Annotated in this window: 88 protein-coding genes and 4 pseudogenes (2 of these 92 cut by a window edge); 27 read left to right on the top strand and 65 right to left on the bottom strand. The window is 73.4% G+C overall.

Annotation, left to right across the window (positions count from 1 at the left end):
- Both OG764_RS06630 and OG764_RS06625 read right to left on the bottom strand, forming a co-directional pair.
- On the bottom strand, positions 1 to 745 hold the 5' portion of the coding sequence (locus OG764_RS06630; RefSeq protein WP_328967454.1) for a CbtA family protein. 68 nt of this gene lie to the left of the window's left edge; the window shows 745 of its 813 coding nt (coding positions 1-745); its start codon is at positions 743 to 745; its stop codon lies off the left edge, out of view.
- Positions 746 to 765: 20 nt separating this feature from the next.
- On the bottom strand, positions 766 to 990 hold the full coding sequence (locus OG764_RS06625) for a CbtB domain-containing protein (RefSeq protein WP_328967453.1): 225 nt from the start codon (positions 988 to 990) through the stop codon (positions 766 to 768).
- Between the two features lie 833 nt (positions 991 to 1,823).
- Between OG764_RS06625 and OG764_RS06620 the strand changes: the two genes are divergently transcribed.
- The gene (locus OG764_RS06620) at positions 1,824 to 2,447 is read left to right on the top strand and encodes a DUF1326 domain-containing protein (protein ID WP_328967452.1); all 624 of its coding nucleotides are present in this window, start codon (positions 1,824 to 1,826) and stop codon (positions 2,445 to 2,447) included.
- A gap of 305 nt (positions 2,448 to 2,752) precedes the next feature.
- Here OG764_RS06620 and OG764_RS06615 read toward each other — a convergent pair whose 3' ends face one another.
- From OG764_RS06615 to OG764_RS06605, 3 genes are all read right to left on the bottom strand, one after another.
- On the bottom strand, positions 2,753 to 3,586 hold the full coding sequence (locus tag OG764_RS06615; protein ID WP_328967451.1) for a DUF2182 domain-containing protein: 834 nt from the start codon (positions 3,584 to 3,586) through the stop codon (positions 2,753 to 2,755).
- 66 nt (positions 3,587 to 3,652) lie between these two features.
- On the bottom strand, positions 3,653 to 5,854 hold the full coding sequence (locus tag OG764_RS06610; protein ID WP_328967450.1) for a heavy metal translocating P-type ATPase: 2,202 nt from the start codon (positions 5,852 to 5,854) through the stop codon (positions 3,653 to 3,655).
- A 23-nt stretch (positions 5,855 to 5,877) separates the two neighbouring features.
- Positions 5,878 to 6,621 carry a tRNA-dependent cyclodipeptide synthase gene (locus tag OG764_RS06605; protein WP_328967449.1) on the bottom strand — a complete coding sequence of 248 codons (744 nt, stop codon included), beginning with the start codon at positions 6,619 to 6,621 and terminating at the stop codon, positions 5,878 to 5,880.
- A 77-nt stretch (positions 6,622 to 6,698) separates the two neighbouring features.
- Here OG764_RS06605 and OG764_RS06600 point away from each other — a divergent pair, with 77 nt between their 5' ends.
- The 4 genes from OG764_RS06600 to OG764_RS06585 all read left to right on the top strand — a co-directional run bounded on the left by OG764_RS06600 (position 6,699) and on the right by OG764_RS06585 (position 9,116).
- Positions 6,699 to 7,106 carry a heavy metal-responsive transcriptional regulator gene (locus OG764_RS06600; protein ID WP_328967448.1) on the top strand — a complete coding sequence of 136 codons (408 nt, stop codon included), beginning with the start codon at positions 6,699 to 6,701 and terminating at the stop codon, positions 7,104 to 7,106.
- Positions 7,107 to 7,178: 72 nt separating this feature from the next.
- A complete protein-coding gene (locus OG764_RS06595) occupies positions 7,179 to 7,568 on the top strand; it encodes a hypothetical protein (protein WP_328967447.1) in 390 nt (129 codons plus the stop codon).
- Positions 7,569 to 7,701: 133 nt separating this feature from the next.
- On the top strand, positions 7,702 to 8,829 hold the full coding sequence (locus tag OG764_RS06590; RefSeq protein ID WP_328967446.1) for an urease accessory protein UreH domain-containing protein: 1,128 nt from the start codon (positions 7,702 to 7,704) through the stop codon (positions 8,827 to 8,829).
- Positions 8,829 to 9,116, top strand: coding sequence for a cation transporter (locus tag OG764_RS06585; protein WP_328967445.1), 288 nt, complete (start codon positions 8,829 to 8,831; stop codon positions 9,114 to 9,116). Before OG764_RS06590 ends, OG764_RS06585 begins: the two co-directional genes overlap by 1 nt.
- A 110-nt stretch (positions 9,117 to 9,226) precedes the next feature.
- On the opposite strand, the gene OG764_RS06580 is transcribed toward OG764_RS06585, so the two are convergent.
- Together OG764_RS06580 and OG764_RS06575 are read right to left on the bottom strand one after the other, a co-directional pair.
- The gene (locus OG764_RS06580; protein WP_328967444.1) at positions 9,227 to 9,826 is read right to left on the bottom strand and encodes a cadmium resistance transporter; all 600 of its coding nucleotides are present in this window, start codon (positions 9,824 to 9,826) and stop codon (positions 9,227 to 9,229) included.
- Positions 9,827 to 9,890: 64 nt separating this feature from the next.
- Positions 9,891 to 10,152 (bottom strand): annotated as a pseudogene (locus OG764_RS06575) (hypothetical protein).
- A 199-nt stretch (positions 10,153 to 10,351) separates the two neighbouring features.
- On the opposite strand from OG764_RS06575, the pseudogene arsM reads away from it, so the two are divergent.
- Positions 10,352 to 11,169, top strand: a pseudogene (gene arsM, locus OG764_RS06570) (arsenite methyltransferase).
- A 28-nt stretch (positions 11,170 to 11,197) separates the two neighbouring features.
- Here arsM and OG764_RS06565 read toward each other — a convergent pair.
- From OG764_RS06565 to OG764_RS06550, 4 genes are all read right to left on the bottom strand, one after another.
- Entirely contained in the window at positions 11,198 to 11,356 is a 159-nt protein-coding gene (locus OG764_RS06565; RefSeq protein WP_328967443.1) for a hypothetical protein, read from the bottom strand.
- Positions 11,357 to 11,407: 51 nt separating this feature from the next.
- Positions 11,408 to 11,734, bottom strand: a complete 327-nt coding sequence (trxA, locus tag OG764_RS06560) for a thioredoxin (RefSeq protein WP_443055860.1) — start codon at positions 11,732 to 11,734, stop codon at positions 11,408 to 11,410.
- A 104-nt stretch (positions 11,735 to 11,838) separates the two neighbouring features.
- On the bottom strand, positions 11,839 to 12,258 hold the full coding sequence (locus tag OG764_RS06555) for an arsenate reductase ArsC (RefSeq protein WP_046776622.1): 420 nt from the start codon (positions 12,256 to 12,258) through the stop codon (positions 11,839 to 11,841).
- A gap of 47 nt (positions 12,259 to 12,305) precedes the next feature.
- Entirely contained in the window at positions 12,306 to 12,935 is a 630-nt protein-coding gene (locus OG764_RS06550) for an arsenate-mycothiol transferase ArsC (protein ID WP_328967442.1), read from the bottom strand.
- 76 nt (positions 12,936 to 13,011) lie between these two features.
- Between OG764_RS06550 and OG764_RS06545 the strand changes: the two genes are divergently transcribed.
- The 6 genes and pseudogenes from OG764_RS06545 (at position 13,012) to OG764_RS06520 (ending at position 17,363) form a co-directional block, all read left to right on the top strand.
- The gene (locus tag OG764_RS06545) at positions 13,012 to 13,326 is read left to right on the top strand and encodes an ArsR/SmtB family transcription factor (RefSeq protein ID WP_328967441.1); all 315 of its coding nucleotides are present in this window, start codon (positions 13,012 to 13,014) and stop codon (positions 13,324 to 13,326) included.
- Between the two features lie 35 nt (positions 13,327 to 13,361).
- Positions 13,362 to 14,153 carry an MIP/aquaporin family protein gene (locus OG764_RS06540; protein WP_328967440.1) on the top strand — a complete coding sequence of 264 codons (792 nt, stop codon included), beginning with the start codon at positions 13,362 to 13,364 and terminating at the stop codon, positions 14,151 to 14,153.
- A pseudogene (locus OG764_RS06535) lies at positions 14,150 to 15,208 on the top strand (ArsO family NAD(P)H-dependent flavin-containing monooxygenase). Before OG764_RS06540 ends, OG764_RS06535 begins: the two are co-directional and overlap by 4 nt.
- A gap of 34 nt (positions 15,209 to 15,242) precedes the next feature.
- Positions 15,243 to 16,019, top strand: coding sequence for a MerR family transcriptional regulator (locus OG764_RS06530; RefSeq protein WP_328967439.1), 777 nt, complete (start codon positions 15,243 to 15,245; stop codon positions 16,017 to 16,019).
- On the top strand, positions 16,016 to 16,324 hold the full coding sequence (locus OG764_RS06525; RefSeq protein WP_328967438.1) for a hypothetical protein: 309 nt from the start codon (positions 16,016 to 16,018) through the stop codon (positions 16,322 to 16,324). The genes OG764_RS06530 and OG764_RS06525 overlap by 4 nt, the downstream gene beginning before the upstream one ends.
- 52 nt (positions 16,325 to 16,376) lie before the next feature.
- Positions 16,377 to 17,363: an arsenic resistance protein gene (locus tag OG764_RS06520; protein WP_328967437.1), complete on the top strand. Its 987-nt coding sequence runs from the start codon at positions 16,377 to 16,379 to the stop codon at positions 17,361 to 17,363.
- Here OG764_RS06520 and OG764_RS06515 read toward each other — a convergent pair.
- Positions 17,350 to 17,748: a heavy metal-responsive transcriptional regulator gene (locus OG764_RS06515; RefSeq protein WP_328967436.1), complete on the bottom strand. Its 399-nt coding sequence runs from the start codon at positions 17,746 to 17,748 to the stop codon at positions 17,350 to 17,352. The genes OG764_RS06520 and OG764_RS06515 overlap by 14 nt on opposite strands.
- A gap of 84 nt (positions 17,749 to 17,832) precedes the next feature.
- Here OG764_RS06515 and OG764_RS06510 point away from each other — a divergent pair, with 84 nt between their 5' ends.
- Together OG764_RS06510 and OG764_RS06505 are read left to right on the top strand one after the other, a co-directional pair.
- On the top strand, positions 17,833 to 18,837 hold the full coding sequence (locus tag OG764_RS06510) for an alkylmercury lyase family protein (RefSeq protein WP_328967435.1): 1,005 nt from the start codon (positions 17,833 to 17,835) through the stop codon (positions 18,835 to 18,837).
- A gap of 73 nt (positions 18,838 to 18,910) precedes the next feature.
- Positions 18,911 to 19,480, top strand: coding sequence for a DinB family protein (locus OG764_RS06505; RefSeq protein WP_328967434.1), 570 nt, complete (start codon positions 18,911 to 18,913; stop codon positions 19,478 to 19,480).
- A 15-nt stretch (positions 19,481 to 19,495) separates the two neighbouring features.
- On the opposite strand, the gene OG764_RS06500 is transcribed toward OG764_RS06505, so the two are convergent.
- Both OG764_RS06500 and OG764_RS06495 read right to left on the bottom strand, forming a co-directional pair.
- Positions 19,496 to 19,990: a GNAT family N-acetyltransferase gene (locus OG764_RS06500; RefSeq protein WP_328967433.1), complete on the bottom strand. Its 495-nt coding sequence runs from the start codon at positions 19,988 to 19,990 to the stop codon at positions 19,496 to 19,498.
- Positions 19,987 to 20,349 (bottom strand): ArsR/SmtB family transcription factor, encoded by a 363-nt coding sequence (locus tag OG764_RS06495; RefSeq protein WP_328967432.1) that lies wholly within the window; start codon positions 20,347 to 20,349, stop codon positions 19,987 to 19,989. Before OG764_RS06495 ends, OG764_RS06500 begins: the two co-directional genes overlap by 4 nt.
- 114 nt (positions 20,350 to 20,463) lie before the next feature.
- Between OG764_RS06495 and OG764_RS06490 the strand changes: the two genes are divergently transcribed.
- The 3 genes from OG764_RS06490 to OG764_RS06480 all read left to right on the top strand — a co-directional run bounded on the left by OG764_RS06490 (position 20,464) and on the right by OG764_RS06480 (position 30,813).
- Positions 20,464 to 21,828, top strand: a complete 1,365-nt coding sequence (locus tag OG764_RS06490) for an NAD(P)-binding domain-containing protein (protein WP_328967431.1) — start codon at positions 20,464 to 20,466, stop codon at positions 21,826 to 21,828.
- Entirely contained in the window at positions 21,825 to 23,051 is a 1,227-nt protein-coding gene (locus tag OG764_RS06485) for an MFS transporter (RefSeq protein WP_443056187.1), read from the top strand. Before OG764_RS06490 ends, OG764_RS06485 begins: the two co-directional genes overlap by 4 nt.
- Positions 23,052 to 23,874: 823 nt before the next feature.
- Positions 23,875 to 30,813, top strand: a complete 6,939-nt coding sequence (locus OG764_RS06480; RefSeq protein WP_328967429.1) for a ricin-type beta-trefoil lectin domain protein — start codon at positions 23,875 to 23,877, stop codon at positions 30,811 to 30,813.
- A 295-nt stretch (positions 30,814 to 31,108) separates the two neighbouring features.
- Here the strand turns inward: OG764_RS06480 and OG764_RS06475 are convergent, their stop codons facing one another.
- The 14 genes from OG764_RS06475 to OG764_RS06410 all read right to left on the bottom strand — a co-directional run bounded on the left by OG764_RS06475 (position 31,109) and on the right by OG764_RS06410 (position 52,245).
- Positions 31,109 to 33,232: a DUF11 domain-containing protein gene (locus OG764_RS06475; protein WP_328967428.1), complete on the bottom strand. Its 2,124-nt coding sequence runs from the start codon at positions 33,230 to 33,232 to the stop codon at positions 31,109 to 31,111.
- A gap of 84 nt (positions 33,233 to 33,316) precedes the next feature.
- Positions 33,317 to 35,581, bottom strand: a complete 2,265-nt coding sequence (locus OG764_RS06470; protein WP_328967427.1) for a DUF7507 domain-containing protein — start codon at positions 35,579 to 35,581, stop codon at positions 33,317 to 33,319.
- Complete coding sequence (locus OG764_RS06465; RefSeq protein ID WP_328967426.1) at positions 35,578 to 37,128, bottom strand: DUF11 domain-containing protein; 1,551 nt, start codon at positions 37,126 to 37,128, stop codon at positions 35,578 to 35,580. The genes OG764_RS06470 and OG764_RS06465 overlap by 4 nt, the downstream gene beginning before the upstream one ends.
- 516 nt (positions 37,129 to 37,644) lie before the next feature.
- The gene (locus tag OG764_RS06460) at positions 37,645 to 38,571 is read right to left on the bottom strand and encodes a serine hydrolase domain-containing protein (protein WP_328967425.1); all 927 of its coding nucleotides are present in this window, start codon (positions 38,569 to 38,571) and stop codon (positions 37,645 to 37,647) included.
- A gap of 136 nt (positions 38,572 to 38,707) precedes the next feature.
- Complete coding sequence (locus tag OG764_RS06455; RefSeq protein WP_328967424.1) at positions 38,708 to 39,244, bottom strand: hypothetical protein; 537 nt, start codon at positions 39,242 to 39,244, stop codon at positions 38,708 to 38,710.
- Positions 39,245 to 39,269: 25 nt separating this feature from the next.
- Positions 39,270 to 40,514 (bottom strand): hypothetical protein, encoded by a 1,245-nt coding sequence (locus OG764_RS06450; RefSeq protein ID WP_328967423.1) that lies wholly within the window; start codon positions 40,512 to 40,514, stop codon positions 39,270 to 39,272.
- A 14-nt stretch (positions 40,515 to 40,528) separates the two neighbouring features.
- Complete coding sequence (locus tag OG764_RS06445; protein ID WP_328967422.1) at positions 40,529 to 40,927, bottom strand: SH3 domain-containing protein; 399 nt, start codon at positions 40,925 to 40,927, stop codon at positions 40,529 to 40,531.
- Positions 40,928 to 41,019: 92 nt separating this feature from the next.
- Positions 41,020 to 42,588 carry a serine/threonine-protein kinase gene (locus tag OG764_RS06440; protein ID WP_328967421.1) on the bottom strand — a complete coding sequence of 523 codons (1,569 nt, stop codon included), beginning with the start codon at positions 42,586 to 42,588 and terminating at the stop codon, positions 41,020 to 41,022.
- Positions 42,585 to 43,367 (bottom strand): serine/threonine protein kinase, encoded by a 783-nt coding sequence (locus tag OG764_RS06435; RefSeq protein ID WP_328967420.1) that lies wholly within the window; start codon positions 43,365 to 43,367, stop codon positions 42,585 to 42,587. The genes OG764_RS06440 and OG764_RS06435 overlap by 4 nt, the downstream gene beginning before the upstream one ends.
- 217 nt (positions 43,368 to 43,584) lie before the next feature.
- Positions 43,585 to 44,655, bottom strand: coding sequence for a trypsin-like serine peptidase (locus tag OG764_RS06430; RefSeq protein WP_328967419.1), 1,071 nt, complete (start codon positions 44,653 to 44,655; stop codon positions 43,585 to 43,587).
- Between the two features lies 1 nt (position 44,656).
- Entirely contained in the window at positions 44,657 to 45,817 is a 1,161-nt protein-coding gene (locus OG764_RS06425; protein ID WP_328967418.1) for a trypsin-like peptidase domain-containing protein, read from the bottom strand.
- Positions 45,818 to 45,823: 6 nt separating this feature from the next.
- Positions 45,824 to 50,305 carry a hypothetical protein gene (locus OG764_RS06420; RefSeq protein ID WP_328967417.1) on the bottom strand — a complete coding sequence of 1,494 codons (4,482 nt, stop codon included), beginning with the start codon at positions 50,303 to 50,305 and terminating at the stop codon, positions 45,824 to 45,826.
- Between the two features lie 78 nt (positions 50,306 to 50,383).
- Positions 50,384 to 51,343, bottom strand: coding sequence for a hypothetical protein (locus OG764_RS06415; RefSeq protein WP_328967416.1), 960 nt, complete (start codon positions 51,341 to 51,343; stop codon positions 50,384 to 50,386).
- Complete coding sequence (locus tag OG764_RS06410) at positions 51,340 to 52,245, bottom strand: DNA/RNA non-specific endonuclease (RefSeq protein WP_328967415.1); 906 nt, start codon at positions 52,243 to 52,245, stop codon at positions 51,340 to 51,342. Before OG764_RS06410 ends, OG764_RS06415 begins: the two co-directional genes overlap by 4 nt.
- A gap of 191 nt (positions 52,246 to 52,436) precedes the next feature.
- On the opposite strand from OG764_RS06410, the gene OG764_RS06405 reads away from it, so the two are divergent.
- Positions 52,437 to 53,291, top strand: a complete 855-nt coding sequence (locus tag OG764_RS06405; protein WP_328967414.1) for a caspase family protein — start codon at positions 52,437 to 52,439, stop codon at positions 53,289 to 53,291.
- Here OG764_RS06405 and OG764_RS06400 read toward each other — a convergent pair.
- The 15 genes from OG764_RS06400 to OG764_RS06330 all read right to left on the bottom strand — a co-directional run bounded on the left by OG764_RS06400 (position 53,281) and on the right by OG764_RS06330 (position 75,336).
- Positions 53,281 to 54,987: a TRAFAC clade GTPase domain-containing protein gene (locus OG764_RS06400; RefSeq protein ID WP_328967413.1), complete on the bottom strand. Its 1,707-nt coding sequence runs from the start codon at positions 54,985 to 54,987 to the stop codon at positions 53,281 to 53,283. The genes OG764_RS06405 and OG764_RS06400 overlap by 11 nt on opposite strands.
- A 4-nt stretch (positions 54,988 to 54,991) precedes the next feature.
- Complete coding sequence (locus tag OG764_RS06395; protein ID WP_328967412.1) at positions 54,992 to 57,784, bottom strand: GTPase-associated protein 1-related protein; 2,793 nt, start codon at positions 57,782 to 57,784, stop codon at positions 54,992 to 54,994.
- On the bottom strand, positions 57,781 to 58,968 hold the full coding sequence (locus OG764_RS06390) for a TRAFAC clade GTPase domain-containing protein (RefSeq protein ID WP_328967411.1): 1,188 nt from the start codon (positions 58,966 to 58,968) through the stop codon (positions 57,781 to 57,783). The genes OG764_RS06395 and OG764_RS06390 overlap by 4 nt, the downstream gene beginning before the upstream one ends.
- A 1-nt stretch (position 58,969) precedes the next feature.
- Positions 58,970 to 61,090, bottom strand: coding sequence for an Hsp70 family protein (locus tag OG764_RS06385; protein ID WP_328967410.1), 2,121 nt, complete (start codon positions 61,088 to 61,090; stop codon positions 58,970 to 58,972).
- A complete protein-coding gene (locus OG764_RS06380) occupies positions 61,087 to 63,303 on the bottom strand; it encodes an AAA family ATPase (RefSeq protein ID WP_443055859.1) in 2,217 nt (738 codons plus the stop codon). Before OG764_RS06380 ends, OG764_RS06385 begins: the two co-directional genes overlap by 4 nt.
- Entirely contained in the window at positions 63,300 to 64,712 is a 1,413-nt protein-coding gene (locus OG764_RS06375) for a hypothetical protein (protein WP_328967409.1), read from the bottom strand. Before OG764_RS06375 ends, OG764_RS06380 begins: the two co-directional genes overlap by 4 nt.
- On the bottom strand, positions 64,709 to 65,545 hold the full coding sequence (locus tag OG764_RS06370; protein WP_328967408.1) for a 4Fe-4S single cluster domain-containing protein: 837 nt from the start codon (positions 65,543 to 65,545) through the stop codon (positions 64,709 to 64,711). Before OG764_RS06370 ends, OG764_RS06375 begins: the two co-directional genes overlap by 4 nt.
- A complete protein-coding gene (locus OG764_RS06365; protein WP_328967407.1) occupies positions 65,533 to 66,882 on the bottom strand; it encodes a protein kinase domain-containing protein in 1,350 nt (449 codons plus the stop codon). The genes OG764_RS06370 and OG764_RS06365 overlap by 13 nt, the downstream gene beginning before the upstream one ends.
- Complete coding sequence (locus OG764_RS06360; protein WP_328967406.1) at positions 66,867 to 67,853, bottom strand: protein phosphatase 2C domain-containing protein; 987 nt, start codon at positions 67,851 to 67,853, stop codon at positions 66,867 to 66,869. The genes OG764_RS06365 and OG764_RS06360 overlap by 16 nt, the downstream gene beginning before the upstream one ends.
- Positions 67,850 to 68,650 carry a vWA domain-containing protein gene (locus tag OG764_RS06355; protein ID WP_328967405.1) on the bottom strand — a complete coding sequence of 267 codons (801 nt, stop codon included), beginning with the start codon at positions 68,648 to 68,650 and terminating at the stop codon, positions 67,850 to 67,852. The genes OG764_RS06360 and OG764_RS06355 overlap by 4 nt, the downstream gene beginning before the upstream one ends.
- Entirely contained in the window at positions 68,647 to 68,811 is a 165-nt protein-coding gene (locus OG764_RS06350) for a hypothetical protein (protein WP_328967404.1), read from the bottom strand. The genes OG764_RS06355 and OG764_RS06350 overlap by 4 nt, the downstream gene beginning before the upstream one ends.
- A 237-nt stretch (positions 68,812 to 69,048) precedes the next feature.
- Positions 69,049 to 70,368: a macro domain-containing protein gene (locus OG764_RS06345; protein WP_328967403.1), complete on the bottom strand. Its 1,320-nt coding sequence runs from the start codon at positions 70,366 to 70,368 to the stop codon at positions 69,049 to 69,051.
- A gap of 129 nt (positions 70,369 to 70,497) precedes the next feature.
- Positions 70,498 to 71,319 (bottom strand): RES family NAD+ phosphorylase, encoded by an 822-nt coding sequence (locus tag OG764_RS06340; RefSeq protein ID WP_328967402.1) that lies wholly within the window; start codon positions 71,317 to 71,319, stop codon positions 70,498 to 70,500.
- Positions 71,316 to 71,993: a hypothetical protein gene (locus OG764_RS06335; protein ID WP_328967401.1), complete on the bottom strand. Its 678-nt coding sequence runs from the start codon at positions 71,991 to 71,993 to the stop codon at positions 71,316 to 71,318. Before OG764_RS06335 ends, OG764_RS06340 begins: the two co-directional genes overlap by 4 nt.
- A 10-nt stretch (positions 71,994 to 72,003) precedes the next feature.
- The gene (locus tag OG764_RS06330; RefSeq protein ID WP_328967400.1) at positions 72,004 to 75,336 is read right to left on the bottom strand and encodes a CHAT domain-containing protein; all 3,333 of its coding nucleotides are present in this window, start codon (positions 75,334 to 75,336) and stop codon (positions 72,004 to 72,006) included.
- 284 nt (positions 75,337 to 75,620) lie between these two features.
- On the opposite strand from OG764_RS06330, the gene OG764_RS06325 reads away from it, so the two are divergent.
- Positions 75,621 to 76,874, top strand: a complete 1,254-nt coding sequence (locus OG764_RS06325) for a cytochrome P450 family protein (protein ID WP_328967399.1) — start codon at positions 75,621 to 75,623, stop codon at positions 76,872 to 76,874.
- 101 nt (positions 76,875 to 76,975) lie between these two features.
- On the opposite strand, the gene OG764_RS06320 is transcribed toward OG764_RS06325, so the two are convergent.
- From OG764_RS06320 to OG764_RS06310, 3 genes are all read right to left on the bottom strand, one after another.
- A complete protein-coding gene (locus tag OG764_RS06320) occupies positions 76,976 to 79,303 on the bottom strand; it encodes an immune inhibitor A domain-containing protein (protein ID WP_328967398.1) in 2,328 nt (775 codons plus the stop codon).
- Between the two features lie 84 nt (positions 79,304 to 79,387).
- Positions 79,388 to 80,950: a molybdopterin-dependent oxidoreductase gene (locus OG764_RS06315; RefSeq protein WP_328972898.1), complete on the bottom strand. Its 1,563-nt coding sequence runs from the start codon at positions 80,948 to 80,950 to the stop codon at positions 79,388 to 79,390.
- 149 nt (positions 80,951 to 81,099) lie between these two features.
- A complete protein-coding gene (locus tag OG764_RS06310; RefSeq protein ID WP_328967397.1) occupies positions 81,100 to 82,854 on the bottom strand; it encodes a ricin-type beta-trefoil lectin domain protein in 1,755 nt (584 codons plus the stop codon).
- 446 nt (positions 82,855 to 83,300) lie between these two features.
- On the opposite strand from OG764_RS06310, the gene OG764_RS06305 reads away from it, so the two are divergent.
- From OG764_RS06305 to OG764_RS06280, 6 genes are all read left to right on the top strand, one after another.
- The gene (locus OG764_RS06305; RefSeq protein ID WP_328967396.1) at positions 83,301 to 83,966 is read left to right on the top strand and encodes a TetR family transcriptional regulator; all 666 of its coding nucleotides are present in this window, start codon (positions 83,301 to 83,303) and stop codon (positions 83,964 to 83,966) included.
- A gap of 133 nt (positions 83,967 to 84,099) precedes the next feature.
- Complete coding sequence (locus tag OG764_RS06300; RefSeq protein WP_328972897.1) at positions 84,100 to 85,032, top strand: serine/threonine dehydratase; 933 nt, start codon at positions 84,100 to 84,102, stop codon at positions 85,030 to 85,032.
- A 102-nt stretch (positions 85,033 to 85,134) separates the two neighbouring features.
- The gene (locus tag OG764_RS06295) at positions 85,135 to 86,094 is read left to right on the top strand and encodes an aminoglycoside phosphotransferase family protein (protein ID WP_328967395.1); all 960 of its coding nucleotides are present in this window, start codon (positions 85,135 to 85,137) and stop codon (positions 86,092 to 86,094) included.
- Between the two features lie 135 nt (positions 86,095 to 86,229).
- Positions 86,230 to 86,601 carry a hypothetical protein gene (locus OG764_RS06290; RefSeq protein WP_328967394.1) on the top strand — a complete coding sequence of 124 codons (372 nt, stop codon included), beginning with the start codon at positions 86,230 to 86,232 and terminating at the stop codon, positions 86,599 to 86,601.
- A gap of 474 nt (positions 86,602 to 87,075) precedes the next feature.
- Positions 87,076 to 89,091 carry an NADPH-dependent 2,4-dienoyl-CoA reductase gene (locus tag OG764_RS06285; protein ID WP_328967393.1) on the top strand — a complete coding sequence of 672 codons (2,016 nt, stop codon included), beginning with the start codon at positions 87,076 to 87,078 and terminating at the stop codon, positions 89,089 to 89,091.
- Between the two features lie 47 nt (positions 89,092 to 89,138).
- On the top strand, positions 89,139 to 89,573 hold the full coding sequence (locus tag OG764_RS06280; protein ID WP_328967392.1) for a PaaI family thioesterase: 435 nt from the start codon (positions 89,139 to 89,141) through the stop codon (positions 89,571 to 89,573).
- Positions 89,574 to 89,617: 44 nt separating this feature from the next.
- Here OG764_RS06280 and OG764_RS06275 read toward each other — a convergent pair whose 3' ends face one another.
- The 4 genes from OG764_RS06275 to OG764_RS06260 form a co-directional block, all read right to left on the bottom strand.
- On the bottom strand, positions 89,618 to 90,847 hold the full coding sequence (locus OG764_RS06275; RefSeq protein WP_328967391.1) for a cytochrome P450 family protein: 1,230 nt from the start codon (positions 90,845 to 90,847) through the stop codon (positions 89,618 to 89,620).
- Positions 90,844 to 92,046 (bottom strand): MAB_1171c family putative transporter, encoded by a 1,203-nt coding sequence (locus OG764_RS06270; protein WP_328967390.1) that lies wholly within the window; start codon positions 92,044 to 92,046, stop codon positions 90,844 to 90,846. Before OG764_RS06270 ends, OG764_RS06275 begins: the two co-directional genes overlap by 4 nt.
- Positions 92,043 to 92,549: an ImmA/IrrE family metallo-endopeptidase gene (locus OG764_RS06265; protein ID WP_328967389.1), complete on the bottom strand. Its 507-nt coding sequence runs from the start codon at positions 92,547 to 92,549 to the stop codon at positions 92,043 to 92,045. The genes OG764_RS06270 and OG764_RS06265 overlap by 4 nt, the downstream gene beginning before the upstream one ends.
- Positions 92,550 to 92,776: 227 nt before the next feature.
- Positions 92,777 to 93,223, bottom strand: coding sequence for a helix-turn-helix domain-containing protein (locus OG764_RS06260; protein WP_328967388.1), 447 nt, complete (start codon positions 93,221 to 93,223; stop codon positions 92,777 to 92,779).
- A 387-nt stretch (positions 93,224 to 93,610) separates the two neighbouring features.
- On the opposite strand from OG764_RS06260, the gene OG764_RS06255 reads away from it, so the two are divergent.
- A complete protein-coding gene (locus OG764_RS06255) occupies positions 93,611 to 96,535 on the top strand; it encodes a helix-turn-helix transcriptional regulator (protein ID WP_328967387.1) in 2,925 nt (974 codons plus the stop codon).
- An 18-nt stretch (positions 96,536 to 96,553) separates the two neighbouring features.
- Here OG764_RS06255 and OG764_RS06250 read toward each other — a convergent pair whose 3' ends face one another.
- The 4 genes from OG764_RS06250 to OG764_RS06235 form a co-directional block, all read right to left on the bottom strand.
- The gene (locus OG764_RS06250; RefSeq protein WP_328972896.1) at positions 96,554 to 97,237 is read right to left on the bottom strand and encodes a 4'-phosphopantetheinyl transferase family protein; all 684 of its coding nucleotides are present in this window, start codon (positions 97,235 to 97,237) and stop codon (positions 96,554 to 96,556) included.
- 5 nt (positions 97,238 to 97,242) lie between these two features.
- On the bottom strand, positions 97,243 to 98,133 hold the full coding sequence (locus OG764_RS06245; protein ID WP_328967386.1) for a metallophosphoesterase family protein: 891 nt from the start codon (positions 98,131 to 98,133) through the stop codon (positions 97,243 to 97,245).
- A complete protein-coding gene (locus tag OG764_RS06240) occupies positions 98,130 to 98,939 on the bottom strand; it encodes a thioesterase II family protein (RefSeq protein ID WP_328967385.1) in 810 nt (269 codons plus the stop codon). The genes OG764_RS06245 and OG764_RS06240 overlap by 4 nt, the downstream gene beginning before the upstream one ends.
- A 224-nt stretch (positions 98,940 to 99,163) precedes the next feature.
- On the bottom strand, positions 99,164 to 100,630 hold the full coding sequence (locus OG764_RS06235) for an MFS transporter (RefSeq protein ID WP_328967384.1): 1,467 nt from the start codon (positions 100,628 to 100,630) through the stop codon (positions 99,164 to 99,166).
- Positions 100,631 to 100,780: 150 nt separating this feature from the next.
- Here OG764_RS06235 and OG764_RS06230 point away from each other — a divergent pair, with 150 nt between their 5' ends.
- Complete coding sequence (locus OG764_RS06230) at positions 100,781 to 101,506, top strand: TetR/AcrR family transcriptional regulator (RefSeq protein WP_328967383.1); 726 nt, start codon at positions 100,781 to 100,783, stop codon at positions 101,504 to 101,506.
- Positions 101,507 to 101,592: 86 nt separating this feature from the next.
- On the opposite strand, the gene OG764_RS06225 is transcribed toward OG764_RS06230, so the two are convergent.
- From OG764_RS06225 to OG764_RS06175, 11 genes and pseudogenes are all read right to left on the bottom strand, one after another.
- Positions 101,593 to 101,952, bottom strand: coding sequence for a nuclear transport factor 2 family protein (locus OG764_RS06225; RefSeq protein WP_328967382.1), 360 nt, complete (start codon positions 101,950 to 101,952; stop codon positions 101,593 to 101,595).
- Complete coding sequence (locus tag OG764_RS06220; protein ID WP_328967381.1) at positions 101,949 to 103,184, bottom strand: cytochrome P450; 1,236 nt, start codon at positions 103,182 to 103,184, stop codon at positions 101,949 to 101,951. The genes OG764_RS06225 and OG764_RS06220 overlap by 4 nt, the downstream gene beginning before the upstream one ends.
- Positions 103,185 to 103,211: 27 nt before the next feature.
- Positions 103,212 to 104,471 (bottom strand): cytochrome P450, encoded by a 1,260-nt coding sequence (locus OG764_RS06215; protein ID WP_328967380.1) that lies wholly within the window; start codon positions 104,469 to 104,471, stop codon positions 103,212 to 103,214.
- 52 nt (positions 104,472 to 104,523) lie between these two features.
- Complete coding sequence (locus OG764_RS06210) at positions 104,524 to 106,230, bottom strand: acyl-CoA dehydrogenase family protein (RefSeq protein ID WP_328967379.1); 1,707 nt, start codon at positions 106,228 to 106,230, stop codon at positions 104,524 to 104,526.
- A 117-nt stretch (positions 106,231 to 106,347) separates the two neighbouring features.
- A complete protein-coding gene (locus tag OG764_RS06205) occupies positions 106,348 to 107,607 on the bottom strand; it encodes an NAD(P)/FAD-dependent oxidoreductase (RefSeq protein ID WP_328967378.1) in 1,260 nt (419 codons plus the stop codon).
- Entirely contained in the window at positions 107,604 to 107,795 is a 192-nt protein-coding gene (locus tag OG764_RS06200) for a ferredoxin (protein ID WP_328967377.1), read from the bottom strand. Before OG764_RS06200 ends, OG764_RS06205 begins: the two co-directional genes overlap by 4 nt.
- Before the next feature lie 81 nt (positions 107,796 to 107,876).
- Positions 107,877 to 109,640: an acetyl/propionyl/methylcrotonyl-CoA carboxylase subunit alpha gene (locus OG764_RS06195; protein WP_328972895.1), complete on the bottom strand. Its 1,764-nt coding sequence runs from the start codon at positions 109,638 to 109,640 to the stop codon at positions 107,877 to 107,879.
- Between the two features lie 26 nt (positions 109,641 to 109,666).
- Positions 109,667 to 109,930 carry an acyl-CoA carboxylase subunit epsilon gene (locus tag OG764_RS06190; protein ID WP_328967376.1) on the bottom strand — a complete coding sequence of 88 codons (264 nt, stop codon included), beginning with the start codon at positions 109,928 to 109,930 and terminating at the stop codon, positions 109,667 to 109,669.
- 9 nt (positions 109,931 to 109,939) lie between these two features.
- Positions 109,940 to 111,598 (bottom strand): acyl-CoA carboxylase subunit beta, encoded by a 1,659-nt coding sequence (locus OG764_RS06185; RefSeq protein ID WP_328967375.1) that lies wholly within the window; start codon positions 111,596 to 111,598, stop codon positions 109,940 to 109,942.
- On the bottom strand, positions 111,556 to 113,181 hold the full coding sequence (locus OG764_RS06180; protein WP_328967374.1) for an FAD-dependent monooxygenase: 1,626 nt from the start codon (positions 113,179 to 113,181) through the stop codon (positions 111,556 to 111,558). The genes OG764_RS06185 and OG764_RS06180 overlap by 43 nt, the downstream gene beginning before the upstream one ends.
- A 77-nt stretch (positions 113,182 to 113,258) precedes the next feature.
- Positions 113,259 to 115,343, bottom strand: a pseudogene (locus tag OG764_RS06175) (type I polyketide synthase) (its annotated part continues 3,735 nt past the right edge of the window); the annotation flags it as partial.

Here is a 115,343-nt window from a genome sequence, read left to right as displayed (position 1 = left end):
CGAGGACACGCGTCGCCAGTGCGCCGAAGACCAAGCCGAAGCTCGCCCATAGCGCCGCCTGGATGGCGAGGGAGGCCATCCGGAACTCCCACAGCAGCGCGGCGGGGAAGGTCTCCTTCACCGCGTCACCGTTGTCCGGCAGGAACACGAACGCCAACGTGACAGCCACGGCGAAGCCCGCCCCGGCCACGACCGTGGCGTTCCAGTTGCCCAGGCGGGGCGCCAGTCGCCTACCGATGATCACGGCACCCAGACCCAGCAGGACGCTGAGGAGGATCATCAGGAAGAACAGGGTGGTGCGCTTGCCGATGGTGTCGGGATTGCCGACTGCGGGCGGAGTAGCCGGATACTTCAGGAACGGCACCAGGTACACGGTGGTGAACACGCCCGCGGCGGTGAGCGCGGCAGTGGCCTGAGGGCTGAACCTGCCGATCCGGCCGAAGGCGAAGCTGAACACCAGCGAGGCGATGCCACCCAGCGCCACGCCGTAGACAAGGGTTCCCGTCGCCAGGCCGAAGGTGGACTGCACCGGTCGGCTGACCAACTCCTCCTCTTCCTCGGCCGGGGCAGCGGCGGCGCCGTGCTCCCCGTGGCCGGCGGGTGCGGATTGTGTCTGCTCCAGCGCGATCGAGTCCTCGACCGCCGGTTCCCCGATCACGTAGGCGAGCGCGAACGCGATCAGCCCGGCCAGCAGGCCCGCGATCATGCCGCGGACCAGAAGGTTTCTGACAGTTGCAGTGTGCATGAGGGCGTTCCCCTACGAGGTCAGTGGCAGGGGAAACCGAGCAGGTGGCGGCCGTCGTGCACCCACTCGTGCACACCCTCGCCGGCGAACACGGCCGTCGCGCCCTGTTCGGCACCGACGAAGTACAGGGCCACGATCATGAGAAGGCCGACGAAGACGGCCCAGGGCAGGACCGCGCGCACCGGCAGCGGCGTGTCGGAACCTATGGCGGGGGAAACAGCGGGGGCAGCGGTGGACTGAGCCATTGCGGCAGGACCTCCTTGGGAACAACGCGTCCCGTACGTTGGAGCTCGGACGACGACCATCGGGTCTGACTGACTGGGCGTGTCCCGCTGTTCAAGCGGTAGTGCCCGGCTACACAGTGGCGCGACCGTGCCGGAGTCTCACCGGGCTTCCGTCCTGCCGTCGTTGATATCGCAGAGAACGTACCGCTAACCGGCCACCCGGCCAAGAAGGTCCCCTATCGGGTGCATTTTGTCCGAATGTCGGCCTACCCGCGTGCTGGCCGAGGGGGCGTCAGACTCCAAACGCAACTGCTCAGGCCGTACCTGAAGAGTTGGCTGGAGACCGGGCGGCCCGTCGGGGCGCGACTGCTCCTGGCGCAGGCGATCAAGAGGCATCGTGCCCCTGAAGGCGTGCCAGCTCTTCGCGTGGAGGCCGGGGTGTCCCTCCGCACCTGACCCGCTTGTGGGTGGCGGCTGAGCCGGGCGTAGGCGTACAGCTGGCGCGGCCTCTTCTTTCCCCCTGCTGACGCGATGGGCAAAGCAGAGGCGTGCCGGGGTGGATGGCGATCTGTACACGCCTCGTAGGTACGCCTAGCCTTGAAGGGAAGGGCTGGCTCCGCAGGCCGCCACAGCGCCTGCCGGGGCGAGTCGAAGATGATTGCTGCCATCGCGCTGGACAGAGTCCCCGTTATGGGCAGTGGGGTGACATGCGACGCCGCTGCCAGGGGCCGATCCGGCTCCACGGCCTGCAGCAAGGCCGCCGTGCGGTCCGCGCGCTCCCCACCCGTCACTCTCGATGCCGGCGCCGTCCGTCCCGTCGGACGGCGGAACCTATCCAGCGATCGGGAGCAGTCATGACGTGGAGTATCTCGGGCAACTATCTGGCTGGTTGCTCATGCGCGATGGTCTGCGGGTGCGCCGTCGACGCGAAGCCGCACGACCCGCAAGGGCGCGAGGAATGCCTCGGGTGCGCCGCCTTCCATGTGGCGGACGGGCGCCTGGACGACGTTGACTTGTCCGGGGTGACCTTCGCCTTCTACAACCACTTCCCCTCCAACCTGACGGCCGGGAACTGGAAGGTCGGCATCGTCGTCGACGAGGGCGCCAGCGACGAGCAAGTCGACGCGCTCGAGCGCGTTCTGTCCGGGCGCGAAGGCGGTGCGTTCGGTGAACTGTCGCAGTTCTACGGCGAGTACCTGGGCGTGGAGCGGGCGAGTGTCTCCCTGACGGACGGGGAGAAGCCCCGGCTCAGCGTGGGCGGGAAGACCGAGCTCGCGTTCGAGCCTCTTCGCGGTGCCGATGGCGGGCCTACGACGGTGAAGAACGCGATGTTCGGATTCTCCCCGGAGTTCACCCTGGGTCGTACGACCGGCACGTCGAGTGCCTTCGGCCTGTCCTTCGAGCCGGAGTACGGAGAGAAGTCCGACTACACCTTCTCCAGCGAGCAGCCCGAGGGCGCGCCCATGGGGCGGGGGTAGCGCGCAGTCGGCCAGTCCGTCGCACACGGGAGGAGGGTGGTGGATGTCTCCTCCCGCACACGTGGAGCCGCGCCTGTGGTCCACCGTGTTCTCGCGGACGTCGCTGTCCCGGTGTGTACCGATCGCGATCCTCGTCGGCATGGTGCTGTCCCTGGTCAACCAGGGCTCCCTCATCGCGTCGGGCGAGGCAGGCGCGGCCACTGCCGTACGCGTGGCGGTCAATTTCGTGGTGCCGTTCTGTGTCTCCAGCGCCGGATTCCTCAGCTGTCGTCGTGCCGCATGGCGGGCGGCTTCGGGGCCCCGGCTCAGAGCAGGCCCGTCCTCCGGGCCATCTCCTCCATTTCCGGAGCGTTCTCCAGGCCCGGCAGCAGCCAGTCCTGGAACGGAGCCAGAGCCGCCAGGACGAGAAAGGCGATCCCTACGGCCCAGGTGAGCCAGGGGCCCCGCCGCCACAGCTTCTCCAGGAAGATCACCACGGCCACGCCCGCCATGGCCGCGACGTTCATGACACCGAGCGGGATCAAGACCAGCATCAGACCCCAGCAGCAGCCCAGGCAGTACAGGCCATGGTGCGCCCCGACCCGCAGGTCCTTCACCCAGGGGCGGAAGCGCGCGTACCGCATCAGCTGGAACATCGGGTTGCGGCAGTGCCGCAGGCAGACCCGCTTTAGCGGCCCGAACTGGTGCAGCCCCGCGAGAAGGAACGCGCTCGCGCCGATCCAACGGCCCGCCTGCGGATTGCTGTCCACGACCGGCCCGATCAGGGCCAGCACGCCGTACGCGAGCAGCCCGAACCCGGTCCAGGCGAGCAGGTAGCCGCCCACGAATTCGGTGATGTGCAGTGCGCGGGCCGGGCCGGAGGAGCGGCGGCTGATGCCCTGCACCCAGGTGATGGCGACGGGTGCCACCGACGGCAGCATCATCGCCGCCATCATGACCACCCACAGCAGCAGGAACAGCGGCAGGGCCAGGCCCATGGTGCCGGGCTCCATCTCCGTGTGCCGGGACTGGCCGACTGTGAGCACCCAGGCGAGCGCGGCGATCAGCACCATCAGCGTCCATGCGACCGCCATGTCGCGCCGGGGCAGGAGGACTCCCGGCGCGGTCGGCGCGGGCGGGGCCAGGCGGACGCGAGGCATGGCGTAGGTACCTCCGGGGATGGCCGGGGCCAGAGGACATCTCCAGCTCAGCACAGAACCCGCGGGTCAGCGATGCAGGGGCTGGAAGCTGCGCAGCCGGAGGCTGTTGGTGACGACGAAGACGGACGAGGAGGCCATCGCGGCGCCGGCGATCATCGGGTTGAGCAGGCCGAGGGCGGCCAGCGGGAGGGCAGCGACGTTGTAGGCGAAGGCCCAGAACAGGTTGGCCTTGATCGTACGGAGGGTGCGGCGGGCGAGGCGGATGGCGTCGCCGGAGGCCCGCAGGTCGCCCCGTACGAGCGTCAGGTCGGAGGCGGCGATCGCGGCGTCGGTGCCGGTGCCCATGGCCAGTCCCAGGTCGGCCTGGGCCAGGGCGGCGGCGTCATTGACGCCGTCGCCGACCATCGCCACCACGCGGCCCTGCTCCTGCAGCCGCCGGACCTCGGCGACCTTGTCCTCGGGGTGGACCTCGGCGATGACGCGCTCGATGCCGACCTCGGCTGCTACCGCGCGGGCCGCGGCGGTGTTGTCGCCGGTCAGCAGGATCGGCGTGAGGCCGAGCCTCTTGAGGTCAGCGACGGCCTCGGCGCTCGTTGCCTTGACGGTGTCGGCGACGACCAGAGCGGCCCGTACGCGGTCGTCCCAGGCGGCGAAAACCACCGTGCGGCCCTCGGCCTCCGCGGCGTCTCTGGCCCGGGCCAGTTCGCCGGGCAGGGCCGTCGACTGCTGCTCGTCCAGCCACGACGCGCGTCCCGCGTGGATGGTCCGGCCCTCGACGGTGCCGCTGACGCCCCGGCCCTGCGTGTTGGCGAAGCCGGTGACCGGGGGCAGGGTGCCGAGCAGCTCGCGTGCGGTCTGGGCGATCGCGGCGGCGATCGGGTGCTCGCTCGCGTCCTCCAGGGCGCCGGCCAGACGCAGGACCTCGTCCTTGTCCTCCCCGTCGGCGGGGACCACCCCCACCAGGCGCATCCGGCCCTCGGTGACGGTGCCGGTCTTGTCCAGGACGACCGTGTCGATCCGGCGGGTGGACTCCAGCACCTCCGGCCCGCTGATGAGCAGACCGAGCTGGGCTCCACGCCCCGTACCGACCATCAGGGCGGTGGGAGTGGCCAGCCCCAGCGCGCAGGGGCACGCGATGATGACCACGGCGATGGCCGCCGTCAGCGCGGTCGCGGCGGAGGCGCCGGTAAGCATCCACACGCCGAACGTGCCCGCGGCGAGCGCGATGACCACAGGCACGAACACGGCGGAGATCCGGTCGGCCAGCCGCTGCACCGCCGCCTTGCCCGTCTGCGCACGCTCCACCAGCGCCGCGATCTGCGCCAGTTTGGTGTCCGCGCCGATCCGGGTGGCTCGTACGGTCAGTCGGCCGTGGGTGTTGACGGTGGCGCCGGTGACCGCCGAGCCCGGCTGGACCTCGACCGGCATGCTCTCCCCGGTCAGCAGGGATTCGTCGACCGCCGAGGCACCGTCGATGACCTCGCCGTCCGTGGCGATCTTCTCTCCCGGCCGCACGAGGAACAGGTCGCCGACGACCAGGTCCTCGACCGCTATGCGCACTTCAGTACCGTCGCGGAGCACGGCCACGTCCTTGGCCCCGAGGTCCATCAGGGCGCGGATCGCGTCCCCGGCCCGCCGCTTGGCGCGGGCCTCGAAGAAGCGCCCGGCCAGCAGGAAGACGGTCAGGACGACCGCGACCTCCAGGTACAGGTGCTCGCCGCCGGCCAGGATGACGCCGACGCTCCACAGGTAGGCGGCCAGCACGCCGAGCGAAACCAGGGTGTCCATGGTCGCCGACCCGTGCCTCAGATTGACGGCGGCCGCCCGGTGGAAGGGCCAGGCACCCCAGGCGACCACCGGCGTGGCCAGCAGCAACGCGAACCATTCCCAGCCGCCGAACCGGAGAGCCGGAATCATCGACACCAGGACGACCGGCAGGCCCAGCAGCGCCGAGCCGGCCAGCCGCCGCCGCAGGCCGCTGACCTGCCCACCTTCGGCGTCCGTCTGGGCCTCCCCCTGCGCCTGCTCGCTGCGGATGGTCGAGGCCCCGTAACCGATGGCCTCGACGGCGGCGATCAGCTGCTCCTGTGAGACGTCGGGATCCTCGCGCGTGACGTGCGCCGTCGCGGTCGCCAGGTTGACCGTCGCACTGACGCCGGGCAGCTTGGCCAGCTTCTTCTCGACCCGCGCCACGCAGGAGGCGCAGGTCATGCCGGAGATGGCCAGCTCCACGGGGTGCTGGGCATCGGGCTGGGTGGTGGTAGCCATGGCAGAACTCTTCTCGGTTGCTTTCAGTCTTGTACGGAAGCGGGTGCGGGGGAGACCGGTGGGGGAGCGGCGGGCGTGACGACCGCGAATCCCTGTCCGGCGGCCGGCCGCAAGGACAGCCCGCCCCCGTACAGCCGCCGCAGCACATCGGGCGGCTGGTGGTAGCAGAAGACCGATCCCGTGGCGCCGACGATGGACGGGGTGTCCATGAAAAGCGGCAGCTCGGCCAGGAAGTAGCGGACCGCACGCTCCACCTGCTCCTCGGCCGGTACCTGACCGGAGGGGAGCTTGCCGGCCAGCACCCAACCCGTAGCCTCCTGGCATGCGGCACGGAAGGGGCCGTCCTCGCTGTAACGCTGCAGCCCGCTCGTGTGCAGCCTGGCGAAGGCCGGATTGTGCTCCAGCTCGGCCCAGCCCAGAACGTGCCGCTCGGCGTCGGCGACGCCCAGCGACTCCAACGCCGAGACGACCTTGTTGCGGGTGTACTGACCTTGCCGGCGAGCCTTCCACACGGCCTTTTCCGGCGCGTGGCCCAGGGCCTCCAGGGTGTGGGCACTGGGCGCGTCCGGCACGAAGAAGTCCACCCGCCCGAAGTTCCGCCGTCCCCACGCCGCCAGTTCCCGGATCCTGGTGGTGGAGAAGTAGCTGTTGAACGGGCTGATCCCGAAGCAGGCGTGCTCGGCCTGCTCGACGAGTTCGGCGCAGCGGGCGCTCAGCGGGCGCACGTCCATCGCGACCGGACAGTCACCGGCTTGATCTGTGGTCATGATCGGACGCTAAAACCTTGCCCCAAGGGCAAGGTCAAGTGCAGACTGGCGTCACCCCCACGAACGGAGCCGCTCGCATGCTCACTGTCGGCCGTATCGCCACGCAGACGGGGATGAGCCCCAAGGCCGTACGACTCTACGAGGCCAACGGCCTCATCGACCCGCCCGAGCGGACCCCGGCCGGCTACCGCGTCTACACCGACGCGGCAATTCCCGTACTCGGCTTCATCCGGCAGGCTCAGGCCCTGGGCCTCAGCCTCAAGGAGATCAAGGAGATCCTCGACCTCCAACGCAGCGGCGAACAGCCATGCGCCCTGGTCACAGACCTCCTCGACCAGCACCTGGCCGACATCGACCGCCGCATCGCCGACCTCCAGGCCCTGCGCACGACGCTCCTCGCCGCCCGGGCCCAGGCCGACCAAGCGGCGGGCCGGGGAGAGGATGCGGTGGTCTGCCGGATCATCGAGGGCGCTCCCGGCCGGTAGGACGTGCGGTGCCGCACCCGGCGGCGCCTCCCCACGCGGGGAGGCCGCCGGAGATGGCCTAGCATGGCGCGCATGCCGCGACACCTGCCCGCCTCGCTCCGGACCTGGTCCGGAGTGCTGCTGGTGTGCGCGCTCTTCGCCTGCCTGACAGGACTTGCCCGGCCCGCCATGGCGATGACCGGCCCGATGCCGATGGCCCCGCCTTCCGTGGCTATGGCACAGAGCGGCACGTCGGCGGTGTCGGCGACCTCGCCGGCCAACGGCCCCCACTGCCCAGCGGCCGAGGAACAGTGCGTGGCGCCCAAGGGTGTCCTGGTCCAGGACGGCCCCGCCACCCAGGTGGCCGCGGCGCCTGCGCATGACGCCGTCTGCGCGGGTACGCCATCGCCGCTGTGGCCCCACGCTCCGCCGCCGACGGCGGCCCCTCCCGATCTGCACCGGTTGTGCGTGTCACGGACGTGATGTCCGGCCGCCCGTGAGGCTTACCGCCTCGTGGGACGCCGCTCACCTCACGTCAGCTTCGGCACGCCCGGATGTTCCGTACGCCGGTCATCCGTGTGCGCGTGCCGTCGTCGCAGAACAGGAGTAACGACGCATGCCGTCGTCCATCGCTTTGCTGATCACCGGTGCCGGCACCGGGCTGCTCGCCGGAGGCGCCTCGTGCGCCGCCGTCCAGGGTGGCCTGCTCGCGGGCGCCGTCACTCGCCGCCGCACCCCGGAGACCCCCACGAAGTCGGCCGCCAAGCCGGCTGCCAAGGCTGGCGGTTCGGCTCCGCGGGCCGACACGCCGCTGGCACCCGTCGGGGCCTTCCTCGTCGGAAAACTCCTTTCCCACACCGTTTTCGGCGCCCTGCTCGGCGTCTTCGGGAAGGCCCTCCAGCCCAGCCCGCGCACCCAGGCCGTATTGATGCTCGTCGCGGCCGCGTTCATGGTGCTGTTCGCTCTGGACCTGATCGGAGTCAAGGCCGCCGGACGGCTGGTGCCCCGGCCGCCCGCGTCATTCGGCCGCCTCATGCGGCGCAGCGCCAGGACCGACACCGTCGCCACCCCGGCCCTCGTCGGCTTCGCCACCGTCCTGGTGCCGTGCGGCGTGACCCTGTCCATGGAGCTCCTGGCCATCACCTCGGGATCCGCCGTGGCCGGCGCGGCGGTGATGGCGGGCTTCGTGCTCGGCACCGCGCCGCTGTTCGCCGTACTCGGCTACCTCTTCCGCCGCAGCAGCCGGGCGCTGTCGGGCAAGCTCGCCGGACTCACCGGCGTGGTGGTCCTCGCCGTCGCCGGCTGGACCATGATGTCCGCGCTGCAGGCGGGCGGCTGGGTGACCTTCGACGCCCCGCAGCGGCAGGCCGCGGCCACCGGCCCGTTCATCGTGGAAGGCGGCGACGGCAGCGGCTCCGGAGGTGGTGGCGCCGAGCCGGGGAGCGTGACGCCCGTCCGCACCGACGTGTCGGGGCGGCAGATCGTCACCCTCACCGTGACGGACTTCTACACCCCCACCCAGTTCACGGCGAAGGCCGGCGTGCCGACCACGCTGGTGCTGCACGGCAAGGACTCCGGCGGCTGCGCGCGGGCGTTCACCATCCCCGAGCTCGATGTGCAGGAGATCGTCAAGCGCGACGGTGACACCGAGATCGACCTGGGCACCCGCAAGCCCGGCACCCTGCGGTTCTCCTGCGCCATGGGCATGCAGACCGGCGCCATCGAATTCAAGAAGGATCTGTGATGAAGCTGTTCGGTCGGAAGAAGGCTGTCTCGGCCGTGGCGGAAGTCGACACCGGGAGCGACGTGTGCCGACAGGTGGTGCTGCTGATTGAGGGGATGCACTGCACCAGCTGCGGCCTCCTCATCGACGACGAGTTGGAGGACGTCGCCGGCGTCCGGTCGGCCACCACCGACGTGCGCACCGGGCGCTGTGTCATCCTGCTGGACAAGGACGCCGACACTCGAACCGAAGCGCTCGTTGCAGCAGTGGAGGCGGCGGGGGACTACACCGCGCGGCTCGTCGCTTGACGGCTGTGCCCTGAAGTTCTGGAGCTCTGCGCGCAGCAGTGGGTCCGGGCGCCTTGGCGCCTGGACCCACTGCTCGTCGCGTCATTGCGCGCACATCAACGCCGTCGCTCCTACAGGCCGAAGGCTCCGCCCTCGATGAGGATGAGCAGGCCGATGCTGATCAGAACCAGCGGGAGGAGGATGTGGCCCCAGCGGCCGAGAGCCTTGGCGATGACCGGGCGGGTGGCGAAGAACCTGCCCGCGAAGCACCAAAGGGCGACCAGGGCGAGGAAGACGGCTGCGTAGACCGCCATCCCGCGGGTGCCGGCCGTGGCGAACACGGGGACGTAGACGCCGATGTTGTCGCCGCCGTTGGCGAAGGTGACCGCAGCGACCTCCATTGCCCCCGGTCCGCCCGGCTTCGTCGCGGTTTCCTCGCCCCCTTGTTCGTCCTGGTGCCTCCATGCCTGCCAGGCGGCCTTGAGGCCGAGCGCGAGCGGCAGGAGGCCGAGGTACGGGACGGCGGATGCCGGGAGGAACGTCGCGCCGAATGCGGCGGCCACGGCGACGGCGAGGATGGCGGTGAAGCCAAGGTACTGGCCGAGCACGATGCGGCGAGTCGACCCCGGGTGGCCGGAGCCCTGGGCGAAGAACAACGCCAGGATCAGGATGTCGTCGATGTTGGTGACGGCAAACAGCCCGGCGGCCTGTCCGATGATGCCCAGGGTCATGCGTAGGGGCTCCTCTGCGAAGTCATGTGATCACGAGGGGGCCTCACCCTATAGGCCTATGTTTCTAGTCGACGAGCGGGCTTCGGCGTTCGAAGAGGACGACGTCGCGCCAGCGGCCGTGGTGGCGGCCGATGCGTTCTCGGGTGCCGATGACGCGGAAGCCTGCGCGCGGTGGCGACGTAGCGGTGCGAGGGGAGTTTGGCCGCGTCGAAGGTCCGCCAGTCCGGTGCCTCGGTTTCGAGGGTGGCGTTCCCTTCGTCGATGCCCGATTGGTAGATGGCCAGGACCTGTTCGCCGTGGTCGGCGGTCATCGGGATGATCCTCATGGCTGCCCCGTGATCGCGCGTACGGCGGCGGGGAAGCAGTCCAGGCAGGCCGAGTTGACCTCGTAGCGGGTGCTGGAGCCGTGCCGTTCGGCGATGACGAAGCGGACCGTTGCTTCGACGGATCTCTATGTTGACGTTTATCGATGCGAGGTCCATGGTTGATGGCATAAGCCTTGGAGCAGCAGAAAAGGGGCAAGCCGTGAGTGAACAGTCAGATATCCGCGAAGCGGTCCGCGTCGTCTATGCGGCTGCGGCCCTTCAAGTCGCTGCGGGCGGTACCGCTTGTTGTGGGTCCGGAAGCGTCGAGATCGACGAGAACTTCGGATCCGGGCTGTCGCGGAGGCGGAGCGCGAGGCCCTGCCGGCCGAGGCGGTGGCCGCGTCGCTCGGCTGCGGGAACCCCCTCGCCGTCGCCGAGCTGCGGGAGGGCGAGCGGGTGCTGGACCTCGGGTCAGGCGGGGGCATCGACGTACTGCTGTCGGCTCGGCGGGTCGGGGTGAGCGGCAAGGTGTACGGGCTGGACATGACCGAGGAGATGCTGGCCCTGGCCCTGGCGAACCAGAAGAAGGCGGGCGCGACCAATGTGGAGTTCCTGAAGGGCACCATCGAGGCGATCCCCTTGCCCGCGCAGACGATCGACGTGGTCATCTCCAACTGCGTGATCAACTTGTCCGTGGACAAGGCGGCCGTCTTCGCGGAGATGTACCGGGTTCTTGCGCCCGGCGGCCGTATCGGCATCTCGGACGTGGTTGCCGAGGACCGGCTCACGCCCGCCGAGCGGGCGGTGCGCGGCGACTACGTCGGATGCATCGCCGGAGCGCTGTCCTTCGCCGAGTACCGAGCAGTGCTGGAGGCTGCCGGCTTCACCGAGGTCGAGCTCACTCCGGCTCACGCGGTTGCCGACGGCATGCACTCCGCGATCGTCCGCGCGGCCAAGCCGATGGGAGCGGGAGCCGAACTGCCGGTGGTCACACGTGAGGAGGCGGTGTCGCCGGGCGGGATGCCCTGCTGCCGCTGACACCCCTGGGGTGTCACGGGTCTCTGCGCTAGAGGCAGGCGCCGATGTCGGCCGCGGAGCCTGTGCCCCAGGGGCGGATGGACGTCGCGGTCGTCGAATCGCCGTTTACGGCGAGCTCCCACCGTTCGACGCGGCCGGAGGTGGGGTCGTCGACGGAAGGCGAGTTGAGCCCCTGGCGCTGCTGCATGGCGATGCCCCCTGCGGTCGGTGCCGGCGCAGGGGCATCGAGGGAGTTGCGTCAGCCTGCGAGGAAGGCGCCGAGCTCACGCTGGAGGGCGGCCTTGGGCTTGGCGCCCACGATGGTCTTGGCGACCCTGCCGCCGACGAACACGTTCATCGTCGGGATGGACATGACGCCGTATGCGGCGGCCGTCTCCGGGTTCTCGTCGATGTTCAGCTTGACGATTTTGATCTTCTTGCCGTGCTCGGCGGCGATGGCCTCCAGTGACGGGGTCAGCTGGCGGCAGGGGCCACACCATGCCGCCCAGAAGTCGACGAGTACCGGTTTGTCGCTCTGGAGGACGTCCTCGATGAAGGATGCGTCGGTCACGCTCTTGAGGGCCACGATGCGGCCTCCTCTCCTGTGGGCGGTGGTGTATCCGGCGGGGCCGGAGCCGATGATGATGACGTTGCGTATGCCGTCGATCGTGGTCGCTTCAGTCGCGGCCGTCAGGCCTTCGGCTTGGCGTCGATCTCGGCGATCAGGCCCTCGATGAGGCCCTTGATCTCGTCACGGATGGGACGGACGGCCTCGACACCCTGACCGGCCGGGTCCTCGAGCTGCCAGTCGAGGTAGGTCTTGCCGGGGAAGTACGGGCAGGCGTCGCCGCAGCCCATCGTGATGATGTAGTCGGACGCCTGGGCGGCCTCGGGGGTGAGGACCTTCGGCTTCTGGTCGGAGATGTCGATGCCCAGCTCGGCCATGGCGGCGACGGCGGAGGGGTTGATCTGCTCGCCGGGCATGGAACCGGCGGAGCGGACCTCGACGCGGTCGCCGGCGAGGTGGCGCAGGAACCCGGCCGCCATCTGGGAGCGGCCCGCGTTGTGGATGCAGACGAACAGGACGGAGGCGGCAGGAGCGGAGGACATCTGTTCTTCCTTGGGGTGAGGCGACTGCGGTGGGGATCGATGGGGCTTCAGGGGGCGAGCTGGGTGAGCAGCTCGGTGATGTGGGCGTCGATGGCGTCGCGGACATCGCGGACGACGGCGATCGGCGCCCCATCGGGGTCAGCCACGGGCCAGTCGAGGTAGCGGCGACCGGGCATGACGGGGCAGGCATCGCCGCAACCCATCGTGATCACGATGTCGGCGGCCTGGACGACCTCTTGGGTCAGCGGCTTGGGGTAGGCGTCGGCCAGGTCCACGCCGGCCTCGGTGAGTGCCTGAGCGATGTGCGGCTCCACTGCGTCGGCGGGGTGGGTGCCCGCGGAGGAGACCGTTACCCGCTCGCCTGCCCGGTGCGCCAGGAGAGCCGCGGCCATCTGGGAGCGGCCGGCGTTCTGGCTGCACACGAACAGCACTCGGGTCGGCCCGCTCGTCAGCCCTTGGGTGTGGGCGAGCGCGTCCAGGCGTTCGGCGGTCAGCCGCTCCGCCAGCACGACTAGGTGCGTATGGACCCCTGCCTGTTCGGCAAGACGTGCGTAGGAGTCGGCGAGCAGGCTCAGCACGGTTTCCGGCGCGAAGTGGCCGGCGTACCGGGAGGCGAGACGGGCGGCCCCGGCGGCCAGGCGTTCGTCCGGCAGAAGGGGCGATGAGGACGTGGACATGGCGTTCCCGTTCAAAGGAGCCAATAAGGTCAGCTCGGACTGGTGTCAGCCCCAGATGATGTGACAGTATCAGCACATGATGACGTCAGTCGACACTGATCTGATCCGGGTTCTGGCCGACCCGCTCAGGCTCCAGATCGTGACCCTCCTCGCCCGCGAGACGCTCTGCACCACCCACCTCGTGGAAGAGACGGGCGCCAAGCAGACGAACCTCTCGAACCACCTGAAGGTGCTGCGCGAGGCCGGGGTCGTGGAGACGGAGCCATGCGGAAGGTACATCTACTACCGCCTGCGCCCGGAAGTCATCGAAGCCCTCGCCGGTCAGTTCGCCGACCTTGCCCAGGCCGCGCGAGCCACCGCCGAAGCGAACCTCAAGCGGTCCTGCCCATAGCCCGCTCTGCCTCACCTGCCCGAGGAGAACCCGTCTTGACCGCCACCGAGCCCGTCGCCGCCCCCGCAGCGGAGAGCGACATAGCCGCCGACGAGCCCCAGCCCGCACCCGGCGAGACCCCGCCCCGCACCCCGCTGATCGCCCGCGCCGCCGCCGAGCTCGTCGGCACCGCGGCCCTGGTCGCGATCGTCGTCGGCTCCGGCATCCAGGCCACCGACCTCACCCAGGACGTGGCCCTGCAGCTGCTGGCCAACTCCACCGCCACCGTCTTCGGCCTCGGTGTCCTGATTGCCTTGCTCGGGCCGGTCTCCGGTGCGCACTTCAACCCGGCCGTCACCCTGGCCGAGTGGTGGACCGCCCGCCGCGGCGGCGCCGGAGTCACCGCCCGCGAGCTCGCCGTGTACGTGCCTTCGCAGATCGTCGGTGCGATCGCGGGCGCGATCCTGGCGGACGCGATGTTCGGCGAGCCGCTGGTGAAGTGGTCCACCCACGACCGCTCCGCCGGGAACCTGCTGCTGGGGGAGGTCGTCGCGACCGCCGGCCTGATCCTGCTGATCTTCGGCCTGGCCAAGACCGACCGGCTCCGTTTCGCGCCCGTCGCGGTCGCCTCGTACATCGGCGCGGCGTACTGGTTCACCTCTTCCACGTCCTTCGCCAACCCGGCCGTCACCATCGGCCGCGCCTTCACCGACACCTTCGCGGGCATCGCCCCCGCCTCGGTCCCGGCGTTCATCGGCGTGCAGCTCGTGGGCGCGGTGGTGGGCCTCGCTCTGGTGGCGGTCATCTTCATGCGCGGCAAGAGCGACACGGAGCAGCCCGCGGCATGACACGACGCACGGAGGTGGTGGTGATTGGCGGCGGCCAGTCCGGGCTCGCCGCCGGTTACCACCTGCGCCGCCTGGGCATCGAGTTCGTCATCCTCGACGCCCAGGAGGCGCCCGGCGGAGCCTGGCAGCACACGTGGAACTCCCTCCGCCTGTTCTCCCCGGCCGCCTACTCCTCCCTGCCCGGCCGCCTCATGCCGCTCCAGCCCGGCGAGATCTACCCCGACGCGCAACACGTCGTGTCGTACCTCGCCGACTACGAGAAGCGGTACGAGCTGCCGGTCGAACGCGGCGTGTGGGTGGAGGCGGTCCACCGCGACGGCGCGTTCCTCCAGGTCGAGACCGACTGCGGAGCCTGGTAGGCCCGCACTGTCGTCAGCGCGACCGGCACGTGGACCCGCCCGTTCCTGCCCGCTGTTCCCGGACGGCGCGATTTCCAGGGGCGTCAGCTCCACACCGTCCAGTACCGCAGCCCGGCCGAGTTCGCCGGACAGCGCGTGATCGTGGTCGGCGGAGGCAATTCCGGCGCCCAGATCGCCGCCGACCTCGCCGGCACGACAGAGCTGACATGGGTGACGCAGCGCCCGCCGCGCTACCTCGCCGACGACATCGACGGCCGCGCCCTCTTCGACCACGCCACCGCCCGGCGCCGCGCCCTCGATGAAGGCCGCACCGACAACGGTGGCGTGGCCTCGCTCGGCGACATCGTCGCCGTCCCGCCCGTACGAGCCGCCCGCGACGCCGGACTCCTGACTGCCACCCCCATGTTCAGTCGCCTCACCGAGGGCGGCGTGGCTTGGGCCGACGGTACGACCGCCCAGGCCGACGCGATCATCTGGTGCACCGGCTTCCGCCCGGCCCTGGCCCACTTCGCCTCGCTCAAGCTGCGCGGTACCCGCGGGCACATCGCAACCGTGGGCACTCGCGCCGCCGACGAGCCGCGCCTGCACCTGCTCGGCTACGGCGACTGGGCCGGCCCGGCCTCCGCAACCCTCATCGGCGTCGGCCGCCCCGCCAGGGACGCCGCCCGTGAGATCGCGGGACTGCTGCGGGCTTGACCTTCGAGTCGGGTTGAAGGTTTACGTTCGAGACATGAGCACACTGCGTATCTCGCAGCTGGCCGGCCTTTCGGGCGTTCCGGCCTCCACGCTGCGGTTCTACGAGATGGCTGGGCTGCTGCCGGCCGAGCGCACAGCGTCGGGCTATCGCCAGTACGGTCAGGACGCGGTCGAGCGCCTGGCGTTCATCTCCTCGGCGAAGCTGCTGGGACTGGCGCTGGAGGACATCCGCGATCTGCTGGACGTGCGGGACGCGGGGGCGTGTGCAGCGGTGCGTGAGCGGATGCTGCCGCTGATCGCGGACCGGATCACGGACGCCGACCGCCGCGCGGCGGAGCTGGCGGCCTTCTCCGCCCGCCTCGCCGAGGTCCACCGTGAGCTGGCCGGGCCTGCCCCTGCGGGCGGCTGCGGCCCGGACTGCGGCTGTACCTCCACCCCGGACCAAGCGCCGGGCCCGGTGCTCGTGGAACTCTCGCCCACCCGTCCGCCGGATGTGGCCGACGAGCCGTGGCGTGAGGCGCCCGTGGCCTGCACCCTCGACGGGGCCGAGCTGGGGGAGCGCACAGAGCAGTGGCGGGCCCTCGTCGCCCGGGCCAGCAGCCGCGAGGAGACCGGCGACGGGCTGCGCCTGATCTTTCCCGGCACGCCGGAACTGGCCGGCGAGCTCGCGTCGCTTGCGGCGGCCGAGCAGGGATGCTGCGCCTTCTTCGACTTCACCCTGGACCTGGCACCGGATCGGCTGACGCTGACCGTGAGGGCGCCCGAAGCCGCCGGCACACTGCTGGCCGACCTGTTCGGAGCTGCCGCATGAACCCTCAAACGAAGTCCTCCGGCAAGACGATGCTCGGCGCCGGAGCTCTGGCAGCTCTCGCCTGCGCGGCCTGCTGCATCGGCCCGATCCTGGGACTCCTCGGCGCTGTGGGAACGGCTTCCGCGATCGGGGCCTTCTGGATTCCGGCTCTGGCCGTCTTCACCGTCCTCGCCCTGGCCGGCACGCTCTGGGTGCTGCGCCGCCGGCGTCGGTCCGCCTGCCGAACCGAGCAGTCGACGCTGGTGGACCTGGGCTTCCCCGCTCAAGCGCCCCGTAAGCAGACCCAGGGCCGCTTGCCACAATGACCAGGTCCTCCAACAGCAGGACGGCAGGCCGGCAGAACGGGAAAACAAAGGAATGCCGCAGGAATCGCCAGGTCTGGTCGAGCGGATGGAACACCACCAGATCGCGATCTACATCGCCGCCATGGCTCTCGGAGGGCTGCTGGGCTGGGCGGCACCGGCGGCCGGTTCGGGCCTCGAGTACGCCATCAACCCGGTCCTCGGGGCACTGCTGTTCGTGACTTTCCTCCAGGTGCCCGCCGCCGACCTGCTCCGCTCTCTGCGCGACGCCCGGTTCCTCGGCGCGGCCCTGGTGGTCAACTTCGTAGTCGTCCCGCTGGTCGTGGCCGCCATGTTCACCTTTCTCCCGGCCGACCAGGCGGTCCGCGTGGGGGTGCTGCTGGTCCTGCTGTGCCCGTGTGTGGACTACGTGATTGTCTTCAGCGGCTTGGCCCATGGCTCCAGCAGGCGCCTGCTGGCCGCCACACCACTCCTGCTCATCGTGCAGATGCTGCTGTTGCCGGGCTTCCTCTACCTGTTCATGGGGGCGGACCTGGCCGACATCGTCGCGGTCGGCCCGTTCGTCGAGGCCTTCCTGGTACTCATCGTGATTCCGCTCGCGCTGGCCTGGGCGTTTCAGGCGTGGGCGGCGCGTAAGCAGTCGGGGCAGAGGATCTCGGATGCGGCCACCGCGACGATGGTGCCGTTGATGGCCGCGACGCTCATCACCGTGGTCGCCTCCCAGGTCCCCAAGCTCGGCGGCAGTCTCGCGGACGCAGCCGCGGTCATCCCCTTCTACGTGGCTTTCCTCGTCGTCATGGCCTTTGCCGGACGGATGATCGCGCGCCTCTTCCGGCTGGATGCCCCCGCTTCCCGGGCGGTGGTCTTCACCGGTGCGACACGCAACTCCCTGGTCGTGCTGCCGCTGGCTCTGGCCCTGCCCGACGACCTGGCGCTCGCCCCGGTCGTGGTGGTTACGCAGACCCTCGTCGAGGTCATCGGCATGGTCGTGTACGTACGCCTGATCCCGCGCCTGGTACCTGAGCCCGTCACGGTCGCGTGAGGATGGTGCAGATCTCGCCCCCGGAGCAGGTGTCGGGATCGGTGGCGGCGGCCCGCCGGGCGAGCTCGCGCAGCGCGGTGCGGGTCTGGCGGAGCTCGGCCATGCGCTGCTCGATCTCCGCCAGCCGCTGATCGATAAGGCTCGTGACGTGTCCGCACGGGGCATGCCCACTGTCGCGAATCTCCAGGACCGAGCGGATCTCGGCGAGCGTCAGGCCCGCGCTCTGGGCGTCGCGGATGAACGCCAGCCGCCTCACCGCCTCCGGCGTGTAGTCGCGGTACCCGCCGGTCGTACGGGGCGGGGCGGGCAGCAGCCCTGCCTGCTCGTAGAAGCGGATGGTCTTGGCCGTCACCTGGCCGGCCGCCGCGAGGTCACCGATGCGCATGGCTCCACGCTACGCCTTGACCTTCCAGTGTGCTGGAAGGTCTACGTTCGGTTCACAAGGCCACCGACCTGGAAGGACAGCGGGATGCGGATCACGATCCTCACGGTGCCGGAGTGCCCGAATGTGCCGGTCTTGCGGGAGCGGATCGCGGAGGCACTCGACGGCCGCGCTGCCGTGATCGAGCTGATCGAGCTGATCGAGCTGATCGAGGTGTCCGCGGAGAGCGACGCAGCCCGGTGGGGCATGACCGGTTCGCCGACCGTGCTCCTCGACGGCATTGACCCGTTCCCCATCCCTGGTGCTCCGCCGTCGGTGTCGTGCCGCCTCTACCGTGACGCCGAGGGCCGCACTGACGGTGCACCGAGCGTCCAGGCTCTCCGGGAGGCGTTCTCGGGAGCACGCAGGCCCCAGGCGGCCGACGAGCAGGACTGCTGCGAGACGGACCCTCTGGACCCTCTGGATCCGATCGGTCGGTCAGGGCGGGGCAGGCGTGCGCCGGCGGAGCGCGGCCTGCGGATGGTCCAGCAGGCGATCCTGCGGCACTTCGCCGCCACGGGGCGCGCACCGGATGCCGCCCTGCTCGAACCCGTGGCGGCGGAAGCCGGGCGGACAGCCGGCGAGGTCCTGGCGGAGCTGGACCACGAGGACTTCCTGACCCTCGACGCATCGGGCCGGATCGAGGCCGCATACCCGTTCTCGGCAGGAGAGACACGGCACCAGGTGCAGCTGGCCAACGGGGTGAGCGTGTGGTCGATGTGTGCGATCGACGCCCTCGGTATCTCCGCGATGCTCGGCCAGGACGTGACCGTCTCCTCCACCGACCCCGTCGACGCACAGCCGGTGACGGTCTCCTTCGCCAACGGCTCGGCGACATGGGAGCCCGCCGAGGCGGTCGTATTCGTCGGGCGCCGCGAGGGCGAAGGCCCAGCCGCCGCAGTGTGCTGCGACGCCCTCAACTTCTTCACCGGCCAGGCCTCAGCCGAGCAATGGCAGTTGGCCCACCCCGAGGTGCGCGGTGAGATTGTCAGCCAGGCCTGCGCCACCCGCATCGGGCAGCAGACGTTCGGCCCGCTCCTCCAGGACGGCTGACCGTACAGCCGCGGCCACCTCCGTTACGCCTGGCCCGGAGCGGGAATCATTGCCACCCCGGCCGACTCGTCGAGTGCGGGCCCAGAGCTGGCAGGCCATGATGAACGCGATCGCGATGGACCGGCAGGCCGTGTACGAGGACTACGAGCGAGCCCGCCAGACCTTCCACCGCCTGCTCGACAGCGCCTCCGATGAGGATCTCGCCAGGCCCACCCGCGGCACCAAGTGGACCAATGAGCAGCTGCTGTGGCACATGCTGTTCGGCTACGTGATCGTCCTGCGGCTGCTGGTCCTGGTCCGCGTCTTCGGCCGGCTCCCCCGGAGCGCGAGCAAAGTGTTCGCCCGGGTGCTGGACGCGGCCACCGTACCGTTCGACTGGGTCAACTACGCCGGCCCGCGTGGGGCGGTGAAGTTCTACGGACCTCGCCGGATGGGCGCCGCGTTCGACCGTGTCATCGATTCCCTGCACCGCCACCTGGCCTCGGAGCCCGAGGCCAGGCTCGCCCGCGGTATGCACTACCCCGTCCGCTGGGACCCGTTCTTCAAGGACTTCATGACGCTCGCGGACATCTACCGCTACCCCACCCAGCACTTCGACTTCCACCACCGCCAGCTCACCCTGAGCAGCGGCGACGGGCTCTAACGGGAAGGCCTAAGGTCAGCCGATCAGTGGGCTGCGGCGCTCCAGCAGCACCACGTCGCGCCACACGCCGTGGTGGCGGCCGATGCGCTCGCGGGTGCCGATGACCCGGAAGCCGGCCCGCTGGTGGAGGGCGAGGCTGGCGCGGTTCTCGGGAAAGATGCCGGACTGGATCGTCCAGATCCCCGCGGCCTCCGTCGAGCCGATGAAGGCCGTCAACAGGGCGGAGGCGACACCCTGGCCACGGGCGGCAGGGTGGACGTAGACGGAGTGTTCGACCACGCCCGCGTACGCGCACCGGTCCGATACCCTGCTCGCCGCGACCCAGCCCAGGACCTTGCCGTCGTCGCCGACGGCGGCGAAGCGGTGCTCCGGCAGCCTGCCCGCCTCGAACGCCTCCCAGGTGGGGGCGGTGGTCTCGAAGGTGGCGTTGCCCTCGTCGATCCCCGCCTGGTAGATCGCCAGGACCTCGTCCGCGTGCGCTTCGGCCAGCGGCGCGATGGTGATGCTCATGCGGAGGCCGCGCGGGTCAGGAGCTGGCCCATGGCGGCGAGCACCGCGGGCTCGACCCGGTAGTACACCCAGGTGCCGCGCCGTTCGGAGGACAGCAGCCCGGCCTCGCGCAGCTTCTTCAGGTGATGGGAGACCGTCGGCTGGGAGACACCCACATCCGAGATGTCGCACACGCACGCCTCGCCACCCTCGTGGGAGGCGACGGCGGAGAACAGCCTCAGGCGGACCGGGTCGCCCAGGGCCTTGAACATGACGGCGGTCCGCTCGGCCTCCTCGGCCGTCAGCGGGCGCTCCGTCAGGGGCGGGCAGCATGCCGCCACGGCCTCCGGCTCCAGCAGCGGCAACACCTTCGTAGTCATGCCCCCATCATCCGACGAACTTCGACAGATGTCTATGTTGACGAACGTCGATCCAGGGCCCATTCTAGAGGCGTCAGGACATCGACACACGTCGAATCAACTGGGGAGCCCGCCGTGAACGCATCCACCGAAGCCCTGCCCGTCGTCGTGATCGGCGCCGGCCCGATTGGACTCGCCGCGGCTGCCCGGCTCATCGAGCGGGACATCGAGCCCCTGGTCCTGGAGGCCGGACCGGTCGCCGCGTCCGCGGTGCGCGACTGGTCGCACGTACGCCTGTTCTCCACCTGGTCCGAGGTCGTCGACCCCGAGGCGGAGAAGCTCCTCGCCCCCACCGGCTGGGTGAAGCCGGACGGTGCCACGTACCCGTCCGGTGGCGACTGGGCCGAGCTCTACCTCCAGCCCCTGGCCGACGTCCTCGGTGACCGTGTCCGCTACAACGCGACGGTCACCGGTGTCTCGCGCACCGGCCGGGACCGCATCGTCGACGCCGACCGTGAGACCCAGCCCTTCGTCGTGCACCTCAGCAGCCCCGAGGGCCGCGAGGAGAGGATCTTCGCCCGTGCCGTCATCGATGCCTCCGGAACCTGGTCCACCCCCAGCCCGGCCGGCGGCAGCGGCCTGCACGCACTCGGCGAGAAGAGCGCGGCCGACCACATCACGTACCGCGTCCCCGACCTCAAGGACCCCGCCGTCCGCACCCGCTACGCCGGCAAGCGCACTGCCGTCATCGGCTCGGGCGCCTCCGCCTTCACCGCTCTGGCCTACCTCGCCGATCTCGCCAAGGCGGAGGGCGGCACCGGGACGCACGCGACCTGGATCCTCCGTCGCGGGATCAGCGGCTCCACCTTCGGCGGCGGCACCGCGGACCAGCTGCCCGCCCGTGGCGCCCTCGGCCTCGCGGCCAAGGCCGCGGTAGACGGCGGCTATGCCGACGCGGTGACGGGGTTCCGCACCGACGCCATCGAGAAGACCGGGGACGGCCGCCTGGTCCTCGTCGGTGAGGATGGCCGCCGCCTGGAGCCGGTCGACGAGGTCATCGTCCTGACCGGCTTCCGCCCCGACCTCACCTTTCTCGACGAGCTGCGCCTCGGCCTGGATGAGCGCCTCCAGGCCCCGGTCGAGCTCGCTCCGCTGATCGACCCGAACCAGCACTCCTGCGGCACCGTCTACCCCCACGGAGCCACCGAGCTCTCCCACCCGGAGAAGGACGTCTACCTCGCCGGCATGAAGTCCTACGGCCGCGCCCCGACCTTCCTGGCCATGACCGGATACGAGCAGGTCCGCTCCATCGCCGCGGCCCTCGCCGGTGACCGGGAGGCCGCCGAGCGCGTCGAACTCACCCTCCCGGAGACCGGCGTGTGCGGCGGCGCGGGCCTCTTCGACCAGCCCGAGGCCGCCGAAGAGTCCGGCGGAGGCTGCTGCGCCGCCCCGGCCACCCTCACCATCGGCGCCCCTGCCACCGTCTCCGGTGGCTGCTGACGGAGGTGACCAACACCCAGGCCGGCGTGGCCGCGACCGGGACGGGGGTCCGGTCGCGGCCACGCGCCGCGCTGCCCGCCCTGTGCGCCACACAGATGACGAGCTGGGGGATCGTCTACTACGCCTTCCCCGTACTCCTCCCGCGCCTCACGGCCGACACCGGCTGGTCCGCCAACGCGACCACCGGCGCATTCTCCCTGGCCCTGCTCGTCTCCGCTCTGGTCGGAATCCCTGTCGGCCGGATCCTCGACCGCCGGGGTCCCCGAGCGGTGATGACAGCCGGATCCGGCATCGGCGTCCTCGCCGTCCTGACCATCGCCGCCGCTCCCCACCTGCCCGTCTTCTTCCTCGGCTGGATCCTGGCCGGAATCGCCATGGCGGCCACCTTCTACCCGCCCGCCTTCGCTGCTGTCACCCGCTGGTGGGGGCCGGACCGGGTCCGGGCGCTGACCATCATCACCCTGGCCGGCGGCCTGGCCTCCACGGTCTTCGCACCGCTCACCGCCACCCTCGCGGACCACCTCAGCTGGCGGCAGACCTATGCCGTCCTCGCCCTCATCCTGGCCGCGATCACCATCCCGGCCCACGCCTTGGCCCTGCGAGCCCCCTGGCCCCCGGCGCCTGCGGCCCCGCCCACCACCGACCGCACCCCGGTAGCCAAGAGCCGCCCCTTCGTGGTCCTGGCGGCGGCCTTCACCCTCTCCAGCTTCGCCATGTACGCCGTCGTCATCGGGCTGATCCCGCTCCTCACCGAACGCGGTGTCGACGCCACGACAGCCGCCTGGGCTCTGGGACTCGGCGGCGCGGGCCAGACCCTCGGTCGCACCCTCTACGCGAGCCTGGCCGGCCGTACCTCGGTCACCGGCCGCACGGTCACCCTCATCGCCCTCGGCGGCGCGACCACGGGAGCGCTCGCTCTCATCCCAGGTCCGCTGCCCATGCTGGTTGTCCTCGCAGTCTTGGCAGGAGTCGTCCGCGGCAACCTCACCCTCCTGCAGGCCACCGCCGTCACCGACCGGTGGGGCACCACCCACTACGGCCGCCTCTCCGGACTCCTCGGCGCCCCGGCCCACATCGCCGCCGCTCTCGCCCCCTGGGCCGGCGCCGCCCTGGCCGGCCCTCTCGGCGGCTACCCCCAGCTCTTCGGGATGCTCGCGGTGCTCTCCGGTGTGGCCGCGTGCCTCGCAGCGTGGGGACGGAGTGACGCGACATCAGCTCCGTAAGTCAAGAGGGCATGGCGGGCCCGAGGGGGGGGCATGTGGTGCCCCTTGGGGACCAGTTGGGGACCAGCGCCCACGTCGATGGGCGCACAGCATGTACGTATGTGCACGCTGTGCGCCCTGAGATTGTGCTGTATGTCAGGATTTTTCCTCCGACCCATCGATCTGGGGGTCAAGGGGTCGCAGGTTCAAATCCTGTCGTCCCGACTCGAAAGAGTCGCAGATCAGGGGCCGTATCGGAGAAATCCGGTACGGCCCCTGACTCGTTTCCACTGCCCCTTACTCGTTTCCGGGGCCTGCGGGGGATCGTTCATCGTCCCCGGGGGTCGGTCGGGTGACGGGTGCTCCGCGGGGGCCGGCTCGGCATCGCCGTCGGGCCTCGCCGGTGCCGATGGGGATGCTCCGCGGTGCCGATGGGGTGCTCCGCCGGGGTGCCGGACGAGGCGTGCCCGCCGTGCGGGGTGACCACCTCCGGGTGGGGTGTCCCGGCGTGCCGAGGGCAGAGTTCCCGGACACTCTGACAGGGGCATGCCGGACGATCAAAATCCGCCAACTGCGATGTGTCGGCCTTGTGGCCAGACTTCACCAATTGCCCCCGGCGGTGATGTAAGACACAGTCCGGTTTCAACTACCCCCGCGGTGTGAGTGGTTCGGTCGACTGTTACGTTCCGCTGCAATTGCGCCGTCGATCAGCCGGATCGGCGGCCGTCACTTTTTCATCGGGGGATGCGTGATGCCTCGCTTTGGCATGCGTCGTTCCGGGAGAAATACGCGGATACGGGTAACCGGTCCGCTAATTCTGGCCCTGACGACGTCCCTTCTGGCAGTGCCGGCGGCCCAAGCCGTTTCGGCCAAGCCGGACTTCGACAGAATCTGGCAGCCGCCGAAGACGCCGCTGCCCAAGACTGTCTCGATATCGCCCCTCAAGCCGAAGAAGCGCGGGCCGGTTGCGCCGCCGTACGCGGTCCCGCCCCGGTCCCGGGCGGCAGTTGAGCTGCCGGCCGTCTCGCGGCTGGCGGGCACCGCCAAGCCCGCGGCGGCTCCCGCGCGGGCCGGGAAGCTCCCCGTGTGGCTGGCCTCCGCCACGAAGGGCCGCAAGACCCCGCTGCCCGCGGTGACCGTCGTGCGCAACGACACGAAGACCGCCCGGGCGGCGGGCGTGCACGGCCTGCTGTTCTCCGTCGCCGCGCTCGGGCAGGACGCGCGCGGCACGGTGCCGGTGCGGCTCGGCATCGACGCGGCGGCCCTGGAGCGGGCCACCGGCGGGCAGTTCGCCTCCCGCGGCCGCCTGGTGGCACTGCCCGCCTGCGCCGCGACCCGGCCGAACGTGCCGTCGTGCACGGTCCGCACCCCGCTCGTCACGCGCTACGACAAGGCCACCGGGCAGGTGACGGCCGAGGTCTCCGTACCGGCCGTGACCCCGGCTCCCGCCAGGACCGCCAAGAGCGCGCTCCAGTCGCCGCTCGTCCGGTCCGCCGCCGGCCCCTCCGCGGCACCGATGCTCCTGGCGGCCGAGACCGCCGAGGAAGGTGGCGGCGGAGACTACAAGGCGTCCGCCCTGAACCCGTCTTCGGCCTGGGGATCGGGCGGCTCCTCCGGCGCCCTCACCTACAGCTACCCGTTCCTGGCGCCCTCGTCGCTCGGCGGCGCGGCACCCGCGCTGGCCCTTTCCTACGACTCGTCGTCGGTGGACGGCCGTACCTCCGCCACGAACGCGCAGGCGTCCTGGATCGGCGACGGCTGGGACCTGAACCCCGGCTTCATCGAGCGCACCTACAAGCCGTGCGACAAGGCGGGCATCACCCACTCCGGTGACCACTGCTGGGCCGGCTTCAACGCGACCCTGTCGCTGGGCGGCCACTCCGGCCAGCTCGTCCGGGTCGCCACCGGGGCTGCCTCGACCGACGCGGCCACCGGCGTGTGGCGGCTGAAGAACGACGACGGCACGAAGATCGAGTTCGGCTCCGGCGCCGGCAACGGCGTCAAGGACGGCGCCTACGCCAAGGTCACCGACAGCAGCGGCACGGTCTTCTACTTCGGCCTCAACCACCTCCCCGGGGGTGACAAGACCGACCCGGCGACGAACTCCGTCTCCAGCGCTCCGGTGTACTCGCCCAAGGCGGGCGACCCGTGCTACGACTCCGCCAAGGGCAACGCCTCCTGGTGCACGATGTGGCAGCGCCTCCAGCTCGACTACTCCGTCGACGCGCACGGCAACCTGACCACGTACACCTGGGCGCCCGAGACGAACCACTACTCGCGCGGCGGCGGCCAGAACATCGGCAACGGCGTGCTCACCGCGTACACCCGCGCCAACACCCTGGCGTCGGTGGCGTACGGCCAGCGGCTGTCCGAGCAGGTCGCGGCCAAGGGCGCCCTGCAGCCCGCCGCACGCATCACCCTCACCACCGCGGAGCGCTGTGAGAACACGGCGACCTGCGACCCGTCGCAGCGCACCGTGGCCAACAAGAACAACTGGCCCGACGTGCCGGTCGACCAGGAGTGCAAGAGCACCGGCACCTGCACCGGCCTGTCGCCGACGTACTTCACCACGCGCCGGCTGGCGTCCGTCCTGACCCAGGTGCGCGTCAACAACGCCTGGCAGGACGTCGACTCCTACACGCTGAAGCACTCCTTCCCGGACCCGAAGGACCTCAACAACCCCAACGAGCCCATCAGCCAGAAGGCCCTGTGGCTGGACTCCGTCCAGCGCACCGGCAAGACGGCCAGCCCCGAGCTCACGCTGCCCGCCGTGACCTTCGTGCCCGTCATGCTCCCCAACCGGGTCGACGGCACCGACCTCGTCCCGGCGCCGCCGCGGATCAACCGGGCGCGGATCCAGCAGATCAAGAACGAGACCGGCGGCGTCCTCAACGTCGACTACAACCTGCCGGCCTGTTCCCGCATCAACCGGGTGATGCCGACCGCCGAGGACGACAACACCAAGGCCTGCTACCCGGTCCGCTGGACCCCGCCGGGCTCGGTCCTCGACGCGGACCCGGTCCTCGACTGGTTCAACCGCTACACCGTCGCCTCGCTCACCGAGAACGACACCACGACCGACGCCCCGCAGAAGGTCACCGCCTACACGTACGGCCCGGCCGGCTGGCACCGCGACGACAGCCAGTACACCGAGGCCAAGGCCCGCACCTGGGGCGAGTTCCGCGGCTTCGCCACCGTGACGGCCACCACCGGCAACGGCAACGACGGCCCCAAGTCCCAGACGCGCACCACCTACCGGCAGGGCATGCACGGTGACGCCCGCAAGGCCGGCGGCACCCGCACCGTCCAGCTCACCGACGCCCTCGGCCGGACCGTCCCGGACCACGACTGGCTCAGCGGCCAGATGCTCCAGTCCGAGACCTTCGACCAGGCCGGCGGCAGCGTCGTCAGCCGCAGCGTGAACAGCGCCTCGGGCGAGGTGGCGACCGCCACGCAGTCCCGCGGTTCGGGCCTGCCCGACCTCGTCGCCCGCTACTCCGCCACGACGACCGCCGTCACCACGGAGGGCAAGAAGGCCGACGGCAGCTGGCTGTCGACCGTCAGCACCACGACGACCGACTCCACGCGCAACAACCGTGCGCGCACCACCCTGGAGCAGACCGCGGGCCTTCCCGACCTTTGCTCCCGGCTCACTTACGCCACCGGCCCCGACCCGCAGGTCAGCGGCCTGGTCAGCGAGAAGACCGTGGTCTCCGGGACGGACGCCTGCACCGTCGACCCGACGGCGGCCAACACCGTCGCCCGTACCCGCACCCTCTACGACAACCTGCCCGCCGGGCAGGCCGCGGCCACGGCCGACGCGACCTCGCAGGAGGTCCTCGACCGCTACGAGACGGACGGCACGGCGACCTTCCTGCCGACGGCCGTCACCTCCTACGACGCCTACGGCCGGACCGTCTCCGCCAAGGACCCCAACAGCAAGGACGCCGAGCACCCGGGCGGCGCGGTCACGACGACCACGTACACCCCGGCCGCGGCCGGCGAGCTGCCGTCCACGCTCACCGCCTCCAAGCCCGTTCCCGGACAGGCGACGGGCAGCTGGGACTCCGTCACCACCCTGGACGTCCGGCGCAACCTGCCGCTGACCGTCACGGACCAGAACCTCAAGACGACCACGCAGACCTACGACGCGCTCGGACGGTCCACCGGCGTGTGGCTGCCGGGCCGCACCCCGGCCTCCCACCCGAACGCCAACAACGCGTTCTCGTACACGGTGTCCGACAAGGCCGGCATTCCGTCGACCACCACCACCAAGAAGCTGTCGAAGGACGGCGACACGCCGGTCTACGTCACGAGCATCGACATCCTGGACGGCTTCGCCCGGACCCGGCAGAACCAGACGACGCCGGCCAACCCGGCGTACACCGGCAGGCTCGTCTCGGACACCCTGACCGACTCGCAGGGCCGCACCCGGGCCGTCAACGCGCCCTGGTACAACAACGCGTCGGGCCCCACCGGAAGCCTCCTGGCCGTGGCGGACAGCACCGTCCCGTCGCAGACCCGCACCACCTATGACGGCCTGGGCCGGGCCGTGGTCAGCGCCGTCTGGTCGCTGGGCGTGGAGCAGTCCCGGACCACGACCGACTACAAGGGCGTCGACCGGACCGACGTGGTGCCCCCGCAGGGCTCCGCGACGACCACCTCGCTCACCGACGGCCGCGGCCGTCAGACGGAGCTGTGGCAGTACAACGGCCGCACGGCGACGGGCAACGCCGCCGACGCCACCGTCACCCGCTTCACGTACACGGTGGACGGCAACCCGCTGACCCGCAAGGACGCGGCCGGCAACACCTGGTCGTACGGCTATGACCAGCGCGGGCGCCAGATCACCGCGACCGACCCGGACACCGGCACGTCCACCCAGACCTGGGACGCCGCCGGACGGCTCAGCAGCACCACCAACGCGAAGAACCAGACACTGACCTACGTCTACGACCTGCTCGGCCGGCGCAGCGCCATGTACGACGGCGCCACCACCGCGGCGGCCAAGCAGCTCGCGGCCTGGAAGTTCGACACCGCGCCGGGCGGCAAGGGCAAGGCCGCCTCCTCGACGCGCTACGTCGGAGGCACGAGCGGGCAGGCCTACACCACCGCGATCAAGGGCTACGACGACGCCGGCCACGCCACGGGTTCGACGGTCACCATCCCCGGCACGGACGCCGGGCTGGCCTCCGGCACCTTCTCGTACACGACCAGCTCGGTCTACGACAAGATCACCGGCCACCCCAAGCAGACGCTCCTGCCGGCGCTCGGCGGCCTGCCCGTCGACGACATCGCGTACACGTACAACGACTACGGTCTGATGTACAAGTACGCCGGCGCCACCACCTACGACACCCAGACGGAGTACGACGCCTTCGGGCGCCCGATCCGCTCGACCGTCAACCCGTGGGCCACGCAGGTCGTCACCACCACCGACTACGACCAGGCCACCGGCCGGGCCCGGCAGCAGTTCGTCGACAAGCAGACGTCCACCACGGGCGCCGTGCAGCAGACGGGCTACACCTACAACGACGCCGGACAGGTCACCTCGATCACCGGCATCGCCGACAACCTCCCCGCCCAGACCGACCGCCAGTGCTTCACCTACGACGCACTCGGCCGGCTCACGACGGCGTGGACCGACACCCGCGGCCTGGCCGCACCGGTGCCGGGACAGACCCAGGACCAGGGCAGCTGCGCCGGCGCCACGCCGACCGTCGCCACCCTCGGCACCGGGGCACCGTACTGGCAGGACTACAGCTACGACCTGACGGGCAACCGCACCAAGCAGGTCAGCCACGACCCGGCCGGCGACACCACCAAGGACGTCACCACCACCCAGGCGTTCAACGCCCCGGGCACGGTCAACGCCCCGACCGGCGCGCCCACCGCGGGCGGCGGCACGGGTGGTCCGCACGCGCTGCTCACCACCACCGCCACGACGTCGACCAGCACCAACAACGACGTCTACCAGTACGACGCGGCCGGCAACACCACGTCCTTCCGGGCCGGAAAGGCCGGCACCAGCACGCTGACCTGGAACGCCGAGGGCAGGGTCGCCTCGCTCACCACCGCCGCCCAGATCAAGGGCATCGGCGGCAAGTGCATGGACATGGAGGGCGGCAGCTCCGCCGTCGGAACGCCGGTGCAGATCTACACCTGCAACACCGGAGCCGGCCAGCGGTTCTCCACCGCCGGCGACCGGCTCTCCACCGGCAACAAGTGCCTGCAGGCCATGGGCACCGCGGCCGGCTCGGCGGTCCACCTCCGCGTCTGTGACGGCACCGCCGCCCAGACCTGGACGGCGCGCGCCGACAGCACCTTCCACAACCCCGCTTCCGGCCGCTGCCTCGCCGTCCCCGGCGACGTCGCGACCGACAGCCTCAACCTCGTCCTCGGCGACTGCGCCACCACGGTGCCCGCCGGACAGAAGTGGACCGTCCCCAACACCACCACCACCTACGTGTACGACGCGGACGGCAACCAGATCGTCCGCCGCAACCCCGGCAAGACCACGATCACCCTCGGCACCGACGAGCTGGCCGTGGACACCGCCACCAAGGCGCAGACCGGCACCCGCTACTACCCCATCCCCGGCGGCATGACCATCGTCCGCACGGGCGCGGGCACGGCCGCCGGAGCGTTCGTCGCCCAGGTCTCCGACCACCAGGGCACCAGCGCCCTCACCGTCGACCTGTCGACGCTGGCCGTCACCCGACGCACCAGCGACCCCTTCGGCAACCCGCGCGGCGCACAGCCCGCGGCCTGGGCCGGCACCAAGGGCTTCGTGGGCGGTACCAAGGACACCGCGACGAACCTGACCAACCTCGGCGTCCGCCAGTACCAGCCGTCGACCGGCCGCTTCATCAGCACCGACCCGCTGCTGGACGGCGCCGACCCGCAGAGCTGGAACGGCTACGCCTACGCCGACAACAACCCGGTCACCAACTCCGACCCGGACGGCAAGATGTGCCTCCACGGCTCGCCCGGCGGCGGCCGTGACGGAATCTGCGCGGGCGTGCCCGGCGACAGCGACGGTGTCATCGGCGACTACTCCGACAACTGCGGGCAGCGCTCCTGCGAGGCGGCGTCCCAGCGGATGGAAGAGGCCGCCGACCGCGCCGGACGCTGGAACTGCACCACCCGTGGCAGGTGCAGCGGCTCCAACCACATGTCGGACCGGCACCGGGCCTACAACGCGGAGCGCAAGGCGCTGCGCGTGGCGGCGGAGCGGCGCGCCGCACGCCTGCTGGGCGCGGCGCGCTGGCAGGCCGCCGAGGACTACATGTACGCCGAGATCATGCGGAACATGAAGTCCTCCACGTTGCGGCACATCAACGCCGCCAACAACAGCTGGGGCGTGCTCGACGCCCAGTTCTGGTGGATCGTCCAGGTCCGTGCCGATGGGCCATGGGACCACAAGCCGAAGCTCAAGAAGATGTTCGACCTGCGCACCGAGCCCGACTACTTCTTCAAGGTGCCCGGCACCGATGACGAGGCGTTCTACGACATCTGGTCGAACGTGCACTACGGCTTCGTGGGCAAGGAAGGCGGGTTCAGCGACAAGGAGTTGGAGGACGGCGCCACCGCGGCGTTCCCCGGCGCCAGCATCTTCAACGGCGGTACCGATGCGGGTGACGTGATCAGCGTCCGCCAGGGCATCGAGATGTACAACAAATACGGAAACGGCATGACCAAGGAACAGTTCCACCAGGGAATGCTGGACACTGTCGCCGCCATGAAGAACAAGACCACCCAGATCCGCCCCTCGACGGGCTGATCCTGACCAGTAGGTGAGCGGGGGCCGTTCCGGAGACATCCGGAGCGGCCCCCGACTCGTTGCCCGGCGGCGGGAGGGCGGGCCATCGCGGTGATCCCCGGGGGCCCGGTGCGGTGCGGTGGACGCTCGTGAATCCGAGCCGTGCTCGGCGAGGCGGCGGCGCGCCGTGCCGAGGATGAGCTCCCGGCGCTCGGGGGGCAGGCGGTCGAAGCGGGCAGAGACAGGGGACCGCTAGTCCGTACCAGTGGGGTGTACTGCTGGTACACCCCACTGGTTCATGCGTGCTCGGGGCCGGTCAGGGGGTCGTCTTGCCCACCTCCAGGTCGGCAGTCGGGTCCTTGACCGTGCCGCCGGGCGGGCCCGCGGCGTTGCTGGTGTTGTTCTCCGGCTTCGGGTCGCGGGTGAGGGCGGAGACGGTGGCGGTGTTGCGGATGTCCGAGCCGTCACCGGAGTAGTCCGCGTCCAGCTTCACCTTGATCACCCAGGTGATCGAGGCGCCCGGGGCGAGGCGGGCGAGCGGGCCGCAGCTCACGGTCCGCCCGGCGGTGCACGCGGCGTCGCCGGAGACGAAGCTCAGCGCGGTCGGCAGGGTGTCGGTGACGGTGATCTGCTCGGCCTGCGAGGGGCCGTTGTTGGTGACCGTCAGGGCGTAGTCGAAGGTCTCGCCCGGGGCCACCGGGGTGCTCTGCACGGGCCGCTTGGAGAGCACGAGGTCCGCGGCGGGCGCGGCGACGTCGCCGCCGGGCACGGACGCGGTGTCGCTGTCGTTCGCACTGGCGGGGTCGATGTTGTCCGCCGTGACGTGCGCGGTGTTGCGCAGGTCGCTGCCGTCGCCGCTGTACGCGGGATCGACCTTGACCGTCAGGAGGTACTCGACGCTCTCGCCGACCTTGAGGGGGGCGGTGCGCTTGCACGAGACCAGGTGGCCCGCGACGGTGCAGCCGGCCGGGGAGGAGGCCACGTACGACAGGCCCTCGGGGAGGTTGTCGGTGAGCTTGACGTTGAAGGCGTCGGCGGACGGGCCGTTGTTGGTGACCCGGATCCGGTAGTCGAAGGTCTCGCCCGGCACCGGCGGCGTGCTGCCCACCGCCTGCTTGGTGAGGGCCAGGTCGGCGGTCGGCTTGTTCACCCTGCTGCCGGGCAGGCCGGCGGGGCTGCTCGTGTTGTTCTCCGGCTTGGGGTCCTTGGTCCGGGCGGCCGCCGTCACCGTGTTGCGGATGTCGGAGCCGTCACCGGTGTACGTGCTGTCCAGCCGGACCGTGAACCGCCAGCGCTTCGACGCGCCGGGCTCCAGTACGGCCGCCGGGCCGCAGGTGACGGTGGCGTCGGTGGCGGTGCAGCCGTCGGCGGAGCCGACGAAGGCGAGCCGGGCCGGCAGCCTGTCGGTCATCGTGGTGCCGAGCGCGCGGGACGGGCCGTCGTTGGTCGCGGTGACGACGTACTCGAAGGTCTGCCCGGGAGCGATGGGCGTGTCGGTGACCGGCTGCTTGGCCGCCCACACGTCGGCCTGCGGCTCGGTGACGCCGCCGGGCGGCAGCACCGGCCGCGAGGTGTTGTCGGCCGGTTCGGGGTCCTTGGAGGCGGACGCCGAGGTGGCGGTGTTGCGCAGGTCGCCGCCGTCACCCGCGTAGGCGGGGTCCAGCCTCACCTTGAACGTCCACACCACCTCGGCGCCGGGGACCAGTCGGGCCCGGGGGCCGCAGGTGACGGTCCGTCCGGACACGCTGCACGGGTCGGCCGAGGACACGAAGGTCAGGCCGTCGGGCAGGGTGTCGGTCACCGTGACGTTGCGAGCGTCCGAGGGACCCTTGTTGGAGGTGCGGATCTCGTACTCGTACTCCTGGCCGGGGACGGTCGGCCCGGCGCCCAGCGGGGTCTTGACGGTGGCCAGGTCGGACACCGGGTCGAACGGGCCCGGCGGCAGCACCGGGGGAGCCGTGTTGTTGCCCGGGACCGGGTCGGAGGCGTCCGACTTCCCGCTGGCGCTGTTGCCGAGGTCCGAGCCGTCACCCTGGTACGACGCGCTGAGCCGGGCCTGGAACGTCCAGCTCTTGCTCTGGCCGACGCCCAGCTGGGGCTCCGGGCCGCAGGTGACGATCTGCGCGGTTTCGGTGCAGCCGTCCGAGGAGCCCACGTAGGTGATCCCCTCGGGCAGCCGGTCCTTGGCCGTCACGTTGCGGGCCACGGACGGGCCGTTGTTCTTCGCCGTGAGGGTGTAGGTGACCAGGTCACCGGGTGCCCGTACGGTGCTCGCCGTCACCGACAGGGTGTGGCCGGCGCTCGCCGTCGCCTGGAGGGCGTGGCCGGTACGGGCCGCGGCGGCCGCGGGCGGCGGGCCCGCCCACAGCGGCGCCGCGCAGATCAGCGAGGCGGCCAGGGCCCACGCTGCCGGCCGCCGTCGGCCTGGTGTCGTCGTCATCGCGCATCTTTCCGTTCGGTTCGTGCGGGGGTACGGAGGGGAACGCGGCGGGCTCGGGGGCCGGCCGGGGCGGCGGCCCGGCGGTCAGCCCGCGGCGGCCTGCTTGGCGAGTTCGACGTCGGCGACGGCCGGGCGGACCGTGCCGCCGGGCGGACCGGCCGTGCCGCTGTTGTCGGCCGGCCGCGGGTCCGCCGTACGGGCCTCGGCGGTCGCCGTGTTCCGCAGGGCCGAGCCGTCCCCGGTGAAGCCGGGGTCCAGTCGGACGGTGAAGGTCCACGAGCGGCTCTGGCCGGGGGCCAGTTCGGCCACCGGACCGCAGCCGACCGTCCGGCCCGCGGCGGTGCAGCCGTCGGCCGCGGAGACGAACGCGAGCGCCGCCGGGAGCGGGTCGGTGACCTGTACCTGCCGGGCCGTGGACGGGCCCGCGTTGGTGACCGTCACCGTGTACGCGAACGTCTCGCCGGGGGCCACCGAGGCCTGCGCGCCGGTGCTCTTGACCGTGCCGAGATCGGCTTGCGGGGCCGTCACCCCGCCGGGCGGCGGGGCGGCGGCGCTGGTGTTGTTGGCGGGCAGCGGGTCGGGGACGGCGTGCCGGACGGTGGCCGTGTTGCCGAGGTCCGCGCCGTCACCCGGGTACGCGGGATCCAGCCGGACCCTGATCGTCCACGCGGTGTCCGTGCCCGCGGACAGCGTGCCGCGCACCGGGCAGGAGACCACCCGGCCGGCGGCCGTGCAGCCGTCGGGGGAGGACACGAACGCGAGCGGCGCGGGCAGGGTGTCCGCGACCTCGACGGCCGAGGTGTGCGACGGGCCGTTGTTGCGGGCCGTGATCCGGTAGTCGAACTGCTGTCCCGGCGCCACGGGCCCGGCCCCGACACCCTCCTTGGCGGCCGACACGTCGGCGCTCGCCGTCACCGTCGTGGCCTCGGACGTCGCCGTGTTGTCGGCGGAGTCGGTGTCGAAGCGGTCGGCCGGCGCCGTCACGGTGGCCGTGTTGCGCAGCGTCGTGGGCTGCGCGGGGGCGGTACCGGTGACGGTGTAGGTGACGGAACCGCTCCGCTTGAGGTCCGCCGTGGTGTGCAGGGTGCTGCCGCTGCCGGAGGCCTGACCGCAGGTGCCGCCGGTGCCGGCCCGGCAGGTCCACGTGACGCCCGTCAGGCCGGGGACGGTGTCGCGGACGACGGCGCCGGTGACGTCGTTGGCCCCGCTGTTGGAGACCGTGACCGTGTACGTGACCGGGCCGCCGCCGGCCGGGACGCTCCTGGTGTTCACCGACTTGGCGACGGAGAGGTCGACGGGCACGTTGATCCTCAGATCGCTGAGCTCGTGGATGTTCGTGGCGCCACCGGTGGCGGCGGAGAACCCCACCTTGAGGGTGGCGGGCAGGGCCGGCTGGTCCGTGATGGTGGTGACGTCGAAATCGGTGATCAGCTGGGTCATGGCCGTGCCGGGCCCGCTGTCGGACCACACCGAGACGAGCATCTTGGAGCCGCTGGGCAGCAGGGTGACGCGCACCGTGCGCAGCTTGGCGCGGCTGCCGGTCTCCACGGTCGATTCCGGGCCCGCGGCGGACGTGCCGAAGCGGTACCCCTTGGAGCCGTCGCCGCCGCCGCGGAGCACGATCCGGTTCGACTGCGCCCCGGGCCCGCCGTTGCCGACGCCGCTGGAGGAGAAGTTGCCGAACTCGTCGATGCCGATGCCGAGGTAGGCACCCGGCACGCCGGGGCGTGCGAGGCACAGGCCGCCGGTCATCGAGCAGGCGTAGCCCAGGGCGCCGCCGGTGCCGCCGACCCCGTCCTTCGCCGAGCCGTCGGTCAGGTAGAACGACAGGCCGTCGCCCCGCTTGCCCTCGAAGGCGGTGCCGCCGTAGGTGGCGTAGGTGAACTCGGCCACGATCCCGAGGCCGGAGGAGAAGGAGTCCTTCATCTTCCAGGTGCCGGCCTGGTTGTTGCTCGCCGAGGTCAGCCGCATCCATCCGGCGTCGGGGTAGGTCGCGTTGCCGCTGGTGGTGCCGAGGTTGGTGGAGGACTCGAACGTCTCGTTGACCGGGAAGGCGACCGCGCGGGGGGCGGCGGCGGCCGCGGCGGCGGTACGGGCGGGGGTGGTGCGGGTGTTGCTGGGGCGGGCCGGGGTGGGGGTCTTCGCGGAGCTGGCGGCGCGTGCGGCGGTCGGGGCGGGCCGGGGCGCGGCCGGTGCGGATGCCGGTGCCGGTGCCGGTGCGGGTGGGGATGCGGATGCCGTCGCGGGGAGGGCCGCGAGGGTCAGGCCCGCCGCACAGAGCAGGGCGAGGGCCGCGCGCCGGCGCCGGGTGCCGCGCCGGGCCGGGCGGCAGGGGGGCGAGGCGCTCATTCCTTCACGCCCGTCCGACGCGCCGTGCCGGACACCGTACGCAGGGCCGCGCCGGCCGTGACGAGGCCGCCGGCGGTCCACAGGAGCCAGCCCGGCAGTGCGGAACCGGAGTCGGCCAGATCGCCGCGCCCGTGGTGGCCGTCGTCGCCGCGGCCCTCGTCGTGACCGTTGTCGTCGTGGCCGCCGTTGTCATGGCCGCCGTCGTGGCCGTGGTGGCCGTCCTCGCCCCCGCCGTCCCTGCCGGACGCCAGACACAGCGGCTTTCCGCCGGGCGCCGTCGTACCGGGCCGGTTGGCGTTGTCGGACGGGTCGGGGTCCGGACTCGACGAGGTGACACGGGCGATGTTGTCGATGCGGGTGCAGCGCTTCGGCGTACCGGTCCGCTCGCGCGCGGTCACCCGTACCGTGATCCGGTACTCCGCCCTCTCCCCGGCGGCGAGCCGGTCCCGAGCCGGGCAGCGGACCGTCCGCGCCCCGTCCGGCCGCGCCCCGTCCGTGCTCCCGTTGCCCGCCTTCGCCGGTGCGCAGCCGTCCGGGGAGGAGACGAAGGCCAGGGCGGACGGCAGCGGGTCGGTGACCCGTACGTCCCGGGCCGCGGCCGGGCCGTGGTTGTGCACGGTGATCCGGTACGTGAACCTCTCGCCCGGTGCGACCGTGGTGCGGCCGTGCGCCAGCAGGGCGGTCTTCGCCAGCGACAGGTCCGCCTCGCGCGCGTCCGGGGGGATCTCCAGCCCGGTCACCGAGGCCTTGTTGTTCTCCGGGTCCGGGTCGGAGGTCTCCGCGCCGACGACGGCCTCGTTGACGATGTCCGATCCGTCGCCGCCGTAGCCGGAGGCGAGCCGCACGGTGATCACCCAGGTGTGTGAACGGCCGACCGGCAGTGCGGCCAGCGGCCCGCAGGTCACCGTACGGCCGGCGGCGGTGCAGCCGTCGCGGGAGGAGGCGAACTCCAGGGCTGCCGGCAGCAGGTCGGTGACGACGACGCGGCGGGCGTCGGACGGGCCGTGGTTGGTCACGGTCACGGCGTAGTCGAAGGTGCCGGTGGCGGTGGCGGTGGCGGTGGCGGTGGCGGCCGCGTGCAGCCGGCCGTCTTCGTCGCCCCTTTGCCTGCCCCCGTCCTCGGCCGCGTCCTCGGCCCTTTCCTCGTCTTCCTTCCGGGGCTGAGGTGGGGTCTGCCGGAGCGCTGCCGAGACGGTGAGGTCGGCGTGCGGTGCCGCCGGTGCCGACGGGGCCGACGGGGCGGCCGGGGTCGGAGGGTGTGCGCGCGAGGGGGTGTGTGTCGCGCGCGGGGAGCCTTCGGCGGGTGTGGCCGTCGTGTCTGTTGGGCCCGTGCTCTCGGTCGTGTCGCCCGTGTTGCTCGTGTTGCTCGCGTGCGCGGTGGTGGCGTGCGTCGCGCTGGTCGTGGCCTCGGCCGTCGGGGTGGCCGGGGCGGGTGGCTGCGCGGTGGCCGATGGTGCCAGGGGGAGCAGCAGGCAGGCCGTGCCGGCGCAGGAGGCCAGTGCGCGGCGCAGCGCGGGGGTGGCGCTGCCCTTGAAGACGCTTCGCATTGGTCACCCTTCACACGGAGCGCTCACTGAGCCTCACCGGTCAAACAGGTTCAATGCGGCCAGTTATTCACACTTATGTGGGCCGAATGTCCCCTTTCTTGATCTTATGGGGCCGGCGGGTGATCGAATTCAGCCCATCGGCCCTGCCGCCACGGCCCCGCCGTCTTGCCGGTGCCGTGGGGTGCAACCCCCTGCCTTGCCCGTGCCCAGGCGGGCAACTTCCAGCCTCGCCGGCGTTTGAGGCGCGGGGTTTGGGGCGGAGCCCCAACGAACAACCCGGCTGACGCCGGGCACCGGGCTCCGCCCGGACCCGCGCCTCAAACGCCGGCGAGGCTGGAGGTTGCCGCCGAGGCAGGGCGTCGCCCCGAGGGCGCCGGCGAGGCTGGAAGTCGCCGCCGAGGCAGGGCGTTGCCCCTCGGGCGCCGGCGAGGCTGGAGGTGCGCCTCGGTCAGCCGGCGAGGCTGGGGGTGCGCCACAGCCGGCCGGCAGGGCCGGGGGTTGCCCGGAGGGAGCGGCTCAGTGGAACGCGGCCGTGCGGAAATCCTCGCGGACGCGGTCGGACGCCTCCCGGCCCCCGGGCCCCTCGCTCCGCCCGGTGAGGAGCACCGCCCAGCGCGCCTGGGTGGGGGAGATCCACACGCCGGAGCCGGCGGGGCCGTGGTGGACCCAGAGGTCCTGCCGGCGGTGGGTGCCCGCCGCGGGATGCCAGAACAGGCCGCGCGGCGGCGCGAGTTCACCCGTACGGATCCGCAGCGAGTCGCGTACCCACGCGGCGCCGAACGGCTCGGGGTCGGGTCCGAGCAGATGGCGCAGGAACCGCGCGAGATCGTTGATCACGGAGCAGACCCCGGGATCCGCTGCGCCCGCAGACGGCCGCCGCACGCGGGTGCGGGTCATGCCCAGTGGCTGCCAGATCCGCTCGGCCGCCAGCCGGGCCGGGGGTCGGCCGGACAGGTGCTCCACGAGATGGCCGAGGACGGCGGCGGCCCGGTCGCTGTACTCGACCGCCTCGCTCGGCGGCCGGTGCGGGACCGTACGCAGCAGCAGCGCCCGGCCCCCGGCATGCCCGCCGTCGGTGTCCCCGGCGCCTCCGCGGTCAAGGCCGTCGTGGGCCGGTCCGCGCAGGCCCGCCGTGTGGGTGAGCAGGTGGTGGGCCGTCACTCCGGCCAGCGGGTGCCCCGCCAGCTCCGTCAGGTAGCCGCCGAGGGGCGTGTGCAGCTGGAGCGCGCCTTCCCCGACGAGCGCGCCGACGGCCGGCCAGACGTCGAGGATCCGGCCGAGTCCGGCCAGTTCGAACTCGGTGTCCGGTCCGGTCCGCGGGCCCGCCGCGCCTTCGGCCAGGATGCCCGAGGCGTCACCGATGGCCCATACGGCCCCCGAATGGACCCGGTCGCGGACCGCGGCCCGCAGCAGGGTGTCGAGGGGGTCGGCGGTGAGCGTCATGGTCTCCCGATCGTGGTCCGTGCGCCTGCACCTGCGACCTGCGCCCGACGGTCCGCCCCTGCCGCCACGGTAGCCCGCCCGCCCCCGCGCGCCCGGCACCGCCACGGCCGCGCGGGGGCCGGGAAGAGAGGCGGCCTCAGGCGTTGCAGATGGGTACGCCCGGGATCGGCTCGTAGTCCCCGCCGTAGCTGAAGGCGGTGGCCGGCAGCCAGCCCCAGCCGCGGTCGCGGTAGGCCACATCGCCCTGGGTGTAGATCCAGTACCGGTTGTGCCCGCCGCCCAGCGCGGGATTCTCCCGGCCCACGCTCTGGCAGACCACCCAGTTGGTACCCGCGTACATCCGCCCGGTGACCACCAGGTGGGCGGGGGAGGTGTACGGGCCGTAGGTCATGTCGGCGGCCGTCCAGGTGGGGCAGTAGACGGTCGCGTAGGTCTGGGCCCAGGGATCGGTCACGGTCGGTCCGCCGCCGCTGCACGAGGACCGGACGGGGGCCGCGTACGAGGACGGCGCGGCGAGCGCGAGGGTGACGGTGGCCAGGGCCGCCGCCGCCAGGGCGCGGAGGGCGGGGCGCATCCGCGGGGCGGCCGCCACCACGGCCCGCAGTGGCCCGCCGGTGGCGGCGTGCCGGCCGGGACTGCGGCGGGAGCCCGATGCCTGCGGTGGAGGTTTCATGCGGTGATGTTCCTTTCGGCGCCGGTCAGGCGCAGGTGGGGACGCCCGGCATCCAGGCGGGTCCTTGGAGGTAGATGTTGGTGATCCAGCCGCCGTGGTCGGGGAGGTAGGACCATGCGTCGTTGGTGATGCCGTCCGCGGTGATGTTCTGGCCGTGCGCCTGGCATGCGACGCGCACCTGGGTCCCGCCCGCGATCGTGTTGACCACGCTGCTGGACGTGGTCGTGCCCTGGCGGACGTTGAGGGTGTCGCCCCAGGTGGTGAAGGTCGGCCAGCTGCCCGGCCGGGTGCCCGAACAGGTGGGGACGCCCGGCATCCAGGCGGGTCCTTGGAGGTAGATGTTGGTGATCCAGCCGCCGTGGTCGGGGAGGTAGGACCATGCGTCGTTGGTGATGCCGTCCGCGGTGATGTTCTGGCCGTGCGCCTGGCATGCGACGCGCACCCGGGTCCCGCCCGCGATCGTATTGACCACGGCGCTCGAAGTGGTCGCGTCTCGACGGACGTTGAGCGTGTCGCCCCAGGTCGTGAAGTACCCGTCACCGTCCTCGCCGCCTTCGGAACGCGTCACGGGGATGCGGAAGTCCGTGTCGCGGACCATTGACGCATGGACACCCGGCGGCAGTTGGGTGCCGGGCTCCTGGTAGTAGACGGTCGCGTCCCCGGGATCGTCCACGATCTTCCGGTAGCGGTAGGGCTCGAACCAGGACGGGTTCACCGACGCCTGGACGTGCTGGACGGGATGGGAGCCGAAGTCGTACGTCCAGTAGCGGGTGTGCTCCGCGTTGGCCCAGCGGTCGAACAGTCGGGTGTGCCGCTCGTCCGCGTTGCCGGAGAAGTGCAGGAGGTAGTCGCCCGGCTTCAGGTCCTGCCAGCCGATGGGCTGGGCCACGTCGGTGCGCGCCAACTCCTTCCCGCGCTCCCCGGCCAGCAGGCTCTGCGGCAGGTTGAGGGCCATCGACACGAAACCGGAGCAGTCCTGCCGGTAATAGGACGGGAAGCAACCCCCGCCGATCCTCGACCAGTTGGTACCGGTGCTGCCCACCCCCGTGAGGTAGCAGCGACTCTGGTCGTACGTGATGGAATTCCTCAGCTGGTACCAGGCGTGCGCCCGGGTGATCACCTCGCTGCGCGAAATCGCCCCGCCGACGACCGGCCCGGGCTCCGGTGCCGGGACCGCCGCCGCGGGCCGCGCCCCGGCGAGCAGCGTGGCGCAGCAGATCAGGACGAGCGCCGCCACGAGCCCGAAGGCCCGTGGCAGTCGCCCTGCCACGTGACCGGCCACGGCTACGGAAGGCCGTTCAGGAACTGCGTGGACACATAGGCCAGCCGGCCCTTGAAGCTGATCTGCACCCACCAGCCGTTGCCGCCCGGCCCCGCCACCCAGTCGGAGCAGTAGGGCGAGGATACGTACGAGCCGGGTGCCAGCGTGCCGATGACGCTGTGGTTGGTACCCGGTCCGCTGCGCACGTTCAGCGCGTCGATGTTCCAGGACACCTGGTAGGCGCAGTTGCCGGTCACGCCGGTCACGACGGCCGGAGCCGCCGCGACCGTGGCGGGGATGGCCGCCGGGGCGGCCGACGCGAGCGGGGCGGAGAGCAGGACGGCGGTCACGGCCGCCACCGCGGCCGCGATCAGCGGCAGACGTGGAGCGGAAGACCTGCGCACGTGCTGGGCGAGAGACATGGCACCTCGGTCGGGGCGAGTCGGTGTCCGGGCCGGCCGGTCCGGACACCGACATGTCTACCGACGCCGACAGGGCGCGCCCACCTATCAGTTCACAGGTACGCGGGGTCGTTCCGCCGCTCTAGCCTGGACCACGGGGTGGCCCGCTCGCACTCCCGCACACCGGGCGGGCCCACCACGTACAGCTCCGAGATGTACGCGTGTCCGCCGGGCGCGTTGCCCAACTCGACCTGGTACCACGAGCGGGAGGCCCCGCCGGCCCCGTCCTCGATCCGGGTGCCGTCGCGGACCGCACACACGCAGGTGAACTGCTGACCCGGATACGCCGCGAGGTTCAGGGAGTTGGCGGGGTCCTGCTCCTCGTGCGGATCGATGACGAAGTACACCGGGCAGTCGGACGGCTGCATGCTCCCGTCCTCGCAGCGCCGCGGCCCCACGTACACCAGCGAGGTGGGCGGCTCGGGGCCGACGGGTTGTGGTGCCGGGCCGGGAGCGACGCTGGCCGTGCAGGCCAGCAGCGAGGCCGTCGCGGTCACCACCGCCGCGATCCGGCCGGCACGCCGCCGGCGGCCGCGCGCCCTTGCCTTGGCCCCGGCCCTTGCCCCGGCCCTTGTGCCGCCCCCGTCCCCCGCTCCGGCCGCGGCGCCGGGGCCGATGGCCGCGGCGGCCGCCATGCGCGGCAGCAGGCTCCGGGCGGTGTGCGCGCGGCGGGCCACGGGATCGGCCGCCAGGCAGTCGGCGATCAGCTCCCGCCACGCCACGGGCAGCCCGGGCGCCAGCCGCAGCGGAGACCGCCCGGCCGCGTACTCGGCCACGGCCGCGGCCCGCGCCCCCGGGCTGCCGCCGGGGAACGGCAGCTCGCCGCCCGTCAGCAGCTGGTGAGCCGTGACCCCCAGGGCCCACACGTCGGCGCTGGGCCGGGTCAGCACGCCGCGCTCGCTCAGCTCCGCCGAACGCCGCTCCGGCGGCACGTAGTCCGGCGACCCCCAGGGCGGCGCGTAGCCGTGGGTGCCCTCCACCCGCGTGACCAGGCCGAAGTCCGCGAGGCGAGCCGAACCGTCCCGGTCCAGCAGGATGTTGGCCGGCTTCAGGTCACCGTGCACCCAACCCGCTTCGTGCAGGTGGGCCAGCGCGGCACACACCTCGGCCAGGACAGCGCCCAGGTCACGGTGCGGTGCCGGGGCCCGCCCGGCGAGCACGTCCTGGAGGCTGTGGCTCGCCCGCTCCATCACCAGCACGACGGAGCCGTCGGCGGCCGGGGTGGCGGGATCGTCCACGAGGAGCACGTCCAGCACCCGCACCAGGTGCGGATGGTCCGTCTGCCGGCTGAACTCCGCCTCGCGCCGGGCGGTTTCGGCCAGCTCCCGGGCCTGGCGCGGGGCGAGACCGGCCATGGACAGGAACTTCAGGGCCGCCTCCGCCGGCCCGCCCGCCCCGTCCGACCGGCACGCCGCGTGGACGGTCCCCCAACTCCCCTCGCCGATGCACCCGATGACCTCCCACCCGGCCACGCGATAGCCGACCGGGATACCGCCCCCGCCCGCGACCACCCTCGCCGCGGCCCGCGTACCGGCCGGCTCGGCCCGAGGGCGGCCCACTGCCGCGGCCCGCGTACCGGCCGGCTCGGTCCGCAGGCCCGGTGCCACCTCGCGCGGGCTCACCGCGCACCCGCCTCGTGGGCGCGCCGCTCGTACGTCCCGAGCGCGGGCAGCAGCGCCAGGTGGCCCTCGTGGACCAGACCGAACCGCAGGGCCAGTCCCACCAGCAGCTCGCGCCGCCATTCCAGCCGCCGGCCGGCCGCGTCCTCCGCCCGCTTGACCCGCAGCTTGTTGCGGGCCAGGTAGTCCAGGTGGAAGCCCACGGCCTGCTCGGTGAGCCGGGTGTGTGCCGGATGCCGCCGCAGCCGCTCCGCGACCTGCCGCGTGGTCGGGATCGAGGCGGTGGACTGGTCCCGCAGCCGCGGCTCGCACAGCGCGGTCAGCACCAGGAAGTACGTGGCGCTCTCGTCCAGGGAGAACGCCGCCACGGTGCCCGCCCCGGCCGGCGCCCCGCCCACGGCCGGCTCGGCGTACTGGTGACCGGGGGCGTACACCTGGAAGGAGACGGCCGTCGGTCCCCGGGCCGGCAGCACCACCCGCGCGAACTCGAACGGCACGGGCGCGCCGACGCGCCGCGGTGCCACCCGGAAGTACTCCCCGGCCCCCTCCGGGTTCTCGACCAGCAGGCTCTGGGCGCCGCTGAAGTTGCTCAGCCGCCAGAAGTCCTCGGTGGCCTCCACCTCCCCGGCCAGCCGGGGCACCGCCGGATTGTCCAGCCGCACGTCCACCGGCACCCCCGGCGCGCCCCGGCCGAAGCGGACCCGGTCGCCCGGCGCGAGTTCCACACTGAACGGGGGCGAGTCGCCCCCGCCGGCCACGTGCACGAGTAAGCCTGATGGCACAGCCGTCCTCCCCCTTCACCCTTCACGACGGGTGTGCGCGGCGCCGCCGGCCACACCCGCTCAACCGCCGCGCGGTGCCCGGCGGTTCCCGCACGATGCAAGGATGCGCCGGTCGGCGCCCGGCGCAACCGCCTTTAAGGCCTGCCTAAACCGTCGCGGCTTCCGTTCGGACGGGGACGGTACCGGCGGTACCGTACGGGCGCTGTCAGAGCGGGCCTCATTCGAAGTTGATGCCGGCGCGGCGGATCAGCGCGTCGTCCTGGAGCTGCCACAGCGGTACCGCGAAGTTCGCGGACCGGAAGCGGCCGCCGAAGTGCAGTCCGAGCACGCGGTGGTCGTCCAGGTCGAAGACGGGGGAGCCGCTGTTCCCGCCGAGGGTGGAGCAGTCGTGCTTGAGCGTGGTCTGGTCGGCGACGAAGTCGGTCGCCGTGCCCGGCTGCAGCCGCTTCACGTTGAAGACGTCCATGAAGATCCGGCGCATCGCCTCGGGCTCGTTGCGGCGGCCGTCGGCGGCCGGGTAGCCGATCACGTAGACGGGCCGGCCGATCAGGTCGTGCGGCGGTTCCGCGGCGACGGTGAGCGGCGTGGGCAGCGGTTCCCCGTTGGCGGCGGCCGGGGCGACCCGCAGCAGGGCCATGTCCACTTCGGAGTGGATGCCGAGCACCTCGGTGACCTCGTACTCCGGTGAACCGTCGACCGAGGTGATGCCGAACTCCTCGCCGGTGTCCACGCGAGCCGACATGCCCTGGCGGAAGGTCGCGCCGGCGCTGTCGCCCCGCGCGAACTCGGCCGCGACGTGCCGGTTGGTCATCACCACGTCCGTTCCGACGAGGAACGCCGTGCCCAGCCAGTCGAGTCGGGGATGCCCGGCGACCTCCACCCGGCCGACCCGGGCGAGCGAGTCCTTGATGCGGGGCCGGTGCGCGTCGAGGACCGCCCAGTCGCCCTGCTGCGAGACGAAGTCGCGGCCCTGGACCAGGATCGCGGGCCGGCCTTCGAGCAGCACGATCGCCTCGATCCCGAAGTACTCGTCCTCGTCGATCTCGTCGCCCTGCCCGGCGGCCAGCTTCTCCAGGCCGCTGGCCCCGGCCTCCAGCACCCGGGCCCGCTCCTCGCGGGCGAACCGGCCGATCTGGTCGGCGGCGGCCTCGTCCGGAGGCAGGTCCTCGACCCCCTCGACGATCTCCGCGTTCAGGTTCTCACGCACCCGCCCGGCGACCTCCAGCAGGTCCTTGAAGACGTCCTTGGGGTTGGTCGCCACGGGTGATCCGGTCCATCCGTTCGACATGTCACTTCACCTCCGGTTGATGCCCGTTGCCGAGTGCCGCCTGCGCCGCCGTGATCTCCGCGTACAGCTCGGGGCTGTGCTCGGCGAGGTGGCGCAGGATGCTGCTGATCTGGGTGCCGACATTGACGAAGGCGGTGCTCTTGCCCTGGAAACTGACGTCGGTGACGCGCTGGGCGGCGCGGTGCAGGGCGACCACCGTCCAGTCGTCGGTGAGCACGGGCGAGCCGGACGACCCGCCCTGCGTGTCGGTGAAGTAGCGCACGTCCCGCTCGTCGGCCTCGTACGCCAGGTTGTTGCGCAGCGCGACCCGCTTGGGCTGCCCCAGCGGGTGCTGGATGATGTTGACGGCCGTCGGGGTCTCCTTGGGCACGGTCAACGGCTCGGTCGACACCCGCAGTACGGGCCGTTCGCCGGGCGCGGTCAGCCGTACGATCGCGTAGTCGAGGTCCTTGTCCCACGCGGCGAGGGCCTTCGCGGTGGCCTCCTCGGTCACGGCGTCCTCGCCGGTGTAGTCGAACCGGCACAGGGAGTTGACCGCCTGGAGGGCCAGGTCCTCGGGGGTCGCCTGGGGGATCGCGTTCCCGGTGCGGCTCCTGGCGTTGATCACGTGGTGGTTGGTGACGAGCAGGTCCGGGGCGATCAGCCAGCCCGTGCCCGCGTGCGCGGGGCTGGGCGGCCGCACGGGCGCGCCGGCCTCGTACGGGGGGACCTTGATCCGGGCGACCGCCCTGCCCGCGGTCTCGCCGCCGGCCAGGAACCCGAAGGGCACCGTGTCGTCCAGGTGGACGATCTCCTCCTTGGTCTCACCCGAGGAGGCGGCGGGCGGCGGCACGTCCGGCTCACCGGACGCGGCCCGCCGGACCTTGTCCAAGGATTTCTCGAACACGTCGTGCGGACCCGGGAGTTGTGACATACCCAGGGCGTTGCCCAGCCAGATCGCCAGCGGCACGGTGCCGTCGATCAACCGCTCGACGCGGTTCATCTCGTTGAGGTCCGACTGAAGTTGCAGAAGGGGGCTGGGCAACAGGGCCAGAGTGGCCTGGTACTTGCGGTTGACGCTGTTGAAGAGCAGCTTGCGGGTGCCCGAGTCCGTGAAGCCCTCCTCCAGGGCGGCCTCCTGTACGGCTGCGAGCTCCTCGTTGGTCAGATAGGGGTCGCTCATGGCTGGTCAGGCCGCTCGTGGGCCGTTCCCTTCGACGGGGGCCGCCACCGGTGTCTCCGGAGCGGCGAGGACGGCTGTCGGGTGCAGGGCGCCCGTGCCCGCGGTCATGGCCGCCGCCACACCGGAGACGAGGGCGCCGCTGCGGTCGTTCACGTCGAGCAGTCGGCAGGCGAGCGAGTCGAGGGTGCCCAGCCGCCGGGCCTCGCGCAGGATTCCCGACATCCCGCCGGAGGTTCCGGCACGGGTCCGGGTGGTGCCCGTGCCGCCGGCCGGCTCAGGCTCAGGCTCCGGTCCGGATTCCGGTATCGGTTCCGGTTCAGCGGCCCGTGGCGGCACAGGCGTGCGTGCCGGCATCGGCGGGCGGGGCGGTGGCGGCGGGAGCGGCGACGGAGTCGCGGGCGCCGACCCGGGCGCCGACCCGGGCACCGACCCGGGCACCGACCCGGACGGTGGTCCGGTCGGCCGGCCGGCCGGGGGCCCGTACGGGGCCTCGGCCGACGGCGGGGAGGGGGTCTCGGCCGACGGCCGGGGCGCGCGCCCGTCCGGCGGCCCGCCGGAAGCCGGCGCGGCCGGCGCCTGCGGGGGCCGCACCGAACTCTCCACGATGTCCAGCAGCGCCTTCGCCAGTTGCGGCTGCTCGCGCACGGCCTTGCCGATCGCCGCCGCCAGGGCATCGAGCACCTGGTCGTCACCGCTCGGCAGCCCCACCACCTGGATGGTGTGCTCAAGGGCGTGCGGGTCCTGCCGGGAGACTTCGGCGGCGACCGCGCGGGCCAGCGCCGGCCGGCTGCTCAGGGCGTCGTCGGAAGTGTTCTCCAGCCGTTCCGCGAGCCTGGCCTCCACCGCCGGATCCCCGGCCGGTGAGGCTGCCGCCAGCCGGGAGCGGGCCAGCAGGGCCCCCATCGCCTCGAAGCCGCGTCCGAGGTGGGTCGCGATGTCCTCCGCCTCCGCCAGGCTGCGGTCCGCGGCCACGAGGTCGCCGTCCTCCTCCGCCAGCCGTCCCGCGAGCAGCAGCAGCTCCAGCTGGATGTCCGGGAAGCCCTCGCGCTCGGCCCGGTCGATGGCGGCCTCCGCCTCGGCCCTGGCCTGCGCGCGGAGCCCCTGCCGGGCCAGGGTCTCGACCAGCAGCGGGTGCAGCTCGCTGCCCGCGGTCCAGGGCCTGCGCTCCGACAGCCTGGACGCGGCCGCGTCCACGAACCCCTGCGCGAGCAGGTCCGTGACCTCGCGGGCCGCGATCTGCTCCCAGTCCTCCAGCCGGGCCTCGGCCATCACCTGGTCGGGGGTGTGCCCGCCCAGGCGGGCGGTGAGGAAGGCCGCGGCCCTGGCGTCCATGTCCGCGTCCGCGCCCGAGAGGTAGCGCTCCACGCCGGGTATCCACCGGTCTTCCACGGTCCGCGGGTTCTGGTTGAGGCGGAGCCGGTGGTAGATCTCCTCGGCGCGGGCCTCCGGCCCCTCGCGGGCCGCGTAGTACGCCACCGCGTTCTCCCCGACCGCCCGCATCACGTCGATGCGGTCCTTGTCGGCGAGCCCGAGGGTGACGGGCCGCAGGTCGGGCCGGTGCCGCAGGGCGCCCTGGCCGGCCGGCTCCACCATGTCGAGCCGGGCCAGCAGCCCGAACAGGCGGCGCGCCTCCGCGTCCGATTCCACCGTCAGCCCGGCCGGCCCCGCCAGCACCTCCTTGACGAGGTCCGGGGTGATGGTGCGCAGGCCCAGGCCCGCTCTGGCCAGCTCGCGGACCTGCGGGTCGGAGATGTGGTGGAGGATGCGGCCGTAGAGCACGCCCTGGATGCGCAGCCTGTCGACCGCCCGGTTCAGGCTCCGGACCTGTCCGGGCAGGATCGAGAGCAGCTCGCTCGGCGAGGTGCCGGTGCCGGCGCCCTCGGCGACGGCCGCCAGCGCGGCCAGCTTGAGGCTGAGCGGGTGCCCGCCGACCCGGGCGGCCAGCTGCCGGGCGGTCTCGGGGTCCTTGACGCCGTCGGCGATGAGGATCTCGACGGAGGCCTGGAGGTCGAGTTCGCCGAGTTCGATGGTGCGCAGCTCCGCCGCCCGGGCGGGGTGCGAGACCGGGGCGCGTCCCGAGACGATGAAGCGCAGCCGCGGGTACACCTCTTGCAGGGCGGACCAGATGGCCCACATCCGGCCGAGCATCAGCGAGCCCCGGTACTGGGCCTCCTCGAAGGAGTCGAGGGCGATCACCAGCGGCGGGCCGGGCAGTTCGGGCGACACCCCGACGGCCTCGGCCACGAGCGCCCCGATCCTCCGTACCAGGCCCTGGTCCCGTTCGATGGCCGCGGCGTGCAGGCCCGCGGAGGACTGGCGGCCGAGTGTGGCGCGGGTGGTGGAGAGCCGGTTCAGGTCGTCGACCTGGCTCTCGCCGGCCCGGTGGGCGGCGGCGGTCTCCTCGCACTCCTTCGCGAGGGCGTCGAAGGCCTGGCGGTGCGCCGGATACTGCATGCCGAACTGGCGGGCGATCTCGGCGATCATCGTCGACGGCTCGTGGACGGAGAGCGTGGGCCGTTCGAAGTCGATGTAGGCGAAGGGGAATCCGGGCCGGAAGTCGCGCAGGCTGTTCACGAGGAACTTGGCGAGCAGCGTGCTCTTGCCGATGCCGCCCATGCCGTGGATCAGCAGTGGCGGCGCCGGGCCGCTGGTGGCGGCCCGTACGAAGTCCTGCCGGGTGTGGAGGGCTCCGTCCGGCCCGGACTCCGCGGGCAGCCCGACGTACAGCCGGAGTTGGTCGAGTTCCGCGGTCCGGCCGCGGAACGCGCCCTGGACCAGGCGCTCCAGGGGCTCCAGCAGCCTCGCCCGCTCGCGCAGCTGCTGGATGCGCTCGACGTCGGGCAGCCCGGTGACGCCGGGGATCAGGGAGAGCCAGAGCACGGCCTGCATGGCGGTGGCGAGCTCCTCCCGGTTCCGGCCCTCCAGGACGAGCGGCCGGCCGGACAGGAGGTCCAGTGCGGTGCGTTCGACGCCGGCCCCCTCGGGCAGCCAGGGTTCCTGGAACTCCAGGATGCGGCGGGCGGCGTCCGGGCCGGCCAGGCCGCGCAGGGTCTGCTCGCGGATCTGCGGTTTGAGCGCCCACAGGGTGGCGGACTGGCCGGAGCCCAGGGTCATGCAGTCGTCGACGAGTGCGCTCGTCGCCAGGCCGTGGGAGCGCTCCTCGCCGGTCCGGCGCAGGTAGGTGGGGTCGAACCGGGTCAGCAGGCAGGCGGCTTCCCGGTAGGCGAGGCGCAGTTCCGACACCGATTCCCGTTCGGCCTCCGACGCCGCGGCGGGCAGCTCGGCGGCCAGCAGCGCGGCGAAGTCCTGGCCGTGGCCGAGCGCGTGGTAGATCCGCAGGGCGGCCTCGGTCGCGGCGCAGACCCGGAGCATGTACGTGTCGGGGGCGCCGCTGCCGGCGGCGGTGAGGACCGCCGAGGCGGCCTGCTCCACCAACGCGGCGATGCGGTCCGATGCGGGCGGGCCGGTGACGGCGTCGGGCCCGGGGTCGGGGGCGAGGGGGTCGGGTGTCTGTGCGAAGAACTGGCCGAAGAACGTGCGCAGATCATCGGGACCGGCGGGCCGCGCCACGTCACGGCACTCGTTCTTCCGTATCTCGTAGGGGAGTTGGCGCATGGTGGCCGAGTAGCCGAGGAGGACCAGCCGGGGGGCCACGTGGCCGGGGCCGCTGCTGTGCTCGAAGATCGCCAGGGCGAGTTTGCCGATGCAGTCCCAGACGTCCGAGGTGGCGTCGAGCTTGTCGCATTCGTCGAGGATGAACCAGTACGTGTCGCTCGCGTCGGTGGCCCGGCCGACGAGGTCGTGCACGTCCTCGTTGAGCGAGGGCAGTGCATCATTCAACCGTGCTGGATTCAACGACGCGTTGTCCGGATCCGGGGACGCGGGGCGCCGGTTCTGGTGCGGGTACGGCACGAAACTGTTGAGCACGCGCATCACCGAGGCGGCGGTCATCGTGTTGTCCAGCTTCACCCGGGCCGGGGTGAAGCGGGAATGCTGCGCGATGTGCCGTATCAGGTGAAAGGTGTACGAACGTCCGGTGCCCGGGTCGCCGTCGACCACGAACACCGTCTTCTCCGGGTCCTCGGTGAACTCCTTGAGCCGCCGCCGCAGGTCCGCGCGGTCGATGAACACGTCGGAACCGCTGCGCAGGACCGTGGTCAGGAACGGGTCCCCGCCGGCCAGGTGCAGGTGCTCGTTCTGGGCCAGGTCGGCGAGGAAGGCCTGGAGCTGGCCGCCCTCCGGCTGCCGTACGGTCAGCCGGTCCTGCCGGCTCAGGACTTCCAGCAGGAGCCGCTCGCCCGCGAAGCTCGCGCGCGAGCGGTACACCAGCTCCTTCGCGTTCTCCGCGGGCGTGTTCCGGTACGGGAAGTTCGCCGCGAACTCTTCACCGAAGTACTGCTTGATCGGCTCCCGGGGGAACTGGTTGTCGAGGAGGTAGTCCTGTGCCCACGTGGTGACCAGGTCCCATTGGGTCTCGGCGAGCGCCATGCCCCACCTGCCTGGGCGCCCCTGCGGGCGCCTAGAAGGTACTGAGTGACATCTGTCATGGTTTCACCCGGTCTGCCCCTATGCAAGATGGCCGAAGAGGGCGCGGACCGGGGTGCGGACGGGTTCGGTGGAGAGGTACTCCCGGATGCCGTGGTGGTTGCCGCTGCTGTTCGTGACCAGGTGGTCGGTGACCAGCTCGACCGGGGCGTAGTCCGGCCGCATGGTGTGGTCGAGCGCCACCAGGTCGCGCAGGTCGGAGGCGTTGTGCCAGGCCGACACCCCGGCCGGGACCGCGGGCGGCTCGCGCAGCTGGTCCCGGATCTCGGTGATCGCGAGCGGGCACCCCACGGTGACCAGCAGGTCGGTCGGCCGGCCCAGCTCGCGGAGCACCTCGTACGCGATGATCGACCCGAGGCTGTGGGCGACGACGGCCACCGGACCGCCGTCCAGGTCCGCCAGCTCCGCGCGCACCACCTGCCGCATCGCGTCGCCCGCCCCGCCGAAGAAGTACGCGTGGACGTCCTTGAACGTGTGCTTCACCAGCAGCCGGAACACCTCGCGGCGGGCGAAGGCTGGCAGCGGCAGCGCCTCGGGCAGGGGATCGGCCGCCCCGCCGGGCATCCCCCCGCCCGGGCCCGGGCCGGCGCCCTGGCCCTCGCCGCCGGCCATGGTGTCCGCCAGGTACGTCATGTCGCGCAGCCACTCGGTGAGCCGCTCCTCCGCGGCCGCGTCCGCCCCCGGCACGCCTTCCTCGGCGCTCGCCGCCCGGGCCTCGGCCACCGTGGCGGCCACGAACGCCTCGGCCGGCCCGGCCACCGTGCGCGCCGGCAGCTCCTCCTCGGAGGGCGGGCCGCCGTCCAGCGGGTCGGGAGCGGGGTCGGGCAGGGGCACGTCGTAGCGCAGCGGCGCCCAGTAGGCCATCCGCGAGGCAGGGCCCATGTCCGTGCCGAACAGGGCCCGGTCCCAGTGCGACTTCAGCAGCTCCTTGCGGTGCTTGTTGCCGTTGCCGTGGACGTAGACGACGCGCGCCTCGCTCATGCCCCGTTGCCCATCGCGATGTCGTCGAACGACTCCAGGCGCCGCCAGCGCTGCTCCGGCGCGCGGACGGCCGGCATCAGGTCGGCCGCCGGCAGCGGGCCGAATTCCAGGCCGGTGAGCTGGACGATGTCCGAGACCGGCACCTGGTACGTACGGTATTCCCCGAGCGGCGGCGGGCCGCCCGGCTTCGCGCCGGCCATCGCGCGGTCGAAGTCGCGGGTCAGGTCCGGGCTCTGGTCCAGGAGGTAGCCGGTCGAGGCCAGCGCACCGTTCTGCACGAAGGCGGCCACCTTCCAGAACCGCAGTGGCACCTGGATCCCGCGGTACGGCGGGTCGGAGTCGTGCAGCACCGGCCCGGTGACCACCGTCAGCTTCCGGTCGAACTGCGCCGCGTGGTCGAGCAGGTAGTTCTCCAGGCCCTGCCACAGCTCCTTGCCCTGGTTGAACTTGTCCTGCTGGGGGGCCGCGTTCGTGAAGTGGAAGCTGTCGGAGTTCGCCTGGTGCGCCACGGCGGGCGCGCCCCAGACCGGGTCCAGCCGCCGGACCAGGTGGCCGCGGTCCAGCGGGTTGTCGCGGTAGATGTCGTTGCCGCACTGGTGCGACTCGGGCAGCCGCGGGTCGAACCGCCAGTCGTCGTCGCGGGGCACGTCCTCGAGGATCTCCTGGCCGTCGATGCAGACGGCGGTCGAGGCGGCCAGCCGCCGGTCGGGCCGCATCACGACCGTGAAGTGCGTGTACGGGAGGACCACGGTGGTGACCGAGGGGTCGGTGGGCACCGGCAGCGGCACGGTGTGCCCGAGGAAACCTTCGTCGTAGCCGGTCCGGTCGTCCAGCTGGTTCGGGCGGCTCTCGGCGAGGGAACCCGTCGCGGCGGCCGGACTCCCGGCATCTGAAGTGTTCATATGATTGCAGTACCGCGTATGTCTGATCACTTACAGCGCCGGTCCGCAAGCCACTCGATCGGCCGCCGACCACGTGCGCACCGGCCCCGGAGCCGATCGGGCGTCGCTGCCGGGAGCCGGATTCAAGGCCGCGCGACCACGGAACACCTTCCCGTGCCCGCCTGACACGCCAGCCGCACGAGGAGGACCCCTTGCCCACCGGACGCTCCCTTCACATCGGCCTGAACAAGGTCGACCCGCGCAAGTACGACGGCTGGGACGGCCGTCTCGTCGCCTGCGAGAACGACGCGCGCGACATGGCCGCACTGGCCCGCGCCGCGGGCTTCGCCGACACCACGCTGATGACCGCCGACGGCACCGTGGAGAACGTCACCGCGGAGCTGCGCAAGGCGGCCGCGCAGCTCAAGAGCGGGGACATCCTGCTCTTCACCTACTCGGGGCACGGCGGCCAGGTCCCCGACGCGCCCGGACCCGACGTCGAGTCCGACGACTTCGACGAGACGCTCGTCCTCTACGACCGCCAGTTCCTCGACGACGAGCTGTACCGCGAGTTCCAGCGCTTCGAGGAGGGCGTGCGGATCTTCGCGCTCCTCGACTGCTGCCACAGCGGTACCGGCATCGAGTCGGTGCGCGAGATCCTCAACCCGGTCGCGATGGAAGCCCAGTTCCAGACCAGCGACCCGGACCAGGTCGAGGCCGCCGCCCGGGTCATGCCCCTGCTGCGCCAGGTGCAGATCTACGAGCGCGACCGCGCCTTCTACGAGGGCCTCCAGCGCGAGCTGAAGAGCGAGAACGGCGCCGGCCACGCCCCCACCGCCGTACTGATCTCCGGCTGCCAGGACAACCAGGTCGCCTCCGACGGCGCGGTCAACGGCGCCTTCACCGAGGCCCTCCTCGACGTGTGGAGCGGCGGCTCCTTCACCGGCGACTACCACCGCTTCCACCGGGGGATCCAGCGGAAGCTGCCCGCCAACCAGAGCCCGAACCTCTACATGACGGGCGAGCCCTCCACCGCCTTCCTTGAGCAGAAGCCCTTCACGATCTGACCCGCTCCCGGCCCGCCGCCCCGGGTCCCGTCCCGAGGCCCGCCCGGAAGCCCGCCCGGCCGTCCCCCCGGGTGGCCCGGGCGGGCCGGCGGCCCAGACACCAGTCGGCGAGCGGCCCGATGCTCGGGTCCACCCGGGGCGGCCCCGCGTCCCCGGCGTCGCCGTCTTCCTCTCCCGGCCCCGCGGCTCCCGGCCCCGCGGCTCCCGACTCCGCGGCTCCCGGCCCGCCGCCTCCCGCACCGCTGTCGCCCGCCCCTTCCAGCACGGCCGCCGTGAAGAAGAAGCGGACCTCCCGGAAGTGGTGCTCCATCGCGTGGACCAGATTCGTCAGCCCCAGCTCGGCGCACAGCCACTCCCGGGCCGCCGCGCTGCCCTCCCGTCGCTCCGGCAGCAGTCCGTACGCCTCCAGCAGGTCCGCCTTGCTGATCGCCACCGCCAGCCGGCGCCGCGCGCGCGGCGTCCCCATGGCCCGTACCGCCTGCACCGCCGGGCCGAACACGTGCTCGGGATGGACGGGTGAGGCCAGGGCGCGGTCGACGCCCGGCCACCGGTCGTCCACCGCCAGCGGATCCAGTACGAAGACGAAGGTGCGGGCCGCCGACGCGTACCGCAGGGGGTCGGTGCCCTCCCGGCTCGTGAACCGCTCGCCCGCCGTGTCGAAGACGTGGATCAGCCGCCGCGACAGCCGCCCGCCCCGCACGAAGGAGTGCGCGCGGGACCGCTCGGGCCGGGTGCTGCGCGGATGCCCGCCGATCGTGAGGACCTCGCGGGCCACCTCGTACCGCTCCCGCGACTCCTCGTCGGCCGGCCGGAACGCCGGGCCGCCGTGCGCCGCCGCGTACTCCAGCGCCGTCGTCATCGCCGCCATCAGCTGGGTCTTCCCGGCGGCCCGGCCGCCGATGAGAGGCAGCGCGAGCTCGCGCATGTGACCGGCGTCCTTGTTCATCGGCTCCCCGCAGCCCGCGTGCGGGCAGTACGGCTGGAGCCGCCCGGCGGGGCGCATCAGCCACCGCAGCGTGGGCAGCACCTGCCCGCACTGGCAGCGGTGCCGCAGCACGCCGTACCGGCCCGGCCCGATGTCGGGGTGCCGCCGCAGGCAGTCCGCGCGGGGGCACGCGTAGGCCGGCCGGCGGACCCGCTCGAAGCAGGACGGGCACAGCATCCCCCGGCCCAGCCCGCGCAGCCGCAGCGCCACCAGGTCGAGGCCCCGGAGCAGCCCGGCGGCCGCCAGCGCCGCCCCGGCCGGCAGCAGCACCAGCACGGCGTGCAGCAGCAGGACGGCCGCGAGGAGCGGCGCCGCGAGCACCCCGCCCACCAGGTGCCCCAGGGCGATCGACAGGCCGCGCACCAGGTCGAGCACGCCGCCGGCCGAGTCGGTGACGTTCTCCCGGTACGCGGTGCGCGCGTGCTCCGCCACCGTGCCGCGCACCATGCGCGGCCCCAGCACCGTCAGCTGCCGGACATCGCGCAGGGCCTGCCCGAGGAAGTAGTTCCGGTACGCCGGCACCGGCTCGTCCTGCGGCCGGTACGGCGCGATGACCTCGTACTCGGGGGTCCGCAGGTGCAGCACCCGGACCGTCAGCACGGCGTACCGGCCGACCAGCCCGCACGCTTCGCCGATCGCGGTCACGGTGGCGATCAGCAGGCCGATGCCCGCGATGACCCCGGCGACGACGAGGAACAGTCCCTCCAGCATCCGGCTACCCCCTGTCCTTCCGGGACCGCCCCGGCCCGTCGCCGGGCGGCCGTCGCCGCAGCGCCTGCCGCAGCAGCCGCACCGGCGCGGCGGTCCGGCGCTCGGCGCGCCCGTCCAGCTCCCGCGCCAGCTCCGGGTCGTACGGCCGGATCCGCTCCGCCAGCCGCCGCGTGTCCTCGACCCGCCACCGGTCCGCGGCGTGCACGAGCAGGTCCTCCACGAGCTGCGCGTGGGCCTGCGGCAGCGGGTCCGTCACCAGCGCGGTCCCCGCCAGGTGGCTCAGCAGCACGGGGCCCGCCTGTCCGCGCTGCCGGGCCGCGGTGAGCAGCGCGCGCAGGTACCCGTCCCGGGTCCGCTCGTCGAGTCCGCGCAGCATGCGCGGTACGGCACGCACCTCGGCGGGCTGCCGCAGCAGCGCCGGTACCAGCCGGAACCGCTTCAGCGCCCGGGGCGCGGCCCACCGGGTCAGCGAGGGGGCCGCGAACTCCGCCGCCAGCGCGGTGGCCTCGGCGGCCTCCCGCAGCCGCCGGGCCAGGTGCAGCGTGGTGGCGGCGTAGTCGAGACTGCGGGCCGCCACCCAGTCCGGCGGGTCCCCCGCGGACAGTTTCCGGCACAGTCGCAGGCAGTCCGCGAGGGCCTCCTCACCGGGGATGTCCTGGTGCAGGGCCCGGTCGAACCAGGAGGCGGCCGTGACGGGCGCGCCGGCCGGGCCGGGCGGGGCGGGCACGCCGGCCGGGCCGGGCGGGGCGGGCACGCCGGCCGGGCCGGGCGCGCCGGCGGGTCCGGCCGGGGTGGCCCCATCCGCCGTGGCGGCCGCGCCATCCGGGCCCGGCACGCCGGCCGGGGCCCGCGCGCCTTCCGTATCGAACGCGTCCGGCGGGCCGTCCGCACGACCCGGACGTCCCGCGGGCAGCAGTCGGAGCACCTCGCCGGCCTCGTCGTACGTCCAGGAGCGCCGTCCCGGCCACAGTGCGTGCAGCAGCTCCGCGTCGGGGAACTCCTGCCCGCGCTGCTCCAGGATCCGGACCAGGGACCGCACCGCCCGGCCGGGATCCCGCAGGGCCGCGGCCGTCCAGTACGGCTCCAGGAGTTCCGGCCGCCCGGCGAGGTCCGCCTCCGTCAGGAGGGAGGCCGGGAAACGGGAGAACACCTGGTGCAGCGGCCGGTCCCGGCCGGCCGGCGACTGCGCGAGCTCCGCGAGCAGGCTGCGCCGGAACCAGGGCCAGCCGTCCAGGAGTTCGGCCGTGTCCGCCTCGAACTCGGGCGACCGGGACTGGAAGGAGTGCGCGGCCAGCAACTGGGCCGCCAGCGCCCGGCACGCGCCCTCCGTGACCTCCGGCGCCGGCTCCAGCCCGGCGCCGCGCGCCCACAGCAGCAGCCGCAGCCGCGGCCGCGCGTCCTCGGCCCCGTCGAGCATCCGCTGCCACAGGACGGTGGCCCGCTCCCGCTGGACGGGGTCGGTGACCGGGACGGGACCGACGGCGCCGGGCACGCCCGCCACGTACGCCCGCAGCCGCGACGCGTGCAGCTTCCCCTCCAGCTCCCGGTGCAGGTCGAGGTCGCCGCCGGCGCCTGCGGCGGCGCTGAGCACGGCGAGCTGCTCCTCGTCCAGGGTCCGGTGCCGCAGGTACAGGTCGCGGGCGAGCGCGGCGCCGCGGGCGGCCGACGGGCCGGTGGACCCGCCGGTGCCGGTGCCGGTGCCGGCGTCGGGGGCCGGAGTGGGGCCGGAGCCGGGGGCGGGGCCGGGCCCGGCGGATGCCGCGGCCGCGGTCGCGCCGCCGGGGACGGCCGCGGTGGTCGCGGCCAGCCGGTCGATCACCGCGGCGACGTCCTCGGTCGTCAGCGCGATGCCGCCGGCCGCGGCGGCCGCCGCCACCGGCGCGTGCCAGTCGCCGAGTTCGCGCTCGGTCCCGTCCGCGTACTCCCGGGTCCACGACCACACGGCGGCGGCCGACCCGACCCCGATCCGGTCCAGCAGCCGCAGCAGGCTGTGCACCGGCAGGTCGGCCGGGAACCGGCCGGTGGTGAAGTCGAAGACGTGCCAGGCGTCCCGGTCGTCGGGACCGAACGAGGGCGGTGCCTGCGGCACCGAGCCGATCAGGTGCAGGCGGCTGCGTTCGGGCCGGAAGAGGTACGTGGCGAACGACAGCCGGCGGGCGAGCGGCGGCGGCAGGAGCCGGCCGACGGCCGCGAACCAGTGGGCGATCCGGTCGGTCGTGGCGTCCACGACCACCACCGGACGCCCGTCCGCGAGCGCCGCGCACACCGCCGCCAGCAGCACGGGCAGCTGCCCGGCGTACGGGTGGCCGCGGAGGAACCCGGCCACCGCGGCGGCGCTCAGCGGCCCGGCCGGGGGCGGGCCGGGCAGCGGCGGCAGTTCCGTGCCGGCCGCGATCGTGGAGGTCCACACCGGGGAGTCCCACAGATCGATGCCGAGCAGCCCGCCGGCCGCCGCCGCGAAGTCGTCGGTGTGCAGGGCGTGCGCGAAGTAGTTGCCGAACCGGCGCGCCGAGTCCCGGCCCACGTACCGGACACAGACCACGGTGGCGCCCCGGCCGTCCGGACCGCCGGGCAGGAAGCAGAGGTTGACGGGACAGCGGGCCAGCAGCTCAGGGGTGTCGGACTCGACGAACGGGCGCGGCGGGTCGTAGCCGGCGAGCGCCTCCACGGCGTGCAGGGTCTCGGTCGAGACGCCGGGGGTGACCGCGTTGAACTGGAACCCCGAGAAGCCGCTCAGCCCGCGCTCGCACGAGGTGTAGTAGAGCTGCCGCAGCGGCGGCGGGCCGGCGGCGGTCACCGCTCCCGCCCGGTCCGGGGCACCGCGCCGGTCTCGGAGAGCAGCCACAGCAGCGGGTCGGCGACCCGGTACGGCTGGATGCCGGTCGGGGCCACCCGGGCTTCGGGGGTGGGGCCGCGGCCCAGCGCGGACACCCCGAAGTACCGGTGGCGGGCGAAGTTGTTCTCCAGGATCCGGTCGATGGCCATCCCGTCCCAGTCCTTGAGGAGGTGCCGGACCTCGTCGTGCACGTCCAGGCTGTCCGGCACGTCGAACCGGCCGCCGAGCGGCGGGTGGTCGCGCAGCGGGCTGCCCTTGTCGAGCAGGTGCCAGAAGGCGTCCATCTTGGAGAACACCACGGCAAGCGGGGTGCGGACCTTGCCGGACCGGCGGCCCCGGTGCTGGGCGTGCAGCATGTTGGTGACCCGGCCCAGCACGTTCAGCGGGCTGTCGACGCCCTCGGTGCCGGGCAGGGCGGTGCCGGGGGCGGCCCACTGGCGGGCGCCGGGCATCTGGAGCGGGTCCAGCAGCAGGATGATGCCGTCGGCGTGGGCCAGGTAGCGGGTGTTGACCTCCATGTTGTCGCGGGAGTTGAAGTCCTCGCCCGCGGTGTCGAAGAAGGACAGCACGATGTGCTGCGGCCGGTCGCCGAGCAGCCCGCGCCGGCGCACCCCGAAGCGGAACACGAGCGGGTCGATGCGGTTGTCGTTGGCGACCGCGGTCCGGGTGCCGGCGAACATCCGCCCGTCCCGGTACAGGTGGTCCTGGTACTCGGAGACGAAGCGCATCATGGTGAGGTCGTCAGCGGCGAGCATCGAGGCGTTGAACGAGGCCCCCACCCGGTTCATCATCTCGTGCAGCAGCACGGTCATGTAGACGGTCTTGCCGGTGGCCTTGGCTCCGACCATCGCGATCAGCCGGCTGTCCACCATGCCGAACTCCACCGGCAGGGTCATGTGGCACACCGGGCAGATGCGGAAGGTGGTCTCGCCGTCGCAGTCGGGGCACACCGCACTCCGCTTGCGACCGTCCGCCGCGAACTCCGGTCCCACCTCCGCCCGTTGGCCCATCCGGTCGGCGAGCACCGGGTCGCGTCGGCGCTCGCACCGCTTCTGGGTGCGGCTGGTCCGGCTGCTGCACCGGAACCGGATCCCGCGGGCGGTCATGCTCTCGTAGCAGTACGGGCAGGTCAGTGGTCTGGCCATGTCAGCTCACCCGCAGACGGTGGAGGGCGACGGGGCGGAGCTCCACCTCGCCGAGGGAATCGGGGTCGGCCGGGAAGCACACCAGCCAGGAGGTCTCCCGGGACGGCGGCAGCGGGAACCGGACGGACAGCGGCACCCCCGCGGCGAGCGGCTGCGCGGGCACCTCGTGCAGGACCGTTCCCTCGGCGGGACTCGCCGGCCGGAAGCTGCCGGTACCGTGCACGATCCGCAGCGCGGGCAGTGTGCATCCGGACGCGCAGCGGAAGGTGACCGTGGCGGTCCGGCCCCCGCCGAGGCGGCGCCGCACGCGGGGCTCGTACAGCACGAGCGGCGGCTCGGCCGGTACGGGCAGCGCAGTGGCCTCCTCGATGTCCACGCCGGGGTCGCTGACCAGGGCCTCGACGGTGAGCGTGACGGCGCCGCGCCCCACGTGCAGGTCGAGCCCGCCGTCGTGCTCGTAGACCCGGCGGCGGACGAGGATGTCGCCGGTGGTGGGGGCGGCGGAGGCGGGGTCGGTGGCGCGGCCGGTGCCGGTGGCAGGCCCGGTGATCGTTTCGGTGATCGCTTCGGTGGGGGAGTCGGGTGCGGGGACCGGTGTACCGCCGGGGTGCTCCGCGCGCCAGCGGACCCGGGCGGTCCGGGAGGACGGCGGCCACGCCCACAGCACGAGCAGGTGGTCACCCCGCCTGATCGCGCTCAGCTCCGACACCGCCACGGCGGCCGTCGGCCCCTGATCGGGCACGGTGCCACCCGCGGCCCACCCCGACGACCCGGGCGGTACGGGGGGCGCCTGCGGCGGGTGGGGCGGCCGCGGCGGAACGGGCTCTGGGGGAGGCGCCGTCGGAGGGATCCGCGGGCCGGGCTCCGCTGCCGGCACCTGCTCCTCTTCGGTTCGCCCCGCCTCGGGACCGGCCGCCGGCACGTCCCCGCCGGCCGCGTAGGGGGAGCGGGGGGAGGGGGCCGGTCCGGGGGCGTGCGTCGGTTCGGGGTCGGAGAAGGGCTCGGAGCCGGAAAGGGGCTCGGGGTCGGACGCCGGATCGGGGCCGGGCGCCCGGCGCGGGCCGGGCACCGCGCCGGGCACCGCCCCGGGGGTCGGCGCCGCATCCGGGCCGGGGGTGCGGTCGGTGTCGGGCAGGCGACCCGGGGCGGGGCGGGGCCAGGGCGTGGGAGGTTCGGGGTCGGTCGGGCCGTACGGGGGCAGGGTGGTGCTCGGGGCGGGTGCGGGGCCCCGCAGGATCCGCAGCGGGCCGAAGCCGGCCAGTGCGATCAGGCCTTCCACCACGGCGAGTTCGGGCCGGTTCCGGCAGCGTACGGGCAGCCCGAGCAGCTCCTCCAGGCGTTCCGCCGTGCCCGGAGCGGCCGACAGGCCGCCGGCCAGCAGGATGCCGTCGGGGTCGTGGCCGGCCGCCGCCAGCGCGGCGGTGACGGCCGCCTCGGCCCGCTCGCGCAGCGGCGCCGTCAGCAGGCCGAGCGTCGCCCGGTCGAGGGCCAGCCCGTGCTCCCGCCCCTCGATGGTGACGGTCGCGGTGGCGGTCTCCCGCTCCGAGAGCTGCCGCCGCAGATCCTCCGCGACGGCCGTGAGCACGGACTCCTGCGGTGCGGCGGAGCCGGGCAGTCCGCGGCGCAGCCCGGCGGCCACGGCCCGGTCCCAGTCCGCGCCGCCCAGCAGGTGGGTGCGGGTGTCGAGGATCCGTACCGTACGGTCCGGGGTGACCGCGAGCAGCGTGAGGTCGAGGGTGGTCGCCCCCTGGTCGAGGACCAGGACGGTGTGGTCGGCGCCCGCGGTGACCGCACCGTAGGCGAGGGCCGCGGCCACCGGCTCGGGCGCCTGGTGGGCCACGAGGAGGCCCGCCTCCGTCGCGGCGCCCCGGCGGGCCAGGTCCTGCGCGCCGGAGGGCGGCAGGCCGAGCGCCACGGCGGCGGCGCCGGGTCCGCTGCCGCCCGGGTCCCGGTCGTTGCCGTCGGAGGCCTCGGCGTGGGCGAGGGCGAGGAGTTGGGCGAGCGCTCCCGCGAGGTCGTCCGGGGTGTCGAGCCGGACGGTGACCGTCGTCGGCGCACCGCCCGGGACCGGCCGGGCGATCCGCCCGAAGCGGTGCCCTATGTCGACGGCGAGGACGCTCACGACGCCGCGCCCCCTTCGGTGGAGACCCGCGGGACGCCCTCCGCGTCCACGCCGATCGCGAGCACGCTGCCCGGCGGCGGCCGGTGGGCGAGGAAGTGCCGGACCACCGCGGCGCGCAGCACCTCCAGTTCGTTGCGGATCTGGCGGCCGCCGTACGCCAGGCGCCCGGGGTCGGCCATCCGGTCGGCGAGCCACGGGTGCAGGCCGGACGGGTCGCAGCGCAGTTCCACCTGGTGGCGTTCGCGCACCGAGTCGGCGAGCTGCGCGATCAGCCGGTCGGCGATCCGGACGATGTGCTCGCTGCGGAGCATGTCGAAGACGACCACGCCGGGCCGCAGCCGTCCGTAGATCTCCGGACGCCCGATCTCCCGGAACTTCTCCTCCACCGCATGCCGGAAGTGCGCCTCCAGGTCGGAGTAGGGGAGTTCGCCGCCGCGCTCGGCCAGCAGGTCCTGGACGGCGTCGGCGCCGGTGTTGGAGGTGAAGATGATCAGGCACTGGGAGAAGTGCGCGGTCTGGCCGCGGCCGTCGGTCAGCCGGCCGTCCTCCAGGATCTGGAGGAACTTGTCCAGCACCTTCGGGTGGGCCTTCTCGATCTCGTCGAACAGCAGGACGCTGAAAGGGCGTTCCTGGACCCGCCGGGTCAGCTCGCCGCCCTGCTCGTACCCCACGTATCCGGGCGGGGCGCCCGCGAGGCGCTCGGCGGCGTGCTCCTGCTGGTATTCGCTCATGTCGAAGCGGGCGTAGGCGCTCTGGTCGCCGAACATCAACTCGGCCACCGCCTTGGCGAGTTCCGTCTTCCCCACGCCGGTGGGGCCGACGAAGAAGAACGCGCCGCGCGGCCGGGCCGTGCCGGAGCCGCCGAAGTCCACCCCCACGAAGGCCGCCTGGAGGGCCGCGGTCACCGCCTCCACGGCGGTGTTCTGTCCGATCACCCGGTTGCCGAGCACCTGCGCGGCCCGCCCCACGGTCTCCTGGTCGAGCTGGGTCCACGGATCCACGCTCACGTTGAGGCGGTGCTGTTCCAGCAGCTTGTCCGGCTTGTGCAGGGATGCGCCGCGCAGCCGGGACGTCCGGGCGAGCGCGTCGATCTCCCAGCCGGGCATCCCGTCGGTGGCGCCCACCAGCGCCTCCATGTCGGCCCGGGTGGCGTGCTCCTGCCCGGTGAACTCCCGGCGCAGCCAGGACAGCCACAGCCGGCGTTCGCTCGGGCCGGGCGGGCCGATGTGCAGGGCGGCGATCCGCGGGTCCTCCAGGTGGAACCAGCCGGGCAGCCGTCCCACGTCCCCGACCACGCAGAGCACGGCGTTGCGTGCGCGCGGATCGTCGTCGGCGTACGGTCCCGGGCGCGGCACGACGGCGTCGGTCATCGCGGCCCGCAGCCGCAGGTAGCCCAGCTGTGAGTCCGGTCGGCCCGGTGGCAGTACGTGGTCCACGTCCTGGAACACGAACGCGGTCGCGGCGTCGGGGCTGGCCGCGAGGCGCCGCACGGTGGCCACCACGTCCTCGAAGGACGTCGGCCGCCGGACCGGCAGGGGCTCGAACAGCCGGTCCTGGGCCTGGCGCCGCTCCGCACCGCGCCGGGTCGTCGTACCGGCGGCGGGGCCGGAGCCGGGATGCGGTGCGGAGCCGGGATGCGGGCCGGCCGGGGACCCCGCCCCGCCGACCGGTGCCGTCGGGGGCGCCGTCGGGGGTGCCGTCGTCGTCGTGGGCCGGGCGGGCAGCCGGGCCACCAGCTCGTCGAAGCGCTTGGCGTGACCCGGCAACGGGAACGTCAGCCCGTCGACGGGATCCCACCAGCCCACCACCTCCGCGCCACCGAGTTCTTCCAGCACCCCCGTGACCAGGGTCCGGAACGAGGCCGGGCGGCCGTCCAGCCACCAGCGGTCGCGCACCTGGCCGTCCAGGACCACCTGGCGGCCCCGGCGCAGCTCCCACCCCAGCGACACCGCCCACCGGGGCATCGCGGGATGTGCCGCGGGCGGCATCGCCCCACCGGGGCCGGCGGGCCCCGCGGGTCCGGGTCCGGGACCGGCGCCGACAGGTCCGGTCGGCCCGCTCGCCCCGGCGGAGGCGGTGGCGGCGGCTCCTGTGGCGGCGGCCTGGGCGGACTCCGGCGGAGCGGGTTCCGCCGGCGCGGCCGGCCGCGGGGTGCCCCCGTACCCGGCCGGACCGCCGGGCCCGTCGTGCTTCTCCCAGCGCACGCCGCTCACAGGTGCCGCCCCTTCGACTGGTGCGGCGGGACGGCCGCGGCGCCGCGCGGCGGCCGGCCGTCCCAGGTCAGCTCACCCGGGAGGAACCCGTCCTCGTTGAGGGCCGCGTGCACCCGGTCGAGCAGCTCCTCGGGGGTGCAGACCGCGCCCTGCCCGCCCTCCCGCACGGACATGTCGGCCTCCCCGGCCACCCGGTACGTCAGCAGCGGCAGGCCGTCGGCGCCCGGCCCGACCGAGGCCTCGTACACGGCCCCGCTCGGCCGCTCGAACGACAGCACCAGCCGGCCCTCCTGCTCGGCACCGCCCGTGAACGACAGTCCGGCGCCCGTCATCGCCTCCTTGAGGGCCTGGGCCAGCTCCCCTCGGCGGCTGTACGCCAACTGCAGCTCGTCCAGCCGCTCTTCGGCCTCCGGCAGCAACACCTCCAATGCGGCCACCGCGGTCAGCGCGTGGTCGGCCAGGCGCAGCGCGAGTGCGTCCGTGACCGCGCCGAGTGCGGCCTCCAGGCGCCCCGCCAGCTCCGGGTCGCCCAGTTCGGCGGCGTCCTGGGCGGCGTCCGCCGCTCCCTGCGACACCACGGCGAACCGGTCCCCGGCCTCGGCGAGGGCTGCCCACAGGGCCTCCGACCGCTCGCGCTCGGCCGCCTCGTGGGCCAGCCGCTCGGCATCGCGCCGCTCGCGGGCGTCGACGGCGCCGGCGACCGCCGTCTCGTGCCGGGCGAGCGCGTGCTCGACGGTGCCGAGCAGCGCCTCGAACCGGACCTCCCGCCCGGCAGTCGCCGCCGCCCGCAGCCGGTCCAGCAGCGCGCCCACCTCCGTACGGCCCGCCTCGTCGGCCGGAGGATCGGGCAACCCGGCGGTCATGAACCGGAGTTCGAGGTCGCGCAGCAGACGCGACCGCTCGGCGGACCCGGGCCGCCCCGAACCCGCCGGACGCAGCACGACGATGCGGCCGCGCAGCTCCTCGATCGCCGGCCCGAGCGGCTCCGGCCCGCCGGTCCGGTCACGCAGATCCGCCAACGAGCTGCCGATGGCCAGGAGTTCGGCCACCGGATCCGCCCCGGGCGGCCCGGCTCCGGCGGTCCGCGCGTCCCGCACCTCGGCCAGCACCTCGGCGAGCAGCGCGTCGGCCTCGTCGAGCCGGCGCAGCTCGGCCCGGCCGTGCTCGGCCCGGGTACGGGCGGCCCGCGCCGCCAGTTCGGCCCGGCGCCGCTCCTCCAGTTCGGCCCGCAGCTGCTGCCGGCGCAGCTCGGCCTGCCGGGACCGTTCGGCAGCCAGTGCGGCCCGCTGGTCGCACCGCCCCTGCTCCCGGTTGCGGCGTGCCAGGGCCAGACCGCCGATGACGGCCGCCCCCAGCAGGATCAGCGTCGGATCGAAGGCGACGGCGCTGAACATGACCGATCCGCTCATGGTTCCCCCCGAACTTCATCCTTGTCGTCGTGCGTGCTGTCGTGCCGTGCTTCGCGCGGCCGGCCGGCAGGGTCGCCGGGGGCGCCGGGATCGCCGGCGCCGGTGCCGGCGGGGTCCGCGTAGCCGGGACGGGCGGGGCCGTCCGGGTCGCCGGGCCCGGGCGGACTGCCGGGGGCCTCCGGGTGCGCCGGGTCGGCGCGGCGCAGGGCGAAGCCGCGGGCCGCGAGCTGTGCGTCCAGGCGGTCCCGGAAGTCCGGCACCGGCGGCACCCCCGCCCAGGACAGGGTGCCGTCGGCCGCCAGCGAGACCTCCAGGCCCGCGCTGGTGTCGGGCCCGGCGAGCAGGTCCTCGTACCGGCCGGTGAGGGCGATCACCCGCTGGTTGGCGGAGCCCCGCCAGCGCAGCGGGGCGTGCCGGGAGGCCACGTACGGGCCGTCCACCAGCAGGTCGAGCCGGTCCAGGAGGGCCCGCTGGCCGGCGGTGCCGCGCCGCAGCGCCTCGTGGCGGAAGCCGGAGTACGCCATGGCCGTGAACTCCGGGCGGCGTTCCCGGACGGCGTCCAGCAGCGCGGCGAGCGCCTCGGGCTGGCTGAACGGTTCCCCGCCGGACAGGGTCACCCCCTCCACCGGTCCGAGTCCGGCCAGCCAGTCGGCGAGTTCCGCGACCGGCCGGGCCGTCCCGCCCTCGAAGGGCAGGGTCTCCGCGGCCACGCAGCCGTGGCAGCGCAACGGGCAGCCCTGCACCCAGACCACGGCCCGGACACCTGGGCCCAGCACCGTGCACCGGTCCAGGGTGCGCGCCACGGACACCACCCCGGACGTCAACGCGACCATGTGTCCTCCTCCGGCCCGCGGGCCCGAACCGGAGCCGGGCCGGAGGCCTCGGTGGCAGCGGGAACGGGAACGGGAGCGGGAGCGGGGGCGGGGGCGGGGGCGGGGGCGGGAGCCGGGGCCGGATCGGCCGCGCAGGAGGGTGCGAGGGCGGGGTCCGGGCCCGATCCGCCTGCCGGGCTGGAGTCGACGGCCGGGCTGGAGTCGACCGCCGGACCGGACTCGACTGCCGGACCGGACCCGACTGCCGGACCGGATTCGACGGCCGGACCGGAGCCGGCCGTACCCCCGTCGGCCCCCGCGCCGTCGGGGGCGCACGGGTAGCTGTCCGCGCCGCGTTCGGCCTGGTCGCACCACGGGCACCAGGGCCGCTCCACGGTGTGGACGTGCCGGGCCCGCGCCGCGCACGTCGCGAGCCGCCCGGGCGCGCCGGCGGCCGCGAGTTCCGCGGCCCACACGGCGGCGGTCGGCCGCTCCCCGCCGAACGCGTCCCGCAGCAGTACGGCCAGCCGCCGCGGCAGCAGGTCGAGGGGCGGCACGGACCGCGGCAGCACCACCGAGCGCCGGTCGGTGAGCCGGCAGCGGCCGCGCAGCACGTTGTCGTCGAGGGAGCGGAAGTCGCCGCCGTCGGCGGGATGTCCGGCGAACGGGTGCAGCCCCGCCATCAGCAACTGGTGCACGAGGACGGCGAGTACGAACGCGTCCGAGGCCGGGTCGGGCGGCGCGGCCCGCTCCCCGAGCCGTTCGGGCGCCGTGTAGCCGGGCGTGCGCATCCGGCCCGGGAAGAGCTCCGGCCCGTCCGTGAACTGCCACGAGTCCACGTCCGCCATGCCGACCCGGCCTGTCCCGTCCACCCACAGGTTGTCCGGCTTCAGATCGCCCACCACGTACCCCTCGGCGTGCAGTTCGGCCAGCAGCCCGGCCAGGGACCGCGCCGCGGCCAGGCCGGTCGCCCAGGTCGCGGCGGGCATCCGCAGCCGGCGCCCGGCCGGCGAGAGCAGGTCGGTGAACGGCCCGTAGCCGCGCCGCATGTCGGGCATCAGGTACCCGTCGACCGGAGCGTGCGCGGGCCGCGCCGTACGGACCGCCACCAGCGGCCACGCCAGCCGCGGCGGGCCGCCACCGAGCAGCCGTACGGTACGGGGCTCCCGGCGCTGGCGCACCAGTCGGGCCAGCCGGCGCCGGTACGCGGCCGGATCGGCCGGATCGGGAACCAGCTTGGCGACCAGCGCCCGCGCGTCGTCGACCGCGTACACCAGGCCCTCCGCGCCGCTGCCGATCCGCTCGGTCAGCCGGAACTCGTGCCCGCTGCCGGACACCACGGTCAGACCCCGCCCCATCCCCGCGCCCCCCTTCCCGTCTCCAGCAGTGCGCACACCACGGTCAGGTCGTCGCCGGTACGGGCCGCCGCGGGTCCGGCGAGCAGGTCCCGCAGGGGTGTGGCGTCGCCGTCGTTGCCGCGCAGGGCGTCGGCCAGGCCGCGGAAGAACCGGCCGGAGGGCAACGGGCCCGCGGCGGCGGGCAGTCCACGCGCCCGCGGGTGGTCGAGCGCCACGGCGGCGCACCCGTCGGTGGCGAGGACCACCCCGCTCAGCTCGGCGTCCCACAGCGTGAACGTGCGCAGACGCAGCGGCGCGGTCGGGGAGTTGAGGTACGCGGGCGCCGGGTCTCCCGGCATCGAGGGCGGCAGCACCAAGTGGCAGCGCTCGGGTGGCGCGGCCGCTCCGGGCGCGCGGGTCAGCGCGACGCCGAAGCAGTCCCCGATGGACAGGAAGGCCGCCCACGGCGGCCGGACCACGGCAGCGGCTACCCCAGCCGCCAACTCCCCGTGGTCCAAGTCGTTTTCATCCGGGCCGGCGCCTTCGTGCCCACCAACGCCACGGCCCCGCCCACCACTTCCCCCGGCACCGCCGGAGGTGCGCTCCCCGGACCAGCCGGACGCGCAGCCACCGGACCCGCCTGACGCCTCGCCCTCGGACCGGCCGGCCGCGTCGCCCGCGGACCCGCCGGCCAGCAGTACGGCCCGGACGGAGCGCCGCCAGGTGTCCACGACGGCCGACCCGCGTGTGGAGATCCACTCCGTCCACGCGGCCGGACCCGCCGCCGCGTCCGGCAGGTCCACGGCCAGCAGCCGGCAGGCCGTGTCCACGGCGAGGTGCGCGCCGAGGGCACTGCGGTCGCGGCTGCCGACCCCGTCGGCCACCGCCAGTACCACCGCCCCACCCAGGTCCACGGCCTTGAACGCGTCCTGGCAGCCCCGCCCCGCGGCGAGGTGGCCGGATCCCTGGACCGCCGCCCCGGCGACGATCACAGCTCCTCCTCCAACGCCTTGCGGCAGCGGCGCCGTTCGGCGATGCGCCGCGTCTCCCGGTGGATCTCGTCGACGTCCTGCACGGCGCCCACCCGGTCGGAGCTCTGGAAGAGCACGTCGAGGATCTCCCCGAAGTCGAGTTCGTCGAGCATCAGCGCCGCCTTCGGCGCCAGCACGCGCAGCAGCGGCAGGTTCGCCCCCTGCACCCCGATCGCCTGGAACACGCACGCGCCGCGCTCCTCGGCCTGCCGGATCCGGAGCGCCGTACCGGCCAGCGCCGGCGCGTCCAGCGGCCGCCCGTCCGCGTCGCTGGGCGCCCCGTCCGTCAGCACCCACAGGAACGGCCGCCGCACCTGGGTCCGTTGCCGCTGCAAGGTCCGGTAGCGGGCCGCCGCCAGGTCGAGGGCGGCCTCCACCGCCACCGTCATCCGGGTCAGCCCGGACGCCTCCAGCCGTGGCGGCCGCATCTGCTCCACCGGCACGAACAGCCTTTCTGCGACCGCCTCGTGGAGCGCGACGAGCTCCCCGCGCACCGGGTCGAAGACCCGCACCGCAGAATCGAAGGAGAGCAGGCACACCTCGACCCGTGAGCGCAGCCGCGGTTCGGCCCGCACCTCCTCGAACCAGCGGGCCAGCGCCGTGCTGAGCGCGTCGATCCGCGGGCGGTCCGCGGGCCGACCCATCGAGGCGGACGTGTCCAGCAGCAGCACCACGGGCTGGCGCTCCTCCCAGCCGTCCGACAGCCCCCACCCGCCGCCCGCGCCCGGGTCCGTTCCCTCGGCGGCCCCCTCGCTCATGCGTCGCCCGACCCGGTGCCGTACGCGCGGAGCAGGTCGGCCCGCGCGTCCCAGCGGACCCGTACGCCGGTGCCGGGCGGGAGCGGGCCCGGGGCGTCGACGGACATGCGCAGGAGCACCCCCTCGACCAGTACGTACGCCTCGGGATCCGGCCAGGTCACGACCCGCCCCTCGGCCCCGTCGGCCCACCGCGCCACGTCCCGGCCCGCATATGACACCACAGATGACCCCCGTCAGCTTTTTGTGTGGTACGCCTCGTCGACTCGTTCCCGCCCCTGCCGGCGGCGCCGGACGCCGGCCCCGGCCCGCGCCGCGGGCCCCCTGTGCCCGCGGCGCGGCCCGGACCGCCCAGGGGGTACACCGTCACGGAAATCCGCTGAACGGTCCGGTACTTCCACTCAACCGGACGCGCCGGGCGGCGACGGGTCGCCGTCGGGTCGGATCCCGGGCAGCCGGTCCAGCAGGTCGCCGAAGGCCTCCGTGCCGCGCACCAGCAGGTGCACCTCCCAGTCGGCTCCCCGGGCGAGTTCCGCCTCGACGGCCGCCCACAGCGCGCTCGCGCTGGTCGCGTACGGGAGCCCGCCGCGGCCGGAGCCCAGCAGCGGGAAGCACACCGACCGCAGCGGCGGGTCGAAGCGGTCGTGCTCGTCGGCGAGCAGCCCGAACACCCGGTCCGCTGCGCGGGTGATGTCGTCGGGCAGGACGTCGTAGTCGTTGGTGCCGGCCCGCGGTACGGCGATCGCGGCGTGGTAGATCCGGCGGATGCCCTGCGCGGCGAGCGCGCCGGAACCGGTCGAGGCGACCGTGCCGGGCAGCACCGGCCGGCCCGAGGTGTCGTACCGCGCCGCCCACGTGCGCAGCTCGTCGTGGAGCGGGTCGTCGCGTACGTCGCCGGTCACCCCGCGGACCGCCGCCGCCCGGCGCAGCGAGGCCGAGACCGAGGACTTGTACGGCTCGGGCAGCGCGAGGTAGGTGTTCACGGGAGAGACGACCACGTCGACGTCGCGCAGCAGGTCGACCGGGTGCGCGTGCACGGTCAGCGCCACCTCGCGCCGGCCCGCCCGCACGGTCACCACCCGGTGCCCGGGCGCGTGCCCGCCGGCGGCTCCGCCGACCGCCCCGCCGCGGGACGCGCTGCCGACGCCGCCAGGCGCTCCGGCGCCGGGACCGGTCGCGCTCCAGGGCTCGGACCCGGCCGCGGTCCCGGGCCTGCCGGCGGTGCCGGTGCCGGATCCGGCACCGGTCCAGGCTCCGGTGCCCGCCCCGGCGGAGGTCCCGGGCGCCGTCCCCGACCCGGCGGCCCCGACGGCGACTGCCGGGCCGGACCCGGCGGCCCGTGCGGCCCGGGCGCGGGCCGCGGCGCGGGCCACCCTGCCGATCTCCTCGGCGACCTCGCCGAGCACCATCAGCTCGTGGTCCTTGCGGAACCGCTCGACGCTCACCCCGTACACCTCGGCGGCCCGCTTGCGGCGGTCGGCCCCGGGCCAGTCCCGGGTGCCCGGCGCGAGGCCCAGCGTGTACTCGGCAGCCGTGCGCAGGCTGCCCTGGTCCAGCCGGCCCACGGCGGCCCGGATCAGACCCTCGACCGAGCCGTCCGGCAGTTCCGCCACGATCCCCCGCAGTTCGGGCAGTCCGAGGCTGCGCAGCCGTACCAGCCCGGAGCGCCGTAACTCCTTCAACTCACCCAGGATCACGCTGTGTTCAACAACCGGTGACATGGTGGCCACTGTTTCACCAGCGGCCGTGGACATACAAGGAGGACTACCGCCCGCCGCCGTCGAGTCGGCGCGAACGCGAAGGCGACCGGGAAGGCGGAGGAGAAGGCGGAGGGGAATGCGAGGCGACGGTCAGGGCGACGTCCACGGGGACACGACGGCCGCCCGCAGCGGCGCGAGGAGCCGGTTCAGCTCCTCGATCCCGGACGGGGAGCCCAGCTCCGGGATCCCGGCCGAGGGCACCGGCTCCGGAGGCTTCCCGCCCCGGAAGCGCCCCGTGTCACCGACAGCCGCCCCGCCGCTCCCGTTGCTGTCCCCGCCGCCGCCCCCGTTCCTGTCCCTGCTCCCGCCCGCGTCCCCACCCTCGCCCGCGTCCCGGCCGGGGCCCGTGTCCGGCCCCGCCTCACCGCCGGCGAACCGGTCCCCGAACAGCACGTTCGCGAGCCGTGGCCGGTGCCGCCGGGACTGCCACACCAGGCCCATCGCCCCGCTGTCCTGCGCCCGCAGCTCGCTCGCCCAGCGCCGGGTCTTGGCGTACCGGCCGTCGCCCTCGGCCTCCAGCAGCCACGAGTCCTGGCACACGGCGGCCAGGTCCTCCTCCGAGACCAGAGAGATCAGGCGCAGGTCGCAGCGGGTCCGCAGCATGCTCAGCGACCGGCCGCGCACCGCCGCGTACGGGATCAGCCGCATCGCCGTGCCGGGGTCGAACTCCGTCGAGCGCAGTAGTGTTTCGGCGAGTGCGGTGGCCGGATCCAGTGCCGTGTACAGGAAGGGGTACGGGTCCTGGGCCGTGCTGTCGAAGCGGCTGCCCCCGAAGTGGGGGTCCGCGACCCGCGGGTTGAACACGTCGGCGGCCCGGCCGCTGCCGTGCACCCGCCACAGCTCCGTGCCGGCCGGCAGCAGCAGCGAGTTGGGCTGCATGCGGTACGCGTCGGGCGCGATGTCGCCGATCACAGCTCCCCCTCCACCAGCGCGCGGGCCGCCCCGGCGAGCCGCGCGTCGGGCAGCCGCCCCAGCAACTCGGCCGGCGTGCCCTCCAGCCAGCTGTTCCCGGACAGCCACCAGTGCGCCGCCCCCCACGGATCGACCTCGGCCATCAGCAGCCGGTTGACCTCCCGGACCACCGGGACCGGACCTCCGGTGCCGGACTGGAACTGGAACACCGGGTAGCGGGGCCCCCGTTCGGGGTCGTCGAGCCGGATCAGTTCGTGCGCCGGCAACTCCCCGCCGCACCGCTCCCGGGCCTGCGCCGACGACAGCGACGGCGCCGCGAGCAGCCGCCGCTGCGCCCCCGCCACCACGGCGGCGGTCTCCGCGGCCACCGGTACGTCGGCCGGCGTGAGGAGCGCCAGCAGCACCCGGGCGTCCAGCACGTCGGACGGATCGTCGAGCACCGCCGCGCCCCGTACGGAGTCAAGCGCCAGCCGCACCGGATGGTCGAGCGGCAGCGGGAGCAGGGCCAGGCGCACCCCCTGCAGGGCGCGCCGCCTGCTCCGGGTCTCGGGCCCGCTCGCGGCCAGTGCGCGCAGCCGCTCCAACAGCACCGCGAACTGCTCGGCGTCCAGGCTCGCGCGGATGCTGTCGCGGTGTTCCGCGATCAGCCGCTCAAGCTTTCGCTCGGCGCTCATGCCGCTCCTTTCAACAGCCGGGGTTTCCCTGGTGGATGAACGCCGCCCAGGAGGGCAGCCGGTCGAGATCCTGACGTGTCGCCTCGCGCAGCAGTTCGCCGTCCAGTGTGCCGGGGTCGCGGCGGCCGGGGTCGAGCATCCACAGCTGTGCCTCCCGCAGGGCGTCGGCCGGGCTGCGCCCCTCGACCGCCACGTGGTGGTGGAACACCGCCATCATCAGCGCGGACGCGCTGTCCCGGGTGGTCCACCGCGAACCCACCACGTCCCGAGCCCCGTTGGCGACGAACGCGGTGGCGAGGGTGAGGGCCTCGTCGTGGTCGCGGGTGCTCAGGTCGGTCTCGCAGGCACTGAGCACCACCAGCGGTCCGTCGGGCGCGGCGGGCCCGTCCTCCGGCCCCCCGCCGTCGAGCAGCCGCGTCACGGTCAGCATCCCGGCATCGTGCCCGCCGCCGGACCCGCCGCCGGACCTGCCTCCTCCGGACCCGGCGCCGCCGTCCCTCCCGCCGCCGAAGTCTTCGTCCCCCATGCCCGGTTCGCGGCCGTCGGGCAGCGCGAGGTGCAGCGCCGACACCGTCGGCCGGATCCCGGCCGACCCGTGCGAGGCCACGTGCAGCAGCGACAGCGGGCCGCGCAGCGCCGCCAGCACCTCGTCGGGCGTACCGGGTCCTTCGGGGCGTACGGACGGCTCGTAGAAGTCGCCGAGCAGCCGGGCCCGCGGGTAGCAGGCCTCGCGCAGCCAGGTGACCTCCTGCTCGGCGCGCGTCAGCTCCATCCGCGGATCCGCGACGAGCACCGGCGCCTCGCCCGGCGCGCGCCGGTCCCGGGCGGCCGCACGCAGGAACTGGCCCCCGGAGGCCGCGTAACTGACGGCCAGGACCTGGCAGGCGTAGGAGAACGGCATGGTCCGCGGCAGCCGCGCCGCGTGCCACGGCACGACCCCCAGCCGGCCGCACGCCACCAGCACCAGCCGCATCGGCCCCGGCCGGTCGCGGCGGTCGGGACGGGCCGCGATCCGAGAGTTGACCAGGGCCAGCACCGGGGACAGGGCGGCCGGGAACGCCCAGTCGCACAGCTCCGACAGCGCCTCCTCCCAGACGGCCTCGGCCCGCCGGTCCGGATCGTCCGGGTCACGGTCGGCGGCGGCGTCGAGGTACGTGTCGAGGGGCCGCCGGCCGGGGCCCGAGAGCAGCGGCAGGGCGATCGCCGCGGTCCCCGTCTCCGGTCCGATCACCAGGGCCTGCCCCGGCTCCGCGCCCTCCCCGGCGATCAGGTAGACCAGCGCGTCCGCCCCGCAGTCCGCGAGCCCGGCCGTGAGCTGCCCGACCGTCGGCGTCGTGAACAGGCCGCCGTCGGCGTCCCGGTAGCCGAGGGCCTCCAGCGCCTCGCGGCGCAGCCGGCTGGGCAGCTCCCGGGGCAGCTCGTCCGTGTCCCCGGGCTGCGCCCCGCCGCTCTCCCGCCAGGCGGCCGCCAGCTCCTCGTGGCCGAGCGCGGCGAGCTGCTCGGGTACGGAAGCGGCGGCGGAGGCGGCCCGGAGGACGAGCGCCCGCCCGAGTTCGAGGGCGTCGACGGCTTCCTCGACCTGTCCGCGGCCGGCGGCCCAGCGGGCGGCCCGTACGGCGTACTCGGCGCCGGACCGGGCGGCCAGGAGGCCGTGCTCCGCGCCGAGTTGGAGGGCGACGGTGGCGCCGAGGTGCCGGAGCGCCTCGCGGGCGACCTCGGTCGCCGTGCTCGCGTCGGCGTCGCTCCCGGTGGCCGCCGACCGCTCCCGCAGGCTCTGCGCGAGGATGTCGAGGGCGGCCGGGGCGAAGGGCACGCCGAGGCCGTCCCGCAGGCCCGCGCGGAACAGCATGAGCTGGTCGATGGTCCGGTCGAGGTCGGCGGGGTCCTTGAACAGGCCCCACCGCAGGTGCAGGGCGCTCGCCGCGCCCCACCGTTCCCGGAGCGGGGCGTCGGGTCCGGGCTCGGTGATCGGCGCGGCCTGCTGGGGGTCGCCGTCGAGCGCCGCGCGGGTGAGCCGGCCGATCTCGGCCAGCCGGGCGGGTAGGTCTCCGGTCAGTCCGAAGGCGAACGCCGGGAGCTCAGGCGTGTGTTCGAGGTACTGGGCGGCGCGCAGCAGGTCGGCCCGGTCGTTCCGGCCGAGGCCGCGCTGGCCGTAGGCGACGCCCAGGAACAGCCGTGTCTGGACGTGCTGGTCGTGGCCGGCGGGCGTCACCGCCTCCAGCTCGTGCAGCTCGTCGATGACCTCGTCCAGCGTGCCGGGATCACCGGAATGCCGCGCCGCTTCGATCCGCAGTCCGAGCAGCATCACCTTGAGGGCCAGGCCCATCGGTGCGAGTTCGCCGGTCGGATCGGAGGCGATGAGCTGCGCCAGCCGGGCGATCAGCTCGCCGCCGGCCGCCGCGTCCTGGTGGCTGCCGCCGACCATGCCGGCCATGTGCAGCAGCGGGCCGGCGACGGCGGACAGGATCCGGGCCAGCGGATGGTCCGGCGGCATCCGGGCGTGCGCCTCCCGTACGACGAGGAGTGCCCGTTCGAGGCGGGCGGGATCGCCGGCCCGGGAGGCCTCCAGGAGGTCGAGCATGGCCGGCAGCATCGCCTGGGAGCCGATCTCGGCGAGTTCGGAGTCTCGCCGGACGACGTCCGGGTCGTCGCCGGTCCGGTCCTTCCGGGGCGCCTTGCCCAGCTCGGACACCAGGTGCAGCATGGTGCGGAGCTCCGCGACGTTCGGGTTCGAGTGCGGCATCGCGTCCAGGGCCTGCGTCATGCGTGCCGTGGGGTCGCTGTCGTCCAGCGACTCCAGGAAGAGCCGCGCGGGGCTGCCCAGCACATCGGGCAGCGGTGCGGACTTCACCTCGGCGGCCAGGGCCTGCACCTCCTCCTCGCAGGCCTTCGCGGCCTCCGGGTTGCGCGCCAGCCAGCTCAGCACGTCGGACACGTCGGACTTGCGGCCCTGCGGGTCCAGGCCGGTCGGGTTGACCGGGAACACCACGGTCATCAGCATCAGGGCGGCTGCCTGCCGTTCGTCGGCGGGCAGTGGGGCACCCGGCCCGGCCGCGCGGCTGCGGCGCAGCAGTTCCGCGGCCCGCGCCCGGTCCTGTGGCGGGCCGCCGGCCGCGTACCGGACGGCCAGGACCATGCCCAGCCGGGCCGCCGTCCGGCGGCCCCACTCCTCGTCGTCGGCGAGCAGCCGCTCCAGCTGCTCCAGTTCGCCGATGGCCGCGTCGAACCCCTCGGGGTCGGGGGAGCGGCCGCCGTCCGGCGGCATCAGCTCCCGGCACCGCTGCCACGCGTGTCCCAGCCATGCGACGAGACCCGCCCGGCCGCCCTGCTCCGTGTCCGCCATGCACCCCTCCGCTGCCGTCCGCCGACCGACCCGACCGACCGACCCGACCGATCCGACCGACTGCCGTGCCGTGCCCCGCGCGCGCCCCGTGGCCTTCCGTCCACGATGATGTCCGCCGCCGGGCGCCGCGAAGCGGTTTTCCCTGTACGCGACCGGAGTTCGACCCGGAGCCGCCCCGCGGGACCACCGCGACGGGGCGGGGGGACGGGACACGGGGCTGGGCAGCGGGACGGGCAGCGGTACGGGCTTGAACAACCCGCCCGCCAGGCCGCACTGTTGTGCGAGTGAACGAAGAAACCGTGACCACGCCGGCCCCGCCGCACCGCATCGATCCGGCCGGCGGCTGCCCGCACGCCCTCAACGCCCGGCTGCGCGCCGCCGGGCCGGTCGCCCAGGTGGTACTGCCCGGTGAGGTGCCGGGCGCCCTCGTACTCGGCCACGAGGCGCTCAGGGAGTTCCTCGCCCATCCCGATGTGGCCAAGGACGCCCGGCACTTCGCGGCCCTTCAGGAGGGCCGGATACCCGCCGACTGGCCGCTGCGGGCCTTCGCCAACGCGCAGGGCATGCACACCTCCGACGACGCCGACCACCGCCGACTGCGCTCCCTCGTCAGCACGGCCTTCACCGCCCGCCGCGTGGAGCAGCTGCGGCCCCGGATCGAGGAGCTCGCCGCGACCCTCCTCGACGACCTCGACGCGGCGGCCGCCGCGTCCCCCGACGGCGCCGCCGACCTGCGCCGGCACTTCGCCCTGCCGCTGCCGATGAGCGTGATCTGCGAACTGCTCGGCGTCGACCACGAACACCGCGGCCGGCTGCACGAGTTGTCCCACAAGGTCATCATCGCCACCGACACCACCCCGGCCGAGGCGATGGCCGCCGTACTGGAACTCGTCCAGCTGATGGGCGCCATCGCCGCCGCCCGCCGGGCGGATCCCGGGGACGACCTCACCAGCGCGCTGATCGCCGCCCGCGAGGCCGAAGGTGACCGGCTCAGCGAGGCCGAACTCATCGGCACCATGCGGCTGATGCTCGTCGCCGGCCACGAGACCACCCTCAACCTGATCACCAACGCGGTCCGCGCCCTGTGCGCCCACCGGGACCAGCTGGAACTCGTCCGGTCGGGCAAGGCGACCTGGTCCGACGTCGTGGACGAGACCCTCCGCTGGGACGGCCCGGTCAGCTGGTTCCCGTTCCGCTACCCCACCCGTGACATCACCGTCGGCGGCGCCGTCATCGCGCGGGGCACGCCCGTGCTCGCCGGGTACACGGCGGCCGGCCGCGACCCCGAAGCGTACGGCGACGACGCCGACCGCTTCGACGTGACCCGGCCGGGCGCCGCCCGCAACCTGTCCTTCGGGCACGGCGCGCACTACTGCCTGGGCGCCCCGCTGGCCAGGATGGAGGCCACCATCGCCCTGGAGCGGCTGTTCGCCCGCTTCCCCGACCTGGACCTCGCCCACCCCGAGGCCGAACTCCCCTACCAGCCCAGTTACATCGGCAACAGCGTGGAAGTCCTCCCGGTCCGGCTGCGCCCCTGACGCGCCGGCGGGCGGGGTGGGGGCGCAGCCGCACCCCCACCCCGCCCGCCGGATCCGAATCCGTACGCACGCACTACCGGGCCGGGTTCACCCGGCCGCCGTCACTTCGACGGGCTGACCTGGACGGTCGTGACGCGGCCGCCCGCGGCCTCCTTGACCACGGTGATCCTGGTGCCCGTGTTCGGGACCTTCACGCCGACCTGCGGCAGCTCGGGGGTCCAGTAGACGCCGGTGCGGTCGTCGAAGGCGGGCACGCCCGGCTGCTCCGGTATCAGCACCGGAACACCGTTGCGGTGCATGACCAGTTCGTCGCTGGGGCGCAGCGAGAAGGTGGCGTCGAAGGTCTGCGCCCGCGCGTTGAGCGCGGTCCCGTCCGTGTACCGCAGGGCCTGCGGCCGCGCGTCCACCGGCAGCAGCATGCCCGAACCGGGGTGCGCCTTCGTGGTGTTGTCGCTGTACGCGGTGTCCCAGAGCCACACCAGCACACCCTGCTGGTACGGGTAGAACTCCACGGTGTCCTTGCGGACCGGGTCCGAACCCCAGCCGAAGTTGTACGGGCCGGTCTTCAGGTACGAGCCGTAGCCCACGTACCTGCGGTTCTCGACGAGGTAGGCGCGCGGGTGCTCGGCCTTGCCCGTACGACCCTCGGTGCGCGACCACTTGACTGCGGTCCAGCCGTTGGCGCCCTGCTCGGCACCGTCCCGCAGCAGGTCGCGGCCGGCCGCGGAGATGCGCAGCGCGTCGAAGGTGACGCCCTTGCCGTGGGTGTTGCTGTCGGAGGTCACCCGCAGTCGCAGCTGCACCGAGGTGCCGGCGAACCGGTCCAGCGGGACGGAGAGTTCGGCCCAGCCGGTCGAGGTGCCGGTGACGCCCTTCGGGGGGATCGGCGCGCCGGCCACCGTGCCCGGCAGCGCCGACCACGTACGGCCGCCGTCCGCGGAGGACTCAACGGTCAGGTAGTCGAAGTCCTGCTCGATGTCGTACCAGACCCGTGCGTCCAGCCGGGCGCCGTCGGCCGCGGTGGTGCCCGTCAGGTCGACGGTCCGGCTCAGCGTGTTGTCCATGAAGTCGCCGGTGCCGCTCCACCACTGGCTGCCGCCCTCGAACGGGTCGGTCAGGTCGGTGGTGGTGACGGACGGCGGCAGGTGCACCAGCAGGGCCTGCGGGTCCTCGGTGTTGTAGCCCGAAACGCCCAGCACCGCGCGGGTCTTGCGGCCCGCGTCGGCCTCCGTGTACTCCAGCCAGCCCAGCTGGAGCTTGCTCCACGCGTCGAGGTCGGCGGGGAAGTCACCGGTGGTGTTGCGGCCCTTGGCGAGGTACGACCCGGACGACATCAGCGACCAGAAGTTCACGCTGTTGTCGCCGTCCGAGCTGTACATGTCCGGCAGGCCCAGGTCGTGCCCGAACTCGTGGGCGAACAGGCCGACTCCGCTGTTCTCGCCGCCGGTCAGGTAGTCGCCCGCCCAGATGCCGGTGTCGCCGACCGGGGTGCCGCCCGCCTTGTTGCCCTCGGGCCCGGCCGTGCCCGCCTGGTTCCAGTACGCGAACCAGCGGTGCGCCCACACGGCGTCCTTGCCCTGCGTGCCGCCGCCCCAGGTCTGGTCCTTGCCCGCGTGCACGACCATCAGGTGGTCGAGGTACCCGTCGGGCTCGTTGAAGTTGCCGTCGCGGTCCGCGTCGTAGCGGTCCCACACGTCGTACTCGGCGAGCTCGGCCTTGATGTCGGCCGCGCTGCGGCCCTTGGCCCGCTCGCCGTGGTACCAGGCGTTGCTCGCGTCGCGCACGAGGTCCCAGTTGGTGCGGCACTGGCCCGACTCGGAGCAGTTGTCCGTCCCGTACCGGGCCTCGTTCCACGGCAGCCGCACCCAGTCGGTGACCTGGCCGTCCATGTCGTAACGGCCGGAGGACTGCGTCCGGTAGTAGTTGCGCAGGCTCACCGCGCCCGGCTCGGCGGAGAAGAACTGCCGCTGGTAGTAAGAGCGGTCGAAGTCCTTGCGCCACACCGTGTGGTTGTCGGCCTTCGGGGGCTTGCCGATGGTGTTGTGGCGCGGGCCCGGCGTGCCGCCGAAGCGCGGCTTCCCCTCGAACTCGGTGGTGTTGTCCACCTGGTCGCCGAACTCGGCAAGGATCACGAACACCTTGTCCTTGCGCTCCTGCGCGAGTTCGACGTACCGCTTGCCCACCTGCACCCGCTGCGGGAGGACGCCCTTCGTGCCGGTCTTCAGCCGGCCGGCGGCCACCTGCTCCAGTGCCTGCCGGCGCAGCGCCTGGCGCTGGAGCTCCTGGGGTGCGGGCGGCGGCGCCTCGACGGAGGAGGGCTTGGCGGCCGCGGGGGCCTGCGGGCCGGGGGCGGCCTGGGGTGCGGCGAGCGCGGGAGCGGTCAGCAGGGCGATGGATATCGCCGCGCCTGCCGCGATGAGTCTGCGCAACGTACGTGTCCTTTCCGAACGGGACGGAGCGCAGGTAATATTTCACATGTGACAGGTGATGGATAGGTCTTGTGCGGGCCCGACTCAGGACACGTTCACCACCACCGTGTGCCAGCCGGTCGCCCCGTCCGGGACGGTCCCGGCGCGCCTGCCCGTCTGGGTCCGCCCCGTCCCGTCCGTCGCCCGGACCTGCAGCTCGTGCCGGCCCTCGGCCGCCTCCCACTCCCACACCCACTGCCGCCAGGTGTCCACCGTGTCCGCCGCCGCCAGCCGCGCCTCCCGCCACGCGCCGCCGTCCACCCGCACCTCCACCTTCGAGATCCCGCGGTGCTGCGCCCACGCCACCCCGGCCACGGCGACCCGGCCGGCCTTCGGCTTGGCGAAGGAGCGCGGAGTGTCGATGCGCGACTGCGTCTTCACCGGCGCCCGCGCCGCCCAGGACCGCTTCACCCAGTACGCGTCGTACGCCTCGAAGGTGGTCAGCCGCAGCTCCCTGAGCCACTTGCAGGCCGACACGTACCCGTACAGGCCCGGTACGACCATCCGGACCGGGAAGCCGTGCGCGAAGGGCAGCGGCTCGCCGTTCATGCCCACCGCCAGCAGCGCGTCCCGACCGTCCATGACCGTCTCGACCGGCGTGCCCAGCGTCATCCCGTCGACCGACCGGGCCACCAGCTGGTCCGCCGGCCCGCCCTGCGAAGGGGGCCGCACCCCGGCCTCCCGCAGCAGGTCCGCCAGCCGTACCCCGAGCCACCGGGCGTTGCCCACGTACGGCCCGCCCACCTCGTTCGACACGCAGGCGAGGGTGATGTCCCGCTCGATCAGTTCGCGGCGCAGCAGCGCGTCGTAGTCGAGCGTCAGCGGCCGCGCCACACCCTCCCCGTGGAGGGTCAGCGACCAGTCCGATGCCCGGGTCTTCGGCACCACCAGCGCGGTGTCGACGCGGTAGAAGTCCCGGTTGGGCGTGATGAAAGGGCTCAGCTGCCGGATCCGCAGGTCCGCGCCGGGCGGCACCGGCTCGGCCGGGGAGGCCGGCGGCGGCAGCCGCAGCGCCGAGCGGTCGGCCTCCGCCTCGGCCGCACCCGACGCGTTCACCTGCCGGCCGACCAGCCCCGCCAGGCCGGACAACACGACGGTGCCGGCGGCCACGTGGATGAACCTGCGCCGGTCCGGCGCCGACCCGGGCCCGGTGTACCCGGCGCGCACCCGTACGGCCAGCAGGTACAGCACCGCGGCGGCGGTCAGGCCCGCCACCGCCGACGGCACCGCGTCCGCCGCCCGGCCCTCGGGCCGCCCCACGGCCGCGACGGCGCCGAACAGTCCGAACAGCAAAGCCGTCAGGACGCCCGCCGGCGGGCGCCGGACCGCGAGCACCCCGGCCGCCGCCGCGAAGGCGGCGAGCAGCACGAGGATGCCCAGTTGCAGGACCAGCTTGTCGGCGGTGCCGAAGACCTGCACCGCCCACTCCTTGACCACCGTCGGCGTCGCATCGATGACCGCGCCGCCGACGGCCGTGACCGGGCCGGACTGCGGCCGGACCACGGCCGACGCGAGCTCGGCCAGGCACAGCCCGGCGAACCCGGCGATCAGCCCGCTCAGCGCGCCGAACCACGTGCGCCGGGCCCGCTGCCCCGAACCGTCGTCCATTTCCGGATGCGTCACGTCGCTCACCGTCCTGGGTCCCGCCGTCGTGCGGTCGCTCGGATCGTACGGTCGGCGGGGCCGTCGGACGGTGCACCGCGGCGTGACGCACTGAGGCGGCAAGGAGCTGCCGTGTCCGGGGACGTGCCGTGGGGTCAGACGGGCAGCGCCCAGGCCTGGTTGACGAGGTGGGCGCCGCAGGGGCGGGCCCGCAGCCGTTCGGTGACGGCGGCCGGCGCGTCCAGGCACAGTCCGGAGCCCGCCTCGGTGAGCGTCCGGTCGGCCCGCCACCGCCAGCGCTGGCCGGGCAGCCGGCCGGGGTCGCAGGCGGCCAGGGACACGGTCGCCGCCGTGCCCGCGCCGGCGGCGGTCAGGCAGCGGCCGGACAGCCGCAGCGTGCCGTCGGCGGCGGCGCTCCAGCGCTGGTCGGCGCCGCCCGTGCAGGCGCTGAGAAGTACCGCTCCGGCGCGCGCGTCGTGCTCACCGTCGGCGCAGCGCGCGCCGTTGCCGGTGAGCTGGCCGGTGGGGACCGCCGCGGCGCAGTCGTGCGGGGTGAGCCGCCAGATCGCGGTGCCGTGCGCCGGGACGGCCGCGGTGAGCGGGCCGGAGGTGTCGGCCGCGGCCCCGGTCCACAGGTTGCGGGCCGTCACCCGGCAGGACGGCAGCCCGATGTCGGCGAGCTGCACGACGGCCCGCCGGGCCGTGCCGGTGCGGTTGAGCACGGCCACCGCCCGGTCGCCGCCGGCCAGCGGGCGGGCCAGTACGTCCGTACTGCCGTCGGTGGCGACCACGGCGGCCTGCCGGCCGAGCGGATCCTGGTCCACCGCGATCAGGGCGGTGTTGCCGAGCGCGGCCAGCCCGGCCGCGCTGAGCGCGCCGACGTCCGACGACAGGATGAGCGGGGCGGCCATCATCGCCCACAGGGCGACCTGGGTACGGCTCTCCTCGGCGGTCAGCCCCGGCGCCCCCGCGAGCAGGAAGTCGGGGTCGTTCCAGCCGCCGGGGCCCGCGTACCGGCCCAGCCAGCGGTTGTAGCCGTAGTTGCCGGTCACCGAGGACCACCGAGAGGTGCCGGGCGCGCCCGGCTGGTACACCTGTACGTCCTTGCCCTCGCGCCACAGCTGGGCCGTGCCGCCGACCCAGCCGAGCACCGAGAACCAGGCCGGTGAACCCCATTCGCCCTGCTGGAAGTAGGCCGGCGCGGACGCGGACAGCACGATGTCGCGACCGCTCTCGCGCAGGCCGCGGGCCGCCGCCGTGTACGCCTGCCGGTAGGCCTCCTCCTTGGTCTGGCCGGGGGCGACCCACATGTTGCAGCCGTCCATCTTCAGGTAGTCGACGCCCCAGGACGCGAACAGCCGCGCGTCCTGCGCGAAATGGTCGGCCCCGCCGCCCTGCGGCCTCCCGCTGCCCGGGAACTTCTCGCAGGTCAGGGCGCCGGCGTCCTGGTACATCCCGAACTTGAGGCCCTTGCCGTGCAGATACCGGCCCAGCCAGGCCAGGCCGTGCGGGAACCGCACCGGATCGGCGACCAGGTTGCCGGCGGCGTCCCGGCTGCGCGTCAGCCAGCAGTCGTCGATGGTCACCGTGTCGTAGCCCTTCGCGGCCAGCCCGGTGCGCACGAGGGCGTCCGCGTTGGCCACGACGGTCTGTTCGTCGAAGTCGCACATGTAGTGCGCCCAGTTGTTCCAGCCCATGGGCGGGGTCGGCGCGAGTGCGGCGTCCGCCGGGACCGTGGCCGGGCCGGCCGCCGGGGGCGCGGCGGTGGGCGGCACGGAGCCGGGCCGGACGGAGGTGGGGGGAGGGGTGGCGGTCAGGGATTCGGCCACCGCCGGGGGGTTGGCCGATGACAGGGCGAGCAGTGCGGCAGCCGTGAGACAGCTGCGGAGCGCACGCAGGCGTGACGGCACGGAGGCTCCTCGACTTGGGGGGGCGTGCTGACGGTCTGTCGTGCTGTGCGGGGCAGCGGTGACGCTGCGTCAGAATGAACATATGCCCATCGAAAAGCCCTGATGCACCTCCATATGACTGCAATCGGGTGCATGGCGGAGGAATCTTTGGCAAACCTGATCATTCGTCAGGGTGCCGGGGAGGGGGTGGGGGAGGTGGCGGGCGGGGTGGGCGCGGCGGCTCGCGGACGGGGTGCGGGTGGTGCCGGCGGTGCCCGCCGGGTGGGCCGGTGCGGGTGTCGTGGTGCGGACCCGGGTGCGGTCGGGGGGCTCGCGGTGCGGCCGGGGCCGGCGCCGATGCCGCGTGCGGTGTGCGGCCGCCGGGCGGTGGCGGGGCCGCGGTCCGGGGCGATCCCGCCGGAGATCGCCACCCGTCGTGCGATACGACGTAAGATACGCTGTATCACATGCCCAGGACTTCCCCCGCTCTGGACCGCGCGACCCCCGAGGCCGTCGCCGCGGCCGCCCTGCGTCTGATCGACGAGGAGGGCCCCGCCGCCCTCAGCTTCCGCGCGCTCGCCGACCGGCTCGGCGTCTCGCACGCCACCGTCCAGCGCCGCTGCACCGACCTCGCCGGGCTGCTCGACCTGTGCACCGACCACCTCGCCGGCCGGCTGCCCGACGTGCCGCCCGGCACCGACTGGGCCACCGGCACGGCGCAGCGGTTCACCGCGCTGTACGGGCTGCTCACCGCCCACCCCGGGCTGCTGGCCCTGCGCGGCAGCCGCCCCTGGCTCGGCCGCAACCTCCTCGCCCGGCTCGTCGAACCGGCCCTCGCCGCGAACCTCGACGCCGGCATGACCCCGCGCCGCGCGATGGCCGTGTACCGGCAGATGTACCTCCTCACCCTCGGCTGCGCCGCGTTCGTCGACCACCGCGACCCGCAGGGCGCCACCGCCGCCTCGCGGACGGCGCTCGCCGCCCTCGACCCGGCCGAGTTCCCCGTACTCACCGGGCACCTGGCCGAGCTGCTGCCCCCGCTCACCGACCACGAGGTGTACCGCGGGGCCCTGCACGGCCTGATCGAAGCGGCCCGGCCCGACGGCCCGGCGTTGCCCCGCGCGGGTGGGTGATCCCCCGCGTCACCCGCCCGTCCGACCAGCCGGGCGGGTGACCGCCCGCCCCCTCCTCCACCGCACCGCCACCGTCCCCTTCACCGCACTGCCATCGCACCGCGACCGCACCGCCACCGACCAGGAGATCTCCGTGGAACAGCCCGTACCGCTCACCGCCTCGGACATCCGGGCCGCCGCCGCCCGTATCGAGGGACGCACCCGCCCCGTCGCGCTCGCCCCGGCCGCCCCCGGCGTCTGGTTCGCGCTCGAGTACCTCCAGCACACCGGCAGCTTCAAGGCCCGCGGCGCCCGCAACTTCCTCGCCGCGCACCGCGCCGCCGGCACCCTGCCCGCGGCCGGCGTGACCATCGCCTCCGGCGGCAACGCCGGACTCGCCTGCGCCTGGGCCGCCCGCGAGGAGGGCGTGCCCGCCACCGTCTTCCTTCCCGAGACCGCCCCGCCGGTCAAGGTGGCCCGGCTCCGCTCGTACGGGGCGGACGTCCGGCTCAGCGGCAGCGAGTACGCCGAGGCCGTCGCCGCCTGCGAGGAGTACGCGGCGGGCAGCGGCGCCCTGCTCAGCCACGCCTACGACCACCCGCTGATCGCGGCCGGCGCGGGCACCCTCCTCGACGAGATCCGCGACCGGCTGCCCGGGCTGGACTCCGTGGTCGTGTCGGTGGGCGGCGGCGGGCTGTTCGCCGGGATCGCCACCGCCGCCCGGGAGCACGGGATCCGGGTGGCGGCCGTCGAACCCGAGCGCTGCCGGGCCCTGCACGCCGCGCTGGAGGCGGGCCGGCCCGTCGACGTGAGCGTGGACTCCGTCGCCGCCGACGCGCTCGGCGCCCGCCGGGTCTCCGCCACCGCCCTCGCCGCGGCCCGGCACCCGGACGTGGACGCGGTGCTCGTCCCCGACGAGGCGATCGTCCGGGCCCGCCGGTCGCTCTGGGACGACCACCGGATCGCCGTCGAACACGCCGCCGCCACCGCGTACGCGGCCCTGGACGCCGGGCCCGGCACGTTCGGCGCCCGCACCGCGGTCGTGCTGTGCGGAGCCAACACCGACCCCTCCGACCTGGTGCGCTGAGACCGGGGCGACGGCGGGGGCGGGGCGAGCGCCGGGCTCCCGGCGGTCCCCGTCCGGAAATGTGTTTGACGCACGCGGGCGGTGGCCTATCGGATGGCCCTCGTGATCACAGAGCAGACGGCGGCGCACCCCGGCGGCCGGGCGGCCGGCCACACCCTCGACGACGACCTCGTACGGCGGCTGGTCGCGGGGCGCTTCCCGCAGTGGGCGGCGCTGCCGGTCGAGCGCTTCCCGTCCGGCGGCACGGTCAACGCCGTGTACCGGCTGGGCGACGACATGACCGTACGGCTGCCCCTCGCGCAGGGCGGCGCCGGTGACGTGGCGATGGAACAGGAATGGCTGCCCCGCCTCGCGCCCCTGCTGCCGACCGCCGTACCCCGGGTGCTCGGGGCGGGGGAGCCGGCGGAGGGTTTCCCGTGGCCGTGGTCCGTGTACGGATGGCTGGCCGGGGAGAACCCCGAAGCGGGGGCGGTCGCCGCACCGGAACTGCTGGCCGCGGACCTGGCCGCGTTCGTGGCGGCGATGCGGAGCATCACGCTGCCCGCCGCCGACGGGCCCGGCCGCCGGACCGGGGCGCCGACCCCGCCGGTGGCCCACCGGGGCGGGCCTCTCGCCCTCCAGGACGCCGGGACCCGGGAGGGGATCGCGGCGCTGCGCGGGATCCCGGAGGAAGGCGTCGACTGCGACGCGGTGGCCGCGGTGTGGGACGACGCGATGCGGGCACCGGAACCGGACGGGCCGCCGGTGTGGCTGCACGCCGATCTGATGCCGGGCAACCTGCTGGTGGACGGCGCGACCGGCCGCCTGACCGCGGTGATCGACTTCGGGTGCGCGGGGGTCGGCGATCCGGCCTGCGACCTCTTCCCGGCATGGAACCTGCTGCCGGCCGGAGCGCGGCAGGTCTTCCGCGAGGCGCTCGGCGTGGACGACGCGACCTGGGCCCGGGGCCGTGCGCGCACCCTCTCCCAGGCGGTGATCGCGCTGCCGTACTACCGGAACAGCAACCCGGCGATGGCGCGCAACGCCCGCCACGTGATCCGCGCGGTGCTCGCCGAGGCCTGATCCCGCGCCCTTCCTCCCCGCCCTTCCCGGGGAACGACGAACGTTTCGCCGGTCGGCGACTTTCGAGAACACGCCGCGCCGGGCCCGCCTGCGAAAGTCGGAGACGTCCGCAGGAGTACGAGGAAAGGAACGGGCGTGGCCGAGCGACGGAACGGGTGTCTGATCGGATGCCTGGTGGCGGGGGTACTGGGAGTCGGCCTCCTGGCGCTCCTCGGCTTCGGGATCTTCGCGTTCGTCGGCGCCGCAGACGAGAGCATGGTCGACCGGCAGGTCTACGACTCGGTGAAGACGGGCGACGCCGAGAGCGAGGTCCGCGCGAAGTTGCCCGAGGGGGACAACTTCATCACCGACGCGCTCAAGGGGGGCGGGCCGGCTCAGCCTGCGGGGGCGACGTGCGTCTGGTACGCGATAGCCGACGATTCGGCGGGCAGCGGTGCGGAGGACGTCTTCCGCTTCTGCTTCAAGGACGGCAAGCTCGCGCAGAAGTCCGCGTACCGCTCCTCATGACCCGGCCCCGAGGCCGAACCCCCTGGGGTGCAACCTCCAGCCTCGCCGACCCGGCTCCGCCGAGGCCCTGGGGCGCAACCTCTAGCCTCGCCGGCGTTCGAGACGGACCTCAGCCTGAGCGGGCCATCTTCAGCCTCGCCGGCGTTTGAGGCGCGGGGTTTGGGGCGGAGCCCCAAGACTGCAACCCGGCTGGCGCCGGGCACCGGGCTCCGCCCGGACCCGCTCCTCAAACGCCGGAGGGGCTGGAGGTCGCAGCCCAGGGCGTCGGCGGAGCTGAGGGCGCGCCACGGTCAGCCGGCCCGGCGTGAGGCGCGCCACACGACCGGCCAGGCCGGGGAGCCGCCGGCCCCGCAGACACCGGCCCGGCGCCCCGAGAGCCGCCCCACCCGACCCGCACCAGGTTTTGCACCTAGTTGCAAAACAGGGTCCCGCTCGCTAGAACAGGGGCAGGACACCGCGCGAGGAGGCGCCCCCATGACCCCGTACCCGCACCTGACGAGCCCGCTCGACCTCGGCTTCACCACCCTGCCGAACCGGGTGATCATGGGCTCGATGCACACCGGTCTGGAAGAGGCCCCGCAGGGATTCGAGCGCCTCGCCGCCTTCTACGCGGAGCGCGCCCGCGGCGGCGCCGGCCTGATCGTCACCGGTGGCATCGCCCCCAACGACCGCGGCCGCCCCTTCGAGGGCGGCTCCCGGCTCACCACGGAGGCGGAAGCCGAGGAGCACCGCGTCATCACCGACGCGGTGCACGCCGAGGGCGGCAAGATCGCCATGCAGATCCTGCACTTCGGCCGGTACGCGTACCACAAGGACCTGGTCGCCCCGTCCGCGCTGCAGGCCCCGATCAGCCCGTTCGTCCCGCACGAGCTGACCGACGCCGAGGTCGAGGAGACCGTCGAGGACTTCGTCCGGGCGGCCCGCCTCGCCAAGCTCGCCGGCTACGACGGCGTCGAGATCATGGGCTCCGAGGGCTACCTCATCAACGAGTTCATCGCCGGGCACACCAACAAGCGCGAAGACCGCTGGGGCGGCTCGTACGAGAACCGGGTCCGCTTCCCGCTGGAGATCGTCCGCCGCACCCGCGCGGCCGTCGGCGAGGACTTCATCCTCGTCTACCGCCTGTCCATGCTCGACCTGGTGCCCGGCGGCTCCACCTTCGACGAGGTCGTCTCCCTCGCCAAGGAGGTCGAGGCGGCCGGCGCCACCATCATCAACACCGGCATCGGCTGGCACGAGGCCCGCATCCCCACCATCGCCACCTCCGTGCCGCGCGGCGCGTACACCTGGGTCACCCAGCGCCTGATGGGCGCGGTCTCCGTGCCCCTCGTCACGAGCAACCGCATCAACACCCCCGAGATCGCCGAGCAGTTGCTCGCCGAGGGTCGCGCCGACCTGGTCTCCCTGGCCCGCCCGTTCCTCGCCGACGCGGACTTCGTCGCCAAGGCCGCCGCCGGCCGCGCCGACACGATCAACACCTGCATCGGCTGCAACCAGGCCTGCCTCGACCACACCTTCAGCGGCAAGATCACCTCCTGCCTGGTCAACCCGCGGGCCTGCCACGAGACCGAACTGGTCCTGGCCCCCACCCGGTTGAAGAAGCGCGTCGCCGTCGTCGGCGCCGGCCCGGCGGGCCTGGCCTGCGCGGTCTCCGCGGCCGAGCGCGGCCACGAGGTCACCCTGTACGAGGCCTCCGACCGGATCGGCGGGCAGCTCGACATCGCCCGCCGCATTCCGGGCAAGGAGGAATTCAACGAGACGATCCGCTACTTCGGCACCCAGCTCGAAGAGCACGGCATCGACGTCCGGCTGAACACCCGCGCCGACGTCGCCGCCCTCGAGGGCTACGACGAGGTCGTCGTGGCCACCGGCGTCACCCCCCGCACCCCCGACATCGACGGCGTCGACCACCCCAGCGTGGTCAGCTACCTCGACGTCCTGCGCGACGGCGCACCCGTCGGCGAGCGCGTCGCGATCCTCGGCGCCGGCGGCATCGGCTTCGACGTCGCCGAATACCTCACCGACAGCGGCGAAGGCGCCTCCCAGGACCCGGCCGTGTACTTCCGCCACTGGGGCGTGGACACCACGTACGGCAACCGCGGCGGGCTCGGCAGGCCCGAGCGGCCCGCGACCCCGCGCACGGTCCACCTTCTCCAGCGCAAGACCACCAAGGTCGGCGCCGGGCTCGGCACCACCACCGGCTGGATCCACCGCGCCGAGATCAAGCACCGCGGGGTCACCACCGTCGCCGGAGCCGCGTACGACCGCATCGACGACGAGGGCCTGCACATCACCGTCGACGGCGAGCAGCGGCTGATCCCCGCCGACACCGTCGTGCTGTGCACCGGCCAGGAGCCGCGCCGCGACCTGTTCGAGGAGCTCACCGGCGCCGGCGTCAACGCCCACCTCATCGGAGGCGCCGACGTCGCCGCCGAGCTGGACGCCAAGCGCGCCGTCCGGCAGGGCACGGAGCTCGCCGCCCGGCTGTAGAAGCAGCCGGGGGCGGGGCGTTGTGGCGGTCCCGGCGGGCCGCCACAATGCCGTGTGTGACGCACACACCCGCGCTGACGCCCGCAGCCGCCGAGAAGATCCTCGCCGACAACTTCGCCCCCTGGGTGCTGGACCTCGGCCTCACCGTGGCCGAGACCGGCGAACGGCACGCCGTCCTGCGGCTGCCCTGGTCCGACCGGCTGGCCCGGGACGGCGGCGGCCTCTCCGGGCAGGCCATGATGGCCGCCGCCGACACCGCCACCGTGATCGCGATCTCCGCGGCCCGTGGCGCTTACGGCCCGATGACCACCGTCCAGCAGTCCACCAGCTTCCAGCGCCCCGTCGCCGGGGCGGACGTGCTGATCGACGTACGGATCACCAAGCTCGGCAGGCGGATGGCGTTCGCGGACATCACGCTGACCGCCGAAGGCTCCGACGAACCGGCCGCCCGCGCCTCGACGGTCTACGCGCTGCTCGGCTGAGCGCCGCCGGACCCGTCGCTTCGGCGGCGCTCCCCGGCCGACCGTCAGTGGCCGCCCGCCACCACGTCGACGGAGACGGGGAGTTCCCGGAGGGCATGGAAGCGGAAGGTCGACGCCCAGGGCAGTTCCGCGGCGGGGACGGCGAGCCGGACGCCCGGGAGCCGCCAGAGCAGAGCCTCCAGCGCCAGGCCGACCTGCATGCGGGCCAGCGGCGCGCCGAGGCAGTAGTGCAGTCCGTGGCCGAGGGCGAGGTGGCCCGGGTCGGCGCGGCCGATGTCGAAGCGGTCCGGAGCGTCGTACCGGGCCGGATCCCGGTGGGCGGCGGCGAGTGACAGCAGTACCGTGTCGCCGGCCGGGATCGGGACCCCGGCGATCTCGACCGGCTCCGTGGCGAACCGGCGGATGGCCTGGTGGTTGGGGTGGGCGTACCGCAGGAGCTCCTCGACGGCGTCGGGGAGCAGCTCCGGGCGGGCCCGCAGCGCGGCCAACTGCTCCGGGTGCGTGAGCAGGGTGAACAGTCCGCCGCTGATCTGGTGCTGCACGTTCTCGCTGCCCGCCATGAGGATGAGGAAGGCGAGCGAGACGAGTTCGTCCTCGGTGAGCCGGTCCCCGTCGTCCCGCGCGGCGATCAGGCCCGACAGGACGTCGTCGCCCGGAGCGGCCCGGCGGCGGGCGATCAGGGTGACGAAGAAGTCGTGGACGAGACCGATCGTCCCGGCCAGCTCCTCGCGGCCGGCGGGCGCCAGCATCGCCGCGACCCACCCGGAGAACAGGTCCCGGTCCGCTTCCGGCACGGCGAACAGGTCCCCGATCACCTTCAGCGGGAGCGGCCTGGCCAGCTCGGCCACCACGTCGGCGCGGCCTTCGGCGCCGGCCCGCGCCGCCAGCCGGCCGAGCAGGCCGTCGACCGCGTCCCGGACCTGCGGGCGAAGGCCCTCGACGTGCCGGGCGCTGAACCCCTGGGACACCAGCCGGCGCAGCCGCAGGTGGTCGGCGCCGTCGAGGTTGAGGAGGTTGGCGTCCAGGGCCGGGGGCAGCGAGAAGCCCTTGAAGCCCGTGCCGGAGTGACGCTTGTCGACGGAGAGCCGGGGGTCGGCCAGCCCCTGCCGGACCTCGGCCTCGCGGGTGACCAGCCATACGGGCGATCCGTCGGGCAGGGCCACGCGGTGTACCGGCCCCTGCGCGCGCAGCCGCGCGTACACGGCGTGCGGGTCGCGCCCGAAGCCGTCGCCGAACGGCTGGGGGAGTGCGGCTGCGGCGATGCTCTGGGTCATGCGGATTCCTTGGTCGTACGTGCTGAGGATGCGGGGGTGGCGGGGGTGCGGCCGGCGGCTTCCAGAGCGACGGGCGAGGCCATCGCCTTCGCCAGCCGCTGCTGGAAGGCGAGTTCGGCGGCGAGGTCGCCGGGAGCCGTGGCCACCGGTGTGTCCAGGGGTCTTTCGGGTGGCCGGTCGGTGCGCTTGGCCTCGATGGCGCCGTGCAGCTGGGCGGCTTCGACGACGGCCGCGAGCTCCTCGTCGCGCAGCCCCGCCTGCCGGGCCCGCGTCTCGGCGGTGCGGGCGATCTCCGGGTCCATCCAGGTGCGCAGGGCCCACTGGGCGTCGCGGATCTCGATCAGCATGCGGTAGAGCCGGGTCGGCAGGTCCAGCGCGGAGCTGACCGGGATGACCGGTTCGGGGACCGCCTCGGTGAGCACCCGGTGCAGGGGCGTCAGGGTGCGGTACGCCCGCCGGTTGCGCAGCCGGTCGGCTCCGGCCGTCAGGTGCGGCCCCCAGTCCGGCAGGATCCACCCGACGGTCTGGACGATGACGGCGACGCCCACGCCGAGCTGCGCGATCGGCTCCCAGCGGTGGCCGGTCCCGCCGAGCTGCGCCGCGATGATGTCGGCGGTCCGGCAGCAGGTGTAGACGAGGGCGAACGGCAGGGTGAGGGCCACCATCCGCAGCCCGCGCCGCAGCCAGGGCGAGGGCGCGATCCGCGAGTACCGCCACCCCATCACGCCGATCTCCACCTGGTTGGCGGTGAAGGCCGCGAGGTAGACGGCGAGGTAGGCGGGCGTGTACTGGGCGCGGGCCACGGCGAAGTCGTCGGGGGCCTCGCCGTGCGTCGCGGCGCCGGCGAACAGCACGGCCATCGCGGCCAGGACGAGGGCCAGCGCGAGGACCCGCGGTACCGCTTTGCGGCGCGCGGCCCGGGCCCCGTACATGAGGTGGAGGAGTACGAGCTGTTGGCAGGCGGTCATCACGATCACGCAGCTCTGGGTCAACAGGCCGGAGAAGTTGGTGATCCCGACCAGGTCGCTGACGGTCGGCCAGACCGACGGGGTGGAGACGGTGAAGATGACGAAGAGCAGGAGGAAGTTGGCGACCAGCGCGAGCTGGGTGACGGACCTGTCGGTCGTCAGGACGCGCGCCTTGTAGACCATCGCGAAGAGGGCGACCGCCGAACAGATCGGGTAGAGAAGGCTGTTCATGGGTGTTCGGGGCTCCTCCGGGAGGCCGGGGCCTCGAGTGCGGCGAGCCGCTCCGCGATGGCGCGTGCCTCGGGCGGCACCTCCAGGGTGCGCTGCACGGCCCAGTTGCTGATGCGCCGTCCGATCAGGGACCCGACCATCTCCGCCTCGATCTCCGCGGCGGAGTCGGTGTGTTCGCGGCCCATGACGCGCAGGACGAGGTCGGGGTCGAGGGACGGCAGGAGGAGCCGGGAGGCCTGCTCGGTCATGACGGGCGACGCGTCGTGGTCGCACACGACATGGCCGATCTCGTGGAGGACGACCTGCTGCTGGTGCACCGGGACGAGGCGTTCCTCGACGAAGATGTAGTCGTTGGCCTCGGTGGAGACCCACAGACCGTGCGGGCCGGCGGGCGGCAGTGCGAGGGAGACCACGCGGACCGGACGCTTCCTCAGGCGGCCCACATGGTCGCAGAGTTCATCGATCGTGAGGCCTTCGTTGAGCGGGAGGCCGAGAGCGTGCACCCGCTCCTCGCAGCGGGTGCCCCGCGGGGTCGGGGAGGGGACGGCCGGTTTTGATCGCCAACGCACAATGATCACGGAGTCGCGGGGACGGATGTGGTGCTGTTGTTGCTCATGACCCTCCCTGAACGATCGCCGCGATCCTCACCTGAATCTGATCATGGCGTGCGCGCATCGTCCAGTTCGGTTTGAGCCACTCCTGGATTTGTCAAGCAATTGAACACAGAATTTCAATCTGGCCGACCGGTTTCCGTCGGTTCCTCCGAGAGCCCTTCGAGTTCGCGGACGCGCTCGATCACTTCGCTGATGGATTTGAGGCTTTTCTGCGACAGCCCGGCGGTGCGCAGGGCGACCCGCTGGACCTGGGCCTCGCGCAGGGCCGTCAGGAGCGACAGCTCGCCGTTGACCTTGTCGGTCACCTGGTCGTCGAAGAAGTAGGCGGGGGGTACGCCGAAGAACTTGGCCAGCCCCTCGACGTGGCGCAGCGTGGGGTTGTCGCGCTGCCCCTTGCGGAGCAGCCAGATGTAGCTGCCGGAAATGGGGACGCCGGCCGAAGTGATCGCGCGGGCGACCTCTTCGGTGGTGTAGGGGCCTCGGCCGGCCGGAACCATGCTGGTGAACAGGTGGTTCAGCTTGCTGGCCAGGCTGTCGGGGAGCCCGGAGTCCGGGTCGGTCATGTGCCGCGCCTCCATCATCGGGCGGTCATCTTAACGTCAAACTGGTGTTTAAGTCGACAGGTCAGGCGTCCAACATGAGTTGACTCGAATGTGCGTCCACGGTTAGCCTCGCCGAGTCAGTCTCGACTGGTGTGCATGGTGGAAGGTCCTTCGCTCACACGCCAGTTGAGGCAGGGGCTGTGAGCCGACCGCTCCCGGAGCCCCTGTCGCCGCCCCGATCCCGATGGCGTGAAGTCGGCCGCGGCAACCGCCGCCGTGTGCCGCTCCGTACATCTCAGCGGTTCAGGAAATTCTTTGACATGACGAAGTATTCGGCATTTTGTGTATCGGGGGCCGGTCCCACGGCCGTCCCCGTGTACGGGAGTCCAGGGGGAGTGAATGGGTAGTGTGTCGACGCATGCCATCACAGTCGAGGGCGGCTCGGTCCGCCAGCGGACCAATCCTCCCGCGGTGCCCGAGCGCGCCGGTCAATTAGCCGTACTCCACGCACTCTTCGACGAATCCCTGGCCGGAAACAGCCGGGTCGGAATCGTCGGAGGTCCGGTCGGCTGCGGAAAGACGGAACTGCTGACCGCGCTCTCCGAAAGCGTCGCGGAATCCGGCGCGCACGTCCTGATGGCCACCGCCTCCCGAGTGGAACAGACCGTCCCCTTCGGGCTGCTGGCCCACCTCCTGCACGGTGCCGGAATCGCCCCCGACCTCGCCGACCGCATCGCCTCCTGGGTGCGCGAAGCCCAGGCCGCGCCGGCGCGCGGCGGCCTCGACGACGGCTTCGCCGACGATGTCGCACCCGCCGCCTTCCACGGCATGTGCATGACCCTGCTGGACCTCGTCGAACGGACCCCCGGCCCGCTGTTCATCGGCATCGACGACGCCCAGTTCGCCGACCTCGCCTCGCTGCGCTGCCTGTCCTTCGTCGTACGGCGGCTGCGCTCCGCCCGGCTCCTCGTCGTCCTCAACGAATCGCTCCACTCCCGCTGGCCCGCGACCCTCTCCCAGGCGGAACTCCCCGCCGAGCCCGTCGCCCGGCACCTGCGGCTCCCGCTGTTCTCACGGCAGGGCGTCGAGGACATGCTGGCCGAACAGCTCGGCTCCGCCGTCGCCCGCGCCCTCGCCGCCGAAGCCTGCGAAGTCAGCGGCGGCAACCCGATGCTGCTGCGCGGCCTCATCGAGGACAACCGCAGCGCGGTCACCGCCCGCGGCCCCGTCTTCCGCGTCGGCGCCGGCTTCAGCAAGGCCCTGATCGGCTGCGTCTACCGCTACGAACCCGAAGTCCGCCAGGTCGCCCGCCGACTCGCCATGCTCGACGAGGCGCCACCCGTCCACGTCCTGGCCAAGCTCGCCGGACTCGACACCGACCGCACCGCCCAGGTCCTCGACCTGCTGCGGGAGACCGGGCTCCTCTCCGGCGGCCTGCTGCGCCACCCGCAGGCGGCCGCCGCCCTCCTCGGCGGCATGACCGCCGGCGAGCGCTTCGCCCTGCACACCCACACCGCCAACGAGCTGTTCAAGAACGGCTCTTCGGTCGTCACCGTCGCCCGCCACCTGCTCGCCGCCGACCGGCTCGACAGCCAGTGCGCCATCCCCGTCCTGCACGAGGCCGCCGAACAGGCCCTGGTCGACGGCGAAGGCCAGTTCGCGCTGGACTGCCTGCGCCTGGCCCACGAGCACGACGACGACGACCGCCGCAGGGCCGCCAGCGTGGCCATGCTCATCCGCGCCACCTGGCGCTCCAGCCCGTACGCCGCCTACCGCCGGGTGCCCGCCCTCGCCGACGACGCGAGTGCCGGCCTGCTGTCCGGCCCCCGGGTGACCGCTGCCATCGACGCACACCTGTGGTTCGGCCATCCCGACGAGGCCGGCGGGCTCATCGAACGCGAGGAACACGAGCAGCCGGTCGCCGAAGACCCGCTCACCATCTCGCACCTGGACGCCTCCCGGCTCTGGCTGCGCGCCCTGTACCCGGGCTGGCCCGGCGGCAGGTCCGGCCACGAAGACGACGCCTCCGCCGACGTGTCCGGCCACCGGTCGGGCGGTGCCGACGCATGGGCCCTGGGCGTCTCGCCCGAACTCGGGGCCAAACGCCGGGCCGCCGCGATGCTCAGCGCCAACATGACCTCCGGGCCCGACGCCGCCGCCGTCGCCGAGGCGCAGGAAACCCTGCGCAACTACGCCCTGTCAGACGACACCCTGTCCGCGCTGCTCGTCGCCGTCCACACCCTCGTGTACGCCGAACGGCTGGGCGAGGCCCGCGAGTGGTCCGACCGCCTCGTCGCCGAGGCCGACCGCCAGTCCGCCCCGCTGTGGGAGGCCCTCTTCCGCAGCGTGCGGGCCGAGGTCCTGCTGCGCAAGGGCCATCCGCGACAGGCCGAGCAGCAGGTCGAGGAAGCCTTGGCCCTGCTCCCCGCCCGGAACTGGGGCATCGCCCTCGCCCTCCCGCTGAGCACCGCCCTCCAGGCCAACGCCCTCACCGGAAACGAGTCCGAGGCCGTCGAAGAGGCGCAGGCCGCCCTCCCGGCCGCCACCTTCGAAACGCCCCTGGCCATACGCCTGTTGCGGGCGCGCGGCCACAAGTCGATGGCCAACGGGCAGGCGGCCGCCGCCCTCGACGACTTCCTCGCCATGGGGGAGATCGCCGCGCGCTGCGGCACCGACAACCCGGCCGTCGCACCCTGGCGTTCCGGCGCCGCGATGGCCTGCGTCCGGCTCGGCGACCTCGACCGGGCCCGCGCCCTGGTCACCGAGGAACTGCGGATCTGCGGCGCCCGGCCGTCCCGGGTGACCGCGGGCGGACTGCGCGTCCTGGCCGCGTGCAGCACCGGCGGCGACGTGCTCCGCTTCCTGGGCCGGGCCGCCGAACAGCTCGAGGACTGCGACGCGCCCGTCGAGCTGTCGTTCGTCCTGCACGACCTGGGCTGGGCGCTCCAGGAGCAGGGCCAGTACAGCAAGGGCCGCCTCATGCTGCGCCGGGCCCGCCTGATGGCCGAGGAGTGCGGGGTGCAGATCTCCGCGCGCCCCACGGCCGTCGGCAGTACCGGAACCGACCAGGGCGCCTCGCCCGCCGAGCCGGCGCCCGGCGGCACCGAGGGCCGCCTGCGCACCCTCAGCGACGCCGAACTGCGCGTCGTGTACCTCGCCGTGGAGAGCCACAGCAACCGGCAGATCGCCAACCAGCTGTTCGTGACCGTCAGCACCGTCGAGCAGCACCTCACCCGCATCTACCGCAAACTCGGCATCAAACGGCGTACCGACCTCGTCGAGGTCATGCACGGCGCCGGGCGGCCCGACACACCCCGCGCGACCGCCTGTTGAGACCAGTCGCGCCGCGGGCTACGGGGGTGCCGGCGGTGCGACGGGCCGGTTCCTGGTGGTGACCGCCACGGCGGTCACCACCAGGCCGGCATCCGCACACCAGAGGCCGGCCATCCGCTCGAGCCGGATCCCGCGCACCACCGGGGCCGGCACCAGCAGCCGGGCTTCGAACCGGGCCCGCCGCGGGTCGATCTCCACCACGGCGTCCTCGAATTCGAGCATCTGCCGGGCCGCCGGATACCAGGCCTTGTACACGCTCTCCTTGGCGCTGAAGAGGACCCTGTCCCACGCGGTCCCGGGATGCGAGACAGCCAGCTCGGCCAGCATCTCCCGTTCCCGCGGCAGCGCTACCGCCTCCAGGACGTCCGGATCGAGCGGCCGGTGCGGCTCCGCGTCGATCCCGAGAGCCGGCACGTCGGCGGACCGGGCCACCGCGGCGGCCCGGAACCCGGCCGTGTGCGTCATGCTGCCGACCAGTCCATCCGGCCACCGGGGGGCGCCGCCCGGACCGGGCAGCACCGGCCACGGCCGGTCGACGCCCAGCTCGCGCATGGCCTGCCGGGCGCAGTGCCGCACGGTCGTGAACTCGCGCCGCCGGTGATCCACCGAATGCGCCATCAGCACGCGCTCCTCGGGCAGCAGGAAGGCGCCGGGCGGGTCGCCGTACGCCTCGGCGGTGGCGACCGCAGAGGGCACCAGCATCTCGATCACCGCGCCTCCGCCCCGGCTGCCGCCCCCGCGGCCGCGTCCGGCCGGGCCGTCGTACGACGGGTCAGGACGGGCTGCGGCCCTGCGGGCGGGCCCGGGCGGGCGCGCCACTCCCGCGGATAGCCCAGCGACACCTCCTGGAAGGGCACGCCGTCGACGTACAGGGTGCGCGGGATGTGTAGATGGCCGTAGACGACGGCCTCCGCGTGGAAGCGGGTGTGCCAGTCGGCGGTGCGCTCGGTGCCGCACCACAGGGCGAACTCCGGGTGCCGCAGGACGCGGGTGGGCTCGCGCACCAGCGGATGGTGGTTGACCAGCACGGTCGGCGCGCCGCCCAGGGCGGCGAGCCGGGCCTCGGTGTAGGAGGTGCGGGCGTGGCACCAGGCGGCGCGGCTCGGATACGGGTCGGGGTGCAGAAGGTACTCGTCCGTGCACACCACGCCCGCCTCCTCGGCCCGCGCGAGGGCGGCCGCGCGGGTGTGGGTGCCGGCCGGGCGGAACGAGTAGTCGTACAGGACGAACAGCGGCGCGACGACCAGCCGCCGGCCCTCCCGCTCCCACACCGGGTACGGGTCCTCGGGGGTGTGGACCCCCAACGTGCGGCACATGTCGACGAGTTCGCGGTAGCGCTGCTCGCCGCGGGAGCGGACCGGGTCGTCGGGGTGGGTCCACAGCTCGTGGTTGCCGGGGGACCACACCACGGTGTGGAAGCGGTCCCGCAGAAGGGCGAGGGCCCAGGCCACCTCGGCGAACGTCTCGCTGACGTCGCCGGCGACGATCAGCCAGTCCTCGTCGGAGCCGGGGCGCATCGCCTCGACCAGCTCCCGGTTCTCCCGGTGGCCGATGTGCAGGTCGCTGACGGCCAGCAGCGCGCCGTGCCCGGCACTCACCGGGCCGCCCCGGTGGGGGAGTTCCCCCGGGTGCGGGCCGCGGGGCCGGCGGTGGTGCCGAGGGCGGCCGCCACCGTCGAGGCCACGTCGGCGGTGTGCCGCTCCAGGTAGAAGTGGCCGCCGGGGAAGACGTGCAGGTCGGTGCCGCGGGTGCTGTGCGCCTTCCAGGGGACGGCGTCCGCGACCGGGGTGACCGGGTCGGCGTCCCCGACGAGCACCGACACCGGGCAGGTCAGCCGCGCCCCGGGGGTCGCCCGGTAGGTCTCGACCGCCCGGTAGTCGGCGCGTACGACGGGCAGCACCAGCTGCCGGAGCTCCGGGTCGTCGAGGACGGCCCGCTCGGTGCCGCCGAGGCGCACCATCTCCGCCACCAGGCCTTCGTCGTCGCGCAGGTGGACGGACTCGTCGCGGACGACGGAGGGCGCGCGGCGGGCGGAGGCGAACAGCCGGGTCGGGCCGGCGGGGGTGAGCTGCTCGAACCTGCGGGCCACCTCGAAGGCGACGACGGCGCCCAGGCTGTGCCCGAAGAAGGCGAACGGAGCGTCCAGTTCGCGGCGCAGCGCGGTGAAGGCGGCGTCCGCCAGCCGGGGAACTGAGGTGATGAGGGGCTCCCGGCGGCGGTCCTGGCGTCCGGGGTACTGCACGGCCAGGACGTCGATGCCGGGCGGCAGGGCCCGGGCGAGGGGGCGGAACCAGCCGGCGGAGCCGCCCGCGTGCGGGAAGCAGACCAGTCGCACCGGCTGCTGCGGGGCGGCGGGGGTGAGGCGGCGGAGCCAGGAGTCGTCGGGGGCGGGGGGCTGGGGCATGAGTTCACCAGGTCGGCGGATGCCGCGGGTCGGGGCCGGACCGCGGGGGCCGGGCGGTCGGGGACGCGGGGGCGCAGGGGCCGGGGCCGGAAGGCCGGCACCCCGGATGCCGGCGCCCGTTGAACCGGGGCCGGACAGGGGAATGGGTTCATGACCGGTGCCGGGGGTAACACCGGTCATGAACCGTCTGGGGGCGGGGGCCGGACGGGACCCCGGGGGCCGGGTCAGATCTTGACGCGGACCTCGTCGGCCAGGCCGGCGGCGACCGTCTCGGGTGCCGCGGCGCCGGCCGGCTTGAGGGTGAAGGCGAGCAGACCGCCGATGACCGAGGCGGCGCCTCCGATCCACATCGCGGTCCGCAGGCCGTCCGCGACGTCCGACACGTTCTGCACCGCACCGGCGTCGCCGTTCAGGCCGGCGGTGGCGATGGCCACGAGCACGGCGAGGCCGGCGGCGCCGCCGATCTGCTGCGCGGTGCTGGCGAGGGCCGAGGCGATACCGGCCTCCTGCGGGGCGACACCCGAGGCGGCGCAGGCGAACATCGCCGGGAAGGTGACGCCGCCGCCGATGCCCCACACGATCAGGCCGGGGACGAGCGCCCAGAAGGAGGCGTTGGTCGACATCGCGACGGCCAGCACGATCATGCCGACACCGTTGACGGCCATGCCGAAGAACAGGGTGCCCTTCGGGCCCCACTTGCCGAGGAGCGCGCCGGCCAGCTTCAGCGAGGCCGCCATGGAGATGATCGTCAGCGGGATGAAGGCGAGACCGGCCTGGAGGGCGTCGTAGCCGAGCACGCCCTGCACGTAGATGGTGAAGATGTAGTACGCGCCGCCCAGGGCGCTCTGGAACACCAGGATGATCAGGATCGCGGTGACGAGGCTGCGGTTGCCGAACAGCCGCATCGGGACGAGCGGGTTGGCGGTCTTGGTCTCGACGAGGGCGAAGACGGCCAGGATCACGACACCCGCGACGATCGCACCGGCGCCGCGCAGGGAGCCCCAGCCGGCCTCCGGGCCGCTGACGAGGCCGAGGACGAGCAGCGAGGAACCGGCGGTGGCGAGGATGGCGCCCACGGCGTCGAACCCGCCCTGGTCACCGGCGGCGGGGGCGTCGGCCGAGAGGATGCCGGGGGAGAGCACCGCCGCGAGCAGCGCCATCGGCACCAGGACGAACAGGACCCACTCCCAGCCCCACGCGTCGGTGAGGACACCACCGAGCAGTGCGCCGGCCGCGAGGCCGCCGCTGCCGCAGGCGCCCCAGACGGCGAGGGCCTTGTTGCGCGGGGCGCCCTCCTCGAACCGGGTGTAGATGAGGTTGAGGGTGGCGGGGGTCAGCAGCGCGCCGCCGAAGCCCTGGATGGCGCGGGCCGTGATCAGCAGGGCAGGGCTCTCGGCGAAACCGCCGAGGAGGCAGGAGAGGCCGAAGATCACGAGGCCGGCGATGAACAGGCGGCGCCCGCCGAGGCGGTCGACCAGCCGGCCGCCGAAGAGCAGGAATCCGCCGAACGCCACGGCGTACGCGCTGACCACCCACTGCAGCGACTGGGCGGTGAAGCCGAGCGCGCTGCCGATCTCAGGAAGCGCGACGAACACGATGTTGTAGTCGACGGCAACGATGAACTGGGCGAACGCCAGGAGAGCGAGCATCAGCCCGGTCCGCCGCTGGGTTCCGGAGGCGGTATCAACCACGACTTGGCTTCCTTCTTGGGTAGTGAGCGAGGTTGCACAGGGGAGGTCTGGAGATTGAGCGGGGGGTGAAGTATGAACGCTGCGACATTACTACACACCGTTCAGACTTGGCACGGAGTACTGTGCCTGAACTCTGTTAGGCTGTCAAACATGGGAGATGCGACGCAGAGCCGACGGGCCCGACTGAGGGCCGAAGCCACGTCCGAGATCAAGGCGATCGCGCTGAGGCACATGGCGGCCGGCGGTCCCGCCTCCATCTCGCTGCGGGCCATCGCCCGCGAGATGGGCATGACGGCAGGCGCCATCTACAGCTACTTCGGCAGCCGCGACGACCTGATCACCGCGCTGACCGCCGACGTCTACGACTCGCTGGCCAACGTGCTGGAGGAGTCGCACCGCACCGCGGCCACCGACAGCGCCCGGGACAAGGTGCTCGCCCACGCGCACGCCTACCGCAAGTGGGCGATCGCGCACCCCGACGAGTTCCGGCTGATCTACGGGGACCCGGTGCCGGGGTACGAGGCCCCCGAGGACGGCGCCGCCCAGGAGGCCGAACACCGGCTCTGCGCCGCTCTGCTGGGCCTGGTCGCCGCCGCCTGGCCGCAGGCCGCGGCCTCGCGCGCGGCCTGCGACTACGAATGGTCCGACTTCCAGCCGGGGCTGGTCGCCATGGCGCGCCGGTCCTTCCCCGAACTGCCCCCGGCCGCCGTCGCCTTGTGCCTGCGGGTGTGGAGCCGGATGCACGGACTGCTCGCGCTGGAGGTCTACGGCCACCTGCGCCACCAGGTCCTCGACCCGGAGAAGCTGTACGAGGCCGACATGCTCGACCTGATCGGGTCGCTCGGCCTCGCCGCGCCGGAGCCGGCCGCCGCCTGAAGCCACCCACCCGGCCGGCCGACCCGCCGGGTGAGCGGACCGACCCGCCTGCCGGTGCCGTGACGGCACCGGCAGGCGGCCGTGGCTCAGGCGAAGAAGCCGTACACCCCGGCGAGCCGGTCCTTTTCGATGAAGACCGTGTCGAAGCCGGTGGCCACGGGCGTGCCCGCGCCGGCCGGACCCAGCTCCCACGTGAACAGGGCCACCCCGTGGTGCGAGCTGATCAACTGGCCGATGGTGAAGACCAGATCACCGAACTTCAGACGCTCCGCCGCGATGTACGCGGCGATCGCCTCGGCGCCACGGGCCTCGATGTTGGGGTCCGTGTACGTGCCGCCGTCGGTGAACAGCTCCTCCGCCAGCGTGCGGCGGGCCGCGTCGTCGGGGTCGTTCCACAGCGTCAGATAGCGCTCGGCGAGCGCCAGGACGTCCTGGTTGCGGCTCACTTGACCTCCCCGAGGGTGACCGGGAGCTCCGCCAGGCTGCGGATCGCCAGGGCGCCGTTCGTGCGGGGCGTGTCCGTCAGCAGCTCCACGTCGTACGCGGTCAGCGCGCCCAGCCCGACCTGGGTGAGCAGCCGGGCGATCGGCGCGGCCACGCAGAAGTGGATGCCGTGCCCGAAGACGAGATTGCGGCTGGGGGCGCGCGTCAGGTCCAGCGTGGCCGCGTTCGGGTAGAAGCTCTCGTCCCGGTTCGCGGCGCCGAGCAGCAGGAACACCTCGTCGCCCGCCTCGACCGGCACGCCCGCGATGTCCGCGGACTCCAGCACCGTACGGTTGGCCAGCTGCACCGCGGAGTCGTAACGCATCAGCTCCTCGACGGAGTTGGCGACCTTGTCCGGGTTCGCACGGAACCAGTCCAGCTGGTCGCGGTGGCGCAGCAGGCCCAGCGTGCTGAGGCCCATCATGGCCTGCGGGGCGCTGAAGCCGGCCAGGAAGATGTTCGCGGCCGTGGTCAGCAGCTCCGTCTCGGTGAGCTTCTCGCCGTCCTGCTCGACCGCGACCAGCTCGCTCATCAGGTCGTCGGCCGGCTTCTTGCGGCGGGCCTCGATCAGCTCGATCGAGATCTCCACGAAGCCCTCGCGGGCCTCCATGCGGGTGGCGAGCTCGGCCGGGCTCAGCGTGTACTCCGGGTCCAGACCGCGCCCGGCGTCGTTCGCGAAGCCGATGCACCGCTCCAGGTGCCGCTCGGGCACACCGACGAGCACGTTCAGCACGTACGCACCCAGCGGGCGGTAGTACTGGGACGCCAGGTCGACCGGGCCGGCGCCGTGCTCGGCCCGCAGCTTCGCCAGCAGGTCGGCGGCGAACTTCTCGGCCTGCGGCCGCACCCGCTCCACCGTGCGCGGCGTGAACACCTTGTTCACCAGGGACCGGATCCGGGTGTGGTCCGGCGGGTCCATGAACATGAATGCGCGGACCAGCCCCTCACCGGTCGGGATCAGGGTGTCCTGCACACCCGCACCGTCGCCGCGCCCGAAGCGCGGGTCGCGCATCAGGTCGGCGATCTCCTTGTAGCCGAGGACGGCGACACCGGCGGCCGTCCGTATGACCTGGCCCTGCTCCGCCCGCAGTTCCTCGTAGACCTTGTACGGATCCGCGTGGAACACCGGATCGAAGGGGTCGTACGGGAGCACCTCGGGTGCGTCGGACGGAGGAAGAACGTGAGTCTCTGTCATGTGATGTGTCCTGTCCGGTAATTGGTGTCAGCCGGCATCGGGGATCAGCCCGACCGGCATGTCCAGAATCACGGTGTGTTTGTTGTTGGGCGCGTACACGACCGGCGCGGCCGTGCGGATCTCCGCGACCCGGTCGAGCAGCGCCTCCAGCACGAGCCGGATCTCCAGCCGCCCGACCTCGTCGCCCATGCAGAAGTGCGTGCCGGTGCCGAACGACAGGTGAGGATTGGACTCCCGGCGGATGTCGAACACGTCCGCCTCGGGGAAGACGTCCTCGTCGCGGTTGGCGGCCGGCCACCAGAAGGTGACCTTGTCGCCCGCCTTGATCCGGGCGCCGCGCAGCTCGATGTCCCGGGTCGCGGTCCGCCGGTTGTACGGGTTCGGCGGGTTCCAGCGCAGCGCCTCCTCCAGTGCCGTCGGCAGCAGCGACCGGTCCTCGCGCAGCGCCTTCCACTGCTCCGGATGGTCCGCGAACGCCTGCACCGCCGCCGCGATCACATTGCGGGGCTGCTCGAAACCGGTGATCAGCAGCAGCGTGAGGTTGGCCTCCCGCTCGTACGGCGACAGCCCGTCCGCACCGCCGGCGGTGTCGATCTCCCCGTTCGCGAGGATCGCGCCGAGGTCGTCGCCCGGCCCGCCCTTCTTGGCGTCCAGCAGCTCCTTGAAGTAGGCCTGCATGGCGTGGAACGTGGTCGTGGAGAACTCGTCGACCTTGCCGGTACGGCGGTTGACGAAGCCCAACACGCCCCGGCCCCACTCCGCGAGCCGGTCCCAGTCCGCGCGCGGCGCGCCCAGCATCAGCGCGATCGCCCGGATCGCGAACGGCTCGGACACCTCGCCCATGAAGTCGATCCCGCCGCCGTGCGCGAGGGCCGCGTCGACGAGTCCGGCCGCGACACCGCGCAACTCGTCCGCGAGGCCGGCCGCGACCCGGCCCGTCACCGCCGGCGTCAGCAGCCGCTTGATCAGCTCGTGCCGCGGGTTGTCCATCATGGCGAACAGCACTCCGGCGTGCACGCCGAACGGCAGGTCCTCCAGGTGGGAGCCGCCGCCGACCCGGTCGCCGCCACCCTGGGCGGAGTACGCCGTGTCGGCGCCGGCCGCCACGATGTCGGCGTGCCGGGTGAGCACCCAGAACCCCTCCCCGTCGGCGGTGGTCCCCGGCGGGTGGAAGAAGACCGGTGCCTCGCGGCGCAGCCGCGCGAACACGTCGTACGGGACGCCCGCCGCGTACAGCGACTGGTCCGTCAGGTCGAAACCGCCCAGGACCTCAGGCAGTTCGCTCATGAATTCCTCGCATTCCTCGAACTCCTCGTGTGCTTCGGGTTCCTCGGGCCCTTCACAGGCCGGGCAGGGCCGTGCCGGCCAGCCAGCGGCCGCTGACCTTCGCGTAGTCGGGTGCCGAAAAGGCGTGCAGCTCACGCCAGTGGGTGGCGACGCGGTGCCACGCCCCGGTGCCGTACACATCGGCGATGTCCTGGCACGCCTCGGCCTCCGCGCCGGACGCGCCCGCCGCCCGGGCCAGCACGGCACCGACCGTGAACAGCTCGGTGGCGATGCGGCCGACCGCCACCAGGGTGTGCTGCCGGGCGAAGAGGACTTCGGGATCCTCGTGCGTCCGCGTCAACGAGGCGCACAGGCGGCTCAGTTCGGAGAGCGTGCGGCCGAGGTGCTTGAGATGCTCCTGGTTGGACCGCGACAGCCGCGGGTCAGCCGGGGGCGTCAGCTCCTTGGCGGGCTCGCAGGCCCGGGCCTGCCCCGCGTAGTGCCGGTTCACCAGCAGCCGGCCGGCCTGCTCGTCGAGCCGGAAGTCGATGTTCCCCGCGATCCTCAGCCCGCGGGCGTCACGGAACGCCCGCTCCAGCGGGATCACCGGCCCGCCGCGCCGCGCCTTGCTGCCGACGGTCTCGAAACCCTCGGCCGCCAGCAGCGACATGGTCCGGTCGACGACCCGCCAGGCCGTCGTGGTGAGGATGTTCTTGGCGGTGAACCGCTCGAAGAGCCGGTCGGCCGGGCCCTGTCCGCTCAGGCTCCACCGTGCCGCGCTGTCCATCGCGTACACGTCGGCGACGGTGTCCGCGACGATCCGCTGCACCGAGTCGTACGAGGCCAGTTCTCGCCCGTCGACGGCCCGCCGGGCCAGGAATTCCCGTGACCAGAGAAGGCAGTTGCGGGCGATGGCCAGCGCCGGTCCGCCGGTGAAGTACGTCCGGCCGGTCAGCGCCAGCAGTCCGACCAGCGGCGGCAGTTGGTCTCCGGCCTCGTCGAGGAGGACCCGCGCGCGGGGGACTCGTACGTCGTCGAAGACCAGCTCGCCGTTCGGCAGGCCGTGACTGCCCAGGTAGTCGAGTGCGGCGGACACCCGGAAGCCCGCGGCGTCGCGGGTGTCGACGAAGAACGCCCCCACCCGCCGCCGGGAGCCCTCGGTCACGGTGGCGGAGACGCCGAGCAGATCGGCGACGGTGCCGTGCCCGGTGAACAGCTTGCGGCCGCGCAGCAGATAGGCGGATCCGTCCTCGGTGAGCGTGGCGGTCATCGACGGGAAGGTGTTGTTCTGGCCCGATGCGTCGGTGTCCGCGAAACCGGAGACCATGCCCTCGGCGATCCTGCGCCGGACGAAGTCCCGCAGTTCGCCTTCGGGCATCGCCGGGAGCATCGCCCCCGCTCCGACACCGGCCTGGATGCCGAGGACCTGCCCGGCCGGTACCGACCAGGCGGCCGCGGCCTCGATGACCCGGAAGGCGTCGTAGGCGGAAAGGCCCAGCCCGCCCAGCTCTGGCTCGGCGCGAAGGCGCAGGAAGCCGCGCTCCTGCAGGGCCGCCAGGAAGCCGTCGGGGAGCCGGCCGGTGCGGTCCACTTCCTCCGGGTCGAGCGCCGACCGGAGGAACGCGCCTACCTCGCCGACCACCCGGTCGCCGGCGAGCCGCTCCGCCGGGTCCTGCTCGGGGAAACCACCCGGAGAGGGCCAAAGCAGCCGTCCCGCGTCGAAACTCGCCAGGAATTCGGACGCGGAACTCTGGCTGCCATCCGGGTTTCCGGAATTCATGATGGGAAGGATTCCTTTTGCCTCTGAAACGTACGGCGCCCGTGATCCCGGGTCGTTCAGCACGCTAGTGACAGAAGGCCCCTATCGGGTACCCCAGACAATGAAAGGGGAGAACCCCTACCGAGCGCCTCCGCTCGCGGCCCGCGCCGTGGCGAGCCCCTCGTCCCACGGCACCAGCCCGGCCACGGCGGCCCGCAACGACCGCAGCGCGGGCGGCCGCAGGCCGATGCCCACGGCGCCCAGGACCCGCTCCTCGTCCCCGTACAGGGCGACGGCCGTGGGCGGCGCGTCGTCGGACGCCCCCGGCTCCGCGCGCACGACCTCCGTGCGGCGGCTGTCCGCGGTCACCCCGTACCCCTGGATGCGCCAGCCGAACTGGTCGGACCAGAAATACGGCACCGGTTCGTACGCCTGCGGCCCGGTGCCGGAGACGGTGAGCGAGGCCAGGATGTTGCGGGCCACCACCATGCCCTGCTCGGAGGCGTTCATGCGGTGCTCGACGCGCAGGGCCCGCTCGTAGCGGGGATGCCACCAGCGCGCCACGTCGCCCGCCGCGTACACGGAGGGCGCGGCCACGCAGAAACTGTCGCATCCGACCCCGTCCGCGAGATCGAGTCCGCTGCCGTCCAGCCACTGCGTGGCCGGAACCGAGCCGACCGCGACGACCACGGTGTCGGCGGGAATCACCTCCCCGCCGTCCAGCTCCACCGCCGTCACCCGGCCGTGCGCGCTCAGCAGCCCGGACACCGCCCGCCCCGGGCGCACCCGGATGCCTCGCCGCCGGTGCTCGCCGGCGACCAGGGCGCCCAGCGACGTTCCCAGGACCGGGGCCAGCGGCTGTTCGTCCAGGGTCACGACGGTGACGCCCAAGCCCAACGTACGGGCGGCGGCGGCCACTTCGGTGCCGAGCACCCCGCCGCCGACGACCACCACATCGCCTCCGCCGAGCAGGTCCTTGCGCAGGGCGGCCGCGTCGTCGACCGTCCGCAGGAGGTGAACTCCCGAGATGCCGCCCATGCCCGGGATCCGGCGCGGGCGTACGCCGGTCGCGATGACGACAGCGGCGCAGTCCAACTCCTCGCCCGTCTCCAGGGTCAGCCGGCGTGCCGCCACGTCCAGGGCCGCGGCCCGGACGCCGAGGCGCAGGTCGAGCCCGGGCCGCTCGGCCAGCCGGGCCGCGTCGCGGATGGTCGTGGACTCGGGGGGCTGCGCGCCGGTGAGCACCTGCTTGGACAGGGGCGGTCGTTCGTACGGGAACCTGGCCTCGTCCCCGATCAGGGTCACCGGCCCGGTGTAGCCGGAGCGGTGCAGGGACTCGACCACGGCCGTGCCGGCGGCCGACGCGCCGACGACGGCGACGGGGGCGGAAGGGCTCATCCCTTTACCTGGATGGCCATGCCGGGACACACGGCCTCCGCCTCCCGTACCGCGTGCGCCCGCTCGGCGGGCGGCTCGGCGAGCAGCACGACCATCGTGCCGTCATCGGCCTGGTCGAACACATCGGGCGCGATCAGTGCGCACTGGCCTGCGGCGCAGCACATGGCCGGATTTATGGAAACACGCATGGCTCGGCTCCTGGAGTGGAAATGGAATGGGGGTGGAGAATGGGGAACGGAATGGTGCGCCGCTGAACGGGTAATGGATATTCAGCTCTTGATTTCGCAGATGGTGGCGCCGGAGGTGAGGGGGTCGCCGACTTTGGCGGCGAGTCCGGTGATGGTTCCGGTGCGGTGGGCGTTGAGGGGTTGTTCCATTTTCATGGCTTCGAGGACGACGACGAGGTCGCCTTCTTCGACGTGTTGGCCTTCTTCGACGGCGACCTTGACGATGGTTCCCTGCATCGGGGAGGCGAGGGTGTCGCCGGATGCGGCGGGGCCGGACTTCTTGGCGGCGCGGCGTTTGGGCTTGGCGCCGCCGGCGGCGGCGGTGCGGGCGAGTGTCATGCCGAGGGAGGACGGCAGGGACACTTCGAGGCGTTTGCCGCCGACCTCGACGACGACGGTCTCGCGGCCCGGTTCGTCGTCCGTGTCGTCGGTGGCGGGGGTGGTGAAGGCGGGGATGGTGTTGACGAACTCGGTCTCGATCCACCGGGTGTGGACCGTGAACGGGTTCTCGCCTTCGGGGCGGAAGGCGGGGTCGGCCACGACGGCCTGGTGGAAGGGGATCGCGGTGGCCATTCCCTCGACCTTGAACTCGGCCAGCGCGCGGGCGGCCCGCTGGAGGGCCTGCTCGCGGGTGGCACCGGTGACGATCAGCTTCGCGAGGAGCGAGTCCCAGGCGGGGCCGATGACGGATCCGGTTTCGACGCCGGCGTCGAGGCGGACGCCGGGGCCGGTGGGGGCCTGGAAGAGGGTGACGGTGCCGGGGGCGGGCAGGAAGCCGCGGCCGGGGTCTTCGCCGTTGATGCGGAACTCGAAGGAGTGGCCGCGCAGGACGGGGTCGCCGTAGCCGAGTTCCTCGCCGTCGGCGATGCGGAACATCTCCCGCACGAGGTCGATGCCGGTGACTTCCTCGGTGACGGGGTGTTCGACCTGGAGGCGGGTGTTGACCTCGAGGAAGGAGATGGTGCCGTCGGTGCCGACGAGGAACTCGACGGTGCCCGCGCCGACGTATCCGGCTTCCTTCAAGATGGCCTTGGATGCCGCGTACAGTTCGGCGTTCTGCTCCGGGGTCAGGAACGGCGCCGGGGCCTCTTCCACCAGCTTTTGGTGGCGGCGCTGGAGGGAGCAGTCGCGGGTGGAGACGACGACGACGTTGCCGTGGGTGTCGGCCAGGCACTGCGTCTCGACGTGGCGGGGCTTGTCGAGGTAGCGCTCGACGAAGCATTCGCCGCGGCCGAACGCGGCGACGGCTTCGCGGACGGCGGAGTCGTAGAGTTCGGGGACTTCTTCCAGGGTGCGGGCGACCTTCAGGCCGCGGCCGCCGCCTCCGAACGCGGCTTTGATCGCGATCGGGAGGCCGTGTTCTTTGGCGAACGCGACGACTTCGTCGGCCCCGGAGACGGGGTCGGGGGTGCCGGCGACCAGGGGTGCGCCGGCGCGCTGGGCGATGTGACGGGCGGCGACCTTGTCGCCGAGGTCGCGGATGGCCTGCGGGGGCGGGCCGATCCAGGTCAGGCCGGCGTCGATGACGGCCTGCGCGAACTCGGCGTTCTCCGACAGGAATCCGTAACCGGGGTGGACGGCATCCGCGCCGGCGTCCGCCGCGGCCTGCAGGACCTTGGACATGTCCAGATAGCTGGTCGCGGGAGTGTCACCGCCCAGGGCGAATGCCTCGTCTGCCGCGCGGACATGCAGAGCGTCACGGTCCGGGTCTGCGTAGACGGCTACGCTCGCGATCCCGGCATCCCGGCAGGCCCGGGCAACGCGGACAGCGATTTCGCCTCGATTGGCGATGAGCACCTTGCGCATGTTCTGCCCCTGGCGTCGGGTCAACGTCATGACGCGGCCCTCCAGGAACCCGCGGGCGCGCCGAAGCCGCGGATCCGGCCGCCCCAGGACGCCCTGGCGGGCGTCGGCGCGTCCTGGATCGCCTCGTCCCTGCCCTGGCCCAGGGCCAGCAACACCGTCAGGACCGCGGCGAGTTCCTCCTCCGAGGGATTGCCGCGCGTCACCTTCATCGCGTTCACCGTCTCCATCACGTCCATCGCGTCCGTCGGGCCCGTCGCGTCCGTCGTGTTCGTCGTCTTCGTCGTGGTCATGGAGCTTCCTCAGGCCGGCGGGTTGCCGTGCTTGCGCGACGGCAGGTCCGCGTGCTTCGTGCGGAGCATGGAGAGGGTGCTGATCAGCACGGACCGGGTGTCCCGCGGGTCGATCACGTCGTCCACGAGTCCGCGCTCGGCCGCGTAGTACGGGTGCATCAGCTCGGACTTGTACTCCTTGATCTTCTGCGCGCGGGTCGCGTCGGGGTCGTCGGAGGCGTTGATCTCCCGGCGGAAGATGACGTTCGCCGCGCCCTCGGCCCCCATCACCGCGATCTCGTTCGTCGGCCAGGCGAGGGAGACGTCCGTGCCGATGGAACGGGAGTCCATGACGATGTACGCGCCGCCGTACGCCTTGCGCACCACCAGCGAGATCCGCGGGACCGTCGCGTTGCAGTACGCGTACAGCAGCTTGGCGCCGTGCCGGATGATGCCGCCGTGCTCCTGGTCGACACCCGGCAGGAAGCCCGGCACGTCCACCAGCGTCACCAGGGGGATGTTGAAGGAGTCGCAGGTCGTGACGAAACGCGCGGCCTTCTCGCTCGCGTGGATGTCGAGGACGCCCGCGAAGGACGAGGGCTGGTTCGCGACGATGCCGACGACGTGGCCGTCCAGGCGGGCGAACGCGCAGATGATGTTGGTGGCCCACGTCGAGTGCACCTCGAAGTAGTCCCCGTCGTCCACGACTTCGGCGATCACCGCCCGCATGTCGTACGCCTGGTTGGGGTCGGCGGGCACCAGGTCGAGCAGCGCCTCGTTGGAACGGTCCGCGGGGTCCGCGCTCGGGGAGACGGGGGCGACCTCACGGTTGTTCTGCGGCAGCAGGGACAGCAGGTAGCGCACGTCCTCGATGCAGCTCTCCTCGTCGTCGTAGGCGAAGCCCGCGACGCCCGAGACCGACGCGTGGACGTCGGCGCCGCCGAGGCCGTCCATCGTCACCGCCTCACCCGTCACCGCCTGGACCACGTCCGGTCCCGTGATGAACATCTGAGAGGTCTCGCGGACCATGAACACGAAGTCCGTGAGCGCGGGGGAGTAGGCGGCGCCGCCCGCGCACGGGCCGAGCATCACGCTGATCTGCGGGATCACTCCCGAGTTGCGGGTGTTGCGCTGGAAGATCCCGCCGTAGCCGGCCAGCGCGGTGACGCCTTCCTGGATGCGGGCGCCCGCACCGTCGTTGAGCGAGACCAGCGGCGCGCCCGCCGCCCCGGCGAGGTCCATCAGTTTGTGGATCTTGGCGGCGTGGGCCTCGCCGAGGGCGCCGCCGAAGATGCGGAAGTCGTGGGCGTACACGAAGACCGTCCGGCCGTGCACGGTGCCCCAGCCGATCACCACGCCGTCCGAGTGGTAGCGCTTCTTCTCCAGCCCGAAGCCCTCGGCACGGTGCCGGCGCAGCGCTTCGATCTCCTGGAACGAGCCCTTGTCCAGGAGGAGTTCGATGCGCTCGTGCGCGGTCAGCTTGCCGCGTCCGTGCTGGCGCTCGGTGGCCTGCGGGTCCGGTCCCTGCCGGGCCAGGTTCTTGAGGGTGTGCAGTTCGGCGATGCGTTCCTGTGTCGTCACAGGGATGCTCCTCGGATGGTTCGTGGTCTGGGGTCCGTGGTCTGTGATCCGCGCTTCGGGAGCGGTCACGGCGCTACGGCGGCGAACAGGGCTTCGAGTTCCGCCCATTCGGCGGAGGTGGCGCCGCCGGCGGCGACGTAGCCGTCCGGGCGCAGCAGCAGGAATCCCGGCGCGCCCCGCCCGGTGTGCCGGTGGGAGAGCAACCCCGGGTGGCGGGCTGCGAGTTCCTCGGCTGCCCGTACGTGGGCGAGACCGGCGGAGCCGATGGTCAGCAGCCGGAAGCGGTCGTCCCCGTGCGGGGACGCGGCCCAGCGTGCGGACCGGGTGCCGGCCGCCGGCAGGCCGCGCCGGGCCGGCGCCGTCCACCGGCCGCCCCCGGCGGGTCCGGCCGGGTAGCGGACCTGCCAGCCGGCGAGCAGCGGGGCGAACCAGCGGCCCAGCACGCCCGCCGCGTCGAGCGTGCCCCACACGGTGTTGCGGACCCGGGCGGCCGCCGGACCGAGCGTGAACACCTTGAGGAACCGGTGGGTGTTGGCGACTATCTGCTCGGCCGCGGCCCGCCGCTCCGGCTCGTACGTGTCGAGCACGGCGGCCCGCAGCGTGCCGTTGACCACGCCGGCCAGCTTCCAGGTCAGGTTGTGCATGTCCTGGAGCCCCAGGTTGAGGCCCTGGCCGCCGAGCGGCGAGTGGGTGTGCGCGGCGTCCCCCACCAGGAAGACGCGTCCCGCGCGCAGCCGCGCCGCGATCCGCTCCTGGCTGCTGAAGTTGTTGACCGTGTCCAGTGATCGGATCCGCAGTCCGCCCGGACCCCGCTCGTCGAGGAGGCTCTGTACGCCGTCCCGGGTGAGCGGGTGCTCCGGCGGGACCGCCGCGGAGATGCGCACCCGGTCGCCGGGCATCGAGGCGAAGACGACCGAGCCGCCGAGGCCGAGGAAGTAGTGGACGGCGTCGTCCGCGGGCCGCCCCGCCACCGTGCCCTCGGCGAGCAGGAAGGTGACCGGCACGTCGGCGCCCTCGAATCCGATGCCCAACTGCTCGCGGACCCGGCTGCGTACGCCATCCGCCGCCACCAACCAGTCCGCCTCGATGCGCAGTTCGCCTTCCGGGCCGTCCGCGTGCACCGTGACCGCGTCGTCGTACCCGGCGACCTTGGTGACGGTGACACCGCGCTCGACCCGGCCGCCGAGTTCGGTCAGCCGCTGCTCCAGCAGCTCGCAGGTGATCTCCTGCGGCAGCATCAGCGGCTCGTTGAGCGTGCCCAGCCCGATCTTCAGCGTGCGGCCGCCGGCCAGGTGGTACTGGTTCGAGCGGATCCGCAGCCCGCGCCGCCCGGCCTCGTCCAGGATGCCGAGCTCGCGGAAGATCCGCAGCGTGGGGGCGTGCAGCTGGACGGCGCGGGAGCCGCGCTGCGGCCCGTCCTGTGCCTCCACGATCCGGGCGGGTACGCCCCGCTGCCACAGCGCGCACGCCGTTGCCAGGCCGACGGGCCCCGCCCCCACGATCAGTACCGCGGTCCGGTCGGTCATCTCCTGCGCTCCTCGTGCACGGCCGTGCGCGGCCTGGTCGTGTGCGGTGTCCGCCGCGTGCCGCTCGTCGCGGTCGTGCGGCTCGTCCTGCCGGAACCGGTCGTGCCGGTCGTGCCGGTCACGTTCCCGGTGCTGCTCGCGCCGGTCGTCGCGGTCCTGTGTCACGCGCGCTCCCGGAGCCCCAGGCCGGCGAGCCAGCCGCCGACGGCCGCGGCGGTGTCCGCCGCGTACTCCTCGATCATCGAGAAGTGGTCGCCGGGCACCTCGGCGAGGTCGTGCGCGTGCCGCCAGCCGGCGCGCCAGCCGTCCCGCGGGGCCGAGGGGTCCGTGACGGGCGGCAGCCCGGGCACCGGCTCCAGCGGCCTGACCAGCAGGACCGGTGCCTTCACTGGCGCGGGCCGCCAGTCGTCGAGCAGGCCCAGGTAGCCGCTCATGGCGGTGAGTTGGGCGTCCTCCACGGGGCCGAACTCGGTGAGCCGTGCGGCCATCCCCGCCATCAGGGCCGGGCCGGTGTCGGCGAGCGCCGGGTCTCCGGGCACGTACGTGTCGAGGAGCACCAGCCCGTCGGGGAACACGCCGGACTCCTCCAGCAGCCGGACCGTCTCGTGGGCGACGACGCCGCCGGAGGAGTAGCCCACCAGGACGAAGGGTTCGCCGTCCGTGCGCCGCCGTACCGCCTCGGCCGAGGCCTCGGCGATCGCCCCGAGCGTGGCGGGCAGCCGCTGCCCGTCCCGGAAGCCCGGGAGCGCCAGGGCGAACACGTCGCGCCGGCCGACGAACGGCGCCGCGAACCGGGCGTACTGGTGCGGGCCCGATGTCGCCAGGACGGTCGGGAAGCAGAGCATGCGCGGCCCGGCGTCGCCAGGGGTATCCGTACCGCTGCCGCCGCCCTGGGACAGGCGTACCGGCTCCGGCAGGTCGCCGGCCTCCGGGGTGGTGAACACGGCGCGCTCGCGCGCGGCGGCCGCCAGCTCCGCCGTGAGCGCCGTCACGGCCCCCTCGGCCGTCGCCCGGACGTACCGGTCACTCAGCGTGGCCGGGAGGCCCGCGCCATCAGCCTTACCCGGTAGGCCGGTTGAGCCGGCCGGGTCCGACGGCGTGCCCGAGCCGGAGGCCTGCGGCCCGCCGTCGGCCAGTACGTCCGCGAGGTGGCGGGCCAGCGCCTCCGGAGTGCGGCGGTCCAGGATCACCCGGGCCGGCAGCCGCAGGCCCGTGGCGGCCCCCAGCCGGTTGCGCAGCGCCACGCTGGTCACCGAGTCCATGCCCAGCTCCAGGAACTCGCGCTGCGCCGCCACCGCCGACGGGTCGGCGTGGCCGAGCACGGCCGCGACCTCGCCGCGTACGAGGTCCAGAAGCACCTCCCGGCGGCGCGGCGGCGTGAGCCCGGCCAGCCGGTCCAGCACGCTCGCCGAGCCGCCCGCGCCCCCGCCACCGGCCCCGCCGGCTGCCTTGCGGGCCCGCTTCACCTGCGGGATCTCCGCGATCAGCGGGCTCTGCGCGGCCCCTTCGAAGACCCGGGTGAAACGCTCCCAGTCGATGTCGGCGAGGACGATCGTCGCGCCCGCCGGATCCAGCGCCCGCTCGAACGCGGCGAGCGCGGCGGACGGCCGCAGCAGCGGCAGGCCGCGTCGGCCCAGCCGCTCCCGGCGGGCCTCCTCGCGGGCGGCCTCCTCGGGAGAGTCCGGCTCGCCCTCCCACACCCCCCACGCCTGCGCGGTGGCCGGCAGGCCCCGCGCGCGGCGCTGCCCGGCCAGGGCGTCGAGGTAGGCGTTGGCGGACGCGTGGCCGGCGAGGCCCAGCCCGCCGCCGAAGGTCGCTGTGACCGACGAGAACAGCACGAACGCGGCGAGCCCGCTGTCACGGGTCAGTTCGTCGAGGTGACGCGCCCCGAGGACCTTGGCGCGCAGTACCCGTTCCAGCTCGTCGGACGTCAGCGCGTCGAGCGGGGTGTCCTCCAGCAGCCCGGCCGTGTGCACGACCGCCGTCAGCGGAGCACCGTCACCGTCCGTCACGCCGTCCAGTACGCGGGCCAGCGCGGCCCGGTCGGCCACGTCGCACACCGCCACGGTCACCCGACCGGCGCCCCGCCCGGCCAGCTCGGCCTCGGCCGCCGCGATCACCTCGGGCGAGGTGCCGGGCGCGGCCGTCAGCAGCAGGTGCGCGGCACCCCTCGACGCCAGCAGACCGGCGACATGGCGGCCCGGACCGGTGACGCCTTCGGTGATCAGGACGGTGCCGTCCGCGGCCCAGGAGAGCGCGCCTGCCGTACCCGCCGCGGGCGCCGGCGCGGGCACCAGGCGCCGCCCGTACACACCGGACGGGCGGAG

Origin of the sequence: Streptomyces sp. NBC_00239 (genome assembly GCF_036194065.1) — a bacterium.
Classification (GTDB): Bacteria; Actinomycetota; Actinomycetes; order Streptomycetales; family Streptomycetaceae; genus Streptomyces.
The sequence above is the reverse complement of the archived record's forward strand: the minus strand, read 5'-3'. Positions and strand labels throughout refer to the sequence as shown.

Excerpts from the sequence above, each read along its gene's own strand:
- OG764_RS06625 (WP_328967453.1), bottom strand. The coding sequence starts at position 990 with ATGGCTCAGTCCACCGCTGCCCCCGCTGTTTCCCCCGCCATAGGTTCC.
- OG764_RS06620 (WP_328967452.1), top strand. The coding sequence starts at position 1,824 with ATGACGTGGAGTATCTCGGGCAACTATCTGGCTGGTTGCTCATGCGCG.
- OG764_RS06615 (WP_328967451.1), bottom strand. The coding sequence starts at position 3,586 with ATGCCTCGCGTCCGCCTGGCCCCGCCCGCGCCGACCGCGCCGGGAGTC.
- OG764_RS06610 (WP_328967450.1), bottom strand. The coding sequence starts at position 5,854 with ATGGCTACCACCACCCAGCCCGATGCCCAGCACCCCGTGGAGCTGGCC.
- OG764_RS06605 (WP_328967449.1), bottom strand. The coding sequence starts at position 6,621 with ATGACCACAGATCAAGCCGGTGACTGTCCGGTCGCGATGGACGTGCGC.
- OG764_RS06600 (WP_328967448.1), top strand. The coding sequence starts at position 6,699 with ATGCTCACTGTCGGCCGTATCGCCACGCAGACGGGGATGAGCCCCAAG.
- OG764_RS06595 (WP_328967447.1), top strand. The coding sequence starts at position 7,179 with ATGCCGCGACACCTGCCCGCCTCGCTCCGGACCTGGTCCGGAGTGCTG.
- OG764_RS06590 (WP_328967446.1), top strand. The coding sequence starts at position 7,702 with ATGCCGTCGTCCATCGCTTTGCTGATCACCGGTGCCGGCACCGGGCTG.
- OG764_RS06585 (WP_328967445.1), top strand. The coding sequence starts at position 8,829 with ATGAAGCTGTTCGGTCGGAAGAAGGCTGTCTCGGCCGTGGCGGAAGTC.
- OG764_RS06580 (WP_328967444.1), bottom strand. The coding sequence starts at position 9,826 with ATGACCCTGGGCATCATCGGACAGGCCGCCGGGCTGTTTGCCGTCACC.
- OG764_RS06565 (WP_328967443.1), bottom strand. The coding sequence starts at position 11,356 with ATGCAGCAGCGCCAGGGGCTCAACTCGCCTTCCGTCGACGACCCCACC.
- OG764_RS06555 (WP_046776622.1), bottom strand. The coding sequence starts at position 12,258 with ATGTCCTCCGCTCCTGCCGCCTCCGTCCTGTTCGTCTGCATCCACAAC.
- OG764_RS06550 (WP_328967442.1), bottom strand. The coding sequence starts at position 12,935 with ATGTCCACGTCCTCATCGCCCCTTCTGCCGGACGAACGCCTGGCCGCC.
- OG764_RS06545 (WP_328967441.1), top strand. The coding sequence starts at position 13,012 with ATGATGACGTCAGTCGACACTGATCTGATCCGGGTTCTGGCCGACCCG.
- OG764_RS06530 (WP_328967439.1), top strand. The coding sequence starts at position 15,243 with ATGAGCACACTGCGTATCTCGCAGCTGGCCGGCCTTTCGGGCGTTCCG.
- OG764_RS06525 (WP_328967438.1), top strand. The coding sequence starts at position 16,016 with ATGAACCCTCAAACGAAGTCCTCCGGCAAGACGATGCTCGGCGCCGGA.
- OG764_RS06520 (WP_328967437.1), top strand. The coding sequence starts at position 16,377 with ATGCCGCAGGAATCGCCAGGTCTGGTCGAGCGGATGGAACACCACCAG.
- OG764_RS06515 (WP_328967436.1), bottom strand. The coding sequence starts at position 17,748 with ATGCGCATCGGTGACCTCGCGGCGGCCGGCCAGGTGACGGCCAAGACC.
- OG764_RS06510 (WP_328967435.1), top strand. The coding sequence starts at position 17,833 with ATGCGGATCACGATCCTCACGGTGCCGGAGTGCCCGAATGTGCCGGTC.
- OG764_RS06500 (WP_328967433.1), bottom strand. The coding sequence starts at position 19,990 with ATGAGCATCACCATCGCGCCGCTGGCCGAAGCGCACGCGGACGAGGTC.
- OG764_RS06495 (WP_328967432.1), bottom strand. The coding sequence starts at position 20,349 with ATGACTACGAAGGTGTTGCCGCTGCTGGAGCCGGAGGCCGTGGCGGCA.
- OG764_RS06475 (WP_328967428.1), bottom strand. The coding sequence starts at position 33,232 with ATGACGACGACACCAGGCCGACGGCGGCCGGCAGCGTGGGCCCTGGCC.
- OG764_RS06470 (WP_328967427.1), bottom strand. The coding sequence starts at position 35,581 with ATGAGCGCCTCGCCCCCCTGCCGCCCGGCCCGGCGCGGCACCCGGCGC.
- OG764_RS06465 (WP_328967426.1), bottom strand. The coding sequence starts at position 37,128 with ATGCGAAGCGTCTTCAAGGGCAGCGCCACCCCCGCGCTGCGCCGCGCA.
- OG764_RS06460 (WP_328967425.1), bottom strand. The coding sequence starts at position 38,571 with ATGACGCTCACCGCCGACCCCCTCGACACCCTGCTGCGGGCCGCGGTC.
- OG764_RS06455 (WP_328967424.1), bottom strand. The coding sequence starts at position 39,244 with ATGAAACCTCCACCGCAGGCATCGGGCTCCCGCCGCAGTCCCGGCCGG.
- OG764_RS06445 (WP_328967422.1), bottom strand. The coding sequence starts at position 40,927 with ATGTCTCTCGCCCAGCACGTGCGCAGGTCTTCCGCTCCACGTCTGCCG.
- OG764_RS06430 (WP_328967419.1), bottom strand. The coding sequence starts at position 44,655 with ATGTCGAACGGATGGACCGGATCACCCGTGGCGACCAACCCCAAGGAC.
- OG764_RS06425 (WP_328967418.1), bottom strand. The coding sequence starts at position 45,817 with ATGAGCGACCCCTATCTGACCAACGAGGAGCTCGCAGCCGTACAGGAG.
- OG764_RS06420 (WP_328967417.1), bottom strand. The coding sequence starts at position 50,305 with ATGGCGCTCGCCGAGACCCAATGGGACCTGGTCACCACGTGGGCACAG.
- OG764_RS06415 (WP_328967416.1), bottom strand. The coding sequence starts at position 51,343 with ATGAGCGAGGCGCGCGTCGTCTACGTCCACGGCAACGGCAACAAGCAC.
- OG764_RS06410 (WP_328967415.1), bottom strand. The coding sequence starts at position 52,245 with ATGAACACTTCAGATGCCGGGAGTCCGGCCGCCGCGACGGGTTCCCTC.
- OG764_RS06400 (WP_328967413.1), bottom strand. The coding sequence starts at position 54,987 with ATGCTGGAGGGACTGTTCCTCGTCGTCGCCGGGGTCATCGCGGGCATC.
- OG764_RS06390 (WP_328967411.1), bottom strand. The coding sequence starts at position 58,968 with ATGGCCAGACCACTGACCTGCCCGTACTGCTACGAGAGCATGACCGCC.
- OG764_RS06375 (WP_328967409.1), bottom strand. The coding sequence starts at position 64,712 with ATGAGCGGATCGGTCATGTTCAGCGCCGTCGCCTTCGATCCGACGCTG.
- OG764_RS06370 (WP_328967408.1), bottom strand. The coding sequence starts at position 65,545 with ATGGTCGCGTTGACGTCCGGGGTGGTGTCCGTGGCGCGCACCCTGGAC.
- OG764_RS06365 (WP_328967407.1), bottom strand. The coding sequence starts at position 66,882 with ATGGGGCGGGGTCTGACCGTGGTGTCCGGCAGCGGGCACGAGTTCCGG.
- OG764_RS06355 (WP_328967405.1), bottom strand. The coding sequence starts at position 68,650 with ATGAGCGAGGGGGCCGCCGAGGGAACGGACCCGGGCGCGGGCGGCGGG.
- OG764_RS06345 (WP_328967403.1), bottom strand. The coding sequence starts at position 70,368 with ATGTCACCGGTTGTTGAACACAGCGTGATCCTGGGTGAGTTGAAGGAG.
- OG764_RS06335 (WP_328967401.1), bottom strand. The coding sequence starts at position 71,993 with ATGAGCGCCGAGCGAAAGCTTGAGCGGCTGATCGCGGAACACCGCGAC.
- OG764_RS06330 (WP_328967400.1), bottom strand. The coding sequence starts at position 75,336 with ATGGCGGACACGGAGCAGGGCGGCCGGGCGGGTCTCGTCGCATGGCTG.
- OG764_RS06315 (WP_328972898.1), bottom strand. The coding sequence starts at position 80,950 with ATGGACGACGGTTCGGGGCAGCGGGCCCGGCGCACGTGGTTCGGCGCG.
- OG764_RS06305 (WP_328967396.1), top strand. The coding sequence starts at position 83,301 with ATGCCCAGGACTTCCCCCGCTCTGGACCGCGCGACCCCCGAGGCCGTC.
- OG764_RS06285 (WP_328967393.1), top strand. The coding sequence starts at position 87,076 with ATGACCCCGTACCCGCACCTGACGAGCCCGCTCGACCTCGGCTTCACC.
- OG764_RS06280 (WP_328967392.1), top strand. The coding sequence starts at position 89,139 with ATGCCGTGTGTGACGCACACACCCGCGCTGACGCCCGCAGCCGCCGAG.
- OG764_RS06275 (WP_328967391.1), bottom strand. The coding sequence starts at position 90,847 with ATGACCCAGAGCATCGCCGCAGCCGCACTCCCCCAGCCGTTCGGCGAC.
- OG764_RS06270 (WP_328967390.1), bottom strand. The coding sequence starts at position 92,046 with ATGAACAGCCTTCTCTACCCGATCTGTTCGGCGGTCGCCCTCTTCGCG.
- OG764_RS06260 (WP_328967388.1), bottom strand. The coding sequence starts at position 93,223 with ATGACCGACCCGGACTCCGGGCTCCCCGACAGCCTGGCCAGCAAGCTG.
- OG764_RS06250 (WP_328972896.1), bottom strand. The coding sequence starts at position 97,237 with ATGCTGGTGCCCTCTGCGGTCGCCACCGCCGAGGCGTACGGCGACCCG.
- OG764_RS06240 (WP_328967385.1), bottom strand. The coding sequence starts at position 98,939 with ATGCCCCAGCCCCCCGCCCCCGACGACTCCTGGCTCCGCCGCCTCACC.
- OG764_RS06230 (WP_328967383.1), top strand. The coding sequence starts at position 100,781 with ATGGGAGATGCGACGCAGAGCCGACGGGCCCGACTGAGGGCCGAAGCC.
- OG764_RS06220 (WP_328967381.1), bottom strand. The coding sequence starts at position 103,184 with ATGACAGAGACTCACGTTCTTCCTCCGTCCGACGCACCCGAGGTGCTC.
- OG764_RS06215 (WP_328967380.1), bottom strand. The coding sequence starts at position 104,471 with ATGAGCGAACTGCCTGAGGTCCTGGGCGGTTTCGACCTGACGGACCAG.
- OG764_RS06210 (WP_328967379.1), bottom strand. The coding sequence starts at position 106,230 with ATGAATTCCGGAAACCCGGATGGCAGCCAGAGTTCCGCGTCCGAATTC.
- OG764_RS06205 (WP_328967378.1), bottom strand. The coding sequence starts at position 107,607 with ATGAGCCCTTCCGCCCCCGTCGCCGTCGTCGGCGCGTCGGCCGCCGGC.
- OG764_RS06200 (WP_328967377.1), bottom strand. The coding sequence starts at position 107,795 with ATGCGTGTTTCCATAAATCCGGCCATGTGCTGCGCCGCAGGCCAGTGC.
- OG764_RS06195 (WP_328972895.1), bottom strand. The coding sequence starts at position 109,640 with ATGCGCAAGGTGCTCATCGCCAATCGAGGCGAAATCGCTGTCCGCGTT.
- OG764_RS06190 (WP_328967376.1), bottom strand. The coding sequence starts at position 109,930 with ATGACCACGACGAAGACGACGAACACGACGGACGCGACGGGCCCGACG.
- OG764_RS06185 (WP_328967375.1), bottom strand. The coding sequence starts at position 111,598 with ATGGGCGGAACTCGAAGCCCTGTTCGCCGCCGTAGCGCCGTGACCGCT.